The following is a 112,541-nucleotide window of genomic DNA, read 5'->3' as shown; positions in this document are numbered from 1 at the left end:
ATCTCGGGGTCGCCGACGGCCGCCGCGATACCGAAGTCGAGCACCTTCGCGCCGGTGGGGGTGAGCATCACGTTGCTCGGTTTCACGTCGCGGTGCACCAGCTCCTGGGCGTGCGCGGCCTCAAGGGCCGAGGCCACCTCCGCGCAGACCCGCAGCGCGGCGCGGGGTGGCAGCGGACCGGCGGCCAACCGTTGTTCGAGGGTGACGCCGTTGAGCAGTTCCAGCACCACGAACGGCACCTGGACGCCGTCCACGACCGACTCACCGAAGTCGTAGACGCTTGTGACGTACGGGTGTGACAACCGGGCTGCCGCCTTGGCCTCGGCCCGGATCCGCTGTCGGGCGTTGACGTCCGAGCCGACGAGCACCTTCACCGCCACGTCCCGTTCGAGCACCTCGTCGTACGCCCGATGGACCGCGGACATGCCGCCGCTGCCGAGGCGCTCCAGGAGCCGGTAGCGGCCCGCAAGCAACCGATCACGCTGCACGACCGACAGCCTGCCGTACCGCACCGGCCCGGCACCACCCGGGATCGAGGTTTCGCAATGAATGGAACTCCGGCCGAGGCATGGCCGACCCGGCGCGCGGGGTCCGCGGATACCTATGCACGCCCTTTGCTCTGCTTCAGCGGAGGCGACACTCACGGCCCGCGAGTGTCGCCTCCGCTGAAGCAGAGCAAAGGGAAGAAAGGGAGGGTGCTACCGGGCCGAGCCGGCACCGGGATCCAGCGCGGCGGGCGGGCCTACCGCAGCGATGCCTCGGCCGACGGCGGCGACGGCGGCGACGACGACGACGACGGCGACGGCGACGACGACGACGGCGACGGCGACGGCGGCGGCGGCGCTCAGGCGACCAGTCTCAACGCTGTGTCGGCGCGCGCCAGGCGAAGCGGGGCGTCCTGCGCTCGGCGATGGCCGCGACGCCTTCGCGGGCCTCGCCGCTGTCCGCCACCTTCCGGTGCCACCAGGCGATCCGCGCCGGTCCGGCCCGGTCGTCGACGATCTCCTTGGCGGCGGCGACGCTCAGCGGCGATCGCTGGGCGATCGTGGCGGTGAGGTCGTCCACCCGGGCGGCGAGCCGGTCGCCCGGCAGCACCTCGTCGACGAGGCCGATCCGCAGGGCACGGTCGGCGTCGATCAGCTCGGCGGTGAACAGCAGGTGCTTCGCCGCCGACGGGCCGACCAGCCGGGCCAGCCGCCGCGTCGTCGGTGCCGGGTAGACCAGCCCGAGCCGGGCCGGCGGTACGCCGAAGCGAGCGTCATCCGAGGCGATCCGCAGGTCACAGGCGACCGCGAGCTGAGCGCCACCCCCGACGCAGGCGCCCCGGATCGCCGCGATGGTCGGCTTGGCGAAGCCGGCCAGCCGCTCCTCGGCGGCCACCGCGATGCTGGTGTCACCGGCGTCCAGCAGCTCGGCCAGGTCACCGAGGTCGGCGCCGGCGCAGAAGGCGTCGCCCGCGCCGGTGAGCACCAGGGCCCGTACGTCGGGGTCGGGCTCCAGCCGGTCGAGCAGTTCGGGGAGCTGCCGCCACATGGCGGCCGTCATCGCGTTGCGACGGGCCGGGTTGTGGATCACCACGGTCGCCACCGGCCCGGTCACCGCGACGGTCAGTTCCGCGTCCGACACGTTCACCCCGAATTCCACGCTGAAGCGAATCTTGGACAGTTTCCGTCATGAGCTCACGACAACTGTCCAAGATTGCCAGAAACACGACGGCGCGGACCCGGCGGCCACCGTTGGGGATGGCCGCCGGGCCCGCGTGCCGGTCAGGTCAGGACACGTTGAGAGCGGTGTCGTCGACCACGAAGGACGTCTGCAACGAGGAGTCCTCGACGCCGGTGAACTTCAGGTTGACGGTCTGGCCGGCGTACGCGGCCAGGGAGAAGGACTTCTGGCTGTAGCCGGTGGCCTTGTTCAGGTTGGAGTAGGTCGCCAGCGTGGCCAGCACCGTCCCGCCCGAGTTGAGCACCTGCACGCGCAGCGTGTCGTACGCCGTGCTCGTGGTGGTCTCGGCCGAGTCGATGTGCAGCCAGAAACTGACCGTGTACGACGAGCAGCCGGCCGGGAGGGCCACCGACTGGGCGAGCGTGTCGGTGTGGCTGGTGCCGTACCCGTTCAGCCATGCCTTGTACGACCCGCCGTGGGCCGCCTGGCTGCTGGAGTTGGTGATCACGCCGGAGCTGGTCGTCCAGCCGGTCGAACCGGACTCGAAGCCCGGGTTGGCCAGCTTCTGGCCCGCCGAGGTGCAGCCGCCCCCGGTGCCGTTCACGGTCAGCGTGTAGGTGGCGCTGCGGGTGACCGCTCCCACGCCGTTGACGGTGACCGAGTAGGTGCCGGGGGGCGTGCTCGCCGAGGTGCTGATGGTGAGGGTGGACGAGCCGCCCGAGGTCACCGAGGCGGGGCTGAACGCGGCGCTCGCCCCGCTGGGCAGGCCGGACGCGGAGAACGTCACGGTCTGCGCCGTACCGCTTGTGGTGGCGGTCGACACGGTGGTGGAGGCCGCGCTGCCCGGGTTCACCGAGCCGGCGGTCGGCGACAGCGACACGGAGAAGTCGTTGCCGGTCGAGCAGTTCGAGTCGCTGCCGGCCACGTTCACGGCCGTCCAGGCGGCCTGCACGGCCTTGTACTCGGTGGAGCAGCTGCCGTACAGGTCGGTCGCGGCCCGCAGGCTGTAGGCGCGGGCGGTGTTCGCCGGGTTGCTGGTGTTGACGTACGACGTGTTGGAGGTGAAGTAGACGTCCAGAGCCCGGTACCAGATCTTCTCCGCCTTGGCGCGGCCGATGCCGGTGACCGCCGGAGCGGAACCGCAGACCGGCGAGGTGCCGTACGAGGTGGCGCCGGTGCCCTCGGCGAGGTTGAAGAAGAAGTGGTTGCCGACGCCGGAGGAGTAGTGCACGTCCTTGCTCTTGGTGCTGGTGGACCAGCAACTGTCGGACGAGCCGTCCAGCGACGGGTTGTACATGTAGCGCAGCGGGGTGCCGTTGCCGTTGATGTTGATCTTCTCGCCGACCTGGTAGTCGCCCGGGTCGCTCGGCGCGGCGGCGTAGAACTCCATCATGTTGCCGAAGATGTCACTGGTGGACTCGTTGAGGCCACCGGCCTCACCGGAGTAGACCAGGCCAGCGAGCGCCTCGGTGACGCCGTGGCTCATCTCGTGCCCGGCCACGTCCAGCGAGACCAGCGGTCGGGCGTTGCTGGAGCCGTCACCGTAGGTCATCTGGGCGCCGTCCCAGAACGCGTTGACGTAGTTGTTGCCGTAGTGCACGCGGCTGGGCACACCGCTGCCGTTGCCGAAGATGCCGTTGCGGCCGTGCACGTTCTTGAAGTAGTCGAAGGTCTTCGCGGCACCGAAGTGCGCGTCCACGGCGGCCGACTGCCGGTTGGAGTTGGCGCCGGTGCCCCACGCGTTGTCGGCGTCGGTGAAGGTGGTGCAGGTGGAGGTGCCGTTGTTCATGTCGCAGGTGCGGCCGTTGCCGCGCACCGGGTCGATCATCTGGTACGTGCTGCCGGAGAGCGTCGTGTCGATGCTCACCGAGCCGGTGTAGATGCCCTGGCCGCTGCCGGTGACCGACTCGATCTCGTCGAACGAGCCGACGGTCGCGCCGGAGGTGGCGTCGGTGATCACGTGCAGCCGCGACGGCGTCTGCCCGTCCGGCTGCCAGCCGCTGACCACCGTCTCCCAGGCCAGCCGGCCCTTGCCGGAGCTGGCGTCGACGAACAGTTCCGGAGCGCCCACGGCCTCGGCCTTGCCGTTGAACCCGGCGCGGGCCGCCTTCTTCGCCGCGTCCGCGGTGATCCGGGCCGTGGTGGGGACGGTCAGTGGCGCGGCAAGTGCAACCGAACTGCCGGCGTAGGTGCCGTTCGGCGCGGTGTGGATGACGAAGTCACCGCCGTACACCCGAAGCCCCTGGTAGGTGCGGGTGTAGCGGGTGTGCGCCGCACCGGAGGCGTCCACCCGGGTGCTGCGCACCTGGTAGGACTCGGCGCTCGAACCCTGGACGGCGCCGGGGTTCGTCCGCAGGACGGTCGCCGCTCGGGCCGCGGCGGAGGCGTCCGGCGCGGGAGCGGTGGGTGGGGCGGCGTGCGCCGCGGTGGCGACGCAGGTCAGCAGGCCGCTGGTGAGCAGCGCTGCGCTGACGGCCGCGAGGGGTCGTTTCACGTGCCCTCCTGAAAGGAGAAAGGGTGTGACGGGGGTAGTCACGCATGTAGATATAGCGATGTGTTGAGGAAAAGAGAAGCCTTGGACCGCTCCCAGACATTGAGACTGGCCGAACGGATGAGGGCCTTGACAAGGGAACCAACGCCGGCAATGACACGTCCGACGGACATGAGACCCGCCTCGACGACCGGCGTCACGATCGCGCTCCTGGCCGCCCTCCTGGCCGGCTGCACCGGCACCGACCGGGCTGCCGCCCCCACCGACCTGCCCTCGGGCAGCGGCGCGACCGCAGGCCCGGACCTCACGAACATCCCCGCACCGAGCGGCCCAGTCCCGAGCGGCCCCGGGCAGAGCGGCCCCGGGAAGAGCGGCCCGAAAGCCGACGACCGGGCGCGCGTCGCGCTGTTCCGCTCCGGCGGGTTCGCCGGGCGCGGCGACAACATCACCGTCGAGCCGGACGGGCGGTGGACCGTGGTTGACCGGGCCGGCAGCCGTCGTACCGGAAAGCTCGACGCCGCCGACCTCGGCCGGCTACGCGGCCTGGCGGCCGACCCCCGACTGACCACCGAGGCCCGCCGCACGGCCACCGCGTCGAGCTGCGCGGACGCGTTCACCTACCGCCTGAGGATCGGCGCCGTCGAGACCGGGTACGTCGACTGCCCCGCCGATCCCGCGCCGCCGCCGGCGACCCGTGCGCTCGTCGAGCTGCTGCTGCGGGTCACCGGCTGACCGGCGGCTCAGACCAGGTAGTCCGGGGGAAGACCGGTGCCGCGCAGTTCCGCCGGCAGGTGCGCCACGTCGTTGACGGCGATCAGGTTCGGCGGCCCCGCCACGCCGTACCGGATGACTGTCAACCCCGCGTTGTGGTGGTTCAAACCCAGCCACCGCCGCTCCGGCGCGTCGAGGGCATGCCGGACCAGCCAGGCGATCAGGAAGGTGTGCGTCACCACCAGTTCACGAACCGGCTCGCCGTCGGCTGCACCCTCGTCGGCAACCGCCGGGCCGGTGAAGCGCCGCACCGCCGCCGCCGTCACCCGCGGCCCGTCGGCCCGCTCGGCCGTCGAGAACCCGGCCAGGAAATTGGCGTACGCCAACGGCAGCCCGGCCGGGTCCGTGTCGTGCGGAAGGTGGTCGCCGGCCAGCTCCGTGGCGTACACCGGAACGCCTGGCAGTGCCGCGGCGACCACCTCGGCGGTCTGCGCGGCCCTGCGCAACGGCCCGTGGTGTACGGCGGCGAACGGTCGGCCCCGCAGCCGCTCACCGAGCAGCGTGGCCTGCCGCCGGCCGCGCTCGGACAGGCCGGAATCCGGCTCGATCGAGTCCGTGTCGGCATGCCCGGTGAGGTCCTGTTCGGCGTGCCGGGCCAGGTACAGCAACCGCGTTCGCATGCCGTACACCCAAACACACCCGAGGGCGCGGGACCGGCCCGCGCCCTCGGGTTTTCGATCTTGACGTTACGCCCGGGGGAACATCTGGCCGATACGGATCTTGTTGCCGAACGGGTCCCGGATGCCGAAGTCGATCCCGTACGGGCGCTCGGTCGGCTCGTCGGTGATCTCGACGCCCTTCGCCACGAGATCCTCGTGGGTCTTGCGGGCGTCGTCGGTGGTCATGAAGAGGTACCCACCCAGGGCGCCCTTGGTGAGCAGCTCCCGCACCTGCTCGGCAGTCGCCGGGTCGAGCGCCGGCGGGCCCGGCTTCTCCAGCAGGATCTCGCGCTCCGGGTCACCGGGCAGGTTCACCGTCAACCAGCGCATGAAGCCGAGATCCTGATCGGTGTTGACCTCCATACCGAGCTTGTTGACATAAAAGTCCAGCGCCGCGTCCTGGTCGAGGACGTAGATCTGGGAGCGGCTGATCGCGTTCATCGTCATGCCATGACCGTAGAGGGTGGCCCTGACCTGCTGCTTATCCAAAACTGCTGGGACGCGTCCACGCCTTGGTGAAGCAGGACGGCACGTTGCCCGTCGCCGCGCGGCGACGCCGGAAATCCGTGGGGGACTCCCCCACGATCTGCCGGAACGTCCGACTGAACGTGCCCAGGCTGCCGAAGCCGACGGCGTAGCAGATGTCCGTGACGTCCCGGTCCGTCTCCACCAGCAGCGTCATGGCCCGCTCCACCCGGCGGCGTTGCAGGTAGCGGTGTGGCGTCTCGCCGAACGTGGCCCGGAACGTGCGGATGAAATGCGCCTCGGAGACGTGCGCGATCCGGGCCAACGCGGGGATGTCCAGTGGCTCGGCGTACGACCGGTCCATCGCGTCGCGCGCCCGCAGCATCGCCCGGTTGGACTCCTCCACGGCCCGGCTCACCGCAGGCCGCCCGGCGGAAGGACCGACGTCTGCGCCACGTCCTGGTCGCGCAGCTTGGCGTAGACGACCTCGGACGTGAACCCGCCGATGAACCCGATGGCCAGGACGAAGAAGACCAACTGCCGCGCCGCGTCACCGTCGAGCAGGCCCGGGTTCGTGGCGATCTGCGCCGCGACGAACAGCAGGAAGGCGATGACACCGGCGGCCGAGCCCAACGCCGCCGCCCGCAGCCAGCTGCCACCGCCGTCGTACGCGTTACGCACGATCGCACCCCACACCGAGGCGAACAGCGGGGCGGCCACGAGAACCGCGACGTTCTGCCAGCCGCCGGCCGGAGCGGCGTACGCCAGCGGGATCGTGGCGAGGGCGAGCAGCAGGAGGACAAGCGCGGTGACCAGGCCCGCCACCGTACGCCGCCCGGCAGCCCGCTCGGCCTCGCGGGAGGCGCGTTCCTGCTCGGCTCGGCGCTGCACCTGGGCGCAGAGCGCGGTGACGATCGGCTCGGCGGCGCCCGGCTGCCACGGCCTGGCGAGCACCGCCACCTCCTCCTCGGTGGCGACGCCGCGTTCGCCGCTGAGGCGCTGCCAGACCTTCTCCGCGCCTCCACCGAACGCGGCGACCGCCGCCACCGGGATGCGCCGGGACAGACCGATGAGCCCGGCGATGAACGTGGAGCGTTCGCCGCCCACCAGCAGCAACGCGTCGGCCGTCAGCAGCGACCGGTAGAAGCTGACCTCCCAGTCGTCGGTCGACTCGGGCACGACCGTGAACAGCTCCGGGTGCCGCTCGGCCTCCGCGAAGCCCGCGTCCTGCTGGTAGCGACCACGGACCAGGATCGACCCGGGCGTCGCCCGGCCGGAGCTGATGTAGCCGCGCACGACGTCCCGTTCCAGGTATTCGGGATCACCGGAGTACACGACGATGCGGCAGCCCTGGTTGGCGAGTGCCGCGCCCAGTTCCGCCGCCGCGGCGGGAGCGGCTCCCGGGTCGCGTACGGCGGGCGAGTAGGAGCGGTTGACCTGGGCACTGCCGGCGATCGCGACGACCGGGCTCATGCGACTCCTCGACGGTCGGTGATACCCGAACTATAGGAGCGGCAGATCGACGATCTCGACAGCCACTTGGCCGCCCTCGTCACCGCCACCGCCCCGGATCTGGTCGCGCTGCCTGGCGTCGGAGTCGACACCGCTGGGCAACTCCTCGTCACCGCCGGCGACAACCCTCATCGCCTGCACTCCGAAGCGGCTTTCGCCCGGCTCTGCGGCGTCGCCCCCATCCCGGCCAGCTCCGGACGCAATGCAGCGGGTGCCTGCGCCGGCAGAAGCATCAGGTCAATCGGAGGCAGCGCTCGGGGCAGACTGCCGCTGCACGAAGAGGTCCGCCTCCAGCAGCCGTCCCGAGAGCCGGCCTGCCTCGTGGATTTCATCGGCGGTCATTCGTGGCACGGTCGCGTGTGCTTCGTGGATGCCGTCGCCGCTGCCGACATTCAACATGGCGAGGTACCACCGAAGTGCCTGCACAAGGTCGACCGGTCCGCCGAATCCGTCGCGGTACCAGCAAGCCGCCGCGAACATGCTGCCCTTGTCGCCGACCTCGGCGCCGCGCACGTACCACTGCAGCGCCTCCTCGTCGAGGTCACGCTCGCTGAGTCGGTCACCCAGCCGTGGATACGCCTCAGTGACCCCGGCCTCGGCCGCTTGGCGCAGCCAGCGCACCGCCTCGTCAGACCCACCGGACAGCACCCCCAGGTTGAACGCAGCAAATGCGTCCCCTGCCTCGGCTGCGGCCTGGTAGAGAGCGTTCGCGCGAGCGTCGTCCTGTGTCGTGCCGATGCCATGCTGGACCAGATACGCGAGCGTGCGCTGGGCAACTGGGTCCCCGTCATCCGCCGATACGGTCAGTAGTTCCACGCCTCCGGCCGGATCTCCGAGATGGAACGCGTGGATCACGCCGAGCATCGTGCGCGCCCGGCTGTCTACCGAAGCCGGCATGCTTAGCTTCGGCGCTAGCAAAGCCAGTTCCCGCTCGGCCATCTCGATGCCCGCCTTGGCCGCCTCCAGATACCAGAACGCAGCCTCCGGCGGGTCCACCTTGTGGTACGCGAAGAGGGTGCCCAGATCGTGCAGCGCCTGCGCCTCCCCGGCGGCGCCAGCCATGCGCCAGTGCCGCTCCGCCTCGTCCTGGTCCACCGGCACGCCCTGGCCGGTGGCGTACATCAGCCCGACCATCCGGCGAGCGGGCACGCTGCCCAACTCGGCCGAACGCTGATACCACCGCAACGCCGCCGCCTGGTCCTGCTCGACTCCCCGGCCGGTGGCGTACAGGACCCCGAGGTTATGAGCCGCCTCGGCATTGCCCAACTCAGCCGCACGCTCGTACAACCCGCGCGCCCTCACCGGATCTGCCTGCTCGCCGTGGCCGCTGCTGGCCAGCTGGCCCAGCAGGAGCAGCGCCCGGTCATCCGGCCCGGCCAGCTCCAACTGCTCGCGAGCCTGCTCGAAGGCCCGGCGCTGCACAGCGAGCACCCCACGGTCGTACGCCTGCAGTGTCACGCGGTGCAGTGTAGAGAGGTTGCGACTGAAGTGACCCCCTGAGACCGGACACCTCCTGACTTGGCATCCTGCCGAGGAGGAGGAAACCGCTGTGGCTCGACAGAGCAAGTACCCCGAGGAGTTCCGGCGTCAGGCCGCGGCGTTGGTGCTCGACTCCGGTCGCACGCTGCGGGACGTGGGCCGGGAGTTGGGCGTCAACCACGAGACGCTGCGTAACTGGGTCGACCGGATGCGGCAGGAACGCGACGGCGGCCGGCTGAGCGATCTGGCCGCTGACGAGCGGGCTGAGCTGGTGCGGCTGCGGCGTCAGGTCGCGCAGCTAGAGCTGGAGAAGGAGATCTTGAAAAAGCGGCGGTCTTCTTCGCACGCGAGACGGAGCGGTGAACCGGACTGAGGTGTACCGGTTCATCGACGCGGGGAAGACCAGCTACCCGGTCGGTCTGCTCTGCCGACTGCTCGGCGTCGGCCACAGCGCCTTCTACGACTGGCTTCGGCAGGGGCGTCAGCGCGCTGTCGAGCGGGAACGCCACGACCAGCAGCGCGTTGAGATTACCCAGCAGGCATGGTCAGAGCACCGCGGTGTCTATGGCGCCCGACGGCTCACCGCCGAGCTGCACGAGCGCGGCCACCGGTGGAACCGCAAGGCGGTGGCCCGGCTGATGCGGCTGGCCGGCATTGAGGGCGCCCACCGCCGGCGGCGCGGTAAGCCCCGCCGCAGGGCCGCGTCCACGGCGACCGCGCCGGACCTGGTCCAGCGACAGTTCACCGCCACCGCACCGAACCGGCTGTGGGTCGCCGACATCTCCTACCTGCGCACCTGGGAAGGCTTCCTCTACCTCACGGTCGTGGTCGACGCCTACTCCCGCCGCGTCGTGGGCTGGGCGATGGCCGATCACCTGCGGACTGAGCTGATCCTCGACGCCGTCGGCATGGCCATCCAGCACCGCCGACCCGCCCGAGACCAGGTCATTCACCATTCGGACCGCGGGACTCAGACCGGGCTCAAGTGGTCGTCGCAACACTGCCTTGTCTGAGTGATAGTAGGTGGTCGTTGAGTGCTTCAGCGGGAGTTCGCCAACCGAGTGTCTTGCGGGGGCGGCTGTTGAGCGCGAGAGCGACGGCCGCCAGGTCGTCAACGCTGTGTCTACTGAGGTCGGTGCCCTGGGGGAAGTATTGGCGTAGCAGGCCGTTGGTGTTCTCGTTGGTTCCGCGCTGCCACGGGCTGTGGGGATCGCAGAAGAAGACCGGGATGCGACGCGATGCGTCAGGCTCTTGGCAAGCTCGACGGGAAGCTCTCGTGAGTGCCGTTGCTGTCAGCGTTGCTGTCAACCGATCGACTCATGGCAGAGTCGATCGGGAAAAGCCTTGTGGATATGGAGCCCCCGGCCGGGATCGAACCGGCGACATCTCGCTTACAAGGCGAGTGCTCTGGCCAGCTGAGCTACAGGGGCGCGTGCGTCGAGGTCAGCATAGCGACTGACGTCCGGATATCCCGCTCGCGAGGGCTCCCGAGCACGGGAAACGTCAACAACCCGACGCCCCACCGCCTTGAGGAGACGTCGATTGATACCTGCCCGTGCCCGAGTGCCCGGAATGCGTGGGCAATGGATCACTTCCGAGGGCCCCTCACCTTGGCAGCGCGGTGAAAGCCGTTTACGGTGCAGTGACACGGACGACACCACGGCCGCCCCCGCGGCCGACCCGCCGTCCGCTGACCGGCACGGGTACGTGCCGGTCGCTCCTTCACTCGGATCGTCCGGCACGTTCCTGCCGGTGAAAGGAAGCGCACCACCATGGCTACGGTCACCTATTCCAAGGCATCCCGGATCTACCCGGGCACCGAGCGTCCCGCCGTCAACGAGCTGAACCTCGAGATCGGCGACGGCGAGTTTCTCGTTCTCGTCGGCCCCTCCGGTTGTGGCAAGTCCACCAGCCTGCGCATGCTCGCCGGCCTGGAGGACGTCGACGCCGGCTCGATCTACATCGACCAGCGCGACGTCACCCACCTGCCCCCGAAGGCCCGCGACATCGCGATGGTCTTCCAGAACTACGCCCTCTACCCGCACATGACGGTGTACGAGAACATGGCGTTCGCCCTCAAGCTGCGCAAGACCTCCAAGTCGGAGATCGACCGGCGGGTCAAGGAGGCGGCCGGGCTGCTCCAGCTGGAGGAGTACCTGAGCCGCAAGCCGAAGGCGCTCTCCGGCGGTCAGCGTCAGCGTGTCGCGATGGGCCGGGCGATCGTCCGCGAGCCGCAGGTCTTCCTCATGGACGAGCCGCTGTCGAACCTCGACGCCAAGCTGCGCGTGCAGACCCGTACCCAGATCGCGTCGCTCCAGGCCAAGCTGGGCGTCACCACGGTCTACGTCACGCACGACCAGGTCGAGGCCATGACCATGGGCCACCGGGTCGCCGTGCTGCTCGACGGTGTGCTCCAGCAGGTGGACACCCCGCGGGCGCTGTACGACACCCCGGCCAACGTGTTCGTCGCCGGCTTCATGGGCTCTCCCGCCATGAACATCAAGACCGTTCCGCTGAACGAGCAGGGCGCCGAGTTCGCCGAGCTGCACATCCCGCTGACCCGCGAGCAGGTCGCTGCGGCCCGCGCCGAGGGTGGCGACGGCAAGGTGACCGTGGGCTTCCGCCCGGAGGACTGCGACCTGGTCAGCCCGACCGAGGGCGGCATGCCGGTCGTCGTCGAGCTGGTCGAGGACCTCGGCTCGGACGCCAACGTCTACGGGCACGCCGCGCTGGGTGGCAACTCGGAGCGCTTCGTCGTCCGCACCGACCGGCGCACCATGCCGAACATGGGCGACACCGTGTTCGTCAAGCCGCGCACCGGCCGCAGCCACGTCTTCCACGCCGCCACCGGCGGCCGGATCTGACGTAACGCCGTACCGGAAAGGGGCGGTCCGCTTCGGCGGGCCGCCCCTTTCGTCGTACCCGGAAAGGGTTTCTCACCCCCAGGTGCCAGCACCAATGTGGCTCCGCGGGGTGACTCGGCAGGGCGGGCCGCGCCCGTAGCGTCGCGGCACGCCCAACCCGAGGAGACGCCGTGTCCGCCACCGTTCACCCGATCACCAGTTCCCGGCTTGGCCGGACGGCCCGCCTGACCGGCCGCAGCCTCGCCTACTGCGCGGCGCTGGTGCCGGTCGCCCTGCTCGCGCTGGTGACCGCCCCGGTGGGTGGCGCCGGTGCGGCCGCCGCGCGGTGGCGCAGGCTTCGCACCGGACTGCTCGGAGCACCCCCGGTGCCCGCGCCCGACCGGCGACCCGGCCCGTTCAGCGTGCTCGGCCACGGGCTGCTCAGCCTGCTGCTCGGCCTCGTGGCCCTGCTGCCGCTCGGTGTTCAACTGCTGATGGTGCTGCGCGGCGTGCTGTACGGCATCGTCGACCGCGGCCCCTACGACCACTCCTGGGGTGGTCCGACCCGGGCCGGCGCGTGGGTGGCGCACTTCCTCGTCGGCCTGCCGATGGCCACCGCCGGCCTGCTCGCGTTGATCGGCATCGCCGCCGTGCACCAGCGGCTGACCCGACGTCTCGACGGGGAGCGCGCCCCGGCGTGGCTGATTCCGGTCACGCTGCTGATCGCGGTGGCCGGGGCGCTGCTCTTCGTCGCCTGGACCCACCAGATCTGACGACGAGGCCCCCTCCCGCACACCTGCGGGAAGGGGCCTCGTCGACAGTCGTTACAGCTCGACCGAGCGCCGGCGGGCGACCTCGGCGAGGGTGACCGCGGCGGCCACACTGGCGTTGAGCGACTCCACCTCGGAGATCATCGGGATGCTCACGGTCAGGTCGCAGGTCTCGCCGACCAGCCGGGACAACCCGCGCCCCTCGGAGCCGACCACCACCACCAGCGGCCCGACAGCGGCCTCCAGGTCGTACAGGTCGGTGTCGCCGTCGGCGTCCAGGCCGACCACCATGAAGCCGGCGTCCCGGCACGCCTTCAGCGACCGGGTCAGGTTGGTGACCTGGGCCACCGGCACCCGCGCGGCCGCGCCGGCGCTGGTCCGCCAGGCGGTCGCGGTGATCCCGGCAGCCCGCCGCTCGGGTACGAAGACACCCTGCGCGCCGAACGCGGCGGCCGAACGGATCACCGCGCCCAGGTTGCGCGGGTCGGTGACCCCGTCCAGCGCCACCAGGAGCGGCGCCTGCTGCTCCAGGGCCGCGGCGACCATGTCCTCGAAGGGCTGGTACGCGAAGGGCGGCACCTGCAACCCGACGCCCTGGTGCAGCACGCCGCCGGTCATCCGGTCCAGTTCGGCGCGGCTGATCTCCAGGTTGGCGATGCCCCGGTCGGCGGCCGTCCGGATGATCTCGTTGATCCGGTCGTCCATGTCGATGCCCTGGGCGACGTACAGCGCCGTCGCCGGCACCTGGGCGCGCAGCGCCTCCAGCACCGGGTTGCGCCCGACCAGCAGCTCCGGGGTGTCCTTGGACGGGTTGGACTTGCGACCCGGCGCGACCCGGGGGCCGCTCCGGCCGGCGGTCGGCCGACCACCCCGACCCGCGGCGCCACCCCGACTCGCCGGTACGCCCCGGCCACCGCCCTTGCCCCAGGTGGTGTCCTTGCTGCCCGGCTGGCCGATCTTGGGGGCACGCCCCTCCTCGGCCGCCGCCCGGCGCTCCTTGTCCTGCTTCCAGGCGGTGCGCTGCGGCAGCTTCTCGGTGCCCGAGTAACCCTTGTGCCAGGGTCGCTCGTCGGCGGGCAGGGTGCGTCCGCGTCCGGTGAGGGAGTCCTTGTTCTTGCCGCCGGAGCCCTTGGGGGCGCCCGCCTTCGGCGTCAGTCGCCGGCCACGGCGCTGCGAGTTGCCGGCCATCAGTCCTGCTCTCCAATAGTCCAACGGGGGCCCTGGGGGGTGTCCTCGACCGCCACGCCGGCCAGCTTGAGCTGGTCGCGTACCGCATCGGCGGCGGCCCAGTCCTTGCGGCCCCGGGCCTGCGCGCGCTGCTCCAGGGCCAGCGCGATCAGGGAGTCCACCACGGCGCGCAGATCGTTCGAGCTGCCGCCGCCGGTCCAGGCCTCGTCGAAGGGGTCGATGCCGAGGATATCCAGCATCGCCCGTACCGCGGCCAGGGTGGTGCGGACGGTCACATCGTCGCCGGTGCTCAGCGCGGTGTTGCCGTCGCGCAGGTGCTGTTGCAGCACGGCCAGCGCGGCGGAGGTGTTGAGGTCGTCGTCCATGGCCGCGACGAAGCCGGCTGGCAGCTCACCGAGCTGCCCGGGGCCCACCCGCTCGGCGGCCCGCTGCACGAAACCCTCGATCCGCCGGTACGCGGTGGCCGCGTCGCGCAGCGAGTCCTCCGAGTAGTCGATCACCGAGCGGTAGTGGGCGGCGGCGTAGTAGTAGCGCAGCTCCACCGGCCGCACGCCGAGCGAATCCACGTACGCCAGGTCGAGCGCGTTGCCGGCGGACTTGCCCATTTTGGCTCCGCCGATGCTGAGCAGCCCGTGGTGCACCCAGTAGCGGGCGAACGGCAACCCGGCCGCCTGGGACTGGGCGATCTCGTTCTCGTGGTGCGGGAACGTCAGGTCCAGACCACCGCCGTGGATGTCGAACTCCGGGCCGAGGTAGCGCCAGCACATCGCCGAGCACTCGATGTGCCACCCCGGGCGGCCCAGCCCCCACGGCGACGGCCAGTACGCGTCCGCCGGCTCGTCCGGCTTGGCGCCCTTCCAGAGGGCGAAGTCGCGGGGGTCCCGCTTACCCCGGTCGGGGGCGTCCCCCGCCGACTGCATCGCGTCCGGCGACTGACCCGACAGCGACCCGTACGCCGGCCAGGACGCCACGTCGAAGTAGACGTCCCCGGAGCCGTCGGTGGCCGGGTACGCGTGCCCGTCCGCGATCAACTTCGTGATCAGCTCGTGCATCTCCGGGATGTGCCCGGTGGCGCGCGGCTCGTAGGTGGGCGCCAGCACGTTCAACGCCCGGTACGACTCGGCGAGGATCAACTCGTTGGCGTACGCGATCGACCAGAACGGCAGACCCCGCTCCCCCGCCTTGACGAGGATCTTGTCGTCGATGTCGGTCAGGTTGCGGATGAACGTGACCTCGTAGCCGGCGGCCAGCAACCAGCGACGCAGCACGTCATAGTTGACGCCGGACCGAAGATGACCGATGTGCGGCGGCGCCTGGAGGGTGAGACCACACAGGTAGACCCCCACCTTGCCGGCTTCCCGCGGGACGAAGTCCCGCACCGATCGGGTGGCGGTGTCATACAGGCGTAGCGTCACCGTACAAGGGTAGCCGTCCGCGCCTGTACGGGTCCGCCGGTGCCGGGTCGTACGCTGCGTGCTGTGGATGAGACGGCGGGGTCCGGCCGGGCCGGGGAGACGTCCCAGACTCTCGACCGGGGTCTGCGACTGCTGCACCTGGTCGCCGACGCGCCGGCCGGGTTGACGGTCACCGAGGTGGCGACGCGACTCGGCATCGGCCGGGCGGCCGTCTACCGGCTCGTCGGCCCGCTGACCACGCACGGGATGCTGCGCCGCGACAGCGACGGCCGGCTCCGCCTCGGCGCCGGGGTGCTGCACCTGGCCCGACGCGCCCAGCCGCTGCTCGCCGAGGGGGCGCTGCCCGCGCTACGCCGGCTCGCCGAGCAGGCCGGCGCCACGGCACACCTGACAGTGGTGGAGGGCGGCGAGGGCGTCGCCCTGGCCGTGGTCGAGCCGAGCTGGACGTCGTTCCACGTCGCGTACCGGACCGGGGCGCGGCATCCCCTGGACCGAGGTGCCGCGGGTCGGGCGATCCTGGCCGGTCGGGGCGGCGCCGCGGAGCCGGTGAGCAGCAGCGGCGAGCTGCAGTCCGGGGCGTACGGGGTGGCCGCGCCGGTGCTCGGCGTGCCAGGTCTGGAGGCCAGCGTCGGGGTGGTCGCGCTCGCCCCGCTGGACGTCGACCTGATCGGTCCCCAGGTGCTCGCCGCCGCCACAGCCGTCACCGCCGCCCTCCGCTGACCCACCCGACCCTTGATCAACTCGGGTTCGTGAAAAGCGCGGTATCCCAGCACCAGCGACAGCCCGATTTCCATGAACGCGAGTCGATCACCGTGGGTGTCATACCAAGATCGGCGCGTGAGCACGCGGTTGTCCACAGGGTCCGACGGAGGCTCGGGGCGGGTTGTCCACAGGGGTTTCGTCCGGTGGTTCGCGGTCCGCACGCTGTTCGACATGCCACCTCGTCCGTACCGACCCGATGCCCTCACCTGGCAGGTCTTCCGTGGCTCCGACGCTGTCCGGGCCGGCCTTCTCAGCGAGCACCAGTTGCGCAGCGCCGCCTGGGTGCGGCTGCGCCACGACATCTACGCCGACGCGCGGCTGGATCGGGACCACGCCCTGGCCTGTCGCGCCGCCCTCCTCCGGCTACCGCCCGGGGTAGCCGTCGGTGGCCCGTCGGCCGCCTTCCTGCACGGCATCGAACACGCCGCCGCCTTCACCGACGACGTGCACGTCCTCGTGCCCCGATCGCTTCGGGTCGGCGCGCAACGCGGCCTCCGCGTGCACGTCCACCCCGCGCCCCTTGACCCGGAGGCGCGCGGTCGGCTGATGACCTGCCCGGGCACCAGCGCTGCGCCGAAAGCGGGACACCCGACCGGAACGATTCACCCAACAGGACCTGAGCACCCGGCCGCGTCAGGCTCTCCACGAACAGCCCACCCAACCGGCAATTCCCACCCACCCGGGTCAGCACGCCCACCCGGCCCAGAACGCCCACCCGGCCCAGAACGCCCACCCGGCCCAGAACGGCCGCCCGGGTCAGAACGCCCACCCGGGTCGGGCCCCGCACCACGAGCGGGCGCTACCCGCCCCGTGGACGCGCGGCGGTCCCGGGGGCGCGCGATGGCGGCCGGACGGGCCAACTCGGCGGGGGGCGGGTGGGGTGAGAGCCGGACGCCCGCCGAGCCCCTCCGGTTCCCGCGCGGCTCGATCCCCCGCTCCGACCCCGGGCAGGCCGCCTGGGAGACCGCAGTCTGGCTCGACCCGATCCGTGCGGTCAGCATCATCGACGCGATGCTCGGGCAGGGGCTGACCGATCGCGGCGCTCTGATCGAGGCGGCGGCTCGTAACGCGAACCGGGCCGGGAGTCGCCGGGCAGGTTGGCTCTTCGACCTGGCTGACGGCGGAGCCCAGTCCCCGCCGGAATCGCAGCTGCGGGTGCGGTTGGTGCTGGGCAGGCTGCCCCGCCCCGTCGTTCAACATCCGATACGCCTGCCCAACGGCGTGGTCCTCCATCCGGACCTGGCGTGGCCGGAATACCGCGTAGCGGTCGAGTACGACGGGCAGTGGCACGCCGACGCCGATCAGCTGCATCGCGATCGTCGACGACTCAACCTGCTCGTCGGAGCGGGTTGGTTGGTGCTGCATGTGACCAGTCGACGAATGCATACCGAGTTCCCGGCAGTGCTCCGCGAGGTGCGCGCCGCGCTGAGTGCCCGCGGCTGGCGGCGTCACCCGGGGCCGACGTGATCCACTCGGATTCCTGGAAGTCGGGCTGTCCCCGGGCCCGCGATACCCCGCCATCCAGGAACCCGAGTCGATCAAGCCCGAGGCCCGGACGCCGAAGACGCCGACGAGGCCCGGTCGACGAGCGTCGACCGGGCCTCGCGGTGGTGACTTACGGGCGGGCGTTCGGCTTGAGCGGGGTCTTCACCGCCGCGTACGCGTCGACGATTCCGTACCCGTAGAAGCCGTTGAAGTTGACCCCACCGGCGCAGTACGCGTCGTAGGTCTCGTCCCGGCCCTCGTTGCGGTACTGCTGGAGGCGCGGCTCCGGGCAGGCGTGCTCGGCTGCCGTGCGGTAGAGGTGCTGCTCGACCACGTCCGGCGACATGCCGAAGCCACCCCGGCCCTGCGGCTTGCCGTACCGGCTGACGATCAGCGCGGCGACACCGGCGGCGTGCGGGGACGCCATCGAGGTGCCCTGGAGGTAGGTGTAGTAGCCGCACTCACCGTTGGGCTTGCACTGCTTGAAGACGCTCGTGGCGACCCGCGGGTCGATGTTGCCGTTCGCGTCCACCTTCGGGTCCGGGATGGTGGTGGAGATCGGCTCCTCCTGGAGCACCTTCAGCGGGTAGCTGGAGAGGATCCGGTTGCCGGGGGTGTTGTACGTCGGGGTCCCGAACCCGTCCCGGGCCCACCCACCCGGCGCGGCGACGGAGATCTGCTCGGTGCCGTAGTTGGAGAAGTCCGACTTCTTGCCCGACGGACCGACCGACGACACGCCGATCACGTGCGGGCCCTCGGTGGGCAGGTCCCAGCAGCTGTTGTTGTCGATCGGCCGGGGGTACGGGTCGGCGCCGTAGTCCGGGCTCGTGGTGTCCGTACGCGGTGCGCCCAGGTCCTCGTTGCCGTTGCCGAGCGCGCCGACCAGGGTGACGCCCTTATTGTGCGCGAAGATCAGCGCCCGCTTCATCGCCTTGATGATGGCCCGCTGCTCGGCCTGCGCCTGCGCCGAGTCGGCCGGGTTGGCGGTGCAGTTGTAGAGCCACGGGTCGACGTAGAACGACATGTTGACCACGTCGATCCCGGACCGGCCTGCGTAGATCAGGGCGTTGACCACCGGGTTGAGGAAGAAGTAGCCGGAGTCCTGGCCACCCTTGAGCTCGACCAGGGAGACGTTCGGGGCGACACCGGAGAGGCCGAAGCCGTTGGCGGCGGCGCCGATGGTGCCGGCCACGTGGGTGCCGTGCCCGCCGTCGTCGGTGCCGACGGCGTCGAGGCAGCTCGGCACCTCGCACGGCCCGTCCACATCGGTCATGTCGGGTGCGAAGTTGCGCGACAGCGACCAGTTGAAGTTCGGCGCGATGTCCGGGTTGCTGGCGTCGACGCCGGTGTCCAGGACGCCGACGGTGACCCGACGGTCGCCGGGCTCGACCTTGCGGGCCTCGTCGGCCCGGATCATCTTCAGACCCCAGAGCTTCTCGTCGAGCGGGTCCAGCTTGGCACCCTTCTTCCCGGCACCGGCCGCACCGGCAGCGCCGGCCGCGCCAGCTGCGCTCGCAGCACCGGCCGCGCCAGCAGCCTGCTCCTGCTCGACCCGGTCCAGCTTCGGCTTGCGGCCGATGGCCTTCTGCTCGGCCGCGCCGATCAGGCTCGGGGCTGCCGTCGCCCTGGCCGCGAAGTCGGCCCGATCACTGGTGACCTGGAACATGCCGACCTCGTCGGACCGGGACACCACGGTGCCGCCGGCCGCCTGGATGGCGGCGACAGCCGTGTCGGCGGCGAAGCCGTCCTCGGCCACGACAGTGAAGGTGCGGGAGGTGCTCGGCGCGGCGGTGGCCGGTACACCCAGGCCCGCTGCCGTAAGTGCCAGTGTTGCCGCGGTCGCGACGGCACCGGCGGTGAAGCGCTTGCTCACCACATCGGATCCTCTCGTTGAGGGACGTGGCAGCCATCACACAACACCTGCCGGCTTTACGCCAGGTGAACGTCCGTTATGGCGGTGAATCTCTCCTTCATCCGCCCAGCTCGATGCCCACGTCCACCCGGTCGGCCGATCCCGTCGCCAGTTCCGACAGGACCATCGGCAGGTCGGCCAGGGTGGCCACCTCCGCGTCGGGGGTGACCCCGGCCGGGCGGGGCAGCCCGTACCGGTTCAACCACACCGACCGCAGGCCGGCCCGTCGGGGTGCCACCACGTCGTGCTCCCACGAGTCACCGACGTACACGATCTGCTCGGCGGGGACTCCGGCGGTCGCGACCACCGCCGCGTAGAACTCCGGGGCGGGCTTCTTGGGCAGGCCGTTCTCGTGCGCGTACATCTCGAAGGCGAACTCCCCGGCGAGCCCGCAGCGTTCGGCGCGGCTGTTGCCGTTGGTGGCGAAGCCCAGCGTGTACCGGGTGCGCAGCGCGGCCAGGGCCGGCGGGACGTCCGGGAAGGGCCGGGTGAGGGCGAAACGGCGGGCGAAGAAGAGGGCGGCGATCTCGTCCAGGTGGTCGTCGAGCCCGGCGCGGGCCAGCGACCGGGCCAGCGCGGCGCGGCGGATCTCCAGCACCGGAGCGGCGCTCAGCTCGCCGAAGACGGCATCCCAGTCGGACTCCAGCTCGGCGAGCGTCACGTCGGCGGCGTCCGGCGTTCGGCGGCGCATCTCGTCGAGGACGGTCACCAGCCCGGCGGTCACCGCCGGCCGCAGGTCCAGCAGGGTCTCGTCGGCGTCGAACACCACTGTGGTCAGCACGGGTACCACTCTCTCACCGGGTGGTTGCCGCCAGCGCGGGCTCACCGGGGGCGGGCGCGGGCGTACCGCGCAGTTCGTCGAGGCGCACCAGGGCGACCCCGGCGATGATCAGCGCGCCGCCGAAGAGCTGCCACGCGGTCGGCAGTTCGTCGAGGAACAGCCAGGCGATCAGCACCGCGAACAGCACCTCGGTCAACCCGACGAACGACGACAGCCGGGGCCCGAGGATGCGGGTGCCGGCGATGCCGGCGAGGTAGGCGATCACGGCGGCGACCAGGGTGAGCCCGACGATGGGCAGCAGCCAGGAGGTGCGGTGCCCGGCGAACGCGACATCGCCGAACGTGGCGCGCAGCGGCAGCAGACCGGTCAGCCCGACGAGGAGCAGCACGGCCGCGCCGACGGCCATCCCGCCGCTGGCCATGGCGACCGAGGGCAGCCGGGGGTCGACCCGTCCGGCGAGCACGAAGTAGCCGGCCAGGCCGAACGCGGCACCCAGCCCCCACAGCACGCCGACCGGGTGGAAGCCGGCGGTGCCGGTGATATCCAGGACGAAGGCCAGCCCGCACAGGGCGGCGGCCGAGCCGGCCACGGTGAGCCGCCGGGGGCGTTGACCGTGCCGCAGCCACATCCAGCCGACGACCAGGATGATGCCCAGGTATTCCAGCAGGAGCGCGATGCCGACCGGCAGGTAACGCACGGCGTTGAAGAAGCACACCTGCGCCAGGGCGACCCCCAGCAGCCCGAACATCACGACCGCCGCGCTGTTGCTGCGCAGCACGTGCCACCTGCCACGCAGGGACAGCACTGCGGGGATCGCCAGCACCAGGGCGGCCACGCCGACCCGCGCGATCACGGCGGCCTCGGCCGACCAGCCGGCTTCGATGAGCGACCGCGCGAAGGTGCCCGAGGTGGCGAACGTGACTGCGGAGAGCAGCGCCAGCGCAGCGCCGGCGGCGGGTCGTGACTGCATCTCGCGCTCCTCGGGGACGACACGGTGTCATGAGCAAACTATCCTTGTGCTCATGACGCTAGGCGGCCACCGTGACAGGAGTCAAGTTGCTATTCGCTCATGACACCGAATGTTCGTTGATCGCCGCCACCGCGTTGGTCAACACCGCGGGCCGCGACGGCGAGCTGCTGCCCGACGTCGCCGCGCTGGACGCCTTCTTCACCCGGCACGCCTACAGCGGGCGCCACGAGCACACCGACGCCGAGCTGCGCGCCGTGCGGCAGTTGCGCCCCCGGCTGCGCCGGATCTGGCACGCCGAACCGCCCGAGGTCGTCGCCATGGTCAACGCCCTGCTGCTGGAACACCGGGCGTTGCCGCAGCTCATCGAGCACGACGACGAGCCGTACCACCTGCACGCCGTGCCCCGCGACGCGCCGCTGGCCACCCGGATGGCGGTGGAGGCGGCGATGGCGATCGCCGACCTGGTCCGCATGGGCGAGCTGAGCCGGTTGCGGATCTGCGAGTACCCGGACTGCGACAACGTCGTCGTCGACCTGTCCCGCAACCGGTCGCGGCGGTTCTGCGAGGCCGGCTGCGGCAACCGGGCCGCCGTGACCGCCTACCGCGCCCGCAGGGCCGCCGGCAGGTCCTGAGGGACGTCGGCCCGCAGCTCGTACTCCACCTCGCCGTGCTCGGTCCCCGGGATCGGGTCGTCGAACTGGAGGTGGAAGGTGCGCACGTGGCGCAGCCCCGCCTTCACCATCACCCGCCGGGACCGCTCGTTGACAGCCATCGTCTGCGCCCACACCCGACGCACACCCACGACGTCCAGGGCGTACCGGACCAACGCCCGCGACCCCTCGGTGGCCAGGCCGCGCCCCCACGTCGCGCGGCGCAGCCGGTAGCCCAACTCGGCCTCGGCGCCGTCCTTTGACGGATCGAGGGCGAACCAGCCCAGGAAGTCACCGGTCTCCCGATCGAGGGCCGCCCACCGACCGAGGCCGGGATGCCTGTCGTACTGGGCGAGCAGCTTCGGCAGGTGCTCGCCCTGAACTGTGGCGCGCGGGGTGGCGACGCCGCCGGTGAGGAAACGCATCACCTCGGGATCGCTGTCCAACTCGACCAACGCGTCCACGTCGGCAACGGTCAACCGCCGGAACCGCAGCCGCTCGCTCCCTGGAGGAACCAGGTCGTCGCCATCCATGGCTGGATCATCCCCGCCGTCCCGCGACACGGTCGAGCCGTTTTCGCGCCGCCGTGGGCACTGCTGTCGCGTCAGCGCGGGGGCGCGACCACGAAGAGCCGCCAGGAGTACGCGTCGACCACGAGCACGGGCCCGTCCGGGTCCTTACTGTCGCGCACCCCGACCACGCCCCCAAGGTTCGTAGCCACCTCGACGCACTGGTCGTTGGAACCACTCCGGATGCTCTTGCGCCAGACAGCTCGGGTCAACTCCACGACTCCGCCACTTCCCTCAGCACCTCAACCGACTCCTGCGGTGGCAACGCCTGCCCGAGAGTAGCCTCCCAGGTCCGCTGTAGACGCAGCAGATCCGCTGGTCCGTCCAGCTCCTGGCCGCCGATCTGGCCACCGAGGTAGGCGAGGTCGCTGTGGTCTGCCACGGTGGCGAGGATGAACGGTCCGTTCAGACCTGGGTACTCCTCGGCCGAGCGAGGCACCACATGTAGCTGGACTCGCGGATGCTCGGTTGCCAACCGCGCCAGGTGCAGAGCCTGCTCGCACATGACCTTCCGCCCGCCGACGCGCCGCCGAAGCACGGACTCGTCGAGCACAGCGACGACGTGCGGCGGTCGGTCCGAGTAGAGAACCTGCTGACTGTCCATCCGATCCGTCAGTCGCCGCTCCACCTCATCGGTGTCGAGCAGTCTGTCCGATTCGAAGACAGCGCGTGCATAGCCTTCGGTTTGCAGCAGGCCAGGGACGTGCAGCGGGTCGAACCATCGCAGTGCCCGCGCCTCCGCGAGGATTGCACGCCAACCGCGCAGCCAGACCTGCGCTTTGTCCAGGCTGACCAGTTCGGAGGCCATGCGGGTGAAGAGGCCGCCGGTGTCCAGGGCGCGGTCGACGAGTTCCAGGTACTTGCCGGTGGGCGGCTGCTGGCCCAGCTCGACGGCGCTGACCATGGACGGCGAGTAGTTGACCGCCTTGGCCAGCTCGTCCTGACTCCAACCCCGGCGGACGCGCGCCCGGCGCAGCTCGGTGACCAGGAACGCCGCCGCCGTCATCTGCCCATCGGCCATGACCTGCCGCCTCTCCACCCCGTCGACGATCAACTCCAGCCGGCCGCCAGCGGCATCACCACCGGAAACAGGACGGCTGTGACGACCCGGCAAAACCCTTCCGACCGTAGTCGCCCGATCACCAGACTGTGAAGTGCGGCACCGCTCCCCGTCCCCCGGGCCCGGCGGCGTCGCGCGGGACCGCCCGAACCCCCGTGCCGGGCGGTCCCACCCCCAGGCTGGGCGAACTATTCGAGATCTTGGACAGTTTCCGTTAGCCACCAACGGAAACTGTCCAAGATCTCGGTGGTTGGGGCGGATGGCGGTCATCGCGCGGTCGACCACGAACTCGGCGACGTCGCCGAAAGCGAGACGGCCCACGGGGAGGTGACGTCAGAGACGATTCAGCTCGAAAGGACTCCCACGCCATGTCCCGGACCGCCCCGGACGACCGCGCGATCACGCCACGACCGCACCTGCCGCTGCGTCCACTGTGGCTCTGTCGGGTCTGCGCCGGGCCCTGGCCATGCGCGGTCGCCCGGCTCAGCCTCCGCCGCGAGTACGCCCACGACCGGATCGCGTTGAGCATCTACCTGTGCACCGTTCTGCACGACGCGGCGGCGGACCTGTACCGACTCAACCCGCACGACGGCCCGGACCCGGCAGCGCTCTACGTGCGCTTCCTCGGCTGGGCTGCGCTGCCCGAACCCTGACGCTCGTCGACGGCGGCCCGGCCGTCGAGGGGAGCGTCTAGCGCATGGCGAGCCGTTCCAGCAGGGCGGCGCTGCGGGCCAGCAACGCCCGCTCCTCGTCCGTGAGTTCGGCTTCGATGGCCTGGGCGAGCCAACCGGCTCTGCGGCTGCGCTCCGCCTCCAGTGCGGCCCGGCCGGCGTCCGACAGCTCGACCAGCGACTTGCGGCCGTCCGTGGGGTGCGCCCGTCGCGTGATCAGCTTCTGCTCCATGAGCAGCCCCACCGCCCGGGCCATCGACTGGGGGCGTACGCGCTGGTCGGCGGCGAGGTCGCTGGTGGTCATGGCGCCGTCGCGGTCGAGTGCGCCGAGCACGGCGATCTGACCGAGCGGGATGCGGTCCTCGTGCTTGACGCGCCGGGTGAGCTTGCCCATCGCGGTGCGCAGTTCGGCGGCGATGGCGGCGGCTTCCGAGGTGGGCACACGGCACTTTACCCCGTTCGTCAGCACTGCTGGGCACCTGACCTGCACAGCAATGCTGTTCAGCGGGGCTGTTCAGCATGACTGATCAGCATTGCTGTAGGGTTTGCCGCTGTCGGGCTCAGCGCCAGCGTTGTCGCAGCTGGGGTCACGGCAGGCGACAACGAAAAGGACCTCCCATGTCCGCACTGGAAGCCGGAACCATCACCACCACCATCGAGACCGTCACCGCCCGCCGCGTCATCGACAGCCGGGGCAACCCCACAGTCGAGGTCGACGTCACGGTGACGGACGGGTCTCTGGGCCGGGCCGCCGTCCCCTCCGGCGCCTCCACCGGCGCCCGGGAGGCCGTGGAGCTGCGCGACGCAGACCCGACGCGCTGGCACGGCAAGGGCGTCGACCGTGCGGTGGCCAACGTCAACGGGGAGATCGCGGCGGCCGTGCGCGGCCGGGACGCGGCAGACCAGGCGGGTCTGGACGCCGCGCTGATCGCCCTCGACGGCACCGCCACGAAGTCCCGGCTCGGCGCCAACGCGATCCTCGGCGTCTCCCTCGCCGTCGCCAAGGCCGCCGCGGCGGCCCACCGCCAGCCCCTCTACCGCTACCTCGGCGGCGCCGACGCGCACCTCCTGCCGCTGCCGATGATGAACATCGTCAACGGCGGCGCCCACGCCGACAACCCGCTCGACTTCCAGGAGTTCATGATCGTTCCCGTGGGCGCGGACTCCTTCGCCGAAGCCGTCCGCATGGGCAGCGAGGTCTTCCACACCCTGCGCCGCGATCTGCTGGCCGCCGGGCACTCCACGGGCGTGGGCGACGAGGGTGGCTTCGCGCCCGAGCTGCGTACCGCCGAGGAGGCGCTCGACTTCGTGCTGACCGCCGTCGAGGGCGCCGGCTACCGCCCCGGAACGGACATCGGCCTCGTCATGGACCCGGCGTCATCCGAGTTCTTCCGCGACGGCGTGTACGACTACGCGGGCGAGGGAGTACGCCGCACCTCCGCCGAGCACGCCGACTACCTGGCCCGGCTGATCGACGCCTATCCGATCGTCTCCATCGAGGACCCGATGGCCGAGGACGACCTGGACGGCTGGCGCGAGCTGACCGCCCGCGTCGGCGACCGCTGCCAGCTCACCGGCGACGACGTGTTCTGCACCAACGAGACGCTGCTGAGCGAGGGCATCCGCACCGGCGTCGGCAACTCGGTCCTGGTCAAGGTCAATCAGGTCGGCACCCTGACCGAGGCGCTGGCCACGGTGACGACGGCCCAGCGGGCGGGCTGGACCGTCGTCATGTCGCACCGCTCCGGCGAGACGGAGGACACCACCATCGCGGATCTGGCGGTCGCCACCGGCTGCGGTCAGCTCAAGACCGGCTCGCTCTCCCGCTCCGACCGGACGGCGAAGTACAACCAGCTGATCCGGATCGAAGAGGAGCTGGGCGACTCGGCGCGCTTCGCGGGCCGCGCCGCACTGCTCCGGGCGTGAGCAGCGCGCCGCACTGCGCCGGGCGTGAAGGATCGCGCCGCACTGCGCCGGGCGTGAAGGATCGCGCCGCGCTTCGCCGGGCGTGAGCAGAGGGCGGCGCTGGTCAGGGGTGGGTCATCCGGAGCAGGTCGAGCACCTCGTCGAGCTGGGTCTCGGTGAGCTTGCCCGAGTCGACGTGACCTCGGGCGATCACGACCTCCCGGATGGACGCCTGCTTGGCCAGCGCCTCCTTGGCGATCGAGGCGGCCTCGTCGTACCCGAGGTAGCGGTTCAGCGGGGTGACGATCGACGGCGACCCCTCGGCGTACGCCAGGCAGACCTCGGCGTCCGCGACCAGGCCGGCCACCAGGCGGTCGGCGAACAGCCGACTCGCCGCGGCCAGCAGCCGGATCGACTCCAGCAGGTTGCGGCCCATCACCGGCAGCATGACGTTCAGCTCGAAGTCGCCCTGTGACCCGGCGAAACCGACAGTCGCGTCGTTGCCGATCACCTGGGCGCAGACCTGCCGCATCGCCTCGGCCACCACCGGGTTGACCTTGCCCGGCATGATCGACGAGCCGGGCTGGAGGTCGGGGATGCGCAGCTCGCGCAGGCCGGCCCGGGGGCCCGAGCCCATCCAGCGAATGTCGTTCGCGACCTTGTAGAGGCCCACGGCGATGGTCCGCAACTGCCCCGAGGTCTCCACCAGCGCGTCGCGGGCGCCCTGCGCCTCGAAGTGGTTGCGGGCCTCGGACAGCGGCAGCCCGGTCGACTCACGCAGCTTGCCGATCACGGCGGCGGCGAAGCCGAGTGGCGTGTTGATCCCGGTGCCCACGGCCGTGCCGCCCAACGGCAGCTCGGCCAGCCGGGGCAGCGACCCCTCCAACCGCTCGATGCCGTAGCGGACCTGGGCGGCGTACCCGCCGAACTCCTGCCCGAGGGTGACCGGGGTGGCGTCCATCAGGTGCGTACGCCCCGCCTTCACCACCGTCTCGAACTCGGCCGCCTTGCCCTCCAGCGCCTCGGCGAGATGGGTCAGCGACGGCAGCAGATCCTCCGCGATGAACTGGGTGGCCGCCAGGTGGATCGAGGACGGGAACACGTCGTTGCTGGACTGGGAGGCGTTGACGTGGTCGTTCGGGTGCACGGCCGAGCCCAGTTCACGGCTCGCCAGGGTGGCGATCACCTCGTTGGCGTTCATGTTGGACGACGTTCCGGAACCGGTCTGGAACACGTCGACCGGGAACTGGTCGTCGTACCCGCCGTCGGCGACGTGCGCGGCGGCGGCGGCGATCGCGGCGGCCACGTTGGCGTCGATCACGCCCAACTCGCCGTTGACCTCGGCCGCGGCACCCTTGATCTGGGCCAGGGCCTTGATCTGGGCCGGTTCGATGCCCCGCCCGGAGATCGGGAAGTTCTGCACCGCGCGCTGGGTCTGCGCCCGCCACAGCGCCTCGGCGGGCACCTCCACCTCGCCCATCGAGTCACGTTCGATCCGGTAACCGGTCGTCTCTGGAGTCGTCACGCGTACCATCCTGCCGCGCCCGTGGCCGACCCGCAGATGATCCGTCAGCCCAACTCGGCGAGCAGCCGTTCCACCTCGTGCCGGTCTGGCACGTCGATCTGCCGGTACAGGGACAGTGCTCGGGTCAGGTGCGCACGGGCCGCCGCCGGGTCGGTGTCGCGTACGCACCGGGCGATGCCCTGAAGCGCCCGGGCCTGCTCGTAGCGGGCGCCCAGCCGGCCGGCGTCGACGAGTACCCGGCGGTGCAGGTCGAGCGCGCTGGCGGCATCTCCCTGCGCCAGCATGGCCACGGCCAGCAGGTTGCGCGAGGCGCACTGGCCGATCCGGTCGCCGGCCTCCATCATCGCCACCAACGCGTCCCGGTGCAGGGCCGCGGCGCGTTCCGGCTCTCCGGCGTTGCGCTCCATCACGCCCAGCTCGTTGAGCACCTCACCCTGGCCGAACCGATTCCGCACCCTGCGCCGGAAATGCAGCGCGAGTCGAAGAATCCGACGAGCCGGACCGACGTCACCCATCCGATGACGGACGATGCCGAGGTGCCCGAGCGCGTGTGCGATCTGCGGCAGGTCCAGGTCCACCGTCTGACGGGCCAGGACGAGGTGCTGCCGGACCAGGGGCAGCGCCTCGTCGTACCGACCCCAGGCGATGAGTCCCAGGCACAGGTTGTTCAGCAGGTTCGCCAGTTCGTTCGCGTCGCCCCGGCCGGCGATGAGTTCGAGAGCCTCCTCGAACTTCGCCTTGCCCTGCCGGAAGTCGCCGTTCGCGGAATACGACACGGCCAGGTTCCACAGCGTGGTGAGCACTTCGCCGCGCAGCCCGAGCCGGCGACGCAGTTCGAGTGCCACGTCCATCGCTCTGATCGCCTCGGGGAAGCGGGCAAGCCGGAAGTACGCCGACGCAAGGTAGTTCAACATCGTGGCCACCGCCGCCTCGTCGCCCAGTTCCTCGGCGGCTCGTAGGCCAGTCGTGTGGGTCTCGATCAGCTCGTCGAGGTGCCCGCCGTCGAAGTTGAGTCGCCAGCAGGCTCGGGCCAGCTGCCAGCACCGAACTCCGAAGCCCTCCTCGGCAGCCAGGCGTACCAGCGCGGTGAGCGCGGCGTGGTTCTCCTCGAACCACGCCGGCCCCTGCGCCACCGGGGCGTCGATCAGATCGGGTCGACCGGGCGTGTGCGCGGGGATGGTGCGGCGGCTGCCCGCCGCCTCGATGGTCCGGGCGATCGCCAGGGTGACAGCCAGGTGGTGGTCGAGCAGCCGCGCCAGGGCGGCCCGACGCTCGGCCTGCCGCTCCGGCTCGCCGAGCAGCAGGCGGGCGTACTCGCGGAGCAGGTCGTGCAGGCGGTAGCGGTCCGGCTGCACCTCCTCGACCAGATGGGCGTCGACCAGCTCGTCCAGCAGGTCCTGCGCGTCGGTCAGGGGCAGCTCGGCGAGGGCTGCGGCCACCCGACCGTCCAGCCACCCGCCGGGGTGGAGACCGAGCAGTGGGAACAGCCGCTGCGCCGCGGGAGTGATCTGCTCGTACGACAACGCGAACGCCCGCCCCACCGACCGCTGCCCCGCGGTCAGTTCGGGCAGCGCTCCCGCTCCGGCGAGCATCCGTTCGGCAAGGTCGGCGACGCGCCAGCGGGGCCGGTGCGCCAGGCGGGCGCCGGCCAGCCGGATCGCGAGCGGCAGGTGGCCGCAGCGCCGCACCACCTCGGCTGCCGCCTCCGGTTCGGCGGCGACCCGCTCCGCGCCGACCACCCGCCCGAGCAGTTCCACGGCCTCGTCGGCGTCGAGCACCGCCAGCGACGACGGGCGACCCTCGTCGAGCCCGACCAGTCGACGACGGCTGGTGATCAGCACCTGGCAGTGCGGACCGTTGGGTAGCAACGGCGCGACCTGGTCGGCGGCGAACGCATTGTCCAGCACCACCAGGGCGCGCAGGCCGGCCAGCTCCGTACGCCACAGCGCCAGTCGGTCGTCGGTGTCCTCCGGTATCCACCTGGTCGGCACGCCGAGCTGACGCAGCAGGGCGGCTGCGGCCGTCGCCGGTGTCAACGGGTCACGCTCACTGTGCCCGTGCAGGTCGATGAAGAGCTGAGCGTCCGGGTACCGCTCGGCCAGGGCGCTGGCGACGTGCACGGCGAGCGTCGTCTTGCCGCTGCCGGCCATGCCGTCGATCACCTGGATCCGGGTACCGTCCTCCTCGATCTCCTTGACCAGGCGGGCCACCGTCTCCCGCCGGCCGATGAAGTCGCCGATCGCCCGGGGCAGCGACCGTACCGGCCCCGTCGACCGGCCGTCCCGACCGGCCAGAGCCAGATCACCGGCGAGTACGCGTTGGTGCAGCTCCTGCAGATCGGCGCCCGGTTCGAGGCCCAGCTCGTCGGCGTAGAACTGCCGGCCCTCCCGGTAGACCGCGAGCGCGTCGGCCTGCCGACCGACCGAGGAGAGCGCGAGCATCAACTGACCCCGCAGCCGGTCCCGCAGCGGATGTTGATCGACGCTCTCGGTCAACTCCTCGATCAACTCGGCGGCCCGCCCGAGGCGCAGCTCGACGTCGACGCACTCCTCCAGCACGGTGAGCCGCTGTTCGTCGAGCGCCTGCGCCCGGCGACGGACGCTGCGGCTGGTGATGCCGCTGCAGGCCGGCCCCCGCCACCGGGCCAGGGCGGCCCGGAAGTGCGTACGGGCTTCGACCAGACGACCGGCCGCGACGGCGGCACGGGCCGCCTCGACACCCCGGGTGAACAGGTGCGCGTCCAGGTCGGCGGGGTCGGTACGCACGCCGTACCCGGCCGGGTCGGTGACTATGGTTTCCGGGGCCAGCCCCAGCTCGCTGAACCGGCGACGCAACCGCGACACGCAGGTCTGCAACTGGGCACGGGCGGTGGCCGGAGGATGCTCCTCCCAGACCGCGTCGACCAGTTCCTCGACCGGCACGAGCCGACCGGCGCGGAGCAGCAGCATCGCGAGCACGACCCGGTCCCGGCCGGCGGTAACTGTGGACTCGCCACCGCCGACGCGCAGAGGCCCCAGGATCCCGAACCGCATCTGCTCCCCCGTGTCGACGACACACCAGCCAGCAGCGTAGTCCGGGGATCACAGCCCGACATCGCCCGGTGATAGTGATCTGAGAGCGAATCGAGCGTGGCGCATCGCAGACTTGTCCAGGTTGCCGGTGACGACATCCGACGGGGGCGGTGCGCCCCTCCCACCCCCCAGCGGGCGGGCGTACCGATGTCGGTGGAGGTGCTACCGACGCAAGAGGCGCCAGGTGCGAGCCTGGCGCCTCTTCGCGTGACGGAACGGTCAGCGGCGGCCGACGGTGAGCACCGGCTTGGTGACCTCGGCGAAGAAGTCGTTGCCCTTGTCGTCGACCACGATGAAGGCGGGGAAGTCCTCGACCTCGATCTTCCAGACCGCCTCCATGCCCAGCTCCGGGTATTCGAGGACCTCGACGTGCTTGATGCAGTCCTGGGCGAGGCGGGCGGCGGGGCCGCCGATGGAGCCGAGGTAGAACCCGCCGTGCTGCTGGCAGGAGCGGGTCACCTGACCGGACCGGTTGCCCTTGGCCAGCATCACCTGCGAACCACCGGCGGCCTGGAACTTCTCCACGTACGCGTCCATCCGCCCGGCAGTGGTCGGGCCGAACGAGCCGGACGCGTACCCCTCGGGGGTCTTCGCCGGGCCGGCGTAGTAGACCGCGTGGTCACGCAGGTACTGCGGCATCGGCTCGCCGGCGTCCAGCCGCTCGGCGATCTTGGCGTGGGCGATGTCGCGGGCCACCACCAGCGGGCCGGACAGCGACAGTCGGGTCTTCACCGGGTACTTGGACAGCTCGGCGCGGATCTCGTCCATCGGCCGGTTCAGGTCCACCCGGACGACCATCTCGGAGTCGAGGGTGTCGTCGGTGACGTCGGGCAGGAACCGCGCCGGGTCGGTCTCCAGCCGCTCCAGCCAGACGCCCGACGGGGTGATCTTGGCGACGGCCTGCCGGTCGGCCGAGCAGGAGACGGCGATCGCCACCGGGCACGAGGCGCCGTGCCGGGGCAGCCGGACCACCCGCACGTCGTGGCAGAAGTACCGGCCGCCGAACTGCGCGCCGATGCCGAAGTTGCGGGTCAGCTCCAGCACCTCCGCCTCCAGCTCCAGGTCCCGGAAGCCGTGGGCGCTCATCGAACCCTGCGTCGGCAGCGCGTCCAGATACTTGGCGGAGGCGTACTTCGCGGTCTTCAGCGCGTATTCGGCGGAGGTGCCGCCGATGACGATGGCCAGGTGGTACGGCGGGCAGGCGGCAGTGCCGATCAGCCGCAGCTTCTCCTCCAGGAACTGCATCATCCGCGTCGGGTTGAGCAGCGCCTTCGTCTCCTGGTAGAGGTACGACTTGTTGGCCGAGCCGCCGCCCTTGGCCATGAACAGGAACTTGTACGCGTCGGGGTGCCCGTCCGGGTCCTCGGCGTACAACTCCACCTGGGCCGGCAGGTTGCTGCCGGTGTTCCGCTCGTCCCACATGGTCAGCGGGGCGAGCTGGGAGTAGCGCAGGTTGAGCTTCGTGTACGCCTGGTAGACACCGCGCGAGATGGCTTCGGCGTCGGCCCCGTCGGTCAGCACGTGCCGGCCACGCTTGCCCATCACGATCGCGGTGCCGGTGTCCTGGCACATCGGCAGCACCCCGCCGGCGGCGATGTTGGCGTTGCGCAGCAGGTCCAACGCGACGAACCGGTCGTTCGGCGACGCGGCCGGGTCATCGATGATCGCCCGGAGCTGGGCCAGGTGCGCCGGGCGCAGGAAGTGCGCGATGTCGTGCATCGCCTCGGCGGTCAGCGCGGTGAGCGCGGCCGGCTCCACGGTGAGGAAACGACGGCCCCCCGGGCCGTGTACGACGTCCACGCCCTCGTCGGTGACCAGGCGATAGTCCGTCTGGTCGGGACCGGTCGGCAGCAGAGGGGCGTACGAGAATGCGGCGGCACTGCTCATGAGCGGCAAGCCTAGGGCAGACCGGTCGATCATTCCCACCCGCCGGGCTGGGTCTGGGACGCCGCTCTCATCCCCCGGGCCCCGGCGCGCTGGGCGCACCGGTGTCGTGCCCGCTCAGCCGTCCTTGCCGCTGCCGGGATCGGGGCACAGTTCACGCTTGGGCCCGCAGTTGTCGTCGCCGTCGTTGCCGTCGTTGCCCCGGCCGGGGCCGGTGCCGCCGGGGCCGGGGTTGCCACCGTCGCCGGGAGGCGGGACGGGGGCGCTTCCAGTGGCGCCGAAGCGGACGTACCCGATCTCCCGCCCCTCACCGATGATCATTCCCTGCGATCCGACGGCGAGAGCGTTCGCGGAGGTCCGCAGGACCGCCAGTTCCCGGCCGCTGCGCGGGTCGAGGGCGACCAACCTCGACGGCTTCTCGTCGGTGAGCACCGCCGCGTACGGGGTGAGTGCCGCGCCGGACTTGGCACCTGCCGGACGGGTCCACCGCACCCGGTCGGCGCCGAGGTCACGCGACACCACCGAGCGCTTGTCCGCGGAGCGGAACACCGCGTAGCGGTCGTCGACCGCGACGAGCTTGGTGCTCGCCTCACCGACCCAGAGAAGCCGCCCGTCGTACCCGTCGATGACCGCCTCGCGGCCGTCCGGGCCCACGCCGATCAGCACGTTGCGCGCCCCCTGCGGGTCCTCGCGCTGGACGCAGCCGGCGGTGTCGGCGGTGCGCAGGTTGACCCCGGCCCGCTGCCACGCCTCCTGCCCCGTCGCCGGGTCCCGCGCCGAGATGGTGAAGTAGCAGGTGCCGTCCTGGGAGCGGGCGGCGATCCGCAACATCCGGCCGCCCACCACGGAGAGCCGCTCGTCCCGGCCCGGCTCGACGTTCTGCAGCACCCGGCCGGTGGCGGTGTCCACGACGTGCACCCGGCCGTCGACCGGGAAGCCGAGCAGCGGAGGCACCGGCTCCGGCCCGGCCACCCCGTCGTCGATGCGGGTGGCGCCGAGCCGGCGGGTGCCGCGCAGGCCCGGGTTGTCGGCGAGCAGGCCGCTGTGCACGCCGGGCAGGAAGGCAGTCCACAGTGGGGCGGTGCCCCGCGGGTCCCACGCGCTCAGGGTGCAGTCGGTGGCGTCCGTGCAGCGGGCGTCCAGCAGCAGGTTGCGGTACGTCCACACGGCCACCGCGTCGTCGTCGCGTCGCCGGGTCGCCCCGGTGGTCGGGTCGAGCAGCTCGTACCCCTTGACCAGGAGCTTGCCCACGGCGACGACCGGGTCGGAGTCGCCGCCCGCGACCGCCGACCAGTCCGCCTTGCGTTCCCAGAGCTGGGCGCCGGTGGCCAGGCTGCGGGCTTCCACCCGGGTGCGCTGCTCGACCACGACGGCGTCCCCGGCGATGGTCACGCTGCGCGGGGTGCCGCCGACCCGCTGCTGCCAGACCACGTCCGGCTCGGAGATGGGTTCGCTGCGGTCCACCCACTCCCACAGGCCGGGGAACGGGTTCCACACGCCGGTGGCGGCGAGCGCGACGACCACGGCGAGGCCGACCAGCAGCCCGCCGCGCACGCTCCCCTTCGCCACCCGCACACCGTAGCCACGATCACGGATCTTCCGTACGCCCGCGCCGCCGTGTCGCCGCGCTTTCTGGGGCCGAAGGTGTTAACGGGGGGCCTTGCACTGCCGGAGGCGTCAGGAAGGAGCCCTTCCTTCGGCCCGGACGGCGCTGCGCACCAGCGGCAGCGTGCGGTACGGGATCTGCTCGGCCAGCGCGATGATCGTCGACGCGCGGGTGATGCCGGCCGACGAGACGATCTGGTCGATGACCCGTTGCAGGTCGGTGTTGGAGCGGGCCACGATCCGGCAGAGCAGGTCGCTGGAGCCGGTGATGGTGTGCGCCTCCAGCACCTCGGGGATCGCCGCGAGGTGGGCGGTGACCGGGTCGTGCCCCTGCCGTTGACTGATCTCCAGCGTGACGAAGCTGGTCACCCCGAATCCGATCGCGGCAGGCGAGATCTCCGGGCCGAAGCCACCGATGACACCCCTGTCGACAAGCTTGTCCAGCCGGGCCTGCACGGTGCCCCGGGCCACGCCGAGCCGCCGGGAGCACTCCAGGACCCCGATCCGCGGCTCCTCGGCGAGCAGTTCGACCAATCGCACGTCGAGGACGTCGAGCTGCACAGCTTGCTCACCCTTCACGGGTTCAGACCATACCGAATGCACAACCTGACCAGCATTTACACCGACAGTTGCCCACTCGATGCCCGCACCGCGATCCTTCGGTCAAGAACCGGCCCACGAGGCCGGCCGGTACGCGAGGGAGGCCACCATGACCCAGGCGATCGACCGACCCCAGTCGACCGAGGACGTCGACGTCGACCGGCTCGTCGGCGCTGTCGACCACGACATCAGCCACGACCCGTTCCCCGTCCGTGGGCTCGACCACGTGCACTTCCTGGTCGGCAACGCCAAGCAGGCCGCGCACTACTACTCCACCGCCTTCGGCATGACCTGCGTGGCGTACCGGGGCCCGGAGCAGGGCTACCGCGACCACGCCCAGTACGTGCTGACCAGCGGCTCGGCCCGGTTCGTGCTGACCGGCGCGGTGCGCCCGGACGCCGACGGCGCCGAGCACGTGGCGAAGCACAGCGACGGGATCAGCGACATCGCGCTGGAGGTGCCGGACGTCGACGCCGCGTACGCGCACGCCGTCGCCCAGGGCGCCACCGGCGTCGTCGAGCCCCATGAGGTGAGCGACGAGAACGGCACCGTCCGGATGGCCGCCATCGCCGCGTACGGCGACACCCGGCACACCCTTGTCGACCGGTCCCGCTACCGCGGCCCGTTCCTGCCCGGCTTCGTGGCCCGCGGCCCGATCGTCGACCGGCAGCCGATGATCGACGCCGGCATTCAGCCGAAGCGGTTCTTCCAGGCCGTCGACCACGTGGTCGGCAACGTGGAGCTGGGCCGGATGGACGAGTGGGTCGAGTTCTACAAGCGGGTGATGGGCTTCTCCAACATGGCGGAGTTCATCGGCGACGACATCGCCACCGACTACTCGGCGCTGATGAGCAAGGTCGTCGCGAACGGCACCCGCAAGGTGAAGTTCCCGCTCAACGAGCCGGCCATCGCCCGCAAGAAGTCGCAGATCGACGAGTACCTGGAGTTCTACCAGGGCCCCGGCGCCCAGCACATCGCCGTCGCCACCAACGACATCGTGGCCAGCGTCGACGCAATGCGCGCCGCCGGCGTGGAGTTCCTGGACACCCCGGACTCGTACTACGAGGACCCGGAGCTGCGGGCCCGCATCGGCAACGTGCGGGTGCCGATCGAGGAGCTGAAGGCCCGCAAGATCCTGGTCGACCGGGACGAGGACGGCTACCTGCTGCAGATCTTCACCAAGCCGGTGCAGGACCGCCCGACCGTCTTCTTCGAGCTGATCGAGCGGCACGGCTCGCTGGGCTTCGGCAAGGGCAACTTCAAGGCCCTCTTCCAGGCCATCGAGCGGGAGCAGGAAGCCCGCGGCAACCTGTAACACTGTCGAGCGTGACGCAGCCTCCGCCGTACCCGACGCCGCCGGTCGGTGGGCCCCCGCCCGCCGCCGGCGGCGTCGCGCCGCCGCCCGGACAGATCCCCCAGGGGTACGCCGTGCCGCCGCACCACGCCCCACCCGGGTACGCAATCCCACCGCAGTACGCGCCGCCCGGCTACGGCCCACCGCCGTGGTATCCCGGCCCACCCCGGCCGGTGGCCCCGCCGCCGACGCTGAGCCCCGGTGGGCAGCCGCTCGCCAGCTTCACCGACCGGCTGCTGGCCACCCTGATCGACTACGCGGTCTTCATGGTGATCGGCATGGTGTTCACCGTGCCCGCGATGATCTACTTCTTCGTCGTCATCGCGCCCGACGTGTTCCAGGTCAAGGCGGACGGCACGATGGTGGAGCCGGACTTCTACCACGACTTCCTGCTGCCCCTGCTGTGGCTGGAACTCGCGATCTTCGCCGCTTCGCTCGTGCTCTCGTACGTGTACTACGTCGAGATGATGTTCCGGACCGGCCAGACCCTCGGCAAGAAGACCATGAAGTTGCGGGTCGTGCCGCTCGATCCGACCCGCACCCTCGACCGCTGGACCGCCGCCAAGCGGTTCCTGGTGCAGCAACTCGCCGGCCTGGTGCCCGGGGGCAGCTACCTCGACGGGTTCTGGCAGCTCTGGGACAAGCCCTGGCAGCAGTGCCTCCACGACAAGGCCGCCGAAACGATCGTCGTTAAGGTTGCCTCGTGAGCGAGCGAACCAGCAGGTACAGCAGCGGAGCGTCGGCGTGAGCGTGCAACCCGGCTGGTATGTCGACCCCGCCGACACCGAGACCCGGCGGTACTGGGACGGCGAGGGCTGGCTCGGCGCACCCATTCCCGTCGACGCCACCCCGCCGGACGGGCCGCCGCCGGCCGAGCCGCCGCCCGCACCGGTCACCCCTGCCGCTCCGGCCACCGACCAACCGGTGAGCACCGCGCCGGGCTGGCCTCCGCACTCCGGGCCGGCCTCGCAACCGGGGCACGGTCCGGTCGGCGCGGGTGGGGGCCCGCAGGCCGGCCCACCCGGCTGGACGCCGCAGGGCGTGCCGCCCGGCTGGGGACCGCAGGCCGGTCCTCCCGGCTGGACGCCGCAGGGCGGTCCCCCGGGCTGGACGCCGCAGGGCGTGCCGCCGGGCTGGCTCGGCCGACCGCCCGAGCCCCGGCCGCACGGGCTCAGGTTGGCCGGTTACGGCCGCCGGCTCGTCGCCCGGCTGATCGACTTCGGTCTCGTGTTCGCGCTGAACGTGCTGGTCAACGGCTGGTTCGTCTGGCGGTGGCTGGACGAGCTGATGCCGTACTGGCGGGAGGCGTTCCGGCGCGGCCTGGAGGGCAACACCTCCACCGAGGGGATGCCACCGATCAGCGAGCAGACCGGGCTCCTCCAGGTGGTGATCGTGGTGATCGCCACCGCGCTGTGGCTGGCGTACGAGGTGCCCGCCATGGCGGCCAACGGGCAGACCATCGGCAAGCGGCTGATGCGGATCAAGGCGGTCCCGATCGCCGCCGACCAGCCGTTGGGCTTCGGTCGGGCGCTGACCCGCTGGACGACACTGGGCCTGCCCACCCTGCTCTGGTACTGCGCCGGGCTCGGCCTGCTGCTGCAACTTGTCGACTCCCTGTCCCCGCTCTTCGACCACCCGCTGCGCCGGGCGCTGCACGACAAGCGCGCGCAGACGGTGGTCGTCGAGGTCCCCGACACCGCCGCTTCCCCCGCCCCAGACGACCACCCCCAGCCCTCGGGAGACACGCCATGACCGACTCCGGACGTCACGAGCCCGCGCTGCGACTGACCCGCGCCGACCTGGACGCGCTGCCCAACTACGTGCCGGGGCGCAGCCCTGCCGACCTCGCGCGCGAACTGGGTCTGCCGGAGGCCATCAAGCTGGCCAGCAACGAGGTGCCGTACGGGCCGCTGCCCGGTGTGGTCGAGGCGGTCACCGAGGCGGTCATGGCCTCGCACCGTTACCCGGACATGGGCGTTGTCGCGCTGCGCGACGCGTTGGCGCAGCGCTACGGCGTGGACGCGGACCGGATCGCCACCGGCTGCGGGTCGGTGGCGCTCGCCGAGCACCTCGTCCGGGCCACCTGCCTGCCCGGCGACGAGGTCCTCTACTCGTGGCGGTCGTTCGAGGCGTACCCGATCATCGCGGCGACCAGCGGCGCGACGAGCATGCGGGTGCCCAACGACGCCGGGCACGGGCACGACCTGGCGGCCATGGCGGCGGCGGTGACCGACCGGACCCGGATGATCCTGGTCTGCAACCCGAACAACCCCACCGGCACTGCCGTACGCCGGGACGAGCTGGACCGGTTCCTCGACGCGGTGCCGGACGACGTGCTGGTGGTCATCGACGAGGCGTACCGGGAGTTCGTCACCGACGCCGAGGTGCCGGACGGTCTCGACTACCTCGACCGGCCGAACGTGGCGGTGCTGCGCACCCTGTCCAAGGCGTGGGGCCTGGCCGGGCTCCGGATCGGCTGGCTGGTCGCCCAGCCGGCGGTGGCGGCGGCCATCCGCAAGGTGGTCACGCCGTTCTCGACGAGCACGGCCGCCCAGGCGGGCGCGCTCGCGGCGCTGACCCAGGCCGGCGAGATGGAGCGCCGCTGCGCGCTTGTCGTCGCCGAGCGGGACCGGGTCACCGAGGCGCTGCGCAAGTTCGTGCCGGACGTGCCGACCAGCCAGGCCAACTTCGTCTGGCTGCCGCTGGGCGAGAAGGCCGTGGCGTTCGGCAAGGCGTGCGAGGCGCGCGGGGTGATCGTCCGGCCGTTCGCCGGGGACGGCGTGCGGGTCACCATCGGCACTCCGGCCGAGAACGACGCGTTCCTGGCCGCCGCGGAGGCGGCGCTCACCTGAGCGGACGCGGTGTGACCAACCGATGACATAAGACTGGTTTGTCCAGTTTTGCGTGTTATTTGCCCTATCTTCCGAAGTAGCCGGCGTGGCGCGGACCCGCGCCGGCTCACTTCGAGAAAACGGGGTAACGAACAGTGCGTACTGCCAAGATCTGTCTCGCCGGAGCGGCCGCCGCCGCGATGGTCGGCTTCCTCGCCGCACCCGCCGTCGCGGCGCCCACCGACACCACGACGGTCACCTTCGAGGTCCTCGTCGGCACCCTCGACATCGACGCGCCGGCCACCGCCGACCTGGGCACCGGCGCACCCGGCGGCACCATCACCGGCCCGCTCGGCACGGTGACCGTTACCGATTCCCGAGGCGCCGCTGACGCGTCCTGGGTCGCCTCGGTGACGGCGACTGTCTTCCAGACCGGCGGTGGTTCTCCTCCCGAGACGGTCCTGCCGTCCGAGATCGACTACTGGTCCGGCCCGGCGACCGCCACCACTGGTGACGGCACCTTCACGCCCGGACAGGCCACCGCTGGCGACGCGGCGCCGCTGGACAGCGTCACCCCGCTCACCGCGTTCACCCACTCCGGCGGCACGGGCGGCAACACCGCCTCCTGGAACCCCACCCTGGTGGTCAACGTCCCGCTGGACAGCATCGCGGGCGTCTACACCGGCACGGTGACACATTCGGTGGCGTGACCGCCGGGGGCGGTCGACCATCGCGGTCGCGCTCGCCCTGTTCTGCCTCGCCGGTCCGGGTCCATCGACCCGGGCCGGTGCGGCCGAGCCGGCTGCGGGATCGGACGAGGGCAGCATCGGGATCCGGTTGCTGGAGGCCCCGACCGACCGCCGCGACGACCCGCGGGCGCTGCGCTACATCGTCGACCACCTACCGCCGGGCACCACAATCAAGCGGCAACTGCTGATCGTCAACCGGACCGGCGAGCCGCGCCACGTCGACGTGTACCCGGCAGCGGCGACCCTGGAGGGTTCGGCGTTCACCTTCGGTGAGGGCCGCGCGGCAAACGAGCTAACGTCCTGGACCACCATCGACCGCAGCGCCGTGGAGCTGGAACCGTGGGGCGAGGCCCGGGTGCGGGCCACCATCACCGTGCCACCGCCCGCCTCCCGGGGCGAGCGGTACGGGGTGCTCTGGGCGTCCACCACCTCGACACCCCGGGCGAGCGGCGAGGTCAAGCAGATCCACCGGGTCGGCGTCCGGATGTATCTCGACGTCGGTCCCGGTGGCGAACCGGCCTCCGACTTCGCGATCGGCGACCTGCGGCCGGCCCGTGGCCCCGAGGGCGTGCCGTCGCTGACCGTCCAGGTCACCAACACCGGCGGCCGTGCCGTCGACCTGACCGGCGCGATAACCCTGAGCGACGGACCGGCCGGCAGCCGGGCCGGCCCGTTCCCGGTCGGGGAGGGCGTCACCCTGCCCCCGGGTGGCACCGGACAGGTCGTCGCCCGGTTTCCCGCCGAGTTGCCGAACGGCCCCTGGAAAGCCGAGGTGCACCTGGAGAGCGGTCTGGTGAAGCGGAATCTGACCGCACAGATCCGGTTCCCCGACCCGGGTCAGGTTGGCCGCAAGGGCAGCGTCGTCTCCCGCATGCTGTCCCCCTGGACGCTGGGGGCGACAGTCGCGGCACTGCTGCTGGCCACCGGTCTCGCGCTGCTCCTGCGTCGGTCCCGCCGGTCCCGTCGCTCCCCCGCCGCCGCGCCCCACGAGCGGGTCCCGGCGGGACGCTGACATCCGCCGGGGAACGTCAGCTGGGTCGGCGGCGGCGTGCGGCAAGCCAACCGACGGCCAGCAGGGTCAGGCCCAGCGCGGCGAGGAGCAGGACCGACCCACCCGAGCCGGTGACCGGCAACTCTCCACCGTGGCTGGGCGTCGGAGGGTGCGGGTGCCGGGTCGGGGTCGGGGTCGGGGTCGGCGTGGTCGGGGTGGCGGTCGGCGTAGCCGGCACCACCTCGAAGGTGACACCCGTGTCGTCCGACGGCGCGACCCGCACGGCGGCGAACGCGCTGGCCGACGTCCCATCCGACACGAGCGCCGGCGGCACCGTGATCACGAGGCCCGCGGTCGCGGCAAGCACGCCGCCGACCCACCATCTGGCTGCCCTGCTGGCCATGCGCCGACCCCTCTCACCGGAAACCTGAACCGTGAGAAAAGTACCTTTTCTGGTCAGAGTGGGTGAAAGTTTCATGACCCGGTGCCCCGATCAGGTGGCGGCCAGGATCACCGCCTCGGAGGTCAGGTAGTAGCGCTGGTCGTCGCCGTTCGGGTCGACCGGCTCGCGCAGCCGTTCCACCGCGACGTAGCCGTCCTCGGCCCAGACCGCCCCGGGCGCCCAGCCCGTGCCGTCCGAGCCCACGTTGAGCGTGTAACGGGAGAGCAGCGCCCCGGTCACCGGGTCGAGTGTCACCAGCTCGTTGGCCTCGGTCAGCAGATGCGCCCGGCCGGGCTGCACCGCGAGCACCCGCGCCGGTCCCAGGCCGGCGAAACGCCACAGCTCGGCGCCCGTCCGCGCCGACCGCCCCACCGCCACCCCGTCGACGACGGCGATGGCCTGGTCACCGGCCAGCGTGGCCCCGGCCGGGTCCAGCGCGGGCGCGGCCAGCGGCCCGCCACCGCCCAGCAGCCAGCCCCGGCCACCGGCGTCCCCGGGGCCTGCGGTCCGCAGGCCCAGACAACCCGACCGGCCGGTACGACAACCGAGTGGAGTGACCACCAGCCGATCCGGGCCGCCCGGCGGTCGCCAACGCTCGCCCACCACACCCGTCGCGGCATCCCGGAACTCGACAGTGGCCGGCCCGGCGCAGGCGTCCAGGCCGATCACCTGCCCGGTCGCCGTGGTGCCGAGGTCGCTGCGGCAGGCGCCGGGCAGATCGGCTCGCCACAGTTCCCGACCGCCGGCCACCTCCACCCCGCGGGCCTGCGTGTCACCGGTGACCGTCAGCACCGTCCGGCCGTCCGCCAGGTCGGTGAGGAGGAGCCCGCGCGCGTCCCAGACCGTCGCGGCCCCGGTCCGCCGGATCACCTCCGGGTTCTCGGCGGGCACCGGACCGTCGGCCCGCCACCGCACCCGCCCGGTCGACGCGTCGAGCGCGACGAGCCGGCCGTCGGACCAGCGACTGATCACTGTGCTGCCGCTCGCCACCACCCCGGTCAGCTCCGCCGGCCAGCGCCGGTACGACCAGTACGGCGTTGTCCGGTGCCGCCCGTCGACCGGGCGGTCGGCGTAGACCTGGCGGTGTGCGGCGTACACCCGCAGCCTGCCGTCCACGATCAACGGGGCGACCGGCAGCCGACCGACCACACCTGCGGCCGGCCGGGGCGCGGCCGGATACGCGCCGTGCGCCGGCGTGCTCACCTCGGCCGGCGCGAGCACCCGGTGGACGATGACCGCGACGGCTGCCACGGCGAGCAGCACCACCGCCGCCAGCACGAGCCGTCGTCGGCCCCTCGGGAACCCCATGCCGCACCTCCGCCCGGCACCCTACCCAGCGCAACCGACCGGACCCCGGCCAGGTTGTCCGGGACGCGGTGCGCGGGCGAATGGGTCAGGCGGCCTCGACCGAGCCGAGAGTGCCGGCCGCGACGGCCAGGTCGGCGAGGTCGCGCCGGAGCGCCACCTCGACCGCCCGGGCGGCGAGGCCACCGAGCAGCAGCGCCACCACCCGGCCGTACGGATCGGTGGGCACGGCCTCCTGGGTGACGGTGACCGCCGTGCGGGCGCGGCGGCGACGTCGGACCGGCCGCAGGCTCCAGGTGATCCGGTAGTCCGCGCCGGCACCTGAGGAACAGAGCACCAGACGCTGCGGCGCGAGCGCCTCCACCACCAGAAACTCCTCGGTGAGGGTGCCGCCGCCCGGCTGGGCGCGCGCCTCGCGCCAGGCGGTGCCCGGTCCGAACGGGCCCGGGGTCAGCACCTCGACCGGGCCGGTCGCGCTGAGGCGGGTGGCCCGGCCGGGCAGGTCGGTCAGCAGCCGCCAGACATCGACAGCGTGCGCCTCGATGAACCCGGTAACCGCCACCGTCGACATGCTGCCCTCCCGTGTCGTCGACGGTACGCGCGGTGCGGGCCGGACGAGGCCCCCGGACGGAATTTTCACCGTCCGGAGGCCCCGTTGTCCGTTCCGGCTGTCGCCTGGCACCGATCGTGCACGAATGCCCGGCGTGCCGGTCAGCGGTCGAAGCGACCACCCCTGATCGCGCCGATGAACGCTGTCCACCCCGGCGGGCTGACGGCCAGCGTGGGGCCGGCCTGGTCCTTCGAGTCGCGCAGAGCGACCAGACCGAGGACGTCGACCAGGTTGTCCGCAACCTCCACGCAGAGCCCCTGGTCGTTGGAACGGCTGCTGGTGCGCCAGAGCGCTCCGGTGAGATCGTGCATCGTCGTTACCTCCGTGTGCGTCGGGATGCCCCACCACCCGCGGCCGGGCGTGCTCCGGCGGTACGGGTGGCACGGCGACGTGGTCCGCGTGACCAACGGGGTAACCAGGCTTGGTGATCGCACAGCGGGTGCGATCACCAGTCTCATCGATGAGACGGCCCGACGGGCAGGCGCTCAGGCGGCTCCGACGCGGGCCGAGGTGAACCCGGCGGACCCTTTGCTCTGCTTCAACGGACGCAACAGCGAGCGGTCCCAGGTGTTGCGTGGGGTGAAGCAGAGCAAAGGAAGCCGAGGTCGAGCCAGGTGGCAGGCGGGCCGGGCGCGGGCCCGCGGGACGGGCCGACTCAGCGGGCCGGGCGGACCGTTCCGGTGACCTCGCCGAGGGCGATGGTGGTGCCGTCCGGGCCGGGCGCGGTGGCGGTGATGGTGACCGTGTCGCCGTCGGCCAGGAAGGTACGGCTCTCGGTGCCGACCTTCGCGGGCTCGGCCCCGCCCCACGTCAGTTCCAGGAAGGAGCCGACCTGGGAACGGTCCGGACCGGAGACGGTGCCCGAGGCGTACAGGTCGCCGGTTCGCAGGGACGCGCCGTTGACGGTGAGGTGCGCCAACTGCTGCGCCGGGGTCCAGTACATGGTGGCGAACGGCGGTTCGCTGACCCGTTCGCCGTTCCACTCGACCGCCAGGCGCAGGTCGAGCCCGAGGTGCGGCACGTCGCGCAGGTAGTCGACGACCGGCGGGTCCTGCTCCGGAGCCGGCACGAAGGCCTCGGCCAGCGCGTCCAACGGCGTCACCCAGGCCGAAACCGAGGTGGCGAAGGACTTGCCGAGGAACGGGCCGAGCGGCTGGTACTCCCAAGCCTGGATGTCGCGGGCCGACCAGTCGTTGACCAGCACCACTCCGAAGACGTGGTCGGCGAAGTCGTCGACGGACACCCGGGCCCCCAGCGGGCTGGGCACACCGACCACGAAACCGACCTCGGCCTCGATGTCGAGGCGTACCGACGGGCCGGTGACCGGACCCTCGGCGGACGCCCGCTGGCCGGTGGGCCGGACCACGGGCGTGCCGGAGACGACGACGGTGCCCGCGCGGCCGTGGTAGCCGATCGGCAGGTGCTTCCAGTTGGGCAGCAGCGGCGGCTGACCGGGGCGGAAGATCTGCCCGACGTTCGAGGCGTGGTGCTCGGAGGAGTAGAAGTCGACGTAGTCGGCCACCTCGAACGGAAGCAGCAGCTCCACGTCGGCCAGGGGCACCAGCAGCGGTTCCACAGCCGACCGGTGCGCCGGGTCGGTCAGCAGCTCGACGATCCGCTGACGCACCGCCGTCCACTGCGGACGCCCCAACGCCATGAAGTCGTTGAGGGTGGGCCGGCACAGCGCGCCAGCGGCCAGCACCAGCTCGGCGGTCTCGGCACCGGCCAGGTCGAACACCCACGACCCGATCCGTACGCCGATCCGCGGCTCGTCCCCGCCTGCGGAGAACACCCCGTACGGCAGGTTCGTCACCCCGTACGGCGAACCGTCAACGCCGGTCACCCAGGTCATGCGTCGTGCCCCCCGTTCACCAGCCCCAGCCGGATCAGATCGGTAAGTGGTTCCAGGATGCTGCACGAGCCGAAGCCGACCCAGAGTGGGCGCGGCGCGTCCAGCCGTTCGTTGGCGCGTTCGAGCAGCGGGCGCGGGTCGAGCGCGGTCAGCAGCTCGGCGACCACCCGCACGCCCGCCCCGTCGGCCGCGGCGAGCGTCGCGGCCAGCACGTTGGCGTACCCGTGGTGGGTGAACCCGGTCTCCGGGTCGAGGTGTCGCACGGCCTGGTGCAGCCCGGCGGTCAGCTTGAACGGCAGGTTCCGGTCCCGGCAGGCGCAGATCACGGCGGCCAGCTCGGCCGGCGTGGGGAACAGTTCGGCGGCCAGCCCGCCGGTGCGGAACTTGGCGGCGATCGGCACGCCGTCGGCGCGGGCGGCGGCGACCGCGTCGAGGGCGCCCATCAGCCCGAAGGTCAGCGGCAGCTCGGCGTAGACGGCGTCGACATCCGGCAGTTCCTCGGTCAGCCGCAGCAGCTCGGCGATGCCGGGCAGCGGGTTCTCGCCCCGCTTGGCGACGGCCACCTCGACCTGGCGTGCGGTAACGCCGTCGGGTGCCAGGAACGAGAGCGCGAAGGGTAGACGACCGATACCGGTGTCACCGATCAGCCCGATCACCAGGCCCTCGGCCGGGTCGACGAGACCGCTCAGCTCACCGGCCGCGACTGTCGAGGCGGGGATGAGCAGCGGGCCCACCAGGTCGGCGTACCGGGCGGTGCGGTGCCGGCGGTGGGCGGCCAGGGCGTCGGGCAGCGCGGCGCTGCCCGGAGGGAAGACGGCGGCGTCGTCCACCAGGCCGTGAAGGAGCGCGGGCACCTGCGTTGACACGGAACAAGAATGTACGGGACGCTACAAGGAACGGACAACAGCGTCCGATTATCGGACGCCTCTGGCCGGTGAACGGGATATATCGGGAGGCGAGATGCCGTACTACCGCAGCGTCGGCGAGGTGCCGCGCAAGCGCCACACCCAGTTCCGCCAGCCCGACGGCAGCCTCTACGCCGAGGAGCTGATGGGCCAGGAGGGCTTCTCCTCCGACTCGTCCCTGCTCTACCACCGGCACGCCCCCACGGCGATCCTGGCCGCCGACGAGTTCACCCCGCCGACGTTCACCCGTGCGCCGAACCTGCCGCTCAAGCCGCGCCACCTGCGCACCCACAAGCTCGACGCGGGCGGCGCCGACCCGATCCTCGGCCGGCAGTACCTGCTCGCCAACGACGACGTCCGCATCGGGTACGTCCTCGCCGACCGGCCCTCCCCGCTGTTTCGCGACGCCACCGGTGACCACTGCCTCTACGTCGAGGCGGGCACCCTGCGGGTCGAGTCGCCGTTCGGCGCGCTGGACGCGGTCGCCGGCGACTACGTCGTCATCCCCACCTCGACCATCCACCGGCTGGTGCCCACCGGCGACCAGCCCGTCCGGCTGCTCACCGTCGAGGCGGCCGGGCACATCGGTCCACCCAAGCGCTACCTCTCCGTCCGCGGCCAGTTCCTGGAGCACTCGCCGTACTGCGAGCGCGACGTCCGCGGCCCGGACGCCCCGCTGCTCGTCGACGGCGAGGAGGTCGAGGTGCTGGTCCGCCACCGTCGTGGCTGGACCCGCTACGTGTACGCCAACCACCCGTTCGACGTGGTCGGCTGGGACGGGCACCTCTACCCGTGGGCGTTCTCCATCCACGACTTCGAGCCGATCACCGGCCGCATCCACCAGCCCCCGCCCGTGCACCAGACCTTCCAGGGCCCCAACTTCGTCATCTGCTCGTTCGTGCCCCGCAAGGTCGATTACCACCCGCAGTCGATCCCGGTGCCGTACAACCACCACAACGTCGACTCGGACGAGATGCTCTTCTACACCGGCGGGAACTACGAGGCCCGACGCGGCTCCGGCATCGAGCAGGGCTCCATCTCGCTGCACCCGTCCGGCTTCACCCACGGCCCTCAGCCGGGCGCCGCCGAACGCTCCATCGGCGCGGACTACTTCGACGAGTTGGCAGTCATGGTGGACACCTTCCGGCCCCTCGACCTGTGCGACGCGGCGCGCGCCTGCGAGGACGAGGGGTACGCCTGGACGTGGGCACGTTCTGTTTAGTCGCCCTTTGGGTTTTCGCCGGAGCCCGCCCGCTCTGGGCGGTCAGGCTTGATCCCGACGCGGGCGGGCTCCGGCGAAAACCCTGACCTGGGCGAGCTGAACGACGCTTGTTGAGCTGTTGTGGTGTTGCCGAAGGTGGGTTGCCTGGTCAGCGGAAGGTTGTTCTGGTGAAGACGGCGAACTCGGCTATCGCGGTGGCGACGATCGCCAGCACCAGCGGCCACGGCGAGCCGACCACCGCGTACACGAGCAGCAGCACCGGCGCGGCGGCCACCGCGTAGATCGCCAGGGCCATCGTGCGGTCCGAATGCAGCATGGCCGGCAGGACGGTCCGGGTGAGCCCCGGCAGCCGCGCCGCGAGCTGCCAGACCACGACGCCGCCGGTGAGGGCCGCGAGCACCGCCAGCACACGGGAGAACCCGTCGCTCGTCGAGGCCGCGAACGCCACCACCACCGCGGCGACCAGTGACCAGCCCGCACCGTAGAGCACCAGGCGGTGCAGGCCGTACGCGAGGGTCCGCGGGGAGTCGACCCGGCTCGGGCCCATCGTCACCGCTTCCGCCACGTGCGCCAACGCCTCGGACCAGCGACGCTGCTCCAGGTGCAGGACACCGACGCCGTGCTCGACCTCGCTGAGGCGCGGATCGAGCCGGAGCGCCTCCCGGTAGGCCCGCTCGGCCAGGTCGAACAGCTCCAGCCGGGCCGCGACCAGGCTGAGCACCAGGTGCGCCTGCGCCTCCTGCGGGGCCAGCTCAACCCCCCGCCAGGCCGCGTTCAGCGCCGGCTGCCCGTTGCGCGAGTCGGCCAGGATCGCCGCCGCGCTGCGCTGGGCGTACGCGTCGGTCGGCCCGAGCGCCAGCAGCCGGTCGGCGGTGGCCGCCGCGTCGGCGTAGCGCCCCAGGTCGACAAGCGCCATGGCCCGGACGACGAGCGCCGGCAGGGCCTGCGGTGCGGCGGCCACTGCCGCGTCGGCGGCGGCGAGCGCGTCGGCCGGCCGGTCGGCGACGAGATGCACCCGGGCCAGCATGGTGAGGGCCTGCGAATCCGCGGGCTTCAGCGCGAGCCCTTCGGTCAGCTCGCCAGCCGCCTCGTCGTGGCGTCCCAGCTCGGCGAGGAGCTGGGCGCGTTCGAGATAGCCGTCGCCGGCGAACCGGTCGGGGGCGGGTTCGGTGGACATCGCGGCGAGCCTAGGCGGCCGGCGCGTCGTACACCAGGGCCACCGCGATGCCCGCCAGACCTTCCTCACGGCCGGCGAAACCGAGCCCGTCGGTGGTCGCGGCGGAGACGGTGACCGGGGCGCCGACAGCGTCGGAGAGCACCTGCTGGGCCTCGTCCCGACGGCGGCCGATCTTGGGACGGTTGCCGACGATCTGCACGGAGACGTTGCCGATCTCCAAGCCGGCGGCCCGCACCCGGCGGGCCGTCTCGGCCAGCAGCGCCACGCCGGACGCCCCGGCCCACTCCGGCTGGTCCACGCCGAAGGCGGCGCCGAGATCACCGAGGCCGGCGGCGGAGAGCAGCGCGTTGCAGGCGGCGTGGGCGGCGACGTCGGCGTCCGAGTGCCCGGCGAGACCGTCCTGGTCGGGCCAGAGCAGGCCGGCCACCCAGCAGGGCCGACCCGGCTCGAACGCGTGCACATCGGTGCCGATGGCCACCCGAGGAACGATCATGATCAGAGGTTACGCGTCAGCCGGCGGCGGCGAGCAGGTGCTCCGCCAACGCCAGGTCGAACGGACGGGTGATCTTCAGGGCGTACTCCGAGCCGGGCACGCAGCTCACGGCGATGCCCTGCTTCTCGACCAGGCCGGCGTCGTCGGTGAGCGGGTCGCCGGCCGCGGCGTGCGCGGCGGTCAGGACCGACCGGCGGAAGCCCTGCGGGGTCTGCACCGCCCGCAGGGCGGCCCGGTCGACGGTGCCCAGCACCACCTCGTCCGCGCCGACCTCCTTGATCGTGTCGACGACCGGCAGGACGGGAATCACCGCGGCCCGGCCACCCCGGACCGCGGCGGCGACCGATTCCACCAACTCGGGCGGGGTCAACGCTCGGGCGGCATCGTGCACCAGGATGATCGTCGGGCCGGCCGGCACCGCCGCCAGCGCGGCGGCGACCGAGGCCTGCCGCTCGGCGCCACCCGGCACCACGATCACCGGAGCCACCGGCGCCAGCAGTTCACGGACGCCCACCACCTCAGCGGCGGGCGCGGCCACCACTATCGTGTGCACCGACGCCGCGGCGGCGAGCCGGCGTACGGCGTGCACCAGCAACGGCTCGCCAGCGAGCAGGCGCAGCGCCTTGGGTCGGCCGGGACCGAGCCGTACGCCGGCACCCGCCGCAGGCACGAGGACCGCGACGTCACCGCGCGGATTGAGCTGCGCGGTCACGTCGCGGTCCTCGGTGGTTTCTTCGCTACGAAGTGGGTACGACGATGCTGTGCGGACTAGGCCTCGGTGAGGACCTTGTCGAGCAGCGTCTCCGCCTCGTCCTTGGTGCTCTTCTCAGCCAGCGCGACCTCGCCGACGAGAATGTCGCGGGCCTTGGCCAGCATCCGCTTCTCGCCTGCGGAGAGGCCCCGCTCCCGCTCCCGGCGCCACAGGTCACGCACGACCTCGGCGACCTTCAGCGGGTTGCCGGAGGCCAGCTTTTCCAGGTTGGCCTTGTAACGCCGCGACCAGTTGGTCGGCTCCTCGGTGTGCGGAGCCCGGAGAACGTCGAAGACCTTACCGAGGCCCTCTTCGCCGACCACCTCACGGACGCCCACGATCTCGGCGTTCTCGGCCGGCACCCGGACCGTCAGGTCACCCTGCGCGACCCTCAGGACGAGATACTGCTTGGGCTCGCCCTTGATGACCCGAGTCTCGATTGCCTCGATGAGTGCGGCCCCGTGGTGGGGGTAAACAACGGTCTCGCCGACACTGAAAACCATAGGTTCGAAACCCCTTTCGCTGTGTCTAGGGTAACACGCTCAGGCAACGATGTCTCACCGATGTCCTGACCGTTGGCGCAGCTCAGGGGCCCTGTGAGAGGTCTTTCTTCAGCTTGACAGGCGGTCAAACCGATGGTTCGAACACGCTCCGTAACGCACGGATGACTTCCCGGTACGGGTGAACAGAACGTCGAGATCAAGGGCAATGCGCTCCTCCCATGGTATCCCGCCCGGCGGAAACGCGCCCAGGTGTAGCGGGAGGTGCCCCCGGTGCGGGACGCTGGAGTCCGAGCCGCACTCCGCTCTCGAGACGCTTCGGAGGGGGTCCGATGGGCAAGCCGGACGCAGAGGGCCACGGGCCTCCCGACGGCCTGCCCGACCTGCCACCCGAGTGGGGCCGCGTCGTCGTCCCCGACGACGCTTCGGCCCTGGCGAGCGAGGCGGCCGCGGTGCGCCGCGAGCTGCGCCGCGCGGCCGGCCGCCACACCGGGCACCGCGCCCTCACCCTGCCGCTGCTGGTCCTGCTGGTGGCGATGCTCACCACCGTGGCCGGCCTGGTCGCCGTGACCTGGCCCCGCGTCGGCCGGGGCACCGACCGACCCACCCCGACGCCCTCGACGCCGCCCGTGACGCTCACCGGCCAGCCGCTGCCCGCGCTGGACCTGGTCGACGCCGGGCAGGCGCCGGTGCCGCTGCGTGGCCTGCTGCCCGCCATGATCATCCTCGTGGACGACTGCGGCTGCCCGGACGTCGTCACCGAGGCCGTGGCGGCGGCGCCCGCCGGTGTCACAGTCGTCACCGTTACCGAGAGACGGGCTGTCGCGACCGCACCGCCGGCCAGGGGCGTCCGGGCGCTGGCGGATCCCGCTGGTGGGCTGCGCTCGTTCCTCGGGCCCGGCGCCGCGAACGCGCTGCTGGTCGACCGCACCGGCGTGGTGACCCGGGTGCTGCCGGACCCGGGGTCTGTCGACGCGTACCAGGACGACCTGATCTCCCTGGCCCGCTGAGCGGTCGTCCTAGGCGGGGGGCAGCGCGACGAGCTGCGCCTGGACGTCGATGGGCTCGTCACCGGCGGTCGACAGGGTCACCCCGAACGGCCCCCCGCCGGGCAGCACCTCAGCGGAGGCCAGCGTGCCGTCGCAGTCGATGCGCGGCGGGCCGGCGATCCCGGCCCCCGTGCTCGTCACCGCCAGCGTGCCCGGTCGAGTGCACCGGTACTGCAGCAGATAGCGCGAGCCGTCGTCGGACGACTGACGCGTCACCTCCTGGCCGGGGGTGAGCTCCCGCTGCTCCCGCCAGACCGTGGCGCGGAACGAGGGCAGGTCACTCCCGGGAGAGAGCACGCCCTGATCGTCGCCGAGATCGACGACAGCGCCCGTCGCCGGGTCGACCAGCGAGGACCCGCGCTCCACCCGGACGGCCTCACCCGTTTCGGGATCCACCCGCACCGTCACCCGTCCCTCGGGCACACCACGGGCCAGGACACGCTCCAACTCGGTGCTGACGCTCGGCTCGGCGCTCGGTTCGCCCACCGGCCCGGCCATTGGCGTGGGCGCGGCGGCACGCCACCACCAGCCGCCGACCGCCAGCGCGGCCAGGGTCACCCCGGCCAGCACCGCCGACCGCAGCCGGTCCTCCGCCGCATCCATGTGGTGAGCGTACCGGTCGGGTCGCCGGCGCTCAGTCCTGTCGATCCAGCAGGGCGGCGTACAGGGTGAGGCCCGGACCGAACGCCAGCATGAGGACCCGCCGGGGCGCCGGAGTCGAACGGCCCAGCCGGTCCAGGATCAGCAGGACTGTCGGCGACGAGCAGTTGCCGTGCTCGTCGAGCGTCGCCCGGGACGCGGCCAACGCCTCCGGCGGCAGGGCCAGTTCCCGCTCCACCACGTTGAGGATGCGGGGCCCACCCGGATGCACCGCCCAGCCGTCCACGTCGGAACTGACGCCGCCGTGCCGGGCCAACAGGTCATCCACCAGCCCCCGGACGTGCCGGGAGAGGACCTGGGGCACCTTCGGCGACAGCCCCATCCGGAACCCCGCGTCGGTGACGTCCCAGGTCATGTGGTCGGCGGTCGAGGTGTCGGTGACCGACGTGACCTCGCGCAACGCGTACCCCCGACCGCCGGGCACCAGCACGGCGGCGACCGCCGCGTCCGAGAAGAGCGCGTGCGACACGATCTGCTGGGTGTCCACCCGGGCGGTGGACGGCTGGATGTGCAGGCTGGTCAGCTCCGCGCAGAGCAGCAGCGCCGGCCGGCCCCGGGCGGTCACGAAGTCACTCGCCGCGCCCAACCCCGGAAGCGCCGCGTAGCAGCCCATGTGGCCGACGAACATCCGCTGCGTGTCCGCTGCCATGCCCAGGTCGCGGGCGAGCAGGATGTCCAGCCCCGGGGTGGCGTACCCGGTGCAGGAGCAGACGATGAACAGCCCGATGTCGCTGGCGTCCAGACCGGCGGCCGTCAGCGCACGCCCCACCGCCTCCTTGCCGAGCGGCAGCGCCTCCACCTGGTACCGACGCATCCGGCGCTCGGTCGGCCAGTCCGAGACGTCCTCGAGCAGCGGGTTGACCGCGGCCTGCCGTCGGGTCACCCCCGAGTTCGCGAAGATCCGCTGGGCCAACGACCGGGTGGTGCCGGTGAAGTGCCGGGAGAAGAAGCCCTCCCACAACTCGTCCTGCGAAGCGGACGGCGGCTGTGCTGTCCCGAGCCCCGCGATCACTGGTACGGACACGATCCCCACCTCTCGTCAGACGCTGTCCTCCCCCTGGCCGTCCCACCGGCCACCTCGGCCGGCCCCTCCCCCGTACGTGTAACGCCGCGCGGGCTCACCAACGCGGTACCGATGCGTCGCGATCCGGGTCCCCGCCCAGAGCGGCGATGCCCAGCCAGTCGGCGCAGACGTCCGAGGTGGCCGGGTGCAGCGAGCCGCAGCGGGCGTCCCGGTAGAGCCGCTCCAACGGGTGACCACGCCGGGTCGCCGACGTCCCCGCCGCCTCCAGCATCGACGCCGCCACCTCGGCGGCAGTGGTGCCGGCCAGCAGCTTCGCCCGCCACACCCAGCGGTTGGTCTCCGCGTCTCCCGGGGCGTCGTCCACCCGGCGGGCCGCCTCGGCCACCACCAGTTGGGCCGCCGCGGTCGCCGCGTCCGCCCGGCCCAGCCGCGCCCGCACCGCCGGCAGGCCGGCCAGGTTGCGGGCGTTGAGATGCTCGGCCGCCGCGTCGATCGCCGCCCGGGCCACCCCCACGTAGACGGCCGCGTAACTGGCCACCAGCCAGTGCGGCATCAGCTGGGCGACCACCAGCGCCAACCCCTCCACCCCGCCGAGCAGCCGGTCGGTCGGCACGGTGACGTCCAGGTGCAGGTCGTGCGACGACGTGGCGCGCATGCCGAGGGCGTCCCAGGTCGGCTCGACGCTCAGACCGTCACCGGCCGGCACCAGGAACTGCGACACCACCGACTGGTCGGCGGAGCTACGCGCGGCCACCAGGTAACCGTCGGCGTGCCCGGCACCGGAGCAGAACGTCTTGCTGCCCTTGAGGTGCCACCCCTCGTCGGTCGCCTCGTAGACCGTGCTCAACGCCGAGAGTCGCGCACCTGCGCCGCGCTCGCTCATCGCCACGGCGTACCAGGAGCCCTCCGCGGCGGCGGTGAGCAGTCGGTCCCGGGCGGCCAGCGCCTCGTCCGGCACACCCAGGGCCTCGGCCAACTCCTCGGTGACCGCGCCCAGCGCGCCCGTCACCGAGGCGTGCATGTTGAACACCAGCGCGGTCGCGCCGTTGCCCCGGGCAAGTTCGGTGGCGACCGCGGCGTACTCGGCGAAGCTGGCGCCCAGGCCACCCAGCGCGCGGGGCACCATCAGCCCGAACAGGCCGGCCTCCCGCAGGTCGCGGAAGTCGTCGACCGGAAAGGAGCCGTCCCGGTCGTGCTCCGCCGCCCGCGCGGCGAACCGCGGCGCCAACCGGCGGGCCGCCTCAAGCGCGTGCACCGTCATATCGCTTCCTCCTCGGCGTCCCATACCCCGCCACGAAGCCGACTATCCTCTGCGGACCCCCTGGCCCTGGTACAGCACGGCGGTGGACCGCGTCGGCACGATGCGCGGGACCCGGCCCGTCGACGTCGCGCCCGGCGTCCGCGCCGCGCGCGCCCGGCGCACCAGCCAGCCGACCAGGCCGCCGACCTGCGGACGGATGCCGCGCAGACGCAGCTCGACACCGTGCCGGGCGCACTCGGCCACCAGCGCGCGAGCGTCCACGAACAACCGTGGATCGTGGATGCCACGCGGCACGGTCGGCAGCCGCTCGGCGATCCGTACCGCGACCAGCCGGGCCAGCGCCGTGTCGTTGAGCGTGTCCAGCACCAGCAGGCCGCCCGGGCGCAGCAGCCGACACGCCTCGGCCACCGCGCGCGGCCAGTCCGGAACATGTTCCAGCAGCTCACCGGCCGAGACCACGTCGGCGCACCCGTCCGGCAGCGGCACCGCGGTGACATCACCCTGGACCACGCGCACCCCGTGCCCGGCGGCCTGGACCAGCGCCGAGCGGGTCAGGTCGACACCGACGTGCCGGTATCCCTTGCCGGCGAGGTGCGGCGCGAGCAGCCCGGCGCCGCAACCCAGATCGACCAGGACCGCGCCCGGGCGGGTCGCCGGCGGCACGAGCGCAGCGCGGGCCTCGGCCAGCCAGTGCAGCATCGCGAACGCGCCATCGGGCCGCCACCACTCGCCGGCCAGGTCGTCGTACTGGCGCGGGTCGTTGCGCGGCAGCACCCGAGGACCGGTGGACGCCGCGGCCGCAGCCACGTCTCGCATGGCACCGAGCGTGGCACGACTGCTCGGTAACGACCAGACTTCCCTTATGTCGTCGAGGGTGTTAGGGCTGGTCAGAGCGAGCCATCCGGAACCGGCCGTCGCAGTGACCACGGTGTCCGGTCTGCTGGCCTGGGGAGTGGGGCACCGGCCGTCGGGAATCGTCTCGGTGGTGCTCGCCGTACTCGCCAGCCAGCTCGCCGTCGGCTGGACCAACGACGCGTTGGACGCCGAGCGGGACGCCACTGTGGGGCGTACCGACAAACCGGTCGCCGCCGGCGCGGTGGGCCGGCGCGTCACGGCCTGGGCCGCGGCGGCGGCCGCGCTGGCCTGCCCGCTGCTGGCGCTGACCACGAACCCTCCGGCGGCGCTCTGGCTGACTGTCGCCCTCGTCTCCGCGCTGCTCTACGACTGGCCGCTCAAGGCCACCGTCTTCTCGGTGGTGCCGTACGCCGTGTCCTTCGGCGCGTTGCCCGGCTTCGTGGTGCTGGCGCTGCCCGGCGAGCCGACCCCGCCGGCCTGGCTGCTGGCGGCGGCGGCCTGCCTGGGGGCCGGCGCGCACTTCGCCAACGTGCTGCCGGACCTGGCCGACGACGCCCGGACGGGGGTACGCGGTCTGCCGCACCGCCTCGGCGCGGCGGGCAGCCGGGCGGCCGCCGCGGGCCTGCTGCTCGCCGCGACCGCCATCCTGGTCCTCGGGCCGCCCGGGCCGCCGTCGGCCCTCGGGCTGGCGGCGGTCGGCACGGCCGCCGTCGTGCCGCCACTGAGCTGGTACGCCGGACGCTCGGCGGCCCGGGCGGGCCGGCGGCCGGTGTCCGCCTTCCGGGCGGTCATGCTGGTGGCCCTCATCGACGTCGTTCTGCTGGTGGCGAGCGGTCGGGTGGTGTGACGGGCACCCGGAAAGGTGGCATTGCCGGGTCCCCGTGCGGGCCTCGATCAGCTCCAACTACCCTGGAGCGCGGTCTGCGCGGGTATGGCCACCGTGCCCGGCGTGCGGCCGGGTGGGGATCGTAACGAGGAGGACCGACGTGACGCGCTCGATCAGGGGATCCCGGCGGGCGGCCCTGCTGCTGTCCGGGATGGCGGCGGCTACCAGCCTGCTCGCGTCCGGATGCGGCGCCGGCCAGATCGCCGAGACGGCTTTGAAGGAGCCGTCGGTCCAGGGCGTCAACCTCACGACCCCCAACGGCGCCTACTCGGTGCGTGGTCTGCTGGTCACCTACCCGGGCACCGAGGGTTACCGGGCCGGTCAGGACGCCCCGCTCAACGCCGTGATCTACAACGATTCGAAGAGCACCGTGACGGTCACCGTCACCACCCAGAGCGCGCGCGAGGTGTTGATCTCGGGTGGTTCGGCGAGCCCGACGCCGTCGGCCTCCGAGTCGGCGTCCGCCACTCCGTCGGCCTCCGCGTCCGGCTCGGCCACCCCGTCGGCGCCCGAGTCCCGCTCGGCCAGCCCGTCGGCGACCCCGTCCGAGACCGGTTCGTCGTCGGCGACGCCGTCGGCCCCGGAGTCGGCGCGGGCATCGGGTTCGGCGAGCGCCGCTGCGCCGGGTCAGCCCGCCCGGATCGAGCTGGCCCCGCTGAGCTACCTCCAGCTCAACTCGGAGGCCACCACCCAGCTGCGGCTGGTCGGCCTGACCGAGGCGCTGCGCTCCGGCCAGAACGTCGTCGTGACCTTCGACTTCGGCAACGGCAACACGGTCACCGGCCAGGCGCCGATCGCCGTCCCGCTCACCCCGGCCGCGCCCGCCTCGCCGATCATCGAGCGTGAGGGCGGCTACGAGGGCGACGAGGGCGGCACCACCCACGGCTGACCCCGACCCCGACATCGACGAACACCCCGGCGTGGGAACCACCACGCCGGGGTGTTTTCGTCGTACGAGAGGGCTAGCGTCCCTGTGGTGACCACCTCCCGAACGACCTCTGGCCGTGGCGGCACGGCCGGTGCCGCCCGCGGCCGGTCCGCCACCCGCGACCCGCGTCCGGCGTACGAGTGCGACGCCTGCGGGCACCAGCCGCCCAAGTGGGTGGGTCGCTGCCCGGAGTGCGGCGAGTGGGGCTCGGTGGTCGAGTCCACGGTGACCGGCCCGACCGTCTCCGGTCGGGTGGTGAGCTCCCGGCTGCCGGCCGAGCCGGCCCGGCCGATCGCCACCATCAGCGCCGCTCCGGCCCGCGCCCGGCCCACCGGCGTGAGTGAGCTCGACCGGGTGCTCGGCGGTGGGCTGGTCCCCGGTGCCGTGGTGCTGCTCGCCGGCGAGCCCGGCGTGGGCAAGTCGACCCTTCTGCTCGACGTGGCACAGCAGTGGGCGGTGGGCGCCGGCAGCCCTTCCCTGGTGGTCAGCGGCGAAGAGTCGGTAAGCCAGGTCCGGCTGCGTGCCGAGCGGATGGGCACCCTGCACGACCAGCTTTACCTGGCGGCCGAGAGCGACCTGGCCTCGGTGCTCGGGCACCTCGACGCGGTCAAGCCCGGCCTGCTGGTGCTCGACTCGGTGCAGACCATCTCGACGACCGGCACCGAGGGCGTGCCCGGTGGCGTCACCCAGGTGCGCGCGGTCACCGCCGCCCTGGTCTCGGTCGCCAAGGAACGGGGCATCGCCACCGTGCTGGTCGGCCACGTCACCAAGGACGGCCAGGTGGCCGGGCCCCGGGTGCTGGAGCACCTGGTCGACGTGGTGCTGCACTTCGAGGGCGACAAGCACTCCTCGCTGCGGCTGGTGCGGGGCGTCAAGAACCGGTTCGGCGCGGCCGACGAGGTCGGCTGCTTCGAGATGCACGAGGGCGGCATCAGCAGCCTGGCCGATCCGTCCGGGCTGTTCCTCACCCGCTACTCCGAACCCGTGCCCGGCACCTGCGTGACAGTGGCCATGGAGGGGCGGCGGGCCCTCGTCACCGAGGTACAGGCCCTGATCGGCGCGACTGTTGCCGGCTCACCCCGTCGTACGGTCTCCGGCCTCGACTCCGCGCGCCTGGCCATGGTGCTCGCGGTGCTGCAACGGCGTACCGAGCGGTTGACCCTGCACGACCGCGAGGTCTTCGCGGCCACCGTGGGCGGCATCCGGGTGGTGGAGCCCGCGGCCGACCTCGCGGTCGCGCTGGCGGTCGCCTCCGGAGGGCTCAACCTGGCGATCGCGCCGCACCTCGTGGCGATCGGCGAGGTGGGGTTGACCGGCGAGGTGCGCCGGGTGGGAGCGGTGCCGCGCCGGCTCGCCGAGGCGGCCCGCCTGGGGTTCAAGGTGGCGCTGGTGCCGACCGGCTGTGGGCCGGCCAGCACGGGCGCCGGGCCCGACGGGATGCGGGTGACGGAGGTCACTGATGTCCGCTCCGCGCTGCACCATGCGGCCCGCGCGTCCGCTGAGTGACCGAGCGTGTCGACGCGAGCGGCGATACCGGACAGCATCGGCGCAAGTGGAAACGGTTCGAAGGGCGGCATCGTGACACATCACAGTAACCACGACAGCACCCACCGCACGGCAGTCCGTAGACTGTGCCCGTGCCGATCGACCGCGATACCACCAAGCCTGCCGGTGCGCCGCCCCAGGCCCGCACCGGCGCCGTGGGCTCGCCAGCCCGCCCGATCAGCGTGAGTGTGACCGCCGCTGCCGGGAGCGCCGGCGATCCGCTGCGGGCGAACCTCGCCCTGATGGCACCCGGCACCGCGCTGCGGGACGGGTTGGAGCGCATCCTGCGGGGGCGCACCGGCGCGCTCATCGTGCTCGGCTACGACAAGGTCGTCGAGGGTCTCTGCACCGGCGGCTTCCCGCTGGACGTCGAGTTCTCCGCGACCCGGGTGCGGGAGCTGTGCAAGATGGACGGGGCCGTGGTGCTCTCCAGCGACGGCACCCGCATCGTCCGGGCGGCCGTGCACCTGATGCCCGACCCGTCCATCCCGACGGAGGAGTCGGGCACCCGGCACCGCACCGCGGAGCGGGTCGCCCGGCAGACCGGCTACCCGGTGATCTCGGTCAGCCAGTCGATGCGGATCATCAGCCTCTACGTCAACGGTCAGCGGCACGTGCTGGACGACTCGGCGGCGATCCTGTCCCGGGCCAACCAGGCGCTGGCCACCCTCGAGCGGTACAAGCTGCGCCTGGACGAGGTCTCCGGCACGCTCTCCGCGCTCGAGATCGAAGACCTGGTCACCGTGCGGGATGCGGTGGCAGTGGTGCAGCGTCTGGAGATGGTCCGCCGGATCGCCGACGAGATCGCCGGTTACGTCGTCGAGTTGGGCACCGACGGGCGACTGCTCGCCCTTCAGCTCGACGAGCTGATGGCCGGGGTCGACGCCGACCGCACGCTGGTCATCCGGGACTACCTCCCGGTCGGCCGCAAGTCCCGCACGCTGGACGAGGCGCTGGTCGAGCTGGATCTGCTCGGCGCCACCGAGCTGATCGACCTGGTGTCGGTCGCCAAGGCCATCGGCTACCCGGCCGCATCGGACGCGCTGGACGCCGCCGTCAGCCCGCGCGGCTTCCGGCTGCTGGCCAAGGTGCCGCGTCTACCGGTGGCCGTGGTCGACCGCCTGGTGCTGCACTTCGGCAGCCTTCAGCGGCTGCTGGGCGCGACCGTGGAAGACCTGCAGGCCGTCGAGGGCGTGGGCGACGCCCGTGCCCGGGGCGTCCGGGAGGGCCTGTCCCGGCTCGCCGAGGCATCCATCCTGGAGCGGTACGTCTGATCCGGCTCAGCCGGTGATGGTGATCTTCACGGGTGCGCTGTACTTGGTGCCGACCCGCGCGAACACCTGGTACGTCCCGGCCGGCGGGAAGGGGCCGGCGGCCAGCCCGGCGCCGTCGCAGCGGGTGGTGTCCCGCCCGTTCCAGCCCACCTGGTAGGAGCGCTCGAACCCGGGCGTGAAGGACTGCACATCCGAGCCCTGGACCTTGCCGCAGGTGTCCGAGGACCACACCTTCTCGGCGCCGGCCTTGATGAAGATCTCCTGAAGGTCGGCGCCGACGTTGCGGCTGCACGTCCGCTGCGAAGTGTTCTTGATCTTCAGTTGCAGGTCGACCACCGCACCGCGCTGGACCGACGTGGGCCGCGCCACCGAGGTCACGCTGATCTCCGCGTCGGTGCAGGTGCCGTCGTCGACCGACCCGGCCGCGCCCGGCGGCGGGTCGTTGCTGGTGGTCTCGGGGCTCGGGTCCGTGGTGTTCGGACCGGCCGACCCGTCCGGAGCATTCGACTCGGCGGGCGCGGACGCCGACGGCGCCCCGGTCTGCGGGCTCAACAGCGGACCGCCCGGCCCGGGACTCGCCGTGGACGTCGGAGTCGACGTCGAGCCCGCCCCCGCATTCGGTTTGTCGCCGGAGCGGCTCGACCCGGTGCAGGAGTAGAGCAGGACAATCAGGAAAAGAAGCCCCGCTCCGAGTACGACGGCGCGACGCCGCCAGTACACGGCGGGTGGCAGGGGGCCGACCGTCAGACGCATGATGCCCCCCACCGTAGCCGCGCGGCACCCACCAGCCCGTCACGACGCGCCGGAGCGTCACCGGGCCACCGTGGCCAATCTCCACAAAGGACGGAAGCGCCGACAGTCCGCGGCCCGCTCAGAGGTACACCTTGCGCTGGTAGACGGCGTGCGCGCCGGCCACCCGATCCAGGAAGAGCAGCCCCGCGCAGTGGTCGATCTCGTGCTGCAACGCCCGCGCCTCGAAGCCGTCCGTCACCAACCGGACCGCCGCACCGGTGCCCGGCAGGTCACCCTCCACCACCAGCCGACTGGCCCGCTTCACATCCCCGGTCAGGTCCGGCACCGACATGCACCCCTCCCGGCCCGGCTTCCAGCGGGTCGCCTCGACCACCCGGGCGTTGCAGAGCACGAAGGTGCCGTGCACGGTGACCGCCTTCGGATGCCCCGTCACGTCGACGGCGAAGACCCGCGCAGGCACACCGACCTGCGGCGCCGCCAACCCCACGCAGCCCGGCGACACCCGCATCGTGGCGACCAGGTCGGCGGCCAGCCGGACCGTCTCCTCGGCCGTCGGATCGACATCGTCCCCGGCCCGGCTCAACACCGGATGCGGGGCCGAGACCACGGCCCGCACCTCGCCCGCCACCGCCAGCGACTCCGGCGTCCAGTCCCCCAGACCGGCGTACGCCTCGACGTCCCGGCCGGCGTCCGGCCCGCTCCGCCCCTCGCTCACAGCAGATCCGGGTCTGCCGGCCGGAGGGTGACCTCGACCCCCAACTCGGCGGCCGTCCGGTGCAGCCGTCCCGTCACCGCCTCGGCCACCCCCGCCGGCAACTCGACCTCGGCCAACACCACGTAGAGCGAACCCGCCAGGCGGGTGCTCAGGTCGGTCACGTTGCCACCGGCGTCCACCAGCACCCGGGTCATCGCCGCGACGATGCCCATCCGGTCCGACCCGTGCACCGCAAGCACGTACGGCTCGCCGGCCGGGGCCACCTCACCGTCGGGCGTCACCGCGCGGACTGTCGCCAACAGCTGCCCCTCGGCGGTCAGCGGCGCCAGCGCCGCCTCCACACCTGCGGCGTCCGGCCCGGTGCAGATGAGGGTCATCGCGAAATGCCCCCGCAGGCGGGTCATCGTGCTGTCGGTGAGGTTCGCGCCCAGTTGGGCCAGCACCTCGGCGACGTCGGCCACGATGCCCGGCCGGTCCCGACCGATGACGGTGATCGCGAGCTCGTTCATCCGCGCATTCTGCCCGATCCGCCCACCGCCACCGCGACACCCCGCCCGAGCCGCCCATCCAGCGGGACCGGACCGCGTGACATCATCGACGGCGCCATGACTCAACCCGATTTCGCCACAGTGGTCAGCCGGTGGTTCCAGCAGCACGCCCGTGACCTGCCGTGGCGGGAACCCGGGGTCAGCCCCTGGGCCATCCTGGTCAGCGAGGTCATGCTCCAGCAGACCCCGGTCGTCCGGGTCGTGCCGGCCTGGCACGCCTGGCTGGCCCGCTGGCCCGACCCGGCCGCGCTGGCGGCCGACACCCCGGCCGAGGCGATCCGCATGTGGGGGCGCCTCGGCTATCCCCGCCGGGCCGTCCGACTGCGGGAGTGCGCGATAGCGATCGTGGACCGGCACGGCGGTCAGGTGCCGGACCGGTTGGAGCAGTTGCTGGCGCTGCCCGGCGTGGGCACCTACACGGCGCGTGCGGTGGCCGCGTTCGCGTACGGGCAGCGACATCCGGTGGTCGACACAAACGTACGACGGGTGGTCTGTCGCGCCGTTGCCGGTGAACCGGACGCCGGACCGGTCACCCGACCCGCCGACCTGGTCGCCACCGAGGAGCTGCTGCCCGCGGAGCCCGCCGCCGCGGCACTGGCCAGCGCCGCGTTCATGGAGCTGGGAGCGGTGCTCTGCACGGCCCGGTCACCACGGTGCACGGCCTGCCCGGTCGAGTCGGTCTGCGCGTGGCGGGCCTCCGGGCAGGCGCCGGCGACCGGCCCGACCCGCCGCCCCCAGCGGTACGCGGGCACCGACCGGCAGGTACGCGGACTGCTGCTCGGGGTGCTCCGGGAAACCACCGGGCCGGTCCCGCACCAGCGCCTCGACCAGGTCTGGACCGACGACGTGCAGCGCGCCCGGGCGTTGGCCGGCCTCGTACAGGACGGGCTGGTGGAACCGGTCGGCACCGACTCGTTCCGGCTGGCCGGCGACGGCCCGGCCCTGCCAACGGCCGACCTCACGACCTGACCTGCCCACGCCCCGCATCCTGCCCAGCGACCCGCTGGCCGCACATCCGCGCGCGCTCCAGCCCCGCCGCAGGCCCACACCGCGCTCGCCCACGCGCCTTCACGCCGCATGCCGCATGCCGCATGCCGCGCGCCGCTGGCAGCTCACTCCAAGATCGTGCTCGATCCTGGATGTAGTGGTGTCAGACCAGGCGGATGCCCCTACATCCTGGATCGAGCACGATCTTGCGGACGGAGGCCCCGTCGCAGGCCACAACATCAGGGAAACTGCTGCCTCCGGACGCCGTGAGGCGACACTTTCCCTGATGTTGCGCGGATCTTGCCGGCCGTGGCAGCGGCGACGGCGGGCGACGCGAGCGGGCGAGCGACGGCGAGCGGGCGGGCGAAGGCGAGCGACGGCGAGTGGGCCGCCGACGGCGAGCGGGCCGCCGAAGGCGAGCGGGCCGCCGAAGGCGAGCGGGCCGCCGACGGCGAGCGGGCCGCCGACGGCGAGCGGGCCGCCGAAGGCGAGCGGGCCGCCGAAGGCGAGCGGGCCGCCGAAGGCGAGCGGGTGGGTGGGTGCTGCGCGTCGGGAGGGCGGCTTGGAGATCGGCTTCGGCGACGGCCTGCTCCTCGCCGATCACCCGAGCCTTGGGTTCCGGCCGGTCGTCGGCGGCGGTGGCTGGCCGGGGTGGTCGCGGGGGGTGTCGAGCGGGGGCGGGGGTGTTGCCTGTGCGGGTAGCGCACAAAGGCGGGGCCCCGGTGGCTTGCGCCACCGGGGCCCCGCCCCCTGCTGCTGGTCGTGCTACTCGTCGGCGCCCGCCGCAGCGGTGCCGGCGGCGGTGCCACCGAGGTCGGCAGGGACGGCGTCCGGAACCTCGACCGGCTTGTCCGCACCGTGGAAGACGAGCTTGGACTTGTCGATGTCGTTCGGGTCGCCCTCGCAGTCCACCACGACGATCTGACCGGGGGTCAGCTCGTTGAAGAGGATCCGCTCGGAGAGGTTGTCCTCGATGTCGCGCTGAATCGTGCGACGAAGCGGACGGGCACCAAGCACCGGGTCGAAGCCCTTCGCCGCCAGGTACTTCTTGGCGTTGTCGGTCAGCTCCAGACCCATGTCCTTGTTGCGCAGCTGCGTCTCGATCCGCTGGATCATGATGTCCACGATGGAGAGGATCTCGGTCTGGCGCAGCTGGTGGAAGACGATGGTGTCGTCGATCCGGTTGAGGAACTCAGGCCGGAAGTGCTGCTTGAGCTCGTCGTTGACCTTCTGCTTCATCCGGTCGTAGTTGGACTCGGAGTCCTCCGACGCCTGGAAGCCCAGCGACACCGCCTTGGCCACGTCGCGGGTGCCCAGGTTGGTGGTCAGGATGATGACCGTGTTCTTGAAGTCCACGATCCGACCCTGACCGTCGGTGAGCCGACCGTCTTCCAGGATCTGCAGGAGCGTGTTGAACACGTCCGGGTGGGCCTTCTCGATCTCGTCGAAGAGAACCACCGAGAACGGCCGACGCCGCACCTTCTCGGTCAGCTGCCCGCCCTCGTCGTAGCCGACGTAGCCGGGAGGGGCACCCACGAGGCGGGACACCGTGTACCGGTCGTGGAACTCGGACATGTCCAGCTGGATGAGGGCGTCCTCGCTGCCGAAGAGGAACTCGGCGAGCGCCTTGGACAGCTCGGTCTTACCGACACCGGACGGGCCGGCGAAGATGAACGAGCCCGACGGGCGCTTCGGGTCCTTCAGGCCGGCCCGGGTACGCCGGATCGCCTTCGAGACCGCCTTGACCGCGTCCTCCTGGCCGATGACGCGCTTGTGCAGCTCGTCCTCCATGCGCAGCAGGCGCGAGGTCTCCTCCTCGGTCAGCTTGTAGACCGGGATGCCCGTCCAGTTGCCGAGCACCTCGGCGATCTGCTCGTCGTCAACCTCGCTGACGACGTCCAGGTCACCGGCCTTCCACTCCTTCTCCCGCTGAGCCTTCTGGCCGAGGAGCTGCTTCTCCTTGTCGCGCAGCTGGGCGGCGCGCTCGAAGTCCTGCGCGTCGATCGCGGACTCCTTGTCGCGACGCACCTGGGCGATGCGCTCGTCGAAGTCACGCAGGTCTGGCGGCGCGGTCATCCGACGGATCCGCATCCGGGCGCCGGCCTCGTCGATCAGGTCGATCGCCTTGTCCGGCAGGAAGCGGTCGGAGATGTACCGGTCGGCAAGCGTCGCCGCAGCCACCAGAGCGGCGTCGGTGATGCTCACCCGGTGGTGCGCCTCGTAGCGGTCGCGCAGGCCCTTGAGGATCTCGATGGTGTGCGCCAGCGACGGCTCACCCACCTGGATCGGCTGGAACCGGCGCTCGAGAGCGGCGTCCTTCTCCAGGTGCTTGCGGTACTCGTCGAGCGTGGTGGCACCGATGGTCTGCAGCTCACCACGGGCCAGCATCGGCTTGAGGATGCTTGCGGCGTCGATCGCGCCCTCGGCGGCACCCGCACCCACCAGGGTGTGGATCTCGTCGATGAACAGGATGATGTCGCCGCGGGTGCGGATCTCCTTGAGCACCTTCTTGAGGCGCTCCTCGAAGTCACCGCGGTAGCGGGAACCGGCGACCAGGGCACCGAGGTCGAGCGTGTAGAGCTGCTTGTCCTTGAGAGTCTCGGGCACCTCGCCCTTGATGATCTTCTGGGAAAGCCCCTCCACCACGGCGGTCTTACCGACGCCGGGCTCACCGATCAGGACCGGGTTGTTCTTGGTACGGCGGGAGAGCACCTGCATGACCCGCTCGATTTCCTTCTCGCGCCCGATGACCGGGTCGAGCTTGCCCTCGCGGGCGGCCTGGGTCAGGTTGCGGCCGAACTGGTCCAGCACGAGGCTGGTCGACGGCGCGGCCTCACCCGGCGCGGCACCCGCCGCGGCGGGCTCCTTGCCCTGGTAGCCGGAGAGCAGCTGGATCACCTGCTGGCGGACCCGGTTGAGGTCGGCGCCGAGCTTGACCAGCACCTGGGCGGCGACGCCCTCGCCCTCGCGGATCAGCCCGAGCAGGATGTGCTCAGTGCCGATGTAGTTGTGGCCGAGCTGCAGCGCCTCGCGCAGCGACAGCTCCAGCACCTTCTTGGCCCGCGGCGTGAACGGGATGTGCCCGCTCGGCGCCTGCTGGCCCTGGCCGATGATCTCCTCGACCTGCTGGCGGACGCCCTCCAGGGAGATGCCGAGGCTCTCCAGGGCCTTTGCCGCGACGCCTTCACCTTCGTGGATCAGGCCCAGCAGGATGTGTTCCGTACCGATGTAGTTGTGGTTGAGCATCCGGGCCTCTTCTTGGGCCAGGACGACAACCCGTCGCGCTCGGTCGGTGAACCGCTCGAACATGCCCTCGTGCTCCTCACGTGCCGTGCGCCTTGATGGTCAAGATCTTGGCGGGGCCGGTGCACGAACGTCCAGGACGGGCGTCCGTGCCTCCTTACTCTATCGTCGCTGACCGACTCAGCTGAGGTCGTGTCTCTCCGGTCTGGGTCAGTTCCACGTCGTTTTGCACAACCGTCCGCGCTCAGGAGGTGTTCCGGTACCCCTGGCGCTACGCGCAGAGCGAAATCCGACCGACCCCACGGAAGGCTCCGCAGTGCCCGGGGATGGCCTTCGACGGCCTCCAGCGGGTGTCGCGGGGGGCGAGCGCCGGTCGTCGGCACCGTTCGGGCTGCCGCACCCGACCCCTTTCGGGAAGTTGTCCACAGGTTGTGGATAGTTACTCCACCGCCTGTGGACAACGCCGGCCGGGCCGGGAAACATTCCGGCCGGCCCGTCCCGGGCGCGGATACGGCGACGCCGGCCCGGAGGATGCTCCGGCCCGGCGTCGGTGTCGCCCTTGCGGTGGCGGCTGCCACCGGTCAGCTGAACGGATCAGCGCTTGGCGTGGTACTCGTCGACGATCTCCTGCGGGATACGGCCCCGGTCCGAGATGTCCTTGCCGGACTTCTTGGCCCACTCCCGGATCGCCTTGTTCTGCTCCCGGTCGGCTGTGGCGCCACCCCGACCGCGGGCGGCCCGCCCACCGATCACCACGCCACCGCGACCCACCTTGGTGCCTGCACCGACGTACGGAGCGAATACGTCGCGCAATTTCGCGGCGTTGGCACCGGACAGGTCGATCTCGTACTGAACGCCGTCGAGCGCGAACTTGACGGTCTCGTCAGCGTCCCCACCGTCCAGGTCATCGACCAGCTTGTGAATGATCTGCTTGGCCACGTCCCACATTCCTTTCGAGCAGGGCGCTCCTGCTAACGAGAGCACAATAACCCCCGCGCTGCTCGCCCCGTCAATAGGATGCCGTTACGACTCGCTGGGAGTCGGCGGACGACTACTCCGGGCGGACCAAGGGGAAGAGGATCGTTTCCCGAATTCCGAGGCCGGTCAGGGCCATCAACAGCCGGTCGATTCCCATTCCCATACCCCCGGCCGGCGGCATTCCGTACTCCATGGCCCGGAGAAAGTCCTCGTCGAGACGCATCGCCTCGTCGTCGCCACGGGCGGCCAACTGCGCCTGGGCCACCAGCCGTTCCCGCTGCACCACCGGGTCGACCAGCTCGGAGTACGCGGTGCCCAGCTCGAAGCCGAGAACGTAGAGGTCCCACTTTTCGGCCAGCCCCGGCTCGCTGCGGTGCGCCCGGGTCAGTGGGCTGGTCTCCTCCGGGTAGTCGCGTACGAAGGTGGGCGCCTGCAGGCCCGGGACGACCAGTTCCTCGAACAGTTCCTCGGCGAGCTTGCCCGGGCCCCACTTCGGGTCCACGGCCAATCCCACCTTGTCCGCGTACTCCACCAGCCGGGAACGGTCGGTGCGGACGGTGACCTCCTCGCCGAGTGCCTCGGAAAGGACACCGAACAGGGTCACCGATCGCCACTCGCCGCCCAGGTCGAACTCCCGCCCGTCGGCATGGGTCACCACCGTCGACCCGCTGACCGCGATCGCCGCCTGTTGCACGAGATTGCGGGTCAACTCGGCCATCGTGTCGTAGTCGCCGTACGCCTGGTACGTCTCCAGCATCGCGAACTCCGGCGAGTGCGAGGAGTCGACACCCTCATTACGGAAGTTGCGGTTGATCTCGAAGACGCGGTCCACACCACCAACGACCGCGCGCTTCAAAAACAGTTCCGGAGCGATTCGCAGATACAGATCGGTGCTCAACGCATTGCTGTGGGTCACGAAGGGTCGGGCCGCCGCGCCACCGTGCAGGAGTTGCAGCATCGGCGTTTCCACCTCGATGAAGCCCTGGCCGTGCAGTGAATCGCGCAGGCTGCGCACCGCCGCCGCCCGGGTGCGGACCATCTGCCGGGCCTGCGGCCGGACGATCAGATCGACGTAGCGCTGCCGGACCCGAGCCTCCTCGGAGAGCGGCTTGTGGGCCACCGGGAGCGGCCGCAGGGCCTTGGCCGTCATCTCCCACCGCTGGGCGAGCACGGACAGCTCGCCCCGCCGGCTGGTGATCACCTCGCCGGTCACGCCGACGTGGTCGCCCAGGTCGACCAGGCGCTTCCACGCCTCCAGTCCCTCCGGACCGACCCGGTCCAGGGAGAGCATGGCCTGCAACTCGGTGCCGTCGCCATCGCGCAGGGTGGCGAAGCAGAGCTTGCCGGTGTTGCGTACGAAGATCACCCGGCCGGTGACCGACACCTGGTCGCCGGTGGCGGTGTCGGTGGGCAGGTCCGCGTACTTCGCGCGGATCTCGGCGAGCGTCGTGGTGCGGGGGAAGCCGACCGGGTACGGCTCCACGCCCTCGGCGAGCATCCGGTCCCGCTTCTCCCGGCGGACCTTCATCTGCTCGGGAAGGTCGTCGGCGGGGTCCACTGGCACGGCGTTCTGCTCGGTCACGGCACGCTTCCTCGTCACGAAGACTACGGGGGGTCAGGCCCGAGCGTACTCAAGCGCTCAGGTGGTCGTTATCGGATAACCTGCCCGCCATGGCGGATCACACTCAGGCGCTCTCGTTCGGCGTGGCCGCAGCCGACTATGACCGGTTCCGGCCCCGCTATCCGGTGGCGGCCGTGCGGTGGGCGCTCGACGGGCTGGACGATTCCGCAGAGGTCGTCGACCTGGGCGCAGGCACCGGCATCCTCACCCGGGGAGTGCTCGCTCTCGGCCACCGGGTGACCCCGGTGGAGCCGGACCCCAAGATGCGCGCCCAGCTGGACGCCGCCACCCCCGGCGTCACCGCTCTGGCCGGCGGCGCCGAGTCGCTGCCGCTGCCCGACGGGTTCGCCGACGCCATGGTGGTGGGCCAGGCGTACCACTGGTTCGACCGGGAGCTGGCGCACGCAGAGATCGCACGGGTGCTGCGGCCCGGCGGGACGTTCGCCCCGATCTGGAACATGCGGGACGAACGGGTCGACTGGGTGGCCGAGCTGGGTCGGATCGCCCACCTCGGTGACAACGCCGGCGACGTCGTCGGACGGTACGAGGACTTCGGCTCCGCGTTCACACCTGTCGAGCTGGGCGAGTTCACGCACCACACGACCCTCACACCCGACGAGGTGATCGCGATGCTGCACACCCGCTCGTACTGGCTCACCGCCGGACCCGAGCGACGGGAGCGCATCGACCGGGAACTGGGCGACCTCTTCGCGGGCCATCCCGAGCTGGCCGGACGGGAAACCGTCGACCTGCCGTACCGCACGGTCGTGCTGCGGGCCCGGCGGCGCTGAGGGGCCGCCCGCAGGACGGCCCCGGCGGCGGCCGGGGTTCACAGGTTGCGGTCGTAGACCATCCGCAGGCCGATCAGCGTGATCATCGGCTCGTGGTGGGTGATGGTGCTGCACTCGTTGATCACCAGGGAGGCGAGGCCGCCGGTGGCGATCACCGCCTTCACCTCGCCCAACTCCTCGGTCATCCGCTCGACGATCCGGTCCACCTGCCCGGCGAACCCGAAGTAGAGACCGGCCTGCAGGCACTCCACGGTGTTCTTGCCGATCACCGAGCGGGGCTTGGTGGCCTCAACCTTGCGCAGCTGGGCGGCGCGGGCGGCCAGCGCGTCGAAGGAGATCTCGATGCCCGGGGCGAACGCCCCGCCCAGGAACTCGCCCCGGCCGCTGATCACGTCGAAGTTGGTGGTGGTGCCGAAGTCCACAACTATCGACGGCCCGCCGTAGAGGGTGAACGCCGCAAGCGTGTTCACCACCCGGTCGGCGCCCACCTCCTTCGGGTTGTCGATCGCCAGCTGCACCCCGGTGCGCACGCCCGGCTCGACGATCACGCTCGGCAGGTCGGCGTAGTAGCGGCCCAGCATGGTCCGCAGCGACCGCAGCGCGGCCGGCACCGTGGAGCAGGCGGCCACACCGGTGATCTCGACGTTGTCCCCGGCGAGCAGGCCCCGGAACATCAGGCCCAGCTCGTCCGCCGTCGAGCGGGCATCGGTCTTGATCCGCCAGGAGTGCACCAGCTTGTCGCCGTCGAAGGTCGCCAGCACGGTGTTGGTGTTTCCGATGTCGATGCAGAGCAGCACTGTCGCAGCCTAGACAACTACTCGGTGCGCAGGTCCATCGCGATGTCCAGGATCGGCGACGAGTGGGTCAACGCGCCCACCGAGAGGAAGTCGACGCCGGTCGCCGCGTACCTGGCGGCCACCTCCAAGGTCAGCCCGCCGGTCGCCTCCAGCTCCGCCCGGTCGCCCACCGCGGCCACCGCCTCGGCCAGCACCTCCGGCGTCATGTTGTCGCAGAGCAGGAAGTCCGCCCCCGCCTCCACCGCCTCCACCGCCTCGGCGACAGTGGTCACCTCGACCTGCACCGGGACCTCCGGAAACGCCTCCCGGACCCGCCGGTACGCCGCAGTGATGCCCCCGGCCGCCAGCTTGTGGTTGTCCTTGATCATGGCCACGTCGTAGAGGCCCATCCGCTTGTTGGTGCCCCCACCGGCCCGCACCGCGTACTTCTCCAGCGCCCGCAGGCCCGGCGTCGTCTTGCGGGTGTCCAGCACCATCGCCTTCGTGCCGGCCAGGGCGTCCGCCCAGGCACGCGTGTGGGTGGCCACCCCGGACATCCGGCAGAGCAGGTTGAGCGCCGTCCGCTCGGCCGTCAGCAGCAGCCGGGTCGGGCCGGTCACCGTCGCCAGCACGTCGCCGCGGGCCACCCGCTCACCGTCGCGGGCCAGCACCGACACCTCGACGGTACGACCGAAGCCGGTCACCTCGCCCACCAGCTCGAACACGGCGGCGGCCACGGCCAGCCCGGCCACCACGCCGTCGGCGCGGGCCACCAGGTCGGCGGTGTCGGTCTGCTCCGCTCCGATGGTGGCCACGCTCGTCACGTCGAGGAAATCGGGCCCCAGATCCTCGACCAGCGCGCCCTCGATCACCCGCCGCACCTGCTCCGGGTCCAGCCCGGTCGCCCGCAACGCCGCCTCGGTCGACCCCGTCAACGCCACCTTGGTTCGCGACTCCGGGGCTCGCGAAACCGGCTCACTCCTCGCGCTCACTGGGCCATCTCCGTTCGCGACTGCGGGGCTCGCAACCCCGGCTCACTCCTCGCGCTCACTGGGCCATCTCCGTTCGCGACTGCGGGGCTCGCAACCCCGGCTCACTCCTCGCGCTCACTGTGCACTCCCCTCCCACTGCTCCGTCACCAGGCCCTGCGCCCCGACCGACCCGACCAGGTGGCCCAGCCACCGCTCGTCGGCCGTCGGGAAGTCCTCCCGCCAGTGGCAGCCCCGGGTCTCGGCGCGGGCGTACGCCGCCGCGACAAGCGTCGACGCCACCGTGAGCAGGTTGGTCGCCTCCCAGTCGGCGGTGCGCGGTCGGCCCCGGGCCGCGCCCAGCTCGGTAAGCGTCCCGGCCGTCTCGGCCAGCGTCGCCGCGGACCGGAGCACCCCGGCCCCCCGGGTCATCGCCCGCTGGAGCGTCGGCGTCACCCCGGCCGGCACGACCCAGCCCGCACCGCCGCGCCATGCGCCGACGTCCGCCGGCTGGGCCTGCTCGGGCAGGCCGGCCGCGATGTCGTCGGCGATCCGCCGGGAGAACACCAACCCCTCCAGCAGCGAGTTGCTGGCCAGCCGGTTCGCGCCGTGCACGCCCGTGCAGGCGACCTCGCCGCAGGCGTACAGGCCGGGGATCGACGTGCGGCCGCGCAGATCGGTGCGGACGCCGCCGGAGGCGTAGTGCGCGGCCGGGGCGACCGGGATCAGGTCGGTGGCCGGGTCCACGCCGATCGCCAGGCAGGACGCCACGATGGTCGGGAACCGCCCGGCCAGGAAATCGCCGCCCAGATGGCGGGCGTCGAGAAAGACGTGGTCCGCGCCGCTGGCCATCAGCACCCGGTGGATGCCCTTGGCCACCACGTCCCGGGGGGCCAACTCGGCCAGCTCGTGCTGGCCCACCATGAACCGCTTGCCGTCGGAGTCCACCAGGTACGCGCCCTCGCCGCGCAGCGCCTCGGAGACCAGTGGCTGCTGCGCGTGCCCGGCGCCGGGCACCCCCGCGCCGGGCGGGGTGATCAGGGCAGTCGGGTGGAACTGGACGAACTCCACGTCGGTCACCGCCGCGCCGGCCCGCATCGCCAGCGCCACCCCGTCGCCGGTGGAGACCGCCGGGTTGGTGGTGGCCGCGAAGATCTGCCCCATCCCGCCGGTGGCCAGCACCACCGCCCGCGCCAGCAACGCGCCGACGCCGTCCTCGCTGCCCTCACCGAGCACGTGCAGGGTGATCCCGCAGGCCGGACCGAGCCCGTCCGGGCCGTCGCCGGGCGCCCGCAGCAGGTCCAGCACCAGGGCGTGCTCCACCAGCCGGATCCACGGGTCGCGCTGCACGGCGGCGTGCAGGGCCCGCTGCACCTCGGCGCCGGTGGCGTCCCCGCCCGCGTGCACGATCCGGTCCGCCCGGTGTCCACCCTCCCGGGTCAGCATCAGCGAACCGTCCGGGTGGCGATCGAACTCGGCCCCGATCCGCATCAGCTCCCGCAGCCGGGTCGGCCCCTCCTCGACGAGCACCCGGACCGCCGCGGGGTCGCAGAGCCCCACACCGGCGATCTCGGTGTCCCGGGCGTGCGCCGCGGGGGTGTCCGTCGGGTCGAGCACGGCGGCGATGCCGCCCTGCGCCCACCGGGTCGAGCCGTCGTCAATGTTGACCTTGGTGACGACCGTGACGTGCAGGCCCGCCTCACGCAGGTGCAACGCGGCGGTCAGTCCCGCGACCCCGGACCCCACCACGATCACGTCGGTGGTCTCCACCCAGCCGGGCTCGGGCGCGGCCAGCAGTCTGGGCAGGGCCGGCAGATCGACCGTCGGAACGTCCATCCCACCAGTCAACCCGAAGGATCCTCGCCGGGGGAGGCGGGGGCTCAACGAGTGGTTTGGGCTACCCCGTCCGGCCCGAACCGTGCCGCGCCGCTCACTTCGTCCGCACCGGCAGGCCGGCCGGACCGGCGCCCTTCAACGACGCGGTCACCGTACGGTCGCTCAGCCACAGGTAACAGCGCACTCCCCGGTCACCGACCCGCCAACGCCCCGCACCCGGCGGGCGCACCACCACCCTGCTGCGGAACCGCAGGTCGGAGTCGTCAGGCACGCCGACATAGCGGCCGAGGACGGTGCGGCAGCCGGTGTAGAGCGGCGCCCAGTCGGCATCCTTGGCCGGGTACGGCCGGTCCGGCGCGCGCCACACCCCGACGAACTCGGCGTCGTGCCGACCGCCGCACTCCACCGGGACCAGCGTCTGCACACCCCGGCCCGCCCCGGAGCGGGTCTGCTGGCAGCCCAACCGCAGCCCGGAGGCCCCCTTCAACGCGTCCCGCAGGCTGCCCGACCGGACCACCACAGTGGCGGCCGCCTCGACGGTCGTCAACTCGGTCAGGTCGCACCGGAACCAGCGGGAACCGGCTGCCCAGCCCGGCCCGGAGGGCAGCGCCACCGACAGCCGCAGCCGCCCGGCCCGCCAGTCGTCGCCCACGTACGCCGAGGCCCGGGTGTCGCACTCGGTGAACGCCCCGCGCAGCTCCACCGACCCGTTGGCCGGGGCGGCAGCCCGCTCCGGCGGGAACACCCCGACGTGCACGGTCTCCACCCGGTGCGGGCCGGCGCAGTCCATCGGTTGATAGGCGGCCAGCGTCACCACCTCGACGAAGTCGGCGGCCTGACACACCCCGACGGCCGGCGTGAACGCCATGGCCGGTGGCAGTGCCGCCCAGTCGTCGGTCAGGTCACCGTCCAGACCGCCGGACCCGGCGCAGCCGACCAGCAGCACTGCCGTGACGGCAGTAGCGAACAGGGTCGTCATGGCACGGCGCATCGCGGCCTCCCCCAGCCACCTACCGGCTTCCGCCAGCGTGCCCAGGGTAACCGCACATGACCTTCCGGTGACAGACCGGAATCGGCTCGCGCGAGATCAGACTCCGGACACGGCGAACGGGCTCGGCACCGGGTCGCCGGCCGTGCCCGGGGCCGCCACCGCCGGGTTCGCCCCCAGCTCGACGATCCGGTTGTCGGTGTCGACGTGCACCACCCGCGGCCGGTACGACCGGGCCTCGGCGTCGTCCATCTGCCCGTACGAGATCAGGATGACCAGGTCACCGGGGTGCACGAGGTGCGCGGCGGCCCCGTTGATGCCGATCACGCCGCTGCCCCGCTCCCCCGGGATGACGTACGTCTCCAGCCGGGCGCCGTTGGTGATGTCCACGATCGCGACCTGCTCCCCCGAGAGCAGGTCGGCGGCGTCGAGCAGGTCCTCGTCCACAGTCACCGAACCGATGTAGTGCAGGTCGGCCTGGGTCACGGTGGCCCGGTGGATCTTCGACTTGAGCATGGTCCGCAGCATCGGGCTCGCCTTTCGCGAAAGAAGTGGTGGTGGGGTGCGGCCGGGTCAGGGACGAGGGGCGAGGTGGATCGCCGCGTTGTCGATCAACCGGGTGGCGCCGACCCAGGCGGCGATCACCAGTCGGGCCGGCCCGGACACCGGCCCCGGCTCCAGTTCGGGGTCGGTGAGCACCAGGTAGTCGAGCTGAGCGCCGGGCGTACCGGCGCCGAACGCGGCGTGCGCGGCGGACAGCACCTCCCCCGCGTCCAGGCCGTCGTCGGCGGCCCGGGCACCCGCCCGCAGCGCGGCGGACAGGCTCAGCGCCGCCGCCCGCTCGGGCTCGCTCAGGTAACGGTTGCGGCTGGACAGCGCCAACCCGTCCGCCTCCCGGACGGTCGGTACGCCGATCACCTCGACCGGCACGTCCAGGTCCCGGGCCATCCGCCGCACCAGGGTGAGCTGCTGATAGTCCTTCTCACCGAAGAAGGCCAGGTCAGGACGCGTGAGTTGGAGCAGCTTCAGGACCACGGTGAGCACCCCGTGGAAGAAGCCGGGACGGCTCGCGCCCTCCAGCTCCCCGCCCAGCGGACCCGGGTCGAGGCGTACGCGGGGCTGGCCGTCCGGATACATGTCGGTTACCGACGGCGCGAAGACGAGGTCGGCGCCGGCCCGCCGGCACACCTCCAGGTCGGCGTCGAGGGTGCGCGGATAGCGGTCGAAGTCCTCGTTCGGCCCGAACTGCAGCGGATTCACGAAGATCGTCACCAGTACGTGGTCGGCCTGCTCCCGGGCGGCGCGCAGCAGCGTCTCGTGGCCGGAGTGCAGGGCGCCCATGGTCATCACCACGCCGACGGTGCCCTTCAACGCCGCCCGGGCCTCGGCCAACTCGGCGCGCGTGTGGACAAGCTGCGTCATGCGGCCACCTCCCGGCTCGTCCCGGCGAGCACACCGAGCAGCGGCTGGGCGTCCACCGGACGCAGGCGGCCCGCGGCGATCGCCCGGTCGGCGGTACGCCGGGCCAGCGCCAGGTACGCGGGGACCGACTCCGGCGCGGTGGCGGCCAGCCGGGCCAGGTGCCGCTCGACGGTGCCCGCGTCGCCCCGGGACACCGGACCGGTCAGCGCGTCGTCGCCGAGGCGCAACGCGTTCTCCAGGGCGGCCCGCAGCAGGGGGGCGAGCACCTTCTCCGGACGGGCCACGCCGGCGTCGCGCAGCCGGTCGGTCGCCTCGTTCACCAGGGTCACCAGGTGGTTCGCGCCGTGTGCGAGCGCGGCGTGGTACAGCGGGCGATCCCCCTCGGCCACCCACTCGGGGACGCCACCGAGGTCGGCGACCAGCCGGGCGGCCAGCGGACGCAGGTCAGCCGGGGCGGTCACCCCGTACGAGATGCCGGACAGCCGGGGCAGGTCGTCCGGCGTACCGGTGAAAGTCATGGCGGGATGCAGGGCCAGCGGACGGGCGCCGACCGCGGCGGCCGGCGCCAGCACGGCGAGACCGTGCGCGCCCGAGGTGTGCGCGACCACCTGGCCCGGGTGCAGGGCACCCCGGTCGACGAGGTCGGCTACCACTGCGGCCAGCGCGTCGTCCGGCACCGCGATCAGCAGCAGGTCGGCGGCGGCGCGCGCGACGGCGGTGACCGGGCGGCGGGGCACCTCGGGCAGCAGCAGGGCCAGCCGTGCCCGGCTGGTCCCGGAGTCACCCGCCACAGCCACCACCCGGTGCCCGGCGGCCGCGAGCGCGGCGCCCAGGACGGCACCGACCCGGCCGGCGCCGACGACGCCGACAGTGAGCAGGCGGGACGTGGGGGTGCCGGTGACGGCGGAATCCCGCGGTGCGGCAGGCCCAAGCTGGGCGGCCGGACGCGGGCGCAGCGGTGCGCTCATGACGACGATCCAGTCCTCGAGAAGGGGTACCGGTCGATCGCAAGTATGCGCCCGCGCCACAGAGCCGAGACAGGATGTGTGAAAACGTTCACCGCCGAAGCAAGGGGCTCGGCGCAGGTCGGTCGGGCTCAGCCGGAGGCCGACGTGATCGCGCGTAGTTCGGTGGCCACCTCGGCGATCAGGTCGGTGAGCGGAACGTCACCGCCGGGCGCGACCCAGCGGGCGTACGCGACCCGGAAGACCGTGGCACCCGACTCGGTGGCCAGGGTGGCCGTGCTCTCGTCGAGGCCCTTGGCACGCAGGGCGGCGGTGACCGCGGCCACCAGCGAACCCGTCTTGCGCAGCTCACGCTCCTGGAGCTCGGGGCTGCTCTCGATGATGGCCTGTCGCGCCCGGACCAGTTCGAGGCGGTCGGCGAAGATCTCCTCCGCCACCCGGCGGAAGGCGGCGATGACCACCTCGAACGGGCCGGCGTCCGTCTCGGCCACCGTCCTGGCCAGGACCTCCTCCAGGTGCGCGCTGCCGCTGAAGAGCGCCTCGCGCTTGTCTCCGAAGAGCCGGTAGAAGGTGCGCTTGTCGAGGCCCGCGCGGCCGGCGATGTCGGCGACGGTGGTCTGCTCGAAGCCGCGCTCGCGGAACAGCTCGAAGGCGGCCGCCTCCAGGCGGCCGCGCGCGTCGGGTTGCCAGCGGGCCATGCGGCGAATCGTATCCGACGTCACACTGCGACATTACTTCCGCCGCGATGTCGCGCCGCGACATCGTGCGGGGTAGCGTGATGTCGCAAGGTGACATCGGCACTCACGAAGGAACCCGCCATGCGCGTATTCGTCACAGGCGCCTCCGGCCACGTCGGCTCCGCCGTCGTCCCGGAACTCCTCTCCGCTGGGCACGAGGTCGTCGGCCTCGCCCGCTCCGACACGTCCGCCGCCGCCATCGAGAAGCTCGGCGCCCAGGCACACCGCGGCGACCTTTCCGACCTCGACGTGCTCCGGGAAGAGGCGGCTGCCGCCGACGGAGTGATCCACCTGGCGTTCCGCCACGACCTCATGGTCAGCGGCGACCTGGCCAGCGCCGCCAAGGCCGACCTGGACGCCCTCACGGCACTCGCCGACGGCCTGGCCGGCTCCGGCAAGCCCCTGGTCGGCACCGGCGGGACGGCCATGCTCGTGATGGGCGGCGTCGTCGGCCGCCCCGGCACCGAACGCGACATCTTCCCCGGCGGCGGCTACCGGATCGACGCGGAGAACTTCGTGGCCGGCCTCGCCTCCCGCGATGTGCGCTCGTCCATCGTCCGACTCGCGCCCACGGTGCACAGCTCGCTCGACCACAACGGCTTCATCACCGCCGTCATCGCCGCGGCGCGACGCACGGGGTACTCCGCCTACGTCGGCGAGGGCGCCAACCGATGGCCGGCCGTCCACACACTCGACGCGGCCGTGCTGTACCGACTCGCTCTCGAAAAGGCCCCGGCCGGCACGCGCCTGCACGGCGCCGACGACGAAGGAGTTCCCTTCCGGGAGATCGCCGAGGCCATCGGCCACAAGCTCGACATCCCGGTCCGGGGCGTCAGCCCCGCCGAGGCCGACGACCACTTCGGCTTCCTCGGATCGTTCGTCCAGCTCGACAACCCGACGTCGTCCGCCCTCACCCGCGAACTGCTGGGCTGGACCCCCACCCACCCCCGCCTGATCGCCGACCTGCACGAGGGGCACTACTTCCGGACGGCATGAGCGAGGAAGCCGCCCGGCGGGGATCGGGAGTCGTCGCCCCGCCGGGTGGCCGTAGGGTCGGCACGGTGACACCTCCTGAACCCGGAGTGAGCTGATGCCGATCCCGTGGCGGGACGCGATGAGCCACGCCCTCTACGGGCCGGACGGCTTCTTCGTGGCCGGCGGCGGTCCGGCCGATCACTTCCGGACCAGCGTGCACGCCTCCCCCGCCTTCGCCACCGCGCTGCTGCGCCTTGTCAAGCAGGTCGACGCCGCTCTGGGCCATCCGCCACGGCTCGACGTGGTCGACGTGGGGGCTGGGCGGGGGGAGTTGTTGCGGGCGCTCGCCGGGCTCGCGGTGGGGGTTTCCGGGGAGCCCACCCACTCCGGGCGGTCAGGCTTGATCCCTGCGTGGGCGGGCTCCCCGGAAACCCCGACTTCCACGGCCTCCGTCCGTCGGTCGCCCGACGGTCCGTCGTCCGGCACCGTCCGTCGCTCGCTCGCGGAACGCGTGCGGTTCACAGCAGTCGAGTACGCCCACCGCCCCGAGAACCTGCCGGAAGAGATCAACTGGACCGCTGAGATACCCGACGAGATCAACGGACTGTTGATCGCTACCGAGTGGTTGGACAACGTCCCGTTGGACGTGGCGGTGCACACCACCGAGGGCTGGCGATATGTGCTGGTCGACCCCGACAGCGGCGTGGAGACGGTTGGCGAGTTGGTCAACGCTGCCGATGTTGACTGGCTGAACACCTGGTGGCCCAGTCCCGCGAGCCCTTCGAGTGCTAGCGGTGACCCGGATCTGGGGTTGACCTGGTCGGACGCGACCAGCCCGGAAACCCCCCACAGCGACTACCAGCGAGCCGAGATCGGCCGAAGCAGAGACGAGGCTTGGGCCAACGCGGTGCGACAGATCAGCCGAGGGCTGGCGGTCGCTGTCGACTACGGGCATCTGCGGGAGGGTCGGCCGGTGGACGGGACGTTGACCGGGTATCGGGGTGGACGGCAGGTGCCTCCGGTGCCGGACGGGTCGAGTGATGTGACAGCGCACGTGGCAATGGACTCGGTCGCCTCCGCCGGTGCGGCGGTCGCCAGGTGTGCGTACTCCCTGATCTCGCAGGCCGAGGCGCTGCGGGCGCTCGGGGCCGACGGTGGGCGACCGCCGCTGAGCCTGGCCGGCACCGACCCGGCCGGCTACGTGCGGGCGCTGGCCGCGGCGTCGGCGGTGGCCGAGCTGACCGACCCGGCCGGGCTCGGCGGACACTTGTGGCTGCACCAACCGGTCGGCATCGGGCTACCGCCGGCCGTGGCACGATGACGGGCATGACCACCGACGCCGGGGCCCTTCGTGAACTGACCGTCGGCACCGGGGCCGGTCTGGTCGCCGGCACCGGCGATCAGCAGCTCGGCACCGACATGGTGCTCAACATCGGCCCGCAGCACCCCTCGACGCACGGCGTGCTGCGCCTGAAGCTGGTGCTCGACGGCGAGCGGGTCATCGCCTGCGAACCGATCGTCGGCTACATGCACCGGGGCGCGGAGAAGCTCTTCGAGGTGCGCGACTACCGGCAGATCATCGTGCTGGCCAACCGGCACGACTGGCTCTCGGCGTTCTCGAACGAGCTGGGTGTGGTGCTCGCTGTGGAACGCCTGATGGGCATGGAGGTGCCGGAGCGGGCCACCTGGCTGCGGATGGCCCTCGCCGAGCTGAACCGGGTGCTCAACCACCTGATGTTCCTCGGTTCCTACCCGCTGGAGATCGGGGCCATCACGCCGGTCTTCTACGCCTTCCGGGAACGGGAGACCATCCAGGCGGTGATGGAGGAGGTCTCCGGCGGCCGGATCCACTACATGTTCAACCGGGTGGGCGGGCTGAAGGAGGAGGTGCCGTACGGCTGGACCGGGCGGGCCCGCGCGGCGATCGGCGAGGTCCGTCGGCGGCTGCCCGACCTCGACCACCTGATCCGGCGTAACGAGATCTTCCTCGCCCGCACGGTGGGCGTGGGCGTGCTGTCCGCCGCCGACGCCGCCGCGTTCGGGGCGTCCGGGCCGGTGGCCCGCGCCTCCGGGCTCGACCTGGACCTGCGCCGGGACGACCCCTATCTGGCGTACGACGAGCTGGACGTGCCGGTGGTGACCAAGACCGCCGGGGACTGCCATGCCCGCTTCGAGGTGCTGCTCGACCAGGTGTACGTCTCGTTGGATCTCGCCGAGCGGTGCCTGGACCGGGTGGACCAGCTGACCGGGCCGATCAACACCCGCCTGCCGAAGGTGCTCAAGGCGCCGGAGGGGCACACGTACGCCTGGACGGAGAACCCGCTCGGCATCAACGGCTACTACCTGGTGTCCCGGGGCGAGAAGACCCCGTGGCGGTTGAAGCTGCGCACCGCCTCGTACGCGAATGTGCAGGCGCTTGCCACCCTGCTCCCCGGCTGCCTCGTGCCGGACCTGATCGCCATCCTCGGCTCGATGTTCTTCGTGGTCGGCGACATCGACAAGTGACCGTCGCCGGTGAGAGCGCCGGCGCCGGCGGTCGGTGACCGGGGCTGGTCGGGGCGTCAGCGCCAGCGGTCGCCGGGCGGGGCGCCGCCGGCACGCGGCACGTCGTCCTGCGGCGGGTAACCGTAGCGTTCCTCGACCCGGCGTCGGCCGGCCCGCTCGGGGGCCGGCTCCGGTTCGTGACCGCGCTGGCGCGGCGGGCGCCACTCGTCCGGCACGGGCACGCCGCCGACCGGCAGCGCGGCCCGGCCGCCCGGCTCGGACCGGTGGTACGACTCGCGCTCGTCCTGCCAGCGGGCTTCGTCGTGCCGGCGCGGGTCCTCGTGGCGGCGGGGATCCTCGTGCCGGCGTGGGTCGTCCTGCCGGCGCGGGTCCTCGTGGCGGCGCGGGTCCTCGTGCCGGACGGACGCCCAACGGTCCGCCATCCGGTACTCGGTCCCCGTGGCGTCGGCGTGCACCTCGGCCCGGCGTTCCCCGACGTGCAGCTCCCTGCCGTTCTCGTCGTCCCGGACGGCCGCCCACCGGTCGCCGGCCCGCAGCTGCGACCAGTACTCGCCGGTGTCGTCAGCTCGCAGGGCCGGACCGGGCTGCGGCGCACCGGCGTGGTCGGGCTCGGCCTGCTCCGACCAGCCACGGTCGTCGCGCGGCGAACGGCCGCCCCAGGCGGGTTGGTCGGCCTGGGCGTACCCGTCGCGCTGCCCGGTCCACTCCGGCTCGTCGCGGCGAGTCGTCCAGCCCGGCTTCTCGTCGCCGCGGTCGGGCCCGTTCCGGTCGGAGCCCGAGCCGTCCCGGGCGCCCCCGAAACCGGACTCACCCCGGGCGGCGGGCTGCTGACCCCAGGACCGGTCGTCGGCTGGGCGGGCACGGTCGTCGGCGTACGTGGACCGGGGGTTCTCCGGGTCGCCCCACGAGCGGTCGGCCGGGCGGGCACGTCCCTCCGTGCCACCGCCCCGGGTCCACTCCTGGGCCGACGGGTTCCACTGGCCGGCGTACCCGCCGCCGTAGCGCCCGCCCGGCTCGGCCGGTCCGCCGTCGACGACTGTGTGCCGGGTGGTGACGTGCACGGTCTCGGTGTGCCGGACCACGCCGACCGGCCGGTGCGCCGGCTCCGGACGGTCGTGCTCACGCGGGCGTTCGTGCTCACGAGGGCGGTCGTGCTCACGAGGGTGGTCGTGCTCACGAGGGCGGGGAGTGGCGGCGTACCCGGGCGTGGGCCGTTCGGCGCCGTAGACACCGCCGGCGGTCGGCTCGGGTGGCACGTCGGCGGCGGCGCGGTGGCGGTACGCCGGTTCCTCGTCGGCGCGCTCGTCGCGACCCCACCGACCGGCGACCTCGTCCGGGGCCGGCGCCCGAACCCGACCGGCCACCTCGTCCGGCCCGCGTCCCGGAACCCGGCCGGCGTCATCCGGAGCGGGCACCCGGACCCGGGCGACCGGGGCGTCGCCGGGGACCGGTACGCGGCTGCGGGCGGGCGGAGTCTCGTCCACCTGATCGGCGGCCGGAACCCGCACCCTACCGGCACCGACGGGCTCGGCCGGCGGGGCGGCGCCGGCGAGGGCCGCTCCGGTGGCATCGAGGCGACGGCGGACCGCCGCGATCCCCTCCTGGGCTCGCTGCGCCTGGTCGAGCGCCTGGTTGCCGCGCTGCGCGGCGGCCACGATCTCGGCGCGCAACTCCCGGCGCAGCTCTTCGATCTCGTCCAGCAGCTCATCGGCCCGAGCGTCGTCACCGTCGGGGCGCAACGCGATGGAGAGACCGATCAGGACCACCGCCGCGATGGCGAGCACCGCCGCGAAGCGCAGCGGGCCGTTACCGTCGGCGACCAGAAGGATCAGCGCCGCCACCGGGGCCAGGGCCACGCCGCCCCAGAAGAGCACGGTCAGCAGCAGCGGTTGACGCCGGGCGTCGGGGGTGACCGGGGCTGGCATGGGTGTGCAGCCTACCGACGATCCCCAGCGGAGGGAACGGGTCCCGGGACGCGCGGACGCCCCCGCCCCGAGATGGGGAGGGGGCGTCCGCGGCACAACCGAGGAGGGCCTCAGCTGGTGGCGAAGGCACCGTCCGAGGAGAAGACCAGACCGACGCTGATCTTGCCCTCACGCAGACCGTTCTTGGTCAGCGGCCCGCCCTGGTCCAGCGAGGAGAACGAGCCCACCGAGAGCCCGTACGTCTTCTCCAGGCCCGGCTTGCAGAACGGACGCTGCTGGCACTCCGGCGGGCCGCCCAGCACAGTCGCGCTGCCGGAGCACTTCGCGGCCAGCTCGGAGAGGGTCCGTACGCCGTACTTGTCGGCGAACTGCTGGGTGACCGCGAACGCGTTCTGGTCCTGTGCGGCGGCCGGAGTGCCGAAGGTGATGCCCACCTTGTCGCCCTCGGCCTTGAGCTTGGTCACCGTCGCGTTGATGTCGGGCGAGGACACCGGCTGGGCGTTCTTGCCGTTGGCCTTGGTGTTGAGGAACTCGGCCATGGTCGACGCGTACTCCGGGACGACCTGGATCTCGCCCTTCTCCAGCGCCGGCTCGTACAGCTCCCGGTTGCCGATCTGCTGCACCTTGACCTGGTAACCGGCGGCGGTGAGCACGATCCGGTACAGCTCGCCCAGGGTCTGGCTCTCGCTGAAGTTGCCGGCGCCCACCACGATCTCGCCGCCCGGGCCCTTGGCGATGCCCGCGGTGATGTTGTTGGCGCTGGCGAACTCCTCGGCGGCCACCTTGGGCGTCTTGCGGTCGGCGTCGACGGCCTTGTTGAGCTGGATCAGCTTCGGGGTGTCGAGCGCCGCGGAGACCTTGTCCAGCGCGGCGAGCAACTGCGGGTTGGCCACCTTGCTGTTGACCGCCGGGATGACGTTGTCGGAGTTCTGGAGCTTCTTGTCGTCCGTCAGGGCGATGAGCTGCTGACCGGCGACCGGGGCGCACCCGGCGCCGGAGGCGCTCGTCTGGGGAGCGTCGGTGCCGGACGAGCCGGCATCGCCACACCCGGTGAGGAGTGCTGCCCCGGCGACGGCGCCGATGGCGCCGATGGCCAGACGTGTACGTGCGCGCATGTGCCGCCCGCCTTCCGTGTCCCGGCGCGACCCGTCCCGGGCCGGCCGCGTGTCCGACGGGCGAACCTGACTGTGGCCGCCCGCGACTTTCCACCCAACATCTTCCGGGAGCGACCGACAACCTGGGATGGGCTTCGTCACCGCATCGTCACCGAACGGCCCGCCGCTGGTCGCCGCTTCGGCGTCCACTCACCCGGACGGATCACGAAGGGGTGTCAGGCGCGGCCGGTGGCGTCGGCGGGCCGCGGTCGGCCCGCGCGCTGCCGCCCGCGCCGCAGCGGACGGGGAGTGACCAGGCGTTCAACGATCCCGAGGAGCAGCTCGGCCAGCAGTGCCAGCCCGGCCACCAGCACCCCACCGGCCACGATCTGCCCGCCACCGGCGGCGATGCTCAGACCGAATCCGGTACGGATGATCTCGCCGAGACCGCCACCGTTGACGAACGAGGCCAGCGCGGTCGTCGCGATGACCTGCACGGCGGCGGTCCGGAAGCCGGCAGCCAGATACGGCACCGCGAGCGGCAGCTCCACCCGACGCAGCAACTGCCCGCCGGACAGGCCCATCCCGCGGGCCGCGTCGCGCGCCTCCGGATCGGCCTGACGTACGCCGGTGTAGGCGTTGGCCAGCAGCGGTGGGACGGCGAAGACGGCGAGCGCCACCACCACCGGCGTACGCCCGAAGCCGAGGAAGGTCAGCGGCAGGATGGTCAGCAGCGCCAGGGTGGGAATGGCCAGGGTGGCGTTGGACACCAGCACCACCAGGCCACCGCCGCGGCCGGTGTGCCCGAGCCACAGCCCGACCGGCCAGGCCACCAGGCAGCCCAGCGCCACGGCCAGGGCGGAGATCGTCAGGTGCTCGCCGAGCCGGTCCAGGATGCCGCCCGGGTTGCTCCAGTTCAGGGGGTCGTTGAGCCAGAGCACGGCCTGGTGCACGGGGTTGGCCGCGGCGCTCACCGGACACCCCGGGCGGACCAGGGGGTGATCAGCCGGCCGACGAGGACCAGCAGCAGGTCCAGCAGCACCGCCAGCGCCACGCAGAGCACCGTACCGGTCATGATCTCGGCCTTGTAAAGGTTGTTCTGGAAGCCCGCGAAGATCAGTTGGCCGAGGCCGCCGTGCCCCACCAGCACACCGACGGTGACCAGCGCGACAGTCGACACGGTGGCCAGGCGCAAGCCGGTCAGGATGCCGGGGATCGCCAGCGGCAGGTCGATCCGGAAGAGCCGCCGCCAGCGGCCGTAACCCATTCCGTCGGCGGCCTCGCCGACCTCCGGCGGCACCTGGTTGAGCCCCGCCACCACGTTGCGGACGATCAGCAGCAGCGCGTACAGGACCAACCCGACCAGCACCGTGGTGGCGCCGGTGCCCAGGTACGGCGCGATGAACGCGAACAGCGCCAGTGACGGGATGGTGTAGATCACGCCGGTGACGCCGAGGATCGGGCCGGCCAGCGGGCGGACCCAGTACGCGAGCACGGACAACGGCAGGGCGATCAGCACCGCGATCAGCACCGCGCGTCCCGTGAGGGAGGCGTGTTCGCGCACGGCGGCGAGGATCGTGTCAGAGTTGTCCCGCACGTACTGCCAGGAGAACCAGGGGTTACCCGGGTCGGCCCGGTAGCTCAGGCGGAAGGACATACGTGGACGTTACCCCGGAGGCCGCCAGCGTGGCCGAATCCCCTCGCGCGGCGTCGATCTCCCTGCAGGGCATCCAGAAGCGCTACCCGAACGGCACCGAGGCCGTGCGGGACCTGAGCCTGGACGTCAAGGCCGGCGAGCTGGTGGTGCTGATCGGCCCGTCCGGCTGCGGCAAGTCGACAGTGCTCCGCATGGTCAACCGGCTGATCGAGCCGACGGCCGGGCGGATCATGCTCGGCGACGAGGACGTCACCGACGTCGACCCGGTGCGGCTACGCCGCCGGATCGGCTACGTGATCCAGAACGTCGGCCTCTTTCCACACCAGACCGTCCGCGCGAACGTGGCAACCGTCCCGGGCCTGCTCCGCTGGTCCCGGGATCGGACCCGGGCCCGCGTCGACGAGCTGCTCGACCTGGTCGGTCTGGATCCGAGCCAGTTCGGCCGCCGCTATCCGCACGAGCTGTCGGGCGGCCAGCGGCAGCGGGTTGGCGTGGCCCGCGCGCTCGCCGCCGACCCGGTGGTGCTGCTGATGGACGAGCCGTTCTCGGCAGTCGACCCGATCGTCCGGGCCCGCCTCCAGGAGGAGTTCCTCCGCCTCCAGGCCGAGGTCCGCAAGACGATCGTGCTGGTCACCCACGACCTCGACGAGGCCGTCCGGCTCGGCGACCGGATCGCCGTGCTGTCCCAGGGCGGGCATCTCGAGCAGTACGACACGCCGGCCGCCCTGCTCGGCGCACCGGCCACCCCGTTCGTCCGCGAATTCGTCGGAGCCGACCGGGGCATCCGCCGGCTGGCGGTCACCCCGCTCGACCGGGAGTCCCTGGAGCCGGTGCCCTCAGGCGCCGCCGCGGATCTGCCCACCGTGGCGCTGGACGGCACGGCGTACGACGCGCTGGCGGTGCTGCTCACGTCGGGACGGGACCAGCTCGTCGTGACCGACGACGGCCGTCCGGTGGGCGCGCTCAGCCGCCAACGTCTGCTCGACCTGGGCCGCTCGCCGAGCTGACCCGGGCCCGTGACCCGGCCGGCGTCGGCGGCACCCGCCCGGCCGGGTGTCGCTCTTCTCAGGCGCGACCACCGAGGCTCGCGGTGCCGATGATCCAGCCGGTGAGGAAGCCGTAGCCGGCGCCGCTGCTGGCGTCGCGCAGTGCTGCCAGCAGCGACGGGTCCGGGCCGAGCAGCGCCGCCAGCACGGCGGCGAGCCCGCCGGCCAGCACGTACGCGGCCCAGCCGGAGAAGAACTGGCTGACCGGACCGGGCACCCGGGCCACCTGGGCGGCCGGCAGCAGATAGAGCAGCGCCACCGCGAGGACCACCAGCGCCACGGCCCGCAGGTCGGCGGCGAACAGTCCGCCGGCCTGCCCGTCCGCGTCCAGCCGCCAGGCCGGCCAGGCGAGCAGGCGCAGATAGAAGCCACCTGCCGAGTCCGGGTCGGTGAGCGTGGCGGCGGCCCAGCCGGTGTACGCCGGACTGCCACAGATGCCGACCAGCAGCAGCACGGCGAGCGCGCCGGTGCCGGCGGCCGTCCCGTAGCCGCTCACCGGGCCCGTACGGACGAGTCCCATGATCCGCCCAGGTCCCGTGCCGGCCGGCCGGGCGGACCTGGGCTGCCCCGAACGGCTCAGTGCTTCAGCAGGTAGTCGATGAAGGCGGCCCGCAGCAGCGGCGCCGACTCCTCGTAGCCGTGCCCGGTCAGCTCCCGCCACAGGGCGTTCGCCTCGTCGATGGTCGGGCCGATCGAGTTCGGCGCACCGTCCAGCACCGTGGCCTCGTCCGCGTTCGGCAGGTGCCGCAGCACCGACCAGTAGAAGCCCACGTCGCGACGCTCCCGGGCCCGGGCGAACGCCCGCTCCCGCAGTTCCTCCGTGGACAGCGCGTCGAGTTCCTCGAACGAGGTTCCGCCGGGGGTGGCGGCAGGTGTGTCGGTCATGCGGCGAGCCTAACGGTCGAGATCAGCGCCGGCTCGGCGGACGGGACACGGCTCACCTGCCGTCGGCGTCCCAGTGCCGCGGGCCGGTCTCCCAGCGGGGGTCACGCCACGGGTCGGCCGGTTCCGGTGCGGGCGGTGTCGGCAGCGTCGGAGGCCAGTTTTCGGCCGGCGGTTGCCGGGGCACGTTCCATCCCGTGCTGATCGTGCCGTCGCCCACCGGCTCGATCCTCTCCACGCTGCCCGGCCGGGGTCGCCCGAACGTCTCGACCAGCCGGGTCACCAGCAACCCGACGCCGAGGGCCACGCCACCGAGCGCCCAGCGACTCACCGTCCAGTCGCGCTCCGGCGCGTACGCCTGGAAGACGGTGACCAGGCCGACGGCCAGCACCGTGCCGAACACCCCGCCGCGGCGGCCGTACGCGCTGGTGCCGCCGAGCAGGGACACGCCGATGGCCAGGACGGTCCAGTCCAGCCCGGAGGTGGGCGTGACCGCCCCGGGGCCGTTGGCGGCGAGCAGGACACCGGCGAGCGTGGCCAGCACCGTGGAACCGACAAGCGCGACGGCGGCTACCACGGCTGCCAGCGTGCCCCGGCGACGGGCCGGGTCGGCCACCGGCCGGTACCTACCCACCAGCCGGCGGATCGACCTGATCGTGCCGAACAGACCGCCGAGGACCGCGACGGCTGCGAACCCGACGAAGAGGTAGCCGGCGGTGCGCCTCGGGTCGTAGTCCCCCTGCACCAGAATCGACGTCGAACGGCGCTCGATGTACACCACGACCCCGGCCGCCGCGGCCAGGCTCGCCGCCCAGGCGGGCACCTGTAACACCACCACGGCCAGCGCCAACACGAGACCGCCCACCGCGGCGACCACGACAGCCGACCCGACTGACGCCGTCAGACCCCGGTCGCCCTGCTCCGCGTAGTGCAGCGCTGCGGCGACCGCGACCGGTCCGACGGCCAGGTTGGGGGTGGAGGTGCGCAGGCTCAGCCCGGCGGCGAGAGCGAGCAGCCCGAGGCCGACCGCGCCGACCAGCAACGCACGCAGGCCGGCGCCGCGCAGCGCGTCCGGGTCGACCCGCCAGAGTAGCCAGCCCAGGGCGGCGAGACCGACCAGCAGCAGGAATTCCCAGATCATGTGCACGCCGACGCGGTCCCGGCCCGGCTCGCCGTGGGTGGGATCGTCGAAGACGTTCTCCAGGACGGCGGCAGGAACCCCGGACGAGGGTTCGACCGACCGGTCCCGGCCCGTGTCTTCGTACCCCATGGCACCGCCTCCCCAGTGGCCGGCCGCCCCCGGTCCGGCGCACGGACGGATCGGGGGCGGCCGTTGCTCTCCGATCGGAGGCACCGTACCCGCGCCCGGAGCCGGGCGTAACCCCCTGCTCAGCGCTGGCCGGGACGGCTCTGACGCTGGTCGGGCTCGTGCTCGTCGTCCGGGCGCTCCGGGACCCGACAGGATCGCTCCAGCCAGAGCGCGGCCCCGACCAGCGCCAGCGACGCCAGCAACCCGCCCCCGGCGGCCGGCCGGTCCTCGATGGCGGCCCGGGTGGTCTCGACGAAGAGCCAGCCGCTGAGACCGGCGTAGAAACCGGCGAAGATGGCCCCGGCCAGCGCCGACGCCTTGGCCAGCACCACGAACCGGGCGACCATCAGCGGGTTCACCGGATCCCGGCCGGGCTTGCGCTCGATGCGACCACGGGTGTTGACGGCCGCGTAGGCCTCCAGCACCGCGAGCGCGGCCAGCGTCACCACCGGCAGCCACGGCAGACGGGGGATGCCGCTGTAGTAGAGGGTGCTGATCAGCAGCCAGGCGACAGCCGCCGCGCCCAGGGCGGCCACGACCAGGGTCGAGATGCGGGTGGGGCCCATCCGCGACCGGTCCGGGCCCGGCCCGCCCGGTGGTGGGGACTTCGCCTGCGTCATGCCCGCCGGCTCCACTGGGTCATGCCGTCGACTCTAACGCCAGTTCGGGCCGGGGACGCAGTTCCAGCGCGTCGTCGGCGACCGGACCGGCGGTGAGCAGGTCGGTCAACCAGCCGTGGCCGGGCAGTCGCCCGTACGGCTGGATGTCGATCCACGGTCGCAGCACGAACGCGCGCAGGTGCGCCCGGGGGTGCGGCAGGGTCAGCTCCTCGTCGTCGCTGAGCACCGGCTCGTCGTCGTCGCCCCAGACCGCGATCACGTCCACGTCGAGGGTCCGCGGCCCGAACCGCCGCCCCGGGTCACGGACCCGGCCGGCCGCACGCTCCGCGACCCGGGACCGCTCCAGCCAGTCGCGGGGCGTGGCGGCCGCGTCCTGGGCCAGCAGCACGGCGTTGAGGTACGCGGGCTGGTCGGCGTCCCCCCACGGTGGAGTCTCGTACACGCCGGAGACCACAAGTACGGTGTCGCCGAACGTGGCGACTGCCGTCCGGAGGTGTTCCAGGCGGTCGCCGAGGTTGCTGCCGAGCGAGAGCACGGCCCGGGTCATCGGGTACGCGTCCGGGTCATCGTGACTGCCACGTCGGTGAACGTGTGCGGCACCGGCGCCTCCGGCTTGTGCACGGTGACCGTGGCGGTGCGGACCCGTTCGTCGGCCAGGCAGACGGCGAGCAGCCGGTCGGCGAGGGTCTCGATCAGGTTGACCGGCTCGCCGGTCACCACCGCCACCAGACGTTCGGCCAGCTCGCCGTAGTGGACCGTGGCGGTGACGTCGTCGCTGGCCGCCGCCGGGGCGAGGTCCAACTCCAGGACGGCGTCGACCACGAAGTCCTGCCCCTGGGCCCGTTCGAAGTCGTACACCCCGTGCCGGCCGCGGGCCCGCAGGCCGGTCAACTGGATCCGGTCGCTCATCGGTCTCCCTCTCGTCGGCCGGCGGCTGCGCGCACGGTCGGCCCAGCCGGGCCGGCCGGCACCAGGCGCGGGCTGCCGGTGGCGGCCCAGACGGCGAGCGCGTCCACGGTGGCCCGCACGTCGTGCACGCGTACGCCCCACGCGCCAGCCGCTACGGCGAGCACGCTGGTGGCCACGGTGGCGGCCTCCCGTTCGGCGGTGGGTCGTGGTGTGCCGTCGGCGCCGGCGAGCAGTCGACCGAGGTAGGACTTGCGGCTGGCGCCGAAGAGCAGCGGGTACCCGAGGTCCAGCAGCTCCGGCAGTCGGGCGCTGAGTTCCCAGTTGTGGGCGGCCGTCTTGGCGAAGCCGAGGCCGGGGTCGATGACGATGCGGTCCGCAGTGACCCCGGCGGCCAGTGCCTCGTCGATCCGCTGGGACAGCTCGTCCCGCACATCTGTCACCACGTCGATGTAGCTGGCCAGGTCGCGCATCTGCCGGGAATGCCCCCGCCAGTGCATCAGGACCCAGGGGCAGCCGGCGTCGCGGACGACCCGGGCCATGTCGGGGTCGGCCAACCCACCGGATACGTCGTTGACCACGGCCGCGCCGGCACCCAGCGCGGCCTCGGCAACGCGCGCCCGGCTGGTGTCGATGCTGACCGGCACACCGGCGGCGGTCAGCTCGCGGATGACCGGTAGCACCCGTTCCGCCTCGGTGACCGCGTCGATCCGCTCGGCGCCGGGGCGGGTCGACTCGCCGCCGATGTCGATCAGGTGCGCCCCGGCCGCGCGCAGACGGACGCCGTGTCCGACTGCCGCGTCGAGGTCGGCGTACCGTCCGCCGTCGGAGAAGGAGTCCGGCGTGACGTTGAGGACGCCCATCACCACCGGGCCCGGAGCCCGCACCAGATCGGTCACGACTAGACGGTACCGGTCGCGGCGGCGGCACCCGGCGGCCCGGGTCGACCACCCCTGACGTGCTCATTAGAACAGGTGTACGATCGGTCATCCGGGCAGCATCAGGCAGTCCCTTCGCGGCTTGTCGCATAGCGGGGCGGCCCGTACGCTTTGGAATTGGCCAGCATCGAGATGGCGAAGCTTGGAGGGAGGGCCGAAGCGGGGGAAAACCGCCCAAACCTCGCCACCCTCCGTGGTGAGTAACGAACGCAGGGTCAAGAACGCTGCGCCCTGTGGAGCACATTTCCCGCCAGGCTCGTCCATTGCACCGCTGCGGCACCGCCGGCCGCGCTATGGGGAGGTTCCAGTGATCGCCTTCGAGCTCATGGAGACGGCGTCTTCCGGCGTCGCCCACGCGCTCTCCACTCTGGCGTCGGCTCCACTCGCGGAGCCGGCACCGAAGGGGATCGACACCAGCGGTGTCGTCACCTTCTTCGCCAGCAAGATCGCGCCGATCCTGCTCGCCGTCCTGGGCGTCATCTTCATCGGTCGCGCCAGCCGAGGCGAGATCTCCAAGGTGCTGACCAGCTCCGCGATCGCCATCGTCGGGCTCGCCTTCATCGCCGGCGCGGCAACACTCTTCTTCGTCGGCGATTACCTGATCGACCTGATCTTCGAATAGGCGCGTTCACCAGATGCGGCTACGCACCGACGACGACATCTACCGGGCCCGCCTGGTCTACCTCGGGCCGCCCGGCTACACCCTTCCGGTCCACCTGCCCTACGCCCAGTACGGGCTCTTCATGCTGCTCGTCCCCCTCTACATGTTCATCCACTGGCTGTTCACGTTGACTGTCGAGCTCTTCCCAGCGTGGGAGATCGCGCTAGCCATCGTGACCACGTCGTTCATCTTCCGGCACGTCGACCCCGACCGGCCGGCGCGGGTGGTCATCCGCACCGCGCTGACCGACTGGCGACGCACCCGGGAGCCGGCGATCGAGCAGCGCGACCCGCGTCTGGTCGGCAGCCGGATCAGGATCCGGGAGGAGCTGGCATGACCGGGCGTACGCCGAGCGGTCTGTTGCACGACGCGGGTGAGGCGGTCGCATGAGTCGCTCGTCCCCGCCGGGTCCCCCGGCCGGCCGCCCGGCCGTGCCGGCCAGTCACCGTGCGCAGTCATTTGATTACCCCGACGCCGAGGATGAGGTGGCGCTCGATCCCGCGCTGGTGACCTCGCCCGGCCACGGCGCGGTAGGTGTGTTCCAGGCACCTCGGCCGGTCACCCGCCGGACGCCGCCCGCCGAGCCCAGCACGGTCTCGGCCGGCGAGAACGCCGACATCGACTCGCCGTTCCTGGACCTGTTCGGTGGCGCGCGACCTGGTGGTCCACGGGCCGTGACGGCAGGCCCCGCGACCCGGAGCCAGCCGGCGATCCCGCAGCAGCCGCCCGCGGCCGCCCCGACGCCGGCCCGGCCGGCTCCCGAGTTGGAGCCACCGTGGACGCCCGACGACCGGTCCACCAGCGACCGGCAGGCCGTCGAGCCACGACGGGCGGACGTCTACCCGGCCGGTGAATCCCGGGTGCCGCATCAGGCGGGCGACCGCCACCCGATGCCGCACTCCTCGGACGACCCCGAGCCGAGCGCCGCAGCCATCGGCTCGGCACCTCGGACGTCCAGCACCGCGCCCGTCGCCCCACCGGCGGCATCGGTGCGGCGTCCGACCGCCCCGCAGGACCGGCCGACCGTGCCGGCGGAACGGCCGGCCACCGCCGCCCCGAGCGACCGGCCGGCGCTGGAGCGGGCGCCACGCCGCTCCGGGTCGGAGCGGTCCAGGGAGGCCGGGAAAGAGGTCGCACCGCCCCGTCAGCGGGCCGCGAGCAACCAGGACCGGCCGATCAAGCCGACCCGCGTCCGGGCTCCGAAAATCAAATTCGGCGACCGGGATCCGTCGGTCGAGCTGGCAATCACCGAGATCGCCGGCCACCTGACCTTCACCCCCAACACGGTCACCGCCTGGTACTGGCTGCCCGAGGTCCGCTGGGCCTTCCGCCCGGACGCCGAGCGTGAGGCGCTGTTGTCGGCGATCTCCGAGCAGTACGCGGGCCTGGCCGGCTTCCGGCTGCACCTGCGCCGGACCACCCGACCGTTCCCCGCCGACGAGTGGGCGCGCACCATCGACGCGCACACCCCGGCACCGCTGCCCGACGTGGCCGGCACCACCGGCTGGGCGGACCACCTGGTCGCCGCCCAGCGGCACCTGATGGCCGTCAACCACGCCGAGGGGCAGACCTACCTGGGCGTCACCTTCGCCCGCCGCTCCCTCGGCGACTCCATGACCGAACGCCTGCTCCGCACCTTCGGCCGGGGCACCGCCGAGGGCGAGCGCCGCAAGCTGGGTCGCACCGTGGAACAGTTCGACGAGGTGCTCGGCGCGTTCGGCATGCGCGGCCGACGAGTCACCGCCCAGGAGCTGGAGTGGCTGCTCTACCGCTCGGTGGCGCTGTGCATGGCACCCCCGGGCCGGCTATCTCCGGTGACCGACGGGCACTGGGAGCGCGGTGACCTGCTCGCGCTGACCGAGCAGGTCGAGCGCTACCGCACCCCGTACGGCTCGACAGTGAAACTGGTCAACCGGATGACCGGCGAGGAACGGCACGTGGCCGTGCTCGCCGTCGGCCGGATGGAGCCGCTGGAGATCCCGGAGCGGCACGAGCCCTGGCTGCACTTCCACGAGCGCCTGCCCTGGCCGATGGAGATCTCCACCCGGGTCGACATCCTCGGTTCCGGCGACTCGTTCCGCAATCTCGAACACCGGCTGCGGATGATCCGCTCCCAGCAGCTCGACTACGCCGAGCACCCCACCGACCACGGTGAGGACGGTTCGCAGTCGGCGGCGGCGCGGTTGTGGTGCCGGCGCTGGCGGGGCCGGCGGCAGCTGCTCGGACGGAGTCCGTTGGGCCGGTACGCGGGAGACCTGGGAACCGGCGGGGGGCTGCACTGATTCCACCTCCTGAAGTTATCGGCTGGACGGCCCGGAGCCAATGCCTCAGATCCAGCGGATCGTGACGGACCCCTCCCCACCGGTGAGATCCGCGACAACACCGGCGCACCGCCGTGGTACCTCCCGGAGGAGCGGCTCGGGCTGGGATACCGTCACTGCTCGGGGAGGGGTTGCCAACCTCGGGTGAGGGGGTGGACACGGTGGCCGGTCCGAAGGCACGCACGAACCGGGCGGCGGCGCTGCACCGCCGGGCCGCAGCTGTCGTGACCGCCGCGGCCGGCATCCTCGACGAGACTCGACCGGCCCCCGCGGATCAGCGCCGCCAGTACGAGTTGGCCGACCGGCTGCGGGTGGTTGCCGCGCGGCTGGCGCCGGGCTGGTCGGGCGCCAATCTGGACTCGCTCACCGTGGATTCGCCGGCGGGTGACGGCCCGCCTCCCTTCGTGCGGGTGGGTACGGCGGCGCCGTTGGATGACGCCCGCTTCCCGGCGCTCGTGCCGCTGATCGGGGTCGGCCATCTGAGCGTGGACGCCGATGCGCGGGAGCCCCGGGTGGCGGGGTTGCTGCGGGCCGTGCTGCTGCGGTTGCTGGGCGGGGCGCCGGCCGGTGCGCTGCTGGTGCGCGCGGTGGACGCCACGGGTGCGGTGCTGACGCCGTTCGCCGCACTGGGCGATGCCGGGCTGCTGCCGCCACCGGCGGTGGACGTGGCGGGTCTGCGGGCGGTGTTGACGGAGGCGGAGCAGTGGGTGACCCCGGGTGCGAGCGGGCGTCGTCGCCACGATCGCACCCTGCTGCTGGTGGTCGCCGCGTTGCCGGAGCTGACCGGCCCGACCGACCTGGCCCGGATCGAGGCGCTGGCCGAGCAGGGGCCCGCAGCCGGCCTGCACCTGGTGGTGGCCGGTTGGCCGCCGCCGGGCCCGTACGCGTCCCGGGCGCCGTTGCCGCAGGCGACCTCGCTGGTGCTGCGCAACGCGTACGCGCTGCTCGGCGACCCGCCGGGGGCGTCGTTCGCGAGCCCCGGTGCCGAGCCACCGGGCGGGTTGAACTCACCGGTCTTCGTGGAGACGGACCCGCCGGCGGATCTCGTCGACGCGGTCTGTCGACGGCTCGCCGCCCAGGTGGAGGCGGGTTCCCGGCTGGCGTTGGCCGATCTCCTGCCGGCGACGGGTGAGCAACTCTGGGAGGCGGACTCCTCGGACAGCCTCACCACGATGGTGGGTGACGCCGGGGGCCGGCCGGTGCCGCTGGGCTTCACCGAGTTGACCCCGCACTGGCTGGTCAGCGGCCGTTCCGGGGCGGGACGTGCGGCGTTCCTGACCACCGCGCTGCTGGGGCTCGCTGCGCGGTACGGCCCGGACGACCTGGCGCTGTACCTGGCGGATCTGGGCGACGGCGAGTCGTTCGTGGAGTTTCTGCAGACCGAGCGCGACCGCTCCTGGATCCCGCACGTGCGGGCTGCGGCGATGGCCGCCGACCGGGAGTACGTCCGGGACCTGCTCGACCAGTTGACGGCCGAGGTGCAGCGCCGTGCGGAGGCGGCCGGGCGGGCCGGGGGGCAGCGCTTCGCGGAGCTGCGCCAGCACCGCTCGCTGCCCCGCATCGTCTGTGTGGTGGACAATGTGCCGCTGCTCTTCGCTGAGCGGGATCGGCTGGCCGGCGAGCTGACCGCGCAGGTGGACCAGCTGGCCCGCACCGGTCGGGCGTACGGCGTACACCTGGTGCTGGCCGGCGCGGGTGAGCTGGGGTTGAGTGGCCGAGCGGACGCCGGGCACCGGGATTCGGTTCTCGGACAGTTCCCGGTGCGGGTGGCGTTGCCGGGTGGCGGTCCGGTGCTGGAGCCGACCAACGACTCGGCCGCGGGGCTGCCGGTGGGCAGCGCGGTGGTGAACACCGCCGGAGGGCTGGGTGGCCCCCGGGGCGCGATCCGTGGCCACGAGCGGTTGATCCGGCACCCGGATCCGCTGGACCATCCGGAGGTCGTCGAGCAACTGCGGCACGAGCTGTGGGCGGCCCGGCCGGCCGGGTCGGCGCCACCTGTGGTGTTCGCCGGTTACGCTCGCCCGCTGCTGAGCAACGATCCGCGGCACCGGGCGGCCCTGGCGGGCCAGGCGCACGGGCCGGCGGCTCTGCTCGGCCGGGCGGCGGACGTGGCCCGTACGACGGTTGCCGTTCCGATGGGGCCGGCGGCCGGTCGGAACCTCGCCGTGCTGGGCTCGGGACCGGCGGCGGGTGGCCTGTTGGCGACGGCGGCCCGGAGCACCGCAGCTCATCACCTGCCGGGCACCGCCCGGTTCCTGGTGGCCGCGCCGGACCAGGGGTCACGCCCACTGGCGGAGGAGTTGACGGCCGAGCTGGCCGCCCGCCATCCGGCGTGCCTGGTGGACGTGCCGACGCTGCTCGCGGACACCGACGGGGAGCTGCCGACGTACCTGGTGGTCTTCGGGTTGGATCGGCCCGGGCCGCGGGAGTTGCCGGCCGACCGGCTGCGCGCGCTGCTGCGGGACGGGCCGCCGGCGGGCCGGCACCTGCTGGGGTGGTGGCGGGCGGTGCCGCCGTTCGCCGCGCTGTTGGAGCCGGACGGCGAGGTCGACAAGCTCGCCGCCGTCGTGGTGCTGGACGTGCCGGCGGCGCAGCTCGCCGCCGTCTTCGGCCGGCCGGTCCAGTGGCGGGCGAACCCGGAGCGGGCGGCGCTGTGGGACGGTCCGGACGAGCGGGGCACGGTCCTGGTGCCGTTCGCCGACGGGGTGGGGTGAGCGGGCGGTGCGCGCGGGAGGTGTCGGTGTGGGGTCGAACGCTACGGTGACCGGGCCGGGGCGGCAGCGGACCGCCGGGTCGGACGGCGATGGCACGCCGGCGGCTGCCGAACCCGTCAGCGGGTGGGCCGAGTATCTGGCGGCGGCGCGGCAACTGGATGCGATCCGGCGCGGCGCGGCTGCCGCTGCCGGTGAGCAGGCCCGCTCGGCGGAGGCCGCCCGGGAGGAACTGACTGTCGTGCGTGCCGGGCTGGCGAGTCAGCAGGAGCGGCTGCGGGAGCGCGGCGTACCGGCGATCTCGCTGGTGCCGTCGCCGCCGGAGCTGACCGAGGCGGCCCGGTCGATGGCCGGCGGTCCGGCCGCCGTGCTGGCGGCGCTGCGGGCCGCGCGGGGTCAGGCCGAGGCCGCGGACGCGGCGTTGGCCGCACGCCGCGGCCTCCGACCGGCCTCCTGGCCCGCGCGGGCGCGCAACCTCCTGGTGTACGGGCCGTTGGCGCTGCTGGTGCCGCTGATCCAGGTCATCGTGTACGCGACGACGGGTACTGGCCCGGCCAGCGTGGCAGCCTTGATCGCTGGGCTCCCGATGCCGGCGGTCGCCTTCGTCGCCGGCTGGGTGGGTGTGGGTCGGGTGTTCCGCGCCAGCCCCGGCGAGCGGCTGGACCGGACGGTACGCCTCGGTGCGCTGGTCTGTCTGGTGCCGGCGGTGCTGGTCACGGCCGGCCTGCTGCTGGCCCTGCTGGCCGGCTGACCCGCCGCCGCGCAGGTCAAACCGAACCGAGCGCCGGCCACCGCAGAGGCGACACCGGAGATGCGACGGCCGGCCACCCCGGGAGGGGACGGCCGGCCGTTGTCGCGTTCGCCAGGTCAGCGGGGGATGATCAGCGCCATCGCCTCGGCCCGCGACTTGGAGTCGGACTGCAGGATGCCGCGCACCGCCGAGGTGATGGTCTTGGCACCGGACTTCTGGATGCCCCGCATCGCCATGCACATGTGCTCGCATTCGAGCACGACGACGACGCCGCGCGGGGCGAGCTTGCTCATCAGCAGGTCGGCGACCTGCGAGGTGAGCCGCTCCTGCACCTGGGGTCGGCGGGCGAAGACCTCCACGAGGCGGGCCAGCTTGGACAGGCCGGTGATCCGCCCGTCCGGGCCGGGGATGTAGCCGATGTGCGCGCTGCCCCGGAACGGCAGCAGGTGGTGCTCGCAGAGGCTCATCACGTCGATGTCCCGGACGATCACCAGCTCTTCGTGGTTAGCCTCGAAGGTGGTGCTGAGCACCTGGGCCGGGTCGACGCGCAGGCCGGCGAAGAGCTCGGCGTACGCGCGGGCCACCCGGGCCGGGGTCTGCTGGAGCCCGTCGCGGTCCGGGTCCTCGCCGACGGCGATCAGGATCTCCCGGACGGCCTTCTCGATCCGGCCGAGGTCGACTGCGTCCTCGACCGGGCGGCCGGTCAACCGGCCGCTGATCAGCCGGGCGGCAACGTAGTCCAGCCCGTCGTCGCCGTCGGGCTCGGTCGCGGAAACGGCCAGCTCCCGGTGCGGGGAGCTGGCCGTCGGGTCGTCGCTCAGTGCGTACCGTCCGAGTTGTTGGACGGCGTGCCGCCGCCAACGGACGCCTGCGCGCCGTCGGCCTGGGCCTGCGCCTTGAGCTTGTCCTTCTCCGCAGGGGTGAGCACGGGCGGCTCGGTGGACGGCTGGCGCTTGCCGAAGCCGTTGTACGGAGCCAGCGGCGGGCGCTTGACGACCCGCGCGCAGATCCGCGCCATGTCGGCCGTGGAGAGGGTCTCCTTCTCCATCAGCTCGAGCACGATGCTGTCCAGGACGTCCCGGTATTCCACCAGGATCTCCCAGGCCTCGTCGTGCGCCAGCTCGACAAGTGCCCGCATCTCGCCGTCGATCTCGGCGGCCACCGAGTCCGAGTAGTCCCGCTCGTGGCCCATGTTGCGGCCGAGGAACGGCTCGTCCCCGCTCGTGCCGTACTTGATCGCGCCGAGCTTCGAGCTCATGCCGTACTGGGTGATCATCGCGCGGGCCAGCTGGGTGGCCTTCTCGATGTCGTTGCCGGCACCGGTGGTGGGCTCGTGGAAGACCAGCTCCTCAGCGGCCCGGCCGCCCAGCGCGTACGCCAGGGTGTCGATCATTTCGGCGCGGGTCTGGGTGTACTTGTCCTCGGTCGGCAGCACCAGGGTGTGGCCCAGCGAGCGGCCGCGGGACAGGATCGTCACCTTGTGCACCGGCGCGGCGTGCGGCAGCGCCCAGGCGACCAGCGCGTGCCCACCCTCGTGGTACGCGGTGATCTTCTTTTCCTGGTCGCTCATCACCCGGGTCCGTCGCTGCGGACCGGCGATCACCCGGTCGATCGACTCCTCCAGGGAGTCGTTGGTGATCGCCCGCTGGTCCTTGCGGGCGGTGAGCAGGGCCGACTCGTTGATCACGTTGGCCAGGTCGGCGCCGCTGAAGCCCGGGGTACGCCGCGCCACCGAGTCGAGGTCGACGTCGGGGGTGAACGGCTTGCCCTTGGCGTGCACCCGCAGGATGGCCTTGCGGCCCTCCATGTCGGGGGCGTCCACCGGGATCTGCCTGTCGAACCGGCCCGGGCGCAGCAGCGCCGGGTCGAGGATGTCCGGCCGGTTGGTGGCCGCGATCAGGATGACCCCGCCCTTGGTGTCGAAGCCGTCCATCTCGACGAGCAGCTGGTTGAGCGTCTGCTCCCGCTCGTCGTGGCCGCCGCCCATGCCGGCGCCGCGGTGGCGGCCGACGGCGTCGATCTCGTCGACGAAGACGATCGCCGGGGCGTTCGACTTGGCCTGCTCGAAGAGGTCGCGGACCCGGCTCGCGCCGACACCGACGAACATCTCGACGAAGTCGGAGCCGGAGATCGAGTAGAAGGGCACCCCGGCCTCGCCGGCGACCGCGCGGGCCAGCAGGGTCTTGCCGGTGCCGGGCGGGCCGAACAGCAGCACGCCCTTCGGGATCTTGGCGCCCAGGGCCTGGTACTTCGCGGGGTTCTGCAGGAAGTCCTTGATCTCGTGCAGCTCCTCGACGGCCTCCTCGGCACCCGCGACGTCCGCGAAGGTCGTCTTCGGAGTGTCCTTGGTGATCATCTTCGCCTTGGACTTGCCGAAGTTGAGCACCCGGGAGCCGCCGCCCTGCATCTGCGACATGAAGAACAGCAGCAGGAGCACGAGCAGCGCGATAGGCAGCAGGTTGACCAGCAGGCTCACCCAGATGCTGTCCGACGAGACCTTGGCGTCGGCCGGGCCGGTGACCCGGTTGGCCGCCTTGGCGTCCAGCACCTCATTCCAGATCTCGTCCCCAGCCTGGTACGGGAACTGGGCCTCGATCCGGTCGGTGTTGGTGTCACCGAACTTGGTCTTGTTCTTCAGGTCCAGCTGGAGCGTCTGCTCCTTGTCCTGGAAGACGACCTTGTTGATCTGGGCGGTGTGGAGCTGGTCGAGCGCAACGGAAGTGTCCACGCGGTGGTAGCTGGGACCAGCGGTGAACAGCTGACTGAGCACAACGGCGCCGAGGATGACCAGGATGATCCAGACCACCGGTCGGCGGAAGAAACGCGTACGTTCCATACTGTTGTCGAGCGCCGGAGCGCCCGCATCCTCCTGATCGACGTCCTGACCGTCTGATGGTGTCGCCGCCCTGGGCGGCGTCGGAGCCGCCGTGCGGGCCGGCCTCGACCCCGAGGCGCGAAAACTGCCGCGCCGCGGTCATTCGACGGTACACCGTGTACGCGAGGAGTGAGCTTGCGAGCCCCGCAGTGGTGCATCAATCGAAGGCCCGTGCACGTGAGGAGCAGGCCCGCGAGTCCCACCCCCGGCTGTCCGTCGCCATCGACGACGGGCTCCGTGAGCGGCCTCGCCAGCCCCGCACCAGGCGTACGGCGGGTCCGGGCAAGAACCGGCGTGGCGGGGAATCCGGCCCGGCCACCCGCACGCCCGGTCACGCGGTCGAGGGGCCGGGCGCGAAGTTGCCTCCGCGCCACCGGGCTCCACGGTAACCGGAACAGCTGAGAGCCCGCTGAACGTCGGCTTGACGAATACCGATGCGAGTTGCTCTCACTCGGCCGGGGCGCGACCCGTCCGGGCCGGGCCGGGCGGCGCCAGGACCAGGCGAGCGGCAGCCAGAACCGGCTGCCGGCCGTCAGGACCGGGCGTAGACCTCGGGCTTGAGCACCCCGACGTAGGGCAGCTCCCGGTACCGCTCGCCGAAGTCGAGGCCGTACCCGACCACGAACTCGGTGGGGATGTCGAAGCCGACGTACTTCACCGGCACCGGCACCTTGACCGCGTCCGGCTTGCGGAAGAGCGCGACCACCTCGACGCTCGCCGCCGAGCGCGACTCCAGGTAGCGCAGCAGCCAGGAGAGCGTCAGGCCGGAGTCGACGATGTCCTCCACGACCACGACGTGCCGACCGGCGATGTCCCGGTCGAGGTCCTTGAGGATGCGGACCACCCCGGAGGAGGTGGTGCCCTGGCCGTAGGACGAGATGGCCATGAAGTCGAGTTCGGCCGGGGGGCCGTTGCGGCCCAACGCCCGGGCGAAGTCCGCCATGAACATCACCGCACCCTTGAGCACGCAGACCAGCAGCAGTCCGTCGCCCACGTGGGCGTAGTCGGCGGAGACCTGCTTGGCCAGCTCCGCTGTCTTCTCGCGGATCTGCGCCTCGGAAATGATCACGTGGTCGATGTCGGCGTCGTACCAGGAGCCGTCAGCCATGACTCCTAGCCTGCCGTACGTCCGATGGCCTCCGTCGGCGGGGCCGCACCTTTCGGCGCGGTCCCGCCGGGGATCTTCGGCGCAAAGGCCATCAAACGCATCAGCTGGTGCGAGACCGCCAGCGGCGGCCGTCCTCGCTGGGCTTCCAGTCGGCCGAGTCGTGGCTGTCCGCGGTGAGGCCGGCCGCCGAGGCGGCGACGAGCAGGACGAGGAACAGGAGGAAGAGCAGGAACTCCATGGCGGCGCTCACTTTCGCATGGTTGCTGTCGGTTTCGCCGCCGGTGCGCACCGGACTGAGACCAGTCTCCGCCGACTCCCGCCGGCCGGACAGTGGCAGAGATGCCACTGGGCATCGATTTACTGCCACCTCTGGGGTTACCCTCGTCACATGCTCCGATCCGTCGCCGTCCTCGCCCTCGACCAGGTCGCCCCCTTCGAGCTCGGCGTGCTGGCCGAGGTGTTCGGCACCGACCGGACGGCCGACGGCTTCCCGGGGTACCGGTTCGACGTGTGCAGCCCCGACGGCGCTGCCGTCCGGACGTCCGCCGGCTTCCACCTCACCCCGAACGCCGACCTCGGCCCGCTGGAGGAGGCCGACCTGGTGGCCGTCCCCGCGCACAGCGCGGGCACCGTCATCCCCGACGCGGTGCTCGACGCGCTGCGCCGCGCCGACGCGCGCGGCGCGCACCTGTTCAGCGTCTGCTCCGGCGCCTTCCTGCTCGGCGCTGCGGGCCTGCTGGACGACCGGGAGTGCACCACCCACTGGCGCTACGTCGACGAGCTGCAGCGCCGGCATCCCCGCGCCCGGGTGCGCTGCAACTCGCTCTACGTCCAGGACGGCCGGCTGCTCACCAGCGCCGGCACCGCGGCCGGCATCGACGCCTGCCTGCACCTGATCCGCCAGGTGCACGGCTCGGCCACCGCGACCCGGCTGGCCCGGCGGATGGTGGTCCCGCCGCACCGCGACGGCGGCCAGTCGCAGTACGTCGAGGCACCCATCCCCCGGGCCCCCGAGGCGCCCACGCTCGAACCGGTGCTGGAGTGGCTGATGGGGCACCTGGACCGGGCGATCACAGTGGAGGAGCTGGCCGCCCGCGCCGGCATGGCCCCGCGCACGTTCGCCCGCCGGTTCCGCGCCGAGACCGGCACCACCCCGCACGACTGGCTCACCAACCAGCGGGTGCTGCTCGCCCGGCGACTGCTGGAGGAGACCCCGTTGAGCGTGGAGGCCGTCGCCGACCAGGCCGGCTTCAGCGACGCCGCCGCGCTGCGCCACCACTTCAGCCGCCGGGTCGGCGCCACCCCGCACAGCTACCGGACCACCTTCCGGGACCGGGCCGACGCCGCCGGGGCGCTCAGCCCGAGCTGAGGGCCGTCAGCCGGTCGCCACGACGGAGTACGCGGACACCCCCGGGCAGGTCGGTGGGACCCTGACCGTGCCAGTCGGTGACCAGGGCGTCCAGCGCGGCGACGTGCCGATGCGACAGCGCCCCGGGCACCGCGCCCAGCTCCCGTGCCCAGGCGTGCAGCACCCGGGTGCGTACGGCGGCGGCCAGACCGGCCAGCTCCGGCACCGCGAGCCCACCGGCGGCGTGCCGGGCCGCCGCCAGCGCCGCCGCCGCCGTCTCGTCGAGGGCGGCGTTGTCCGCCGCCACCAGCCGGGCGGTACGCGCCAGGTTGTCCACCACGCCCGGCCCGAGCGCCCGCACCAACGCCGGCAGCACGTCGGCGCGCACCCGGGAGCGGGCGTACGACGGGTCGGTGTTGTGCGGGTCCTGCCACGGGCTGAGCCCGAGCGCGGCACAGGCAGCGCGGGTCTGCTCCCGACCGATCTCCAGCAGCGGCCGCAGCAGCGGCACCCCGCCCAGGTCACGTCGGCCGGGCATGCCGGCCAGCCCGCGTGGACCGGCGCCCCGGGCGAGCGCGAGCAGCACGGTCTCCGCCTGGTCGTCGCGGGTGTGCCCGGTGAGCACCGCGACCGCCTCGTGCCGCCGAGCCGCCTCGGTCAACGCCTCGTAGCGGGCCTCCCGGGCCGCCGCCTCGGGGCCACCCACCCGGCCGGCCACCTCGACCCGGGCGACGGTCACGGGCGCGAACCCGGACTCGCGGGCCCAGCCGGCCACCGCCTCCGCGCGCTGCGCCGAGCCGGCCTGCAGGCCGTGGTCGACGGTCACCAGACCGGCGGGCCGACCCAGCCGGGGCGCCACGAACACGGCCGCCGCCGCCAGGGCCAGCGAATCGGCCCCACCGGAACAGGCGACCAGCACCGGGCCGCCGGCCGGCAGGTGAGTCAGCGCGCGACGGACCGCCACCCGGATCGCGGCCACCGGCGGCGCGAGCGCGCCCATCGACTGACGGTCAGCCGGCGGCCGGTACGGTGCCGGCCGGCCCGTGCACACGCGCCACCCAGGCGTCCGGGTCGCCCAGCTCGGACAACCGGGGCAGGGTCAGCGGCGAGTTGAAGATCGAGTTGAAGCCCGGCATGCCGACCCGCTCGACCACACCGTGCACGAACTTGCGGCCCTCGGCGTACTGACGCATCTTGACGTCCACCCCGAGCAGCCGACGGATCGCCTTCTCCAACGGGTTACCTGCCTCGCGACGCCTGTTGAACGACGACCGGATGCGCTCCACGCTCGGGATCACCTGCGGGCCGACGCCGTCCATCACGAACTCGGCGTGCCCCTCCAGCAGGGTCATCAGGGCGGTGAGCCGGTCGAGGACGGCCCGCTGCGCCGGGGTCTGCACGATGTCCAGCACGCTCGTGCGGCTCTCCGGGTCACGGACCGCCTCGGACAGCGTCGCCACCCCGCGTCGCAGCCGCTCGACGAGGTGCTCGCCGCCGCTGGACGAGGCGTCGACGAACGCCTGCACCTCGCTGAGGAAGTAGGCCCGCATCCACGGCACGGCGGTGAACTGCGTCCGGTGGGTGACCTCGTGCAGGCAGACCCACAGCCGGAAGTCCCGGGGGTCGGCGCCGAGCTTGCGCTCCACCTCGACGATGTTCGGCGCCACCAGCAGCAGTTGGCCCGGGTCGGCGGAGAAGACCTCGTACTGGCCGAGCACCCGGCCGGAGAGGTAGGCCAGCACGGTGCCGGCCTGCACCCCGGTCAGCCGGGACCCGATCGCCTCGGTGAGCGCGCCGGGCGGCTTGTCACCGGACAGCCGGCTGACCAGCGGAGTGATCACCTCACGCAGCCCGGCGATGTTGGTGGCCGCCCAGTCCCGGCGGTCGACGACCCGCACCGGCGGGTGCGCCACCTGCGCCCGCAGCCCCGTGTAGTCGGCCACGTGCCCGGCCGCCTCCTCGGTCAGCCGACGCAGGTCGCCGACCACGTCGGTGGCCTCGGAGTACGACACCCGGGGGCCCGACTTGCTCAACGCCCCCGCGGTCGCGGCGGCCAGATCCCAGTCCACGAACTGCGCCATGAACCCACCGTACCCGCGTCGCGACACCCCGGCCCGGGCTCGCGTCGGCGATCGACGCCGGTCGCGGCCCCCGCACCGGCCGGGTGACCGGCCCGGACGAGGTCAGCGGTAGCCACGGCACGCCATCACCCGCCGGGGGTGAGACCCGCCCCGACGACGGTCAGCGGCAACCGCAGCCGGCCAGCGCGGCCGCGATGCGGTCCAGCGCCGGTTGGGCGGTGTCCGTCCCGCCGGGCACCTTGTCGGTGAGCACCGCGAACGTGAGCAGCCGGCCGTCGGCGGTGGTGACCAGGCCCGCGATGGCGTGCACCCCGGTCAGGGTGCCGGTCTTGGCGCGGACGGCGCCCGCCCCGGCGGCGGTGCCGGGAGCACCCCGGTACCGCTCGCCCAGCGTGCCGGACCAGCCGCCCACGGGCAGACCGCCGAAGACGCCGGCCAGCTCCGGGTGGTCCGGGCTGGCGGCCAGCCGGATCAGGTCGGTGAGCAGCGACGGGCTGATCCGGTTCTTGCGGGACAGCCCACTGCCGTCGGAGAGGGTGATCTCCTCGGCGGGCAGGCCCAGCGCCGCCACCTCGGCGTCCATCGCGGCGGCGGCGCCGTCGAACGAGGCCTTCTGGCTGCGGGCCAGCGCCACCTGGCGGGCCAGCGCCTCGGCCAGCAGGTTGTCACTCTCGCTGATCATGATGTCGACCAGCCGGATCAACGGCGGCGACTGCACCGCGCCCAGCTCCGTACCGGGAGGCGGGGTGCCACCGGCGGCGGTGGCCAGGGCCGGGGCCGTGCCCCGCTTGACGGTGCTGGTGGGTACGCCGAGCAGCCGGGCGAACGACCGGCCGGCGGCGAGGTCCGGCTCGGCGACCCGCTCGGCGCCGCCGGGCTCGGCGCCCGGGTCCTTGCGCGCACCGTCGGTCATCAGCGCGGTCACCGCGCCGCCGTACCCGCCGGTCGGGATGTCGTCGTCCCAACCGGGGCCGTACAGCGGGCCGGAGTAGATCGTGCCGTCGACGGTGACGCTGGTCGGGGCCGTGCCGCCGAGCGCGGTGCGCACCTGCGCGGCCAGGTCGTCCAGGCGTGCCGCGCCGGGGTAGTAGCCCTTCTTGTCGACCGCGAGCGTGGGGTCGCCACCACCGACGATCACCACCTCGCCGGGCTTGGCGCCGGCCACCGCCCGGGTGGGGATCCGGTACCCGGGCCCGCGGGCGGCCAACACGGTCACCGCGGTCGCCAGCTTCGTCACCGAGGCGGGCACCGTCCCGTCGTCCGCCCCCTTGGCGAACAGCGTCTGACCGGTGGTCACGTCGGCCACCGAGACGTTCACCCGGTCGCCCAGGGCGGGGACACCGACCAACGGGTCCAGCGCGGCCCGTACGCCGTCGGGCGCGGGCAGCGGGGCGTTCGGGTCGGGCCCGTCCAGCACGTCCGCCGGGTCGGGTTCCGCGGCGGGGCCGGCGGCGGCCTGCGTGGACGCCGCCTCCTCACCCAACCAGCCGGCGACCGGGCCGGGCCGGGTCACCACGACGCCGACACCCGTCAGCACGAGCAGCACCACCAGTGCCAGCACGGTCACCAGCCGCCGGCGGCGGCGTGGCGGGGACGGCGCCAGCGGCGGCTCGGCGTCGGCCGGCGCCGGCAGCGCGGAGATCGGCGGGCCCAGCGGCGGTACGCCGGTCGGAATGCGGACAGTCGGGCCGTCACCGGACGGTGCGCCAGCCCGGGCAGGGCTGGCCGGGGCGGAGCCTGCCGGGGCGGGGCTGGTCGGCTGTGCGCCGTTCGGCGGGGCGCTCGTGGGACGGTCTCCACCGCCGAGGACCGGGAAGCGACCGCTGTTCGGCCCGGCGGAATTCGCCTCCGACGGGCGCCACGGCAGTGGCGGAGGCCGCTCGGGCACCGACTCCTCGGGCGGCCGGGGAAGGTGGGCGTCGGGCACCGGCACCCGTCCGGTGGCGCCGCCGGAGCCGGATCGTCCGGTACCACGCGCGGTGCCCCCGTCCGGGCGGTAGTGTGAATCTTCCCTCCCCACGACCCCCTCCTCCCCCAGCGAAAATCGGCTTGGGTGACACTACTTCGGTCCGAAGACTATGCGGCGGCCGGAGTCGGCGGGTGGGCATTCACCTGTCCGGAGGGTCGCCAGTGGTTCCGTTAGCCAGCGTGGGCAGACGAGGGAGCGTGCAGATGGATTTCGACGTGACGGTTGAGATCCCCAAGGGTCACCGGAACAAGTACGAGGTGGACCACAAGACCGGCCGCATCCGGCTGGACCGCACCCTGTTCACGTCCACGCAGTACCCGGCGGACTACGGGTTCATCGAGGAGACGCTGGGCGAGGACGGCGACCCGCTGGACGCGCTGGTGCTGGTCCCCGAACCGACCTTCCCGGGCTGCCTCATCCGCTGCCGGACCATCGGCATGTTCCGGATGACCGACGAGAAGGGCGGCGACGACAAGGTCCTCTGCGTGCCCTACGAGGACCCCCGCCAGGAGCACCTGCGCGACATCCACCACCTGGGTGAGTTCGACCGCCTGGAGATCCAGCACTTCTTCGAGGTCTACAAGGACCTGGAGCCCGGTAAGTCGGTCGAGGGCGCGACCTGGGTCGGCCGCACCGAGGCCGAGGCCGAGATCCGGGCCTCCTACCAGCGGGCCCGCGACGCCGAGGCGCGCGGCGAGTCCGCCCACTGACGATCGCTTACCGACCGGGCCCGGGAGCCGCTCAACCGAGCAGCCCCCGGGCCCGGTCGTACAGGTCGAGCACCGCGCAGGCGACCGGCACCACGGCGACCACCAGGGCCGTGTCGGTGAGGTCCGCGACCCTTGCGAGGTACGGCGAGACCGCTCGCCGGGCGTAGCCGGTGCCGGCGGCCACGGTCACCAGGCCCAGCGCCGCGCCACCGAGGACCAGCGCCAGCCGGCCGGTGTCGTCGGCCCGGTCGAGAAGCACCGCACCCAGCACCGCGTAGCCGGCGAGCCCGGCGAGCACCGTCGGCACCCGGTGCCGCAGCGCCACGAACAGCCGCGAGCGCAGCAGCAGCACCGCCGAGACCACGGCCACCAGCACCGGGCCGGCGGTCCCACCGGCCACCCCGAGGATGACCGCCGCGCCCACCGCCAGCACGGCGTGCCCGAGCAGCATCCCGGTCAGCACCTCCTCGGTGCGGGTGACGGCCGCGTGCACCCGACCCCGGTCCGGCAGGTCCCGGGGGCGCTCCGGCTCGGCGCCCGACACGGCGGCCGGCAGGGTGATCGGCGGTAACGGCAGCTTGCCCAACCGGATGGCGAGCAACGGGATCGCCCCCAGGGCGAAGACCAGAGCGCTGAGCAGCACCGCCGCCGTGCCGGCGGGGGTCAGCAGCAGCGCGCCGAGCGCCGCGCAGGCACCCAGCAGACCGACAGTCACGCCGGCCACGAAGACCCGCAGCCGGCTGGCCACCCCGAGCAGACCGACCAGCGCCACCAGCAGCAACGCCACCGAGCCGGTCAGCAGTTCGGGTGCGCCGACCCAGCGCACCGGTCCGAGCGGGCCGACCGGATCACCAGAGCCGATCGCCAGGGCGCCGGCGACGAAGGCGTACGGCAGGGCGTAGCCGCCGAGCGTCGCTCCCGCGGCGCCGTCGCCGTTGGCGCGGGAGGCGACCGCGCCGGCAACCGTGAGCAGCAGCGCCACCACCGCCGCCGCGAACCAGCCGCTGGGCAGCGTCGGACCGCCCGCGAGCAGCGCGAACAGCCCGACGGCGAGCGGCACGGCGGCACCGGCCAGACCGGCCACCCGGGTGGCGTCCGGTGACCACGCCCCACCCCGGCGGCGGGCGCCGTCGGCGATCGCCTCCACCACGTCGTCGTACTCCAACTCGGGCCAGTGGGCGCGGGCCGGCACCAGGTGCAGCACCTCGCCGTCGCGGACCCCCTGCGGCAGCAGCGCCTGCGCCGTCGCCAGCAGCGCCCCGTCGGTACGACGCAGCACCCAGCCGCCGTGCCGCTCGCCGTCGTCGGCCAGGCCCTCGCCGGCGTGTCGCAGCACGTCGGGCAGCAGCTCGGCCAGGGGCACCTGCTCCGGCAGTGCGACGTCGACCCGCCGTTGCGGCGCGCTGATGGTGACGCGGGCCAGCCCGGTTGTCATCGAGGGATCTCCATATCGACGGGGATCGGAGGCTGCGCGGACGACAGGACTTTACCTACGATGAGCCAGGCTCGGGTTACCCAGCGCTGTCAGGAGGCCGAGTGTCCACAGTCGTCATCAAGCGTCCGCCGCGACGGCCGGCGCCGGAGATCCCCGTCGGCGAGCTGCCCGTCGAGGCGCCGCCGGAGATCCCCGCGGTGACCGGCGGCCGGTGGCAGCAGATGCTGATGGTGCTGCCCATGCTCGGCGGCACGGTGGCGATGGCGATGATGTTCGGCCGGGGTGGCGGCGCCTACTCGTACGTGGTGGGCGGGATGTTCGGGCTCTCGTCGCTGGCGATGCTGGTCACCTCGTGGGGCAGCGCCTCGGGCACCCCGAAGAAGTCGGAGATGATGGCGGCCCGCCGGGAGTACCTGCGCCACCTGGCCACACTGCGCCGCCGGGTCCGGCAGACCGCCGGGCAGCAGCGGGCCGGCCTCTACTATCGACACCCCGACCCGGGTCGGCTGTGGTCGACGGTGGACAGCGGCCGGGTCTGGGAACGCCGTCCCGCCGACCCGGACTTCGCGGTCGTACGCGTCGCCGTCGGGCCGCAGACCCTGGCCACCCCGCTCGTCGGACCGGTCACCCGGCCGCTCGAGGAGTTGGAGCCGATGACCGCCGGCGCGCTGCGCCGCTTCCTGGACGCGTACTCCGTGGTGCCGGAGCTGCCGGTGGCCCTGTCGCTGCGCAGCTTCGCCCGGGTGCACGTGCGGACCGCCGCCGGTGGTCCGGCCGGCGGTGAACCGCCCCTCGGCGACCGGGCCGCCCAGGCCCTGGCCCGGGCGGTGCTGACCCAGCTGGCCGTGTTCCACGCCCCCGACGAGCTGCTGATCGCGGTCTGCGCCGGCCCGGAACGCCGGGCCGACTGGGAGTGGGTGAAGTGGCTCCCGCACGCGCACCATCCCTCTCGTACGGACGCGCTCGGGCCGGTGCGGCTGGTGACCTCGTCGGGCGCGGAGCTGGAACGGCTGCTCGGCGACGTGCTGGCCAGCCGGTCCCGGTTCAGCCCTGCCGGACCGGCCACCGACGGCCCGCACGTGGTGGTGGTCCTCGACGGCGGCGACCTGACCGGCGCCACCGACCTGACCGGCGACGGCGGCATCGACGCGGTCACCGTGCTGGACCTGGACACTCCGCCGCCCCGCCTGCTCGACCGGTACGCGCTGCTGTTGGAGCTGCGCGGTCGGCGGCTGCACTCGTGGTCGGTGGAGGGGCACGCGGAGGTCGGCACCGCCGACCACCTCGACCTCGCCGACGCCGAGGCGGTCGCCCGGCGGTTGGCGCCGCTGCGGCTGGCCGGCGCGGCCCGCGGCCCGGACGCCCCGCTCCAGGTCGAGCTGGGCCTGCCGGAGCTGCTCGGCCTCGGCGATCCGGAGAGCTTCACCGCCGAGCAGGGCTGGGCGCCGCGCTCGGCCCGGGACCGACTGCGGGTGCCGATCGGGGTGGGTGTCGACGGCGGCGCCATCGAGCTGGACCTCAAGGAGTCCGCCCAGGACGGGATGGGCCCGCACGGCCTGCTCATCGGGGCCACCGGGTCCGGCAAGTCCGAGCTGCTCCGCACGCTGGTGCTGGGGTTGGCGGCGACGCACAGCAGCGAGCAGCTCAACTTCGTCCTGGTCGACTTCAAGGGCGGCGCCACCTTCGCGCCGTTCGACCGGCTGCCGCACACCGCCGCCGTGATCACCAACCTGGCCGACGCGCTGCCCCTGGTCGACCGGATGGTCGACGCGATCAACGGGGAGCTGGTCCGCCGGCAGGAGCTGCTGCGCCGTGCCGGCAACTTCGCCAGCGTGCGCGACTACGAGCGGGCCCGCGCGGCCGGCAGTCCACTCGCGCCGCTGCCGTCGCTGCTGCTGATCTGCGACGAGTTCTCCGAACTGCTCTCCGCCAAGCCGGACTTCATCGACCTGTTCGTGCAGATCGGCCGCCTGGGCCGGTCGCTGGGCGTGCACCTGCTGCTCGCCAGCCAACGCCTGGAGGAGGGCCGGCTGCGCGGGCTCGACACCCACCTGTCGTACCGGATCGGGTTGCGCACCTTCTCCGCGCTGGAGTCCCGGACGGTGCTCGGTGTGCCGGACGCGCACGAGCTGCCCCGCTCGCCGGGCTACGGCTACCTGCGGGCCGGCACCGATCCGCTGGCCCGTTTCAAGGCCGCGTACGTCTCCGGAACGGTGCGCCGCCGCGCCGCGACGGCGGGGGCCTCGGCCGGCGGCGGCGCCCGCCTGCTCACGTTCACCACCCACGCCGTGCCGCTGCCCGAGCCGGCCACCCCGGCCCTGACCATGGTCGCCGAGGACGAGGGCGATCGGGAGACCCTGCTCGACCTGCTGGTCGACCGGCTCGTCGGGCAGGGCCCGCCCGCCCACCAGGTGTGGCTTCCGCCGCTCGGCGAGCCACCGGCCCTGGACGAGCTGGTGGGCCCCGTCGAGGTGGACCAGGCGCGCGGACTCACCGTGGGCAACCCCGAGCTGCACGGTGCGCTGGGGGTGCCGGTGGCGGTGGTGGACCGGCCGTTGGAGCAGCGGCGGGACCTGCTCTGGCTGACCCTGGACGGCGCGGCCGGACACGTCGCGGTCGTCGGTGCGCCGCAGAGCGGCAAGTCCACCGTGCTGCGCACGCTGATCTGCGCGTTGGCGCTCACCCACACTCCGGCCGAGGCGCAGGTCTACTGTCTCGACTTCGGCGGCGGTGGCCTCGCGGCGTTGCGCGATCTGCCGCACGTGGGCGGGGTGGCCGGCCGCGCCGATCCGACCGCCGTGCGGCGCACGGTCGGCGAGATGACGACAGTGCTGGCCGAGCGGGAGCGCCGGTTCGCGGAGCTGGGCGTGGAGTCGATGGCCGCGTACCGGCAGCGTCGCGCCACGGCGGGTACGACCAGCCAGCCGGGCGCCGACCCGTTCGGCGACGTCTTTCTGGTGATCGACGGCTGGAGCACCGTCCGCGGCGAGTACGACGACCTGGAACCGCTGGTCACCGACCTGGCCACCCGGGGCCTGTCGTACGGGGTGCACGTGGTCGCCACGGCGCTGCGCTGGCTGGACTTCCGCCCGGCGATCCGGGACCTGTTCGGCTCCCGGTTGGAGCTGCGCCTCGGCGATCCGGCCGACTCCCTGGTGGCCCGGCGGGCGGCGGCGAACGTGCCGGAGCGCCCCGGCCGGGGGGTGACGGCGGAGAGCCTGCACTTCCTCACCGCGCTCCCGCAGCTCGCCGCCCCGGGCGGGGGCACCACAGACCTCGTCAAACGGATCGCCGACTGCTGGGCCGGGCCGGTGGCCCCCCGGGTCCGGCTCCTCCCGCCGGTGCTGCCGTACGCCGACCTGGATCTGGCCGCGACGACCGGGCTGCGGCTGCCGATCGGGATCGCCGAGGCGGACCTGCGGCCGGTGCTGCTCGACTTCGCGAGTGAGCCGCACTTCGTGGTCTTCGGGGACGCGGAGTGCGGCAAGTCGACGTTCCTGCGGGCGCTGGCCACCTCGATCACCACCCGGTTCGCGCCGGAGGAGGCCCGGGTGATCCTGGTCGACTACCGGCGCAGTCTGCTCGGCGCCATCGAGACGCCGCACCTCATCGGGTACGGCACGGCCGCCGCGCACACCGCCGACCTGGTCGAGTCGGCCGTCGGATACCTGGAGCGGCGGGCTCCGGGGCCGGAGGTCACTCCGGCCCAGTTGCGGGACCGGTCCTGGTGGTCGGGACCGGAACTGTTCGTGCTCGTCGACGACTACGACCTGGTGGCGGCGGGGCCGGCGAACCCGTTGCGGGCCCTGGAGGAGCATCTGCCGCACGCCCGCGACGTCGGGCTGCACCTGGTGCTGGCCCGCCGCTCCGGAGGCGCGGGACGTTCCCAGTACGAGCCGATCGTGCAGCGGCTGCGGGAGCTCTCCACCGCCGGGCTGGTGATGGCGGGCAGCCCCGAGGAGGGTGCGCTGGTCGGCCCGGTGCGGCCCGGACCGCTGCCGGCGGGCCGTGGTC

General features: G+C 72.6%; 105 protein-coding genes, 1 tRNA gene and 3 pseudogenes (2 of these 109 cut by a window edge). 37 read left to right on the top strand and 72 right to left on the bottom strand.

The features are described 5' to 3' along the window. The 3 genes from AB0B39_RS19620 to AB0B39_RS19610 form a co-directional block, all read right to left on the bottom strand. A protein-coding gene (locus tag AB0B39_RS19620) for a serine/threonine-protein kinase (RefSeq protein ID WP_357574992.1) crosses the window boundary here: on the bottom strand, positions 1–488 show its beginning. 1,033 nt of this gene lie to the left of the window's left edge; the window shows 488 of its 1,521 coding nt (coding positions 1–488); its start codon is at positions 486–488; the stop codon falls past the left edge of the window. Between the two features lie 370 nt (positions 489–858). Beyond that, positions 859–1,632 carry an enoyl-CoA hydratase/isomerase family protein gene (locus AB0B39_RS19615; RefSeq protein ID WP_357575051.1) on the bottom strand — a complete coding sequence of 258 codons (774 nt, stop codon included), beginning with the start codon at positions 1,630–1,632 and terminating at the stop codon, positions 859–861. A 139-nt stretch (positions 1,633–1,771) separates the two neighbouring features. After that, positions 1,772–4,159: a M4 family metallopeptidase gene (locus tag AB0B39_RS19610; protein WP_357494903.1), complete on the bottom strand. Its 2,388-nt coding sequence runs from the start codon at positions 4,157–4,159 to the stop codon at positions 1,772–1,774. Positions 4,160–4,327: 168 nt separating this feature from the next. Here AB0B39_RS19610 and AB0B39_RS19605 point away from each other — a divergent pair, with 168 nt between their 5' ends. Further along, complete coding sequence (locus AB0B39_RS19605; RefSeq protein ID WP_357574991.1) at positions 4,328–4,888, top strand: hypothetical protein; 561 nt, start codon at positions 4,328–4,330, stop codon at positions 4,886–4,888. Between the two features lie 8 nt (positions 4,889–4,896). Here the strand turns inward: AB0B39_RS19605 and AB0B39_RS19600 are convergent, their stop codons facing one another. The 4 genes from AB0B39_RS19600 to AB0B39_RS19585 all read right to left on the bottom strand — a co-directional run bounded on the left by AB0B39_RS19600 (position 4,897) and on the right by AB0B39_RS19585 (position 7,524). Then, entirely contained in the window at positions 4,897–5,547 is a 651-nt protein-coding gene (locus AB0B39_RS19600; RefSeq protein ID WP_357574990.1) for a histidine phosphatase family protein, read from the bottom strand. Positions 5,548–5,613: 66 nt separating this feature from the next. Next, a complete protein-coding gene (locus tag AB0B39_RS19595) occupies positions 5,614–6,033 on the bottom strand; it encodes a VOC family protein (protein WP_030327852.1) in 420 nt (139 codons plus the stop codon). Positions 6,034–6,067: 34 nt separating this feature from the next. Next, a complete protein-coding gene (locus AB0B39_RS19590) occupies positions 6,068–6,469 on the bottom strand; it encodes an AraC family transcriptional regulator (RefSeq protein WP_357494909.1) in 402 nt (133 codons plus the stop codon). Next, positions 6,466–7,524 carry a hypothetical protein gene (locus tag AB0B39_RS19585; RefSeq protein WP_357494911.1) on the bottom strand — a complete coding sequence of 353 codons (1,059 nt, stop codon included), beginning with the start codon at positions 7,522–7,524 and terminating at the stop codon, positions 6,466–6,468. The genes AB0B39_RS19590 and AB0B39_RS19585 overlap by 4 nt, the downstream gene beginning before the upstream one ends. A 66-nt stretch (positions 7,525–7,590) precedes the next feature. Between AB0B39_RS19585 and AB0B39_RS19580 the strand changes: the two are divergent. Continuing rightward, positions 7,591–7,710: pseudogene (locus AB0B39_RS19580) on the top strand (IS110 family transposase); the annotation flags it as partial. Between the two features lie 90 nt (positions 7,711–7,800). Here AB0B39_RS19580 and AB0B39_RS19575 read toward each other — a convergent pair. Continuing rightward, on the bottom strand, positions 7,801–9,021 hold the full coding sequence (locus AB0B39_RS19575) for a tetratricopeptide repeat protein (RefSeq protein WP_357574989.1): 1,221 nt from the start codon (positions 9,019–9,021) through the stop codon (positions 7,801–7,803). 91 nt (positions 9,022–9,112) lie between these two features. Between AB0B39_RS19575 and AB0B39_RS19570 the strand changes: the two genes are divergently transcribed. Together AB0B39_RS19570 and AB0B39_RS19565 are read left to right on the top strand one after the other, a co-directional pair. Continuing rightward, complete coding sequence (locus AB0B39_RS19570) at positions 9,113–9,415, top strand: transposase (RefSeq protein WP_357574988.1); 303 nt, start codon at positions 9,113–9,115, stop codon at positions 9,413–9,415. After that, positions 9,402–10,055, top strand: a complete 654-nt coding sequence (locus AB0B39_RS19565) for an IS3 family transposase (protein ID WP_357574987.1) — start codon at positions 9,402–9,404, stop codon at positions 10,053–10,055. The genes AB0B39_RS19570 and AB0B39_RS19565 overlap by 14 nt, the downstream gene beginning before the upstream one ends. On the opposite strand, the pseudogene AB0B39_RS19560 reads toward AB0B39_RS19565, so the two are convergent. Further along, positions 10,024–10,272: pseudogene (locus AB0B39_RS19560) on the bottom strand (IS30 family transposase); the annotation flags it as partial. The gene AB0B39_RS19565 and the pseudogene AB0B39_RS19560 sit on opposite strands and share 32 nt — an antisense overlap. A 123-nt stretch (positions 10,273–10,395) precedes the next feature. After that, positions 10,396–10,472 (bottom strand) — tRNA-Thr (locus AB0B39_RS19555). A gap of 342 nt (positions 10,473–10,814) precedes the next feature. On the opposite strand from AB0B39_RS19555, the gene ugpC reads away from it, so the two are divergent. Together ugpC and AB0B39_RS19545 are read left to right on the top strand one after the other, a co-directional pair. Continuing rightward, positions 10,815–11,906, top strand: coding sequence for a sn-glycerol-3-phosphate ABC transporter ATP-binding protein UgpC (ugpC, locus tag AB0B39_RS19550; RefSeq protein WP_357494926.1), 1,092 nt, complete (start codon positions 10,815–10,817; stop codon positions 11,904–11,906). 170 nt (positions 11,907–12,076) lie between these two features. Next, positions 12,077–12,658 (top strand): hypothetical protein, encoded by a 582-nt coding sequence (locus tag AB0B39_RS19545; protein WP_357574986.1) that lies wholly within the window; start codon positions 12,077–12,079, stop codon positions 12,656–12,658. Between the two features lie 51 nt (positions 12,659–12,709). Here the strand turns inward: AB0B39_RS19545 and rlmB are convergent, their stop codons facing one another. Together rlmB and cysS are read right to left on the bottom strand one after the other, a co-directional pair. Next, the gene (gene rlmB, locus AB0B39_RS19540; protein WP_357574985.1) at positions 12,710–13,843 is read right to left on the bottom strand and encodes a 23S rRNA (guanosine(2251)-2'-O)-methyltransferase RlmB; all 1,134 of its coding nucleotides are present in this window, start codon (positions 13,841–13,843) and stop codon (positions 12,710–12,712) included. Continuing rightward, positions 13,843–15,258, bottom strand: a complete 1,416-nt coding sequence (gene cysS / locus AB0B39_RS19535) for a cysteine--tRNA ligase (RefSeq protein WP_234583367.1) — start codon at positions 15,256–15,258, stop codon at positions 13,843–13,845. The genes rlmB and cysS overlap by 1 nt, the downstream gene beginning before the upstream one ends. 63 nt (positions 15,259–15,321) lie before the next feature. Here cysS and AB0B39_RS19530 point away from each other — a divergent pair, with 63 nt between their 5' ends. Beyond that, positions 15,322–15,978, top strand: coding sequence for a helix-turn-helix domain-containing protein (locus AB0B39_RS19530; protein ID WP_234583368.1), 657 nt, complete (start codon positions 15,322–15,324; stop codon positions 15,976–15,978). 405 nt (positions 15,979–16,383) lie between these two features. On the opposite strand, the gene AB0B39_RS19525 is transcribed toward AB0B39_RS19530, so the two are convergent. Beyond that, on the bottom strand, positions 16,384–16,530 hold the full coding sequence (locus AB0B39_RS19525) for a hypothetical protein (protein WP_357574984.1): 147 nt from the start codon (positions 16,528–16,530) through the stop codon (positions 16,384–16,386). Positions 16,531–17,031: 501 nt separating this feature from the next. On the opposite strand from AB0B39_RS19525, the gene AB0B39_RS19520 reads away from it, so the two are divergent. Next, entirely contained in the window at positions 17,032–17,487 is a 456-nt protein-coding gene (locus AB0B39_RS19520; protein WP_357574983.1) for a DUF559 domain-containing protein, read from the top strand. A 148-nt stretch (positions 17,488–17,635) separates the two neighbouring features. On the opposite strand, the gene AB0B39_RS19515 is transcribed toward AB0B39_RS19520, so the two are convergent. The 3 genes from AB0B39_RS19515 to AB0B39_RS19505 all read right to left on the bottom strand — a co-directional run bounded on the left by AB0B39_RS19515 (position 17,636) and on the right by AB0B39_RS19505 (position 21,168). After that, positions 17,636–19,378, bottom strand: coding sequence for a S8 family serine peptidase (locus AB0B39_RS19515; RefSeq protein ID WP_357494936.1), 1,743 nt, complete (start codon positions 19,376–19,378; stop codon positions 17,636–17,638). 97 nt (positions 19,379–19,475) lie between these two features. After that, positions 19,476–20,198 carry an HAD family hydrolase gene (locus AB0B39_RS19510; protein WP_357574982.1) on the bottom strand — a complete coding sequence of 241 codons (723 nt, stop codon included), beginning with the start codon at positions 20,196–20,198 and terminating at the stop codon, positions 19,476–19,478. Positions 20,199–20,211: 13 nt separating this feature from the next. Further along, positions 20,212–21,168, bottom strand: a complete 957-nt coding sequence (locus tag AB0B39_RS19505) for a DMT family transporter (protein ID WP_357494940.1) — start codon at positions 21,166–21,168, stop codon at positions 20,212–20,214. An 86-nt stretch (positions 21,169–21,254) separates the two neighbouring features. Here AB0B39_RS19505 and AB0B39_RS19500 point away from each other — a divergent pair, with 86 nt between their 5' ends. Then, positions 21,255–21,800 (top strand): CGNR zinc finger domain-containing protein, encoded by a 546-nt coding sequence (locus AB0B39_RS19500; protein ID WP_234583374.1) that lies wholly within the window; start codon positions 21,255–21,257, stop codon positions 21,798–21,800. Here the strand turns inward: AB0B39_RS19500 and AB0B39_RS19495 are convergent. The 3 genes from AB0B39_RS19495 to AB0B39_RS19485 form a co-directional block, all read right to left on the bottom strand. Continuing rightward, a complete protein-coding gene (locus tag AB0B39_RS19495; RefSeq protein ID WP_357494942.1) occupies positions 21,767–22,351 on the bottom strand; it encodes a GNAT family N-acetyltransferase in 585 nt (194 codons plus the stop codon). The genes AB0B39_RS19500 and AB0B39_RS19495 overlap by 34 nt on opposite strands. 71 nt (positions 22,352–22,422) lie before the next feature. Further along, positions 22,423–22,605 (bottom strand): DUF397 domain-containing protein, encoded by a 183-nt coding sequence (locus AB0B39_RS19490; RefSeq protein WP_357574981.1) that lies wholly within the window; start codon positions 22,603–22,605, stop codon positions 22,423–22,425. After that, positions 22,596–23,408, bottom strand: a complete 813-nt coding sequence (locus AB0B39_RS19485; protein ID WP_357575050.1) for a helix-turn-helix transcriptional regulator — start codon at positions 23,406–23,408, stop codon at positions 22,596–22,598. The genes AB0B39_RS19490 and AB0B39_RS19485 overlap by 10 nt, the downstream gene beginning before the upstream one ends. A 407-nt stretch (positions 23,409–23,815) precedes the next feature. On the opposite strand from AB0B39_RS19485, the gene AB0B39_RS19480 reads away from it, so the two are divergent. Next, positions 23,816–24,100, top strand: a complete 285-nt coding sequence (locus tag AB0B39_RS19480; protein WP_234583378.1) for a hypothetical protein — start codon at positions 23,816–23,818, stop codon at positions 24,098–24,100. A gap of 37 nt (positions 24,101–24,137) precedes the next feature. Here AB0B39_RS19480 and AB0B39_RS19475 read toward each other — a convergent pair whose 3' ends face one another. Next, positions 24,138–24,560: a MarR family transcriptional regulator gene (locus AB0B39_RS19475; RefSeq protein WP_234583379.1), complete on the bottom strand. Its 423-nt coding sequence runs from the start codon at positions 24,558–24,560 to the stop codon at positions 24,138–24,140. Positions 24,561–24,736: 176 nt separating this feature from the next. Between AB0B39_RS19475 and eno the strand changes: the two genes are divergently transcribed. Next, on the top strand, positions 24,737–26,044 hold the full coding sequence (eno, locus tag AB0B39_RS19470) for a phosphopyruvate hydratase (protein WP_357498257.1): 1,308 nt from the start codon (positions 24,737–24,739) through the stop codon (positions 26,042–26,044). Between the two features lie 103 nt (positions 26,045–26,147). Here the strand turns inward: eno and AB0B39_RS19465 are convergent, their stop codons facing one another. From AB0B39_RS19465 to AB0B39_RS19445, 5 genes are all read right to left on the bottom strand, one after another. Beyond that, positions 26,148–27,557, bottom strand: a complete 1,410-nt coding sequence (locus tag AB0B39_RS19465; RefSeq protein ID WP_234583381.1) for a class II fumarate hydratase — start codon at positions 27,555–27,557, stop codon at positions 26,148–26,150. 35 nt (positions 27,558–27,592) lie between these two features. Next, the gene (locus AB0B39_RS19460; protein ID WP_357574980.1) at positions 27,593–30,580 is read right to left on the bottom strand and encodes a BTAD domain-containing putative transcriptional regulator; all 2,988 of its coding nucleotides are present in this window, start codon (positions 30,578–30,580) and stop codon (positions 27,593–27,595) included. Positions 30,581–30,838: 258 nt separating this feature from the next. Further along, the gene (locus AB0B39_RS19455; protein WP_234583383.1) at positions 30,839–32,506 is read right to left on the bottom strand and encodes a fumarate hydratase; all 1,668 of its coding nucleotides are present in this window, start codon (positions 32,504–32,506) and stop codon (positions 30,839–30,841) included. 114 nt (positions 32,507–32,620) lie between these two features. Next, a complete protein-coding gene (locus tag AB0B39_RS19450) occupies positions 32,621–34,045 on the bottom strand; it encodes a PQQ-binding-like beta-propeller repeat protein (protein WP_357498268.1) in 1,425 nt (474 codons plus the stop codon). Between the two features lie 135 nt (positions 34,046–34,180). After that, the gene (locus AB0B39_RS19445; protein ID WP_234583384.1) at positions 34,181–34,687 is read right to left on the bottom strand and encodes an Lrp/AsnC family transcriptional regulator; all 507 of its coding nucleotides are present in this window, start codon (positions 34,685–34,687) and stop codon (positions 34,181–34,183) included. A gap of 130 nt (positions 34,688–34,817) precedes the next feature. Here AB0B39_RS19445 and hppD point away from each other — a divergent pair, with 130 nt between their 5' ends. The 6 genes from hppD to AB0B39_RS19415 all read left to right on the top strand — a co-directional run bounded on the left by hppD (position 34,818) and on the right by AB0B39_RS19415 (position 40,654). Further along, positions 34,818–36,023, top strand: coding sequence for a 4-hydroxyphenylpyruvate dioxygenase (hppD, locus tag AB0B39_RS19440; protein WP_234583385.1), 1,206 nt, complete (start codon positions 34,818–34,820; stop codon positions 36,021–36,023). A gap of 11 nt (positions 36,024–36,034) precedes the next feature. Next, a complete protein-coding gene (locus AB0B39_RS19435) occupies positions 36,035–36,769 on the top strand; it encodes an RDD family protein (protein ID WP_357498253.1) in 735 nt (244 codons plus the stop codon). Positions 36,770–36,806: 37 nt separating this feature from the next. Beyond that, the gene (locus AB0B39_RS19430) at positions 36,807–37,814 is read left to right on the top strand and encodes an RDD family protein (protein ID WP_357574979.1); all 1,008 of its coding nucleotides are present in this window, start codon (positions 36,807–36,809) and stop codon (positions 37,812–37,814) included. Continuing rightward, positions 37,811–38,914 (top strand): histidinol-phosphate transaminase, encoded by a 1,104-nt coding sequence (gene hisC / locus AB0B39_RS19425; RefSeq protein WP_357574978.1) that lies wholly within the window; start codon positions 37,811–37,813, stop codon positions 38,912–38,914. The genes AB0B39_RS19430 and hisC overlap by 4 nt, the downstream gene beginning before the upstream one ends. Before the next feature lie 134 nt (positions 38,915–39,048). Continuing rightward, entirely contained in the window at positions 39,049–39,603 is a 555-nt protein-coding gene (locus tag AB0B39_RS19420; RefSeq protein ID WP_234583389.1) for a hypothetical protein, read from the top strand. Between the two features lie 127 nt (positions 39,604–39,730). After that, positions 39,731–40,654, top strand: coding sequence for a hypothetical protein (locus AB0B39_RS19415; protein WP_357498247.1), 924 nt, complete (start codon positions 39,731–39,733; stop codon positions 40,652–40,654). 16 nt (positions 40,655–40,670) lie between these two features. On the opposite strand, the gene AB0B39_RS19410 is transcribed toward AB0B39_RS19415, so the two are convergent. From AB0B39_RS19410 to AB0B39_RS19385, 6 genes are all read right to left on the bottom strand, one after another. Beyond that, positions 40,671–41,036, bottom strand: a complete 366-nt coding sequence (locus tag AB0B39_RS19410) for an LPXTG cell wall anchor domain-containing protein (protein WP_357574977.1) — start codon at positions 41,034–41,036, stop codon at positions 40,671–40,673. 90 nt (positions 41,037–41,126) lie between these two features. Continuing rightward, on the bottom strand, positions 41,127–42,383 hold the full coding sequence (locus AB0B39_RS19405; RefSeq protein WP_357574976.1) for a PQQ-binding-like beta-propeller repeat protein: 1,257 nt from the start codon (positions 42,381–42,383) through the stop codon (positions 41,127–41,129). Between the two features lie 85 nt (positions 42,384–42,468). Continuing rightward, positions 42,469–42,951, bottom strand: a complete 483-nt coding sequence (locus tag AB0B39_RS19400) for an SRPBCC family protein (RefSeq protein ID WP_357574975.1) — start codon at positions 42,949–42,951, stop codon at positions 42,469–42,471. A 140-nt stretch (positions 42,952–43,091) separates the two neighbouring features. After that, on the bottom strand, positions 43,092–43,301 hold the full coding sequence (locus tag AB0B39_RS19395; RefSeq protein ID WP_007466013.1) for a DUF397 domain-containing protein: 210 nt from the start codon (positions 43,299–43,301) through the stop codon (positions 43,092–43,094). Between the two features lie 344 nt (positions 43,302–43,645). Further along, positions 43,646–44,842 (bottom strand): fumarylacetoacetase, encoded by a 1,197-nt coding sequence (gene fahA, locus AB0B39_RS19390; RefSeq protein WP_357574974.1) that lies wholly within the window; start codon positions 44,840–44,842, stop codon positions 43,646–43,648. Beyond that, on the bottom strand, positions 44,839–45,708 hold the full coding sequence (locus tag AB0B39_RS19385; protein ID WP_357574973.1) for a hypothetical protein: 870 nt from the start codon (positions 45,706–45,708) through the stop codon (positions 44,839–44,841). Before AB0B39_RS19385 ends, fahA begins: the two co-directional genes overlap by 4 nt. 94 nt (positions 45,709–45,802) lie before the next feature. Here AB0B39_RS19385 and AB0B39_RS19380 point away from each other — a divergent pair, with 94 nt between their 5' ends. Next, positions 45,803–46,969: a homogentisate 1,2-dioxygenase domain-containing protein gene (locus AB0B39_RS19380; RefSeq protein ID WP_234583396.1), complete on the top strand. Its 1,167-nt coding sequence runs from the start codon at positions 45,803–45,805 to the stop codon at positions 46,967–46,969. A 148-nt stretch (positions 46,970–47,117) separates the two neighbouring features. Here AB0B39_RS19380 and AB0B39_RS19375 read toward each other — a convergent pair whose 3' ends face one another. From AB0B39_RS19375 to AB0B39_RS19360, 4 genes are read right to left on the bottom strand one after another with little or no spacing between them, the layout of a single operon-like run. Next, positions 47,118–48,146 (bottom strand): tetratricopeptide repeat protein, encoded by a 1,029-nt coding sequence (locus AB0B39_RS19375; RefSeq protein ID WP_357574972.1) that lies wholly within the window; start codon positions 48,144–48,146, stop codon positions 47,118–47,120. Positions 48,147–48,156: 10 nt separating this feature from the next. Further along, complete coding sequence (gene ispF, locus AB0B39_RS19370; protein ID WP_234583409.1) at positions 48,157–48,642, bottom strand: 2-C-methyl-D-erythritol 2,4-cyclodiphosphate synthase; 486 nt, start codon at positions 48,640–48,642, stop codon at positions 48,157–48,159. 13 nt (positions 48,643–48,655) lie between these two features. Then, entirely contained in the window at positions 48,656–49,351 is a 696-nt protein-coding gene (gene ispD / locus AB0B39_RS19365; protein ID WP_234583398.1) for a 2-C-methyl-D-erythritol 4-phosphate cytidylyltransferase, read from the bottom strand. Positions 49,352–49,407: 56 nt separating this feature from the next. After that, a complete protein-coding gene (locus tag AB0B39_RS19360) occupies positions 49,408–49,893 on the bottom strand; it encodes a CarD family transcriptional regulator (RefSeq protein ID WP_007073334.1) in 486 nt (161 codons plus the stop codon). Positions 49,894–50,222: 329 nt separating this feature from the next. Here AB0B39_RS19360 and AB0B39_RS19355 point away from each other — a divergent pair, with 329 nt between their 5' ends. After that, positions 50,223–50,900, top strand: coding sequence for a hypothetical protein (locus AB0B39_RS19355; protein WP_357574971.1), 678 nt, complete (start codon positions 50,223–50,225; stop codon positions 50,898–50,900). 9 nt (positions 50,901–50,909) lie between these two features. On the opposite strand, the gene AB0B39_RS19350 is transcribed toward AB0B39_RS19355, so the two are convergent. From AB0B39_RS19350 to AB0B39_RS19335, 4 genes are all read right to left on the bottom strand, one after another. Continuing rightward, a complete protein-coding gene (locus AB0B39_RS19350) occupies positions 50,910–51,542 on the bottom strand; it encodes a hypothetical protein (RefSeq protein ID WP_357574970.1) in 633 nt (210 codons plus the stop codon). A gap of 31 nt (positions 51,543–51,573) precedes the next feature. Next, positions 51,574–52,632 (bottom strand): type III polyketide synthase, encoded by a 1,059-nt coding sequence (locus AB0B39_RS19345; RefSeq protein ID WP_234583401.1) that lies wholly within the window; start codon positions 52,630–52,632, stop codon positions 51,574–51,576. Between the two features lie 85 nt (positions 52,633–52,717). Then, positions 52,718–53,884: an acyl-CoA dehydrogenase family protein gene (locus tag AB0B39_RS19340; protein ID WP_234583402.1), complete on the bottom strand. Its 1,167-nt coding sequence runs from the start codon at positions 53,882–53,884 to the stop codon at positions 52,718–52,720. A 42-nt stretch (positions 53,885–53,926) separates the two neighbouring features. Continuing rightward, entirely contained in the window at positions 53,927–54,700 is a 774-nt protein-coding gene (locus AB0B39_RS19335; protein WP_234583403.1) for a methyltransferase domain-containing protein, read from the bottom strand. Positions 54,701–54,746: 46 nt separating this feature from the next. On the opposite strand from AB0B39_RS19335, the gene AB0B39_RS19330 reads away from it, so the two are divergent. From AB0B39_RS19330 to disA, 4 genes are all read left to right on the top strand, one after another. After that, positions 54,747–55,586, top strand: coding sequence for a UbiA family prenyltransferase (locus AB0B39_RS19330; protein ID WP_357498266.1), 840 nt, complete (start codon positions 54,747–54,749; stop codon positions 55,584–55,586). A gap of 139 nt (positions 55,587–55,725) precedes the next feature. Next, complete coding sequence (locus AB0B39_RS19325) at positions 55,726–56,514, top strand: hypothetical protein (protein ID WP_357574969.1); 789 nt, start codon at positions 55,726–55,728, stop codon at positions 56,512–56,514. 87 nt (positions 56,515–56,601) lie between these two features. Beyond that, complete coding sequence (gene radA, locus AB0B39_RS19320) at positions 56,602–58,059, top strand: DNA repair protein RadA (RefSeq protein ID WP_234587521.1); 1,458 nt, start codon at positions 56,602–56,604, stop codon at positions 58,057–58,059. Between the two features lie 131 nt (positions 58,060–58,190). Further along, positions 58,191–59,372 (top strand): DNA integrity scanning diadenylate cyclase DisA, encoded by a 1,182-nt coding sequence (gene disA, locus AB0B39_RS19315; protein WP_007466050.1) that lies wholly within the window; start codon positions 58,191–58,193, stop codon positions 59,370–59,372. 6 nt (positions 59,373–59,378) lie between these two features. Here disA and AB0B39_RS19310 read toward each other — a convergent pair whose 3' ends face one another. From AB0B39_RS19310 to AB0B39_RS19300, 3 genes are all read right to left on the bottom strand, one after another. Beyond that, positions 59,379–60,125, bottom strand: coding sequence for a hypothetical protein (locus AB0B39_RS19310; protein ID WP_234587519.1), 747 nt, complete (start codon positions 60,123–60,125; stop codon positions 59,379–59,381). Between the two features lie 118 nt (positions 60,126–60,243). Then, positions 60,244–60,840: a peptide deformylase gene (locus tag AB0B39_RS19305; protein ID WP_357574968.1), complete on the bottom strand. Its 597-nt coding sequence runs from the start codon at positions 60,838–60,840 to the stop codon at positions 60,244–60,246. Beyond that, entirely contained in the window at positions 60,837–61,349 is a 513-nt protein-coding gene (locus AB0B39_RS19300; RefSeq protein WP_357574967.1) for an ACT domain-containing protein, read from the bottom strand. The genes AB0B39_RS19305 and AB0B39_RS19300 overlap by 4 nt, the downstream gene beginning before the upstream one ends. Before the next feature lie 96 nt (positions 61,350–61,445). Between AB0B39_RS19300 and AB0B39_RS19295 the strand changes: the two genes are divergently transcribed. Continuing rightward, positions 61,446–62,357, top strand: a complete 912-nt coding sequence (locus AB0B39_RS19295) for an A/G-specific adenine glycosylase (RefSeq protein ID WP_357574966.1) — start codon at positions 61,446–61,448, stop codon at positions 62,355–62,357. Between the two features lie 783 nt (positions 62,358–63,140). On the opposite strand, the gene AB0B39_RS19290 is transcribed toward AB0B39_RS19295, so the two are convergent. The 3 genes from AB0B39_RS19290 to lysS all read right to left on the bottom strand — a co-directional run bounded on the left by AB0B39_RS19290 (position 63,141) and on the right by lysS (position 68,178). Further along, entirely contained in the window at positions 63,141–65,684 is a 2,544-nt protein-coding gene (locus tag AB0B39_RS19290) for an ATP-dependent Clp protease ATP-binding subunit (protein WP_234587510.1), read from the bottom strand. 528 nt (positions 65,685–66,212) lie between these two features. Continuing rightward, positions 66,213–66,557 (bottom strand): Lsr2 family protein, encoded by a 345-nt coding sequence (locus AB0B39_RS19285; RefSeq protein ID WP_234587506.1) that lies wholly within the window; start codon positions 66,555–66,557, stop codon positions 66,213–66,215. Positions 66,558–66,669: 112 nt separating this feature from the next. Next, positions 66,670–68,178, bottom strand: a complete 1,509-nt coding sequence (gene lysS / locus AB0B39_RS19280; protein WP_357498211.1) for a lysine--tRNA ligase — start codon at positions 68,176–68,178, stop codon at positions 66,670–66,672. Between the two features lie 89 nt (positions 68,179–68,267). Here lysS and AB0B39_RS19275 point away from each other — a divergent pair, with 89 nt between their 5' ends. Beyond that, positions 68,268–69,008, top strand: coding sequence for a class I SAM-dependent methyltransferase (locus AB0B39_RS19275; protein WP_357574965.1), 741 nt, complete (start codon positions 68,268–68,270; stop codon positions 69,006–69,008). Positions 69,009–69,046: 38 nt separating this feature from the next. Here AB0B39_RS19275 and AB0B39_RS19270 read toward each other — a convergent pair whose 3' ends face one another. From AB0B39_RS19270 to AB0B39_RS19235, 8 genes are all read right to left on the bottom strand, one after another. Next, entirely contained in the window at positions 69,047–69,805 is a 759-nt protein-coding gene (locus AB0B39_RS19270) for a type III pantothenate kinase (RefSeq protein WP_234587497.1), read from the bottom strand. A 17-nt stretch (positions 69,806–69,822) separates the two neighbouring features. Then, positions 69,823–70,719, bottom strand: coding sequence for a carboxylating nicotinate-nucleotide diphosphorylase (gene nadC, locus AB0B39_RS19265; RefSeq protein ID WP_357574964.1), 897 nt, complete (start codon positions 70,717–70,719; stop codon positions 69,823–69,825). A gap of 171 nt (positions 70,720–70,890) precedes the next feature. Further along, positions 70,891–72,588 carry an L-aspartate oxidase gene (locus tag AB0B39_RS19260; protein WP_234587489.1) on the bottom strand — a complete coding sequence of 566 codons (1,698 nt, stop codon included), beginning with the start codon at positions 72,586–72,588 and terminating at the stop codon, positions 70,891–70,893. 94 nt (positions 72,589–72,682) lie between these two features. Next, the gene (locus tag AB0B39_RS19255) at positions 72,683–73,579 is read right to left on the bottom strand and encodes a septum formation family protein (protein WP_357574963.1); all 897 of its coding nucleotides are present in this window, start codon (positions 73,577–73,579) and stop codon (positions 72,683–72,685) included. A gap of 96 nt (positions 73,580–73,675) precedes the next feature. After that, positions 73,676–74,104, bottom strand: a complete 429-nt coding sequence (gene panD / locus AB0B39_RS19250; protein WP_357574962.1) for an aspartate 1-decarboxylase — start codon at positions 74,102–74,104, stop codon at positions 73,676–73,678. Positions 74,105–74,149: 45 nt separating this feature from the next. Then, positions 74,150–74,998 carry a pantoate--beta-alanine ligase gene (gene panC / locus AB0B39_RS19245; protein ID WP_357574961.1) on the bottom strand — a complete coding sequence of 283 codons (849 nt, stop codon included), beginning with the start codon at positions 74,996–74,998 and terminating at the stop codon, positions 74,150–74,152. Then, on the bottom strand, positions 74,995–75,966 hold the full coding sequence (locus AB0B39_RS19240; protein WP_357574960.1) for a Rossmann-like and DUF2520 domain-containing protein: 972 nt from the start codon (positions 75,964–75,966) through the stop codon (positions 74,995–74,997). Before AB0B39_RS19240 ends, panC begins: the two co-directional genes overlap by 4 nt. A 128-nt stretch (positions 75,967–76,094) precedes the next feature. Next, complete coding sequence (locus AB0B39_RS19235) at positions 76,095–76,661, bottom strand: TetR family transcriptional regulator (protein WP_357498198.1); 567 nt, start codon at positions 76,659–76,661, stop codon at positions 76,095–76,097. Between the two features lie 120 nt (positions 76,662–76,781). Between AB0B39_RS19235 and AB0B39_RS19230 the strand changes: the two genes are divergently transcribed. The 3 genes from AB0B39_RS19230 (at position 76,782) to AB0B39_RS19220 (ending at position 80,180) form a co-directional block, all read left to right on the top strand. After that, a complete protein-coding gene (locus AB0B39_RS19230) occupies positions 76,782–77,696 on the top strand; it encodes an SDR family oxidoreductase (protein WP_357574959.1) in 915 nt (304 codons plus the stop codon). Between the two features lie 94 nt (positions 77,697–77,790). Continuing rightward, a complete protein-coding gene (locus AB0B39_RS19225) occupies positions 77,791–78,996 on the top strand; it encodes an SAM-dependent methyltransferase (RefSeq protein ID WP_357574958.1) in 1,206 nt (401 codons plus the stop codon). Beyond that, a complete protein-coding gene (locus AB0B39_RS19220; RefSeq protein WP_357498193.1) occupies positions 78,993–80,180 on the top strand; it encodes an NADH-quinone oxidoreductase subunit D in 1,188 nt (395 codons plus the stop codon). The genes AB0B39_RS19225 and AB0B39_RS19220 overlap by 4 nt, the downstream gene beginning before the upstream one ends. A gap of 56 nt (positions 80,181–80,236) precedes the next feature. On the opposite strand, the gene AB0B39_RS19215 is transcribed toward AB0B39_RS19220, so the two are convergent. The 4 genes from AB0B39_RS19215 to AB0B39_RS19200 all read right to left on the bottom strand — a co-directional run bounded on the left by AB0B39_RS19215 (position 80,237) and on the right by AB0B39_RS19200 (position 84,856). Next, positions 80,237–82,105, bottom strand: coding sequence for a hypothetical protein (locus AB0B39_RS19215; protein WP_357574957.1), 1,869 nt, complete (start codon positions 82,103–82,105; stop codon positions 80,237–80,239). Positions 82,106–82,215: 110 nt separating this feature from the next. Further along, entirely contained in the window at positions 82,216–83,220 is a 1,005-nt protein-coding gene (locus tag AB0B39_RS19210) for a glycine betaine ABC transporter substrate-binding protein (protein ID WP_357498188.1), read from the bottom strand. Between the two features lie 215 nt (positions 83,221–83,435). Beyond that, the gene (locus AB0B39_RS19205) at positions 83,436–84,173 is read right to left on the bottom strand and encodes an ABC transporter permease (RefSeq protein ID WP_234587463.1); all 738 of its coding nucleotides are present in this window, start codon (positions 84,171–84,173) and stop codon (positions 83,436–83,438) included. Then, positions 84,170–84,856 (bottom strand): ABC transporter permease, encoded by a 687-nt coding sequence (locus tag AB0B39_RS19200; protein WP_357498185.1) that lies wholly within the window; start codon positions 84,854–84,856, stop codon positions 84,170–84,172. Before AB0B39_RS19200 ends, AB0B39_RS19205 begins: the two co-directional genes overlap by 4 nt. A 2-nt stretch (positions 84,857–84,858) precedes the next feature. On the opposite strand from AB0B39_RS19200, the gene AB0B39_RS19195 reads away from it, so the two are divergent. Next, entirely contained in the window at positions 84,859–85,863 is a 1,005-nt protein-coding gene (locus tag AB0B39_RS19195) for an ABC transporter ATP-binding protein (RefSeq protein ID WP_357498183.1), read from the top strand. Positions 85,864–85,921: 58 nt separating this feature from the next. Here AB0B39_RS19195 and AB0B39_RS19190 read toward each other — a convergent pair whose 3' ends face one another. From AB0B39_RS19190 to folP, 7 genes are all read right to left on the bottom strand, one after another. Next, positions 85,922–86,422 carry a hypothetical protein gene (locus AB0B39_RS19190; RefSeq protein ID WP_354861103.1) on the bottom strand — a complete coding sequence of 167 codons (501 nt, stop codon included), beginning with the start codon at positions 86,420–86,422 and terminating at the stop codon, positions 85,922–85,924. A gap of 56 nt (positions 86,423–86,478) precedes the next feature. After that, positions 86,479–86,787 carry a hypothetical protein gene (locus tag AB0B39_RS19185; protein WP_234587453.1) on the bottom strand — a complete coding sequence of 103 codons (309 nt, stop codon included), beginning with the start codon at positions 86,785–86,787 and terminating at the stop codon, positions 86,479–86,481. A 52-nt stretch (positions 86,788–86,839) separates the two neighbouring features. Further along, positions 86,840–88,054 (bottom strand): ABC transporter permease, encoded by a 1,215-nt coding sequence (locus AB0B39_RS19180; protein WP_357498180.1) that lies wholly within the window; start codon positions 88,052–88,054, stop codon positions 86,840–86,842. Between the two features lie 119 nt (positions 88,055–88,173). Then, entirely contained in the window at positions 88,174–88,713 is a 540-nt protein-coding gene (locus AB0B39_RS19175; RefSeq protein ID WP_234587449.1) for a DUF3180 domain-containing protein, read from the bottom strand. Positions 88,714–88,732: 19 nt separating this feature from the next. Further along, positions 88,733–89,260: a 2-amino-4-hydroxy-6-hydroxymethyldihydropteridine diphosphokinase gene (gene folK / locus AB0B39_RS19170; RefSeq protein WP_357498178.1), complete on the bottom strand. Its 528-nt coding sequence runs from the start codon at positions 89,258–89,260 to the stop codon at positions 88,733–88,735. Next, on the bottom strand, positions 89,257–89,622 hold the full coding sequence (folB, locus tag AB0B39_RS19165) for a dihydroneopterin aldolase (RefSeq protein WP_234587444.1): 366 nt from the start codon (positions 89,620–89,622) through the stop codon (positions 89,257–89,259). The genes folK and folB overlap by 4 nt, the downstream gene beginning before the upstream one ends. After that, positions 89,619–90,518, bottom strand: a complete 900-nt coding sequence (gene folP, locus AB0B39_RS19160; RefSeq protein ID WP_357498175.1) for a dihydropteroate synthase — start codon at positions 90,516–90,518, stop codon at positions 89,619–89,621. Before folP ends, folB begins: the two co-directional genes overlap by 4 nt. Positions 90,519–90,864: 346 nt before the next feature. Here folP and AB0B39_RS19155 point away from each other — a divergent pair, with 346 nt between their 5' ends. The 5 genes and pseudogenes from AB0B39_RS19155 (at position 90,865) to AB0B39_RS19135 (ending at position 97,001) form a co-directional block, all read left to right on the top strand. Then, a complete protein-coding gene (locus AB0B39_RS19155) occupies positions 90,865–91,179 on the top strand; it encodes a hypothetical protein (RefSeq protein WP_007466099.1) in 315 nt (104 codons plus the stop codon). 13 nt (positions 91,180–91,192) lie between these two features. Beyond that, positions 91,193–91,555, top strand: a complete 363-nt coding sequence (locus tag AB0B39_RS19150; protein WP_007466101.1) for a hypothetical protein — start codon at positions 91,193–91,195, stop codon at positions 91,553–91,555. A 49-nt stretch (positions 91,556–91,604) separates the two neighbouring features. Continuing rightward, a pseudogene (locus tag AB0B39_RS19145) lies at positions 91,605–93,356 on the top strand (hypothetical protein); the annotation flags it as partial. Between the two features lie 335 nt (positions 93,357–93,691). Then, the gene (locus AB0B39_RS19140) at positions 93,692–96,253 is read left to right on the top strand and encodes an FtsK/SpoIIIE domain-containing protein (protein ID WP_357574956.1); all 2,562 of its coding nucleotides are present in this window, start codon (positions 93,692–93,694) and stop codon (positions 96,251–96,253) included. Positions 96,254–96,299: 46 nt separating this feature from the next. Continuing rightward, positions 96,300–97,001, top strand: a complete 702-nt coding sequence (locus AB0B39_RS19135) for a hypothetical protein (RefSeq protein ID WP_357575049.1) — start codon at positions 96,300–96,302, stop codon at positions 96,999–97,001. Between the two features lie 116 nt (positions 97,002–97,117). Here AB0B39_RS19135 and folE read toward each other — a convergent pair whose 3' ends face one another. The 4 genes from folE to AB0B39_RS19115 form a co-directional block, all read right to left on the bottom strand. Further along, the gene (gene folE, locus AB0B39_RS19130) at positions 97,118–97,783 is read right to left on the bottom strand and encodes a GTP cyclohydrolase I FolE (protein WP_234587526.1); all 666 of its coding nucleotides are present in this window, start codon (positions 97,781–97,783) and stop codon (positions 97,118–97,120) included. 35 nt (positions 97,784–97,818) lie between these two features. Further along, positions 97,819–99,837 (bottom strand): ATP-dependent zinc metalloprotease FtsH, encoded by a 2,019-nt coding sequence (ftsH, locus tag AB0B39_RS19125; protein ID WP_234587425.1) that lies wholly within the window; start codon positions 99,835–99,837, stop codon positions 97,819–97,821. 571 nt (positions 99,838–100,408) lie between these two features. Beyond that, positions 100,409–100,984, bottom strand: a complete 576-nt coding sequence (gene hpt / locus AB0B39_RS19120) for a hypoxanthine phosphoribosyltransferase (protein ID WP_030328005.1) — start codon at positions 100,982–100,984, stop codon at positions 100,409–100,411. Positions 100,985–101,084: 100 nt separating this feature from the next. After that, a complete protein-coding gene (locus tag AB0B39_RS19115) occupies positions 101,085–101,234 on the bottom strand; it encodes a hypothetical protein (protein ID WP_234587421.1) in 150 nt (49 codons plus the stop codon). Between the two features lie 138 nt (positions 101,235–101,372). Here AB0B39_RS19115 and AB0B39_RS19110 point away from each other — a divergent pair, with 138 nt between their 5' ends. Next, positions 101,373–102,353 (top strand): helix-turn-helix domain-containing protein, encoded by a 981-nt coding sequence (locus AB0B39_RS19110; protein ID WP_357498156.1) that lies wholly within the window; start codon positions 101,373–101,375, stop codon positions 102,351–102,353. Here the strand turns inward: AB0B39_RS19110 and tilS are convergent. The 3 genes from tilS to dacB form a co-directional block, all read right to left on the bottom strand. Continuing rightward, positions 102,340–103,332, bottom strand: a complete 993-nt coding sequence (tilS, locus tag AB0B39_RS19105) for a tRNA lysidine(34) synthetase TilS (protein ID WP_357574955.1) — start codon at positions 103,330–103,332, stop codon at positions 102,340–102,342. The genes AB0B39_RS19110 and tilS overlap by 14 nt on opposite strands. Positions 103,333–103,342: 10 nt before the next feature. Continuing rightward, entirely contained in the window at positions 103,343–104,413 is a 1,071-nt protein-coding gene (locus tag AB0B39_RS19100; protein ID WP_357498152.1) for a zinc-dependent metalloprotease, read from the bottom strand. Positions 104,414–104,573: 160 nt separating this feature from the next. Continuing rightward, on the bottom strand, positions 104,574–106,016 hold the full coding sequence (gene dacB / locus AB0B39_RS19095) for a D-alanyl-D-alanine carboxypeptidase/D-alanyl-D-alanine-endopeptidase (RefSeq protein WP_357575048.1): 1,443 nt from the start codon (positions 106,014–106,016) through the stop codon (positions 104,574–104,576). A gap of 569 nt (positions 106,017–106,585) precedes the next feature. Here dacB and AB0B39_RS19090 point away from each other — a divergent pair. Then, on the top strand, positions 106,586–107,092 hold the full coding sequence (locus AB0B39_RS19090; RefSeq protein ID WP_234583300.1) for an inorganic diphosphatase: 507 nt from the start codon (positions 106,586–106,588) through the stop codon (positions 107,090–107,092). 31 nt (positions 107,093–107,123) lie between these two features. Here the strand turns inward: AB0B39_RS19090 and eccD are convergent, their stop codons facing one another. Next, complete coding sequence (eccD, locus tag AB0B39_RS19085) at positions 107,124–108,527, bottom strand: type VII secretion integral membrane protein EccD (protein WP_357498150.1); 1,404 nt, start codon at positions 108,525–108,527, stop codon at positions 107,124–107,126. A 101-nt stretch (positions 108,528–108,628) separates the two neighbouring features. On the opposite strand from eccD, the gene eccCa reads away from it, so the two are divergent. Then, positions 108,629–112,541, top strand: the 5' portion of a protein-coding gene (gene eccCa, locus AB0B39_RS19080) for a type VII secretion protein EccCa (RefSeq protein ID WP_357574954.1). It continues 62 nt past the right edge of the window; only the first 3,913 of its 3,975 coding nucleotides appear in the window; the start codon lies at positions 108,629–108,631; its stop codon lies beyond the right edge, outside the window.

The sequence above is a fragment of the Micromonospora sp. NPDC049114 genome (genome assembly GCF_040648635.1).
Classification (GTDB): domain Bacteria; phylum Actinomycetota; class Actinomycetes; order Mycobacteriales; family Micromonosporaceae; genus Micromonospora.
The sequence above is the reverse complement of the archived record's forward strand: the minus strand, read 5'-3'. Positions and strand labels throughout refer to the sequence as shown.

Excerpts from the sequence above, each read along its gene's own strand:
- AB0B39_RS19605 (WP_357574991.1), top strand. The coding sequence starts at position 4,328 with ATGAGACCCGCCTCGACGACCGGCGTCACGATCGCGCTCCTGGCCGCC.
- AB0B39_RS19600 (WP_357574990.1), bottom strand. The coding sequence starts at position 5,547 with ATGCGAACGCGGTTGCTGTACCTGGCCCGGCACGCCGAACAGGACCTC.
- AB0B39_RS19595 (WP_030327852.1), bottom strand. The coding sequence starts at position 6,033 with ATGACGATGAACGCGATCAGCCGCTCCCAGATCTACGTCCTCGACCAG.
- AB0B39_RS19585 (WP_357494911.1), bottom strand. The coding sequence starts at position 7,524 with ATGAGCCCGGTCGTCGCGATCGCCGGCAGTGCCCAGGTCAACCGCTCC.
- ugpC (WP_357494926.1), top strand. The coding sequence starts at position 10,815 with ATGGCTACGGTCACCTATTCCAAGGCATCCCGGATCTACCCGGGCACC.
- rlmB (WP_357574985.1), bottom strand. The coding sequence starts at position 13,843 with ATGGCCGGCAACTCGCAGCGCCGTGGCCGGCGACTGACGCCGAAGGCG.
- AB0B39_RS19520 (WP_357574983.1), top strand. The coding sequence starts at position 17,032 with ATGCTCGGGCAGGGGCTGACCGATCGCGGCGCTCTGATCGAGGCGGCG.
- AB0B39_RS19505 (WP_357494940.1), bottom strand. The coding sequence starts at position 21,168 with ATGCAGTCACGACCCGCCGCCGGCGCTGCGCTGGCGCTGCTCTCCGCA.
- AB0B39_RS19495 (WP_357494942.1), bottom strand. The coding sequence starts at position 22,351 with ATGGATGGCGACGACCTGGTTCCTCCAGGGAGCGAGCGGCTGCGGTTC.
- AB0B39_RS19485 (WP_357575050.1), bottom strand. The coding sequence starts at position 23,408 with ATGGCCGATGGGCAGATGACGGCGGCGGCGTTCCTGGTCACCGAGCTG.
- AB0B39_RS19480 (WP_234583378.1), top strand. The coding sequence starts at position 23,816 with ATGTCCCGGACCGCCCCGGACGACCGCGCGATCACGCCACGACCGCAC.
- eno (WP_357498257.1), top strand. The coding sequence starts at position 24,737 with ATGTCCGCACTGGAAGCCGGAACCATCACCACCACCATCGAGACCGTC.
- AB0B39_RS19465 (WP_234583381.1), bottom strand. The coding sequence starts at position 27,557 with ATGGTACGCGTGACGACTCCAGAGACGACCGGTTACCGGATCGAACGT.
- AB0B39_RS19460 (WP_357574980.1), bottom strand. The coding sequence starts at position 30,580 with ATGCGGTTCGGGATCCTGGGGCCTCTGCGCGTCGGCGGTGGCGAGTCC.
- AB0B39_RS19455 (WP_234583383.1), bottom strand. The coding sequence starts at position 32,506 with ATGAGCAGTGCCGCCGCATTCTCGTACGCCCCTCTGCTGCCGACCGGT.
- hppD (WP_234583385.1), top strand. The coding sequence starts at position 34,818 with ATGACCCAGGCGATCGACCGACCCCAGTCGACCGAGGACGTCGACGTC.
- hisC (WP_357574978.1), top strand. The coding sequence starts at position 37,811 with ATGACCGACTCCGGACGTCACGAGCCCGCGCTGCGACTGACCCGCGCC.
- AB0B39_RS19410 (WP_357574977.1), bottom strand. The coding sequence starts at position 41,036 with ATGGCCAGCAGGGCAGCCAGATGGTGGGTCGGCGGCGTGCTTGCCGCG.
- AB0B39_RS19405 (WP_357574976.1), bottom strand. The coding sequence starts at position 42,383 with ATGGGGTTCCCGAGGGGCCGACGACGGCTCGTGCTGGCGGCGGTGGTG.
- AB0B39_RS19400 (WP_357574975.1), bottom strand. The coding sequence starts at position 42,951 with ATGTCGACGGTGGCGGTTACCGGGTTCATCGAGGCGCACGCTGTCGAT.
- AB0B39_RS19395 (WP_007466013.1), bottom strand. The coding sequence starts at position 43,301 with ATGCACGATCTCACCGGAGCGCTCTGGCGCACCAGCAGCCGTTCCAAC.
- fahA (WP_357574974.1), bottom strand. The coding sequence starts at position 44,842 with ATGACCTGGGTGACCGGCGTTGACGGTTCGCCGTACGGGGTGACGAAC.
- AB0B39_RS19380 (WP_234583396.1), top strand. The coding sequence starts at position 45,803 with ATGCCGTACTACCGCAGCGTCGGCGAGGTGCCGCGCAAGCGCCACACC.
- AB0B39_RS19375 (WP_357574972.1), bottom strand. The coding sequence starts at position 48,146 with ATGTCCACCGAACCCGCCCCCGACCGGTTCGCCGGCGACGGCTATCTC.
- AB0B39_RS19360 (WP_007073334.1), bottom strand. The coding sequence starts at position 49,893 with ATGGTTTTCAGTGTCGGCGAGACCGTTGTTTACCCCCACCACGGGGCC.
- AB0B39_RS19355 (WP_357574971.1), top strand. The coding sequence starts at position 50,223 with ATGGGCAAGCCGGACGCAGAGGGCCACGGGCCTCCCGACGGCCTGCCC.
- AB0B39_RS19350 (WP_357574970.1), bottom strand. The coding sequence starts at position 51,542 with ATGGATGCGGCGGAGGACCGGCTGCGGTCGGCGGTGCTGGCCGGGGTG.
- AB0B39_RS19340 (WP_234583402.1), bottom strand. The coding sequence starts at position 53,884 with ATGACGGTGCACGCGCTTGAGGCGGCCCGCCGGTTGGCGCCGCGGTTC.
- AB0B39_RS19335 (WP_234583403.1), bottom strand. The coding sequence starts at position 54,700 with ATGCGAGACGTGGCTGCGGCCGCGGCGTCCACCGGTCCTCGGGTGCTG.
- AB0B39_RS19330 (WP_357498266.1), top strand. The coding sequence starts at position 54,747 with ATGTCGTCGAGGGTGTTAGGGCTGGTCAGAGCGAGCCATCCGGAACCG.
- AB0B39_RS19310 (WP_234587519.1), bottom strand. The coding sequence starts at position 60,125 with ATGCGTCTGACGGTCGGCCCCCTGCCACCCGCCGTGTACTGGCGGCGT.
- AB0B39_RS19300 (WP_357574967.1), bottom strand. The coding sequence starts at position 61,349 with ATGAACGAGCTCGCGATCACCGTCATCGGTCGGGACCGGCCGGGCATC.
- AB0B39_RS19295 (WP_357574966.1), top strand. The coding sequence starts at position 61,446 with ATGACTCAACCCGATTTCGCCACAGTGGTCAGCCGGTGGTTCCAGCAG.
- AB0B39_RS19290 (WP_234587510.1), bottom strand. The coding sequence starts at position 65,684 with ATGTTCGAGCGGTTCACCGACCGAGCGCGACGGGTTGTCGTCCTGGCC.
- AB0B39_RS19275 (WP_357574965.1), top strand. The coding sequence starts at position 68,268 with ATGGCGGATCACACTCAGGCGCTCTCGTTCGGCGTGGCCGCAGCCGAC.
- AB0B39_RS19260 (WP_234587489.1), bottom strand. The coding sequence starts at position 72,588 with ATGGACGTTCCGACGGTCGATCTGCCGGCCCTGCCCAGACTGCTGGCC.
- AB0B39_RS19255 (WP_357574963.1), bottom strand. The coding sequence starts at position 73,579 with ATGCGCCGTGCCATGACGACCCTGTTCGCTACTGCCGTCACGGCAGTG.
- panD (WP_357574962.1), bottom strand. The coding sequence starts at position 74,104 with ATGCTGCGGACCATGCTCAAGTCGAAGATCCACCGGGCCACCGTGACC.
- panC (WP_357574961.1), bottom strand. The coding sequence starts at position 74,998 with ATGACGCAGCTTGTCCACACGCGCGCCGAGTTGGCCGAGGCCCGGGCG.
- AB0B39_RS19240 (WP_357574960.1), bottom strand. The coding sequence starts at position 75,966 with ATGAGCGCACCGCTGCGCCCGCGTCCGGCCGCCCAGCTTGGGCCTGCC.
- AB0B39_RS19235 (WP_357498198.1), bottom strand. The coding sequence starts at position 76,661 with ATGGCCCGCTGGCAACCCGACGCGCGCGGCCGCCTGGAGGCGGCCGCC.
- AB0B39_RS19230 (WP_357574959.1), top strand. The coding sequence starts at position 76,782 with ATGCGCGTATTCGTCACAGGCGCCTCCGGCCACGTCGGCTCCGCCGTC.
- AB0B39_RS19225 (WP_357574958.1), top strand. The coding sequence starts at position 77,791 with ATGCCGATCCCGTGGCGGGACGCGATGAGCCACGCCCTCTACGGGCCG.
- AB0B39_RS19220 (WP_357498193.1), top strand. The coding sequence starts at position 78,993 with ATGACGGGCATGACCACCGACGCCGGGGCCCTTCGTGAACTGACCGTC.
- AB0B39_RS19215 (WP_357574957.1), bottom strand. The coding sequence starts at position 82,105 with ATGCCAGCCCCGGTCACCCCCGACGCCCGGCGTCAACCGCTGCTGCTG.
- AB0B39_RS19210 (WP_357498188.1), bottom strand. The coding sequence starts at position 83,220 with ATGCGCGCACGTACACGTCTGGCCATCGGCGCCATCGGCGCCGTCGCC.
- AB0B39_RS19200 (WP_357498185.1), bottom strand. The coding sequence starts at position 84,856 with ATGTCCTTCCGCCTGAGCTACCGGGCCGACCCGGGTAACCCCTGGTTC.
- AB0B39_RS19190 (WP_354861103.1), bottom strand. The coding sequence starts at position 86,422 with ATGGGACTCGTCCGTACGGGCCCGGTGAGCGGCTACGGGACGGCCGCC.
- AB0B39_RS19185 (WP_234587453.1), bottom strand. The coding sequence starts at position 86,787 with ATGACCGACACACCTGCCGCCACCCCCGGCGGAACCTCGTTCGAGGAA.
- AB0B39_RS19180 (WP_357498180.1), bottom strand. The coding sequence starts at position 88,054 with ATGGGGTACGAAGACACGGGCCGGGACCGGTCGGTCGAACCCTCGTCC.
- AB0B39_RS19175 (WP_234587449.1), bottom strand. The coding sequence starts at position 88,713 with ATGACGCAGGCGAAGTCCCCACCACCGGGCGGGCCGGGCCCGGACCGG.
- folK (WP_357498178.1), bottom strand. The coding sequence starts at position 89,260 with ATGACCCGGGCCGTGCTCTCGCTCGGCAGCAACCTCGGCGACCGCCTG.
- folB (WP_234587444.1), bottom strand. The coding sequence starts at position 89,622 with ATGAGCGACCGGATCCAGTTGACCGGCCTGCGGGCCCGCGGCCGGCAC.
- AB0B39_RS19150 (WP_007466101.1), top strand. The coding sequence starts at position 91,193 with ATGCGGCTACGCACCGACGACGACATCTACCGGGCCCGCCTGGTCTAC.
- ftsH (WP_234587425.1), bottom strand. The coding sequence starts at position 99,837 with ATGGAACGTACGCGTTTCTTCCGCCGACCGGTGGTCTGGATCATCCTG.
- hpt (WP_030328005.1), bottom strand. The coding sequence starts at position 100,984 with ATGGCTGACGGCTCCTGGTACGACGCCGACATCGACCACGTGATCATT.
- AB0B39_RS19110 (WP_357498156.1), top strand. The coding sequence starts at position 101,373 with ATGCTCCGATCCGTCGCCGTCCTCGCCCTCGACCAGGTCGCCCCCTTC.
- tilS (WP_357574955.1), bottom strand. The coding sequence starts at position 103,332 with ATGGGCGCGCTCGCGCCGCCGGTGGCCGCGATCCGGGTGGCGGTCCGT.
- AB0B39_RS19100 (WP_357498152.1), bottom strand. The coding sequence starts at position 104,413 with ATGGCGCAGTTCGTGGACTGGGATCTGGCCGCCGCGACCGCGGGGGCG.
- AB0B39_RS19090 (WP_234583300.1), top strand. The coding sequence starts at position 106,586 with ATGGATTTCGACGTGACGGTTGAGATCCCCAAGGGTCACCGGAACAAG.
- eccD (WP_357498150.1), bottom strand. The coding sequence starts at position 108,527 with ATGACAACCGGGCTGGCCCGCGTCACCATCAGCGCGCCGCAACGGCGG.